At 54.6% G+C, this 83,693-nt stretch carries 77 protein-coding genes and 1 tRNA gene; 41 read left to right on the top strand and 37 right to left on the bottom strand.

Features of this window, described 5'->3' with window-relative positions:
- Window positions 1-375: 375 nt before the first annotated feature.
- The 10 genes from cpaB to WNY38_RS15000 all read left to right on the top strand — a co-directional run bounded on the left by cpaB (window position 376) and on the right by WNY38_RS15000 (window position 10,635).
- Complete coding sequence (gene cpaB, locus WNY38_RS15045) at window positions 376-1,224, top strand: Flp pilus assembly protein CpaB (RefSeq protein ID WP_342858178.1); 849 nt, start codon at window positions 376-378, stop codon at window positions 1,222-1,224.
- Between the two features lie 265 nt (window positions 1,225-1,489).
- Complete coding sequence (locus tag WNY38_RS15040) at window positions 1,490-2,887, top strand: type II and III secretion system protein family protein (protein WP_342858177.1); 1,398 nt, start codon at window positions 1,490-1,492, stop codon at window positions 2,885-2,887.
- Window positions 2,888-2,891: 4 nt separating this feature from the next.
- Entirely contained in the window at window positions 2,892-3,551 is a 660-nt protein-coding gene (locus WNY38_RS15035) for an OmpA family protein (protein ID WP_342858176.1), read from the top strand.
- Between the two features lie 193 nt (window positions 3,552-3,744).
- Entirely contained in the window at window positions 3,745-4,992 is a 1,248-nt protein-coding gene (locus WNY38_RS15030) for an AAA family ATPase (RefSeq protein WP_342858175.1), read from the top strand.
- Between the two features lie 42 nt (window positions 4,993-5,034).
- Complete coding sequence (locus WNY38_RS15025) at window positions 5,035-6,495, top strand: CpaF family protein (RefSeq protein ID WP_342858174.1); 1,461 nt, start codon at window positions 5,035-5,037, stop codon at window positions 6,493-6,495.
- A gap of 15 nt (window positions 6,496-6,510) precedes the next feature.
- Window positions 6,511-7,479: a type II secretion system F family protein gene (locus WNY38_RS15020; RefSeq protein ID WP_342858173.1), complete on the top strand. Its 969-nt coding sequence runs from the start codon at window positions 6,511-6,513 to the stop codon at window positions 7,477-7,479.
- A gap of 18 nt (window positions 7,480-7,497) precedes the next feature.
- A complete protein-coding gene (locus WNY38_RS15015) occupies window positions 7,498-8,481 on the top strand; it encodes a type II secretion system F family protein (RefSeq protein WP_342858172.1) in 984 nt (327 codons plus the stop codon).
- Window positions 8,482-8,553: 72 nt separating this feature from the next.
- Window positions 8,554-9,156, top strand: a complete 603-nt coding sequence (locus WNY38_RS15010) for a tetratricopeptide repeat protein (RefSeq protein WP_342858171.1) — start codon at window positions 8,554-8,556, stop codon at window positions 9,154-9,156.
- A gap of 127 nt (window positions 9,157-9,283) precedes the next feature.
- Window positions 9,284-10,141, top strand: coding sequence for a hypothetical protein (locus tag WNY38_RS15005; protein WP_342858170.1), 858 nt, complete (start codon window positions 9,284-9,286; stop codon window positions 10,139-10,141).
- On the top strand, window positions 10,141-10,635 hold the full coding sequence (locus WNY38_RS15000) for a prepilin peptidase (protein WP_342858169.1): 495 nt from the start codon (window positions 10,141-10,143) through the stop codon (window positions 10,633-10,635). Before WNY38_RS15005 ends, WNY38_RS15000 begins: the two co-directional genes overlap by 1 nt.
- A 105-nt stretch (window positions 10,636-10,740) precedes the next feature.
- On the opposite strand, the gene WNY38_RS14995 is transcribed toward WNY38_RS15000, so the two are convergent.
- Window positions 10,741-12,375: a hypothetical protein gene (locus WNY38_RS14995; protein ID WP_342858168.1), complete on the bottom strand. Its 1,635-nt coding sequence runs from the start codon at window positions 12,373-12,375 to the stop codon at window positions 10,741-10,743.
- Window positions 12,376-12,540: 165 nt separating this feature from the next.
- Here WNY38_RS14995 and WNY38_RS14990 point away from each other — a divergent pair, with 165 nt between their 5' ends.
- The 4 genes from WNY38_RS14990 (at window position 12,541) to WNY38_RS14975 (ending at window position 17,080) form a co-directional block, all read left to right on the top strand.
- Window positions 12,541-13,854, top strand: coding sequence for an ATPase (locus WNY38_RS14990; RefSeq protein ID WP_342858167.1), 1,314 nt, complete (start codon window positions 12,541-12,543; stop codon window positions 13,852-13,854).
- A gap of 171 nt (window positions 13,855-14,025) precedes the next feature.
- A complete protein-coding gene (locus WNY38_RS14985) occupies window positions 14,026-14,691 on the top strand; it encodes a TrkA family potassium uptake protein (protein WP_342858166.1) in 666 nt (221 codons plus the stop codon).
- Window positions 14,692-14,714: 23 nt separating this feature from the next.
- Window positions 14,715-16,037, top strand: a complete 1,323-nt coding sequence (locus tag WNY38_RS14980) for a potassium transporter TrkG (RefSeq protein WP_342858165.1) — start codon at window positions 14,715-14,717, stop codon at window positions 16,035-16,037.
- Window positions 16,038-16,276: 239 nt separating this feature from the next.
- A complete protein-coding gene (locus WNY38_RS14975; protein WP_342858164.1) occupies window positions 16,277-17,080 on the top strand; it encodes an NAD(P)-dependent oxidoreductase in 804 nt (267 codons plus the stop codon).
- Window positions 17,081-17,212: 132 nt separating this feature from the next.
- On the opposite strand, the gene folD is transcribed toward WNY38_RS14975, so the two are convergent.
- The 18 genes from folD to WNY38_RS14885 all read right to left on the bottom strand — a co-directional run bounded on the left by folD (window position 17,213) and on the right by WNY38_RS14885 (window position 32,713).
- On the bottom strand, window positions 17,213-18,115 hold the full coding sequence (gene folD / locus WNY38_RS14970; RefSeq protein ID WP_342858163.1) for a bifunctional methylenetetrahydrofolate dehydrogenase/methenyltetrahydrofolate cyclohydrolase FolD: 903 nt from the start codon (window positions 18,113-18,115) through the stop codon (window positions 17,213-17,215).
- The gene (locus WNY38_RS14965; protein WP_342858162.1) at window positions 18,112-18,423 is read right to left on the bottom strand and encodes a chorismate mutase; all 312 of its coding nucleotides are present in this window, start codon (window positions 18,421-18,423) and stop codon (window positions 18,112-18,114) included. The genes folD and WNY38_RS14965 overlap by 4 nt, the downstream gene beginning before the upstream one ends.
- Before the next feature lie 218 nt (window positions 18,424-18,641).
- The gene (ftsH, locus tag WNY38_RS14960; protein ID WP_342858161.1) at window positions 18,642-20,591 is read right to left on the bottom strand and encodes an ATP-dependent zinc metalloprotease FtsH; all 1,950 of its coding nucleotides are present in this window, start codon (window positions 20,589-20,591) and stop codon (window positions 18,642-18,644) included.
- A gap of 79 nt (window positions 20,592-20,670) precedes the next feature.
- Window positions 20,671-21,954: a tRNA lysidine(34) synthetase TilS gene (tilS, locus tag WNY38_RS14955; RefSeq protein WP_342858160.1), complete on the bottom strand. Its 1,284-nt coding sequence runs from the start codon at window positions 21,952-21,954 to the stop codon at window positions 20,671-20,673.
- A gap of 74 nt (window positions 21,955-22,028) precedes the next feature.
- Window positions 22,029-22,898, bottom strand: a complete 870-nt coding sequence (ybgF, locus tag WNY38_RS14950; RefSeq protein WP_342858159.1) for a tol-pal system protein YbgF — start codon at window positions 22,896-22,898, stop codon at window positions 22,029-22,031.
- A gap of 40 nt (window positions 22,899-22,938) precedes the next feature.
- Window positions 22,939-23,487 (bottom strand): peptidoglycan-associated lipoprotein Pal, encoded by a 549-nt coding sequence (pal, locus tag WNY38_RS14945; protein WP_342858158.1) that lies wholly within the window; start codon window positions 23,485-23,487, stop codon window positions 22,939-22,941.
- A gap of 85 nt (window positions 23,488-23,572) precedes the next feature.
- Entirely contained in the window at window positions 23,573-24,865 is a 1,293-nt protein-coding gene (gene tolB / locus WNY38_RS14940; protein WP_342858180.1) for a Tol-Pal system beta propeller repeat protein TolB, read from the bottom strand.
- A 56-nt stretch (window positions 24,866-24,921) separates the two neighbouring features.
- Window positions 24,922-26,079: an energy transducer TonB gene (locus WNY38_RS14935; protein ID WP_342858157.1), complete on the bottom strand. Its 1,158-nt coding sequence runs from the start codon at window positions 26,077-26,079 to the stop codon at window positions 24,922-24,924.
- Between the two features lie 11 nt (window positions 26,080-26,090).
- Entirely contained in the window at window positions 26,091-26,576 is a 486-nt protein-coding gene (gene tolR, locus WNY38_RS14930; protein WP_342858156.1) for a protein TolR, read from the bottom strand.
- Between the two features lie 3 nt (window positions 26,577-26,579).
- Window positions 26,580-27,275 (bottom strand): protein TolQ, encoded by a 696-nt coding sequence (tolQ, locus tag WNY38_RS14925; protein ID WP_342858155.1) that lies wholly within the window; start codon window positions 27,273-27,275, stop codon window positions 26,580-26,582.
- 149 nt (window positions 27,276-27,424) lie between these two features.
- On the bottom strand, window positions 27,425-27,814 hold the full coding sequence (gene ybgC, locus WNY38_RS14920; protein WP_342858154.1) for a tol-pal system-associated acyl-CoA thioesterase: 390 nt from the start codon (window positions 27,812-27,814) through the stop codon (window positions 27,425-27,427).
- Between the two features lie 72 nt (window positions 27,815-27,886).
- Window positions 27,887-28,528 carry a hypothetical protein gene (locus tag WNY38_RS14915; protein WP_342858153.1) on the bottom strand — a complete coding sequence of 214 codons (642 nt, stop codon included), beginning with the start codon at window positions 28,526-28,528 and terminating at the stop codon, window positions 27,887-27,889.
- Window positions 28,525-28,839 carry a hypothetical protein gene (locus tag WNY38_RS14910; protein WP_342858152.1) on the bottom strand — a complete coding sequence of 105 codons (315 nt, stop codon included), beginning with the start codon at window positions 28,837-28,839 and terminating at the stop codon, window positions 28,525-28,527. The genes WNY38_RS14915 and WNY38_RS14910 overlap by 4 nt, the downstream gene beginning before the upstream one ends.
- A 12-nt stretch (window positions 28,840-28,851) precedes the next feature.
- Window positions 28,852-29,895 carry a Holliday junction branch migration DNA helicase RuvB gene (gene ruvB / locus WNY38_RS14905; RefSeq protein ID WP_342858151.1) on the bottom strand — a complete coding sequence of 348 codons (1,044 nt, stop codon included), beginning with the start codon at window positions 29,893-29,895 and terminating at the stop codon, window positions 28,852-28,854.
- A gap of 3 nt (window positions 29,896-29,898) precedes the next feature.
- On the bottom strand, window positions 29,899-30,585 hold the full coding sequence (ruvA, locus tag WNY38_RS14900) for a Holliday junction branch migration protein RuvA (protein WP_342858150.1): 687 nt from the start codon (window positions 30,583-30,585) through the stop codon (window positions 29,899-29,901).
- Window positions 30,582-31,151 (bottom strand): crossover junction endodeoxyribonuclease RuvC, encoded by a 570-nt coding sequence (gene ruvC / locus WNY38_RS14895; protein ID WP_342858149.1) that lies wholly within the window; start codon window positions 31,149-31,151, stop codon window positions 30,582-30,584. The genes ruvA and ruvC overlap by 4 nt, the downstream gene beginning before the upstream one ends.
- 239 nt (window positions 31,152-31,390) lie before the next feature.
- A complete protein-coding gene (locus tag WNY38_RS14890; RefSeq protein ID WP_342858148.1) occupies window positions 31,391-31,591 on the bottom strand; it encodes a hypothetical protein in 201 nt (66 codons plus the stop codon).
- 243 nt (window positions 31,592-31,834) lie between these two features.
- Complete coding sequence (locus tag WNY38_RS14885) at window positions 31,835-32,713, bottom strand: 50S ribosomal protein L11 methyltransferase (protein ID WP_342858147.1); 879 nt, start codon at window positions 32,711-32,713, stop codon at window positions 31,835-31,837.
- 368 nt (window positions 32,714-33,081) lie between these two features.
- Here WNY38_RS14885 and WNY38_RS14880 point away from each other — a divergent pair, with 368 nt between their 5' ends.
- Window positions 33,082-33,495 carry a hypothetical protein gene (locus WNY38_RS14880; RefSeq protein ID WP_342858146.1) on the top strand — a complete coding sequence of 138 codons (414 nt, stop codon included), beginning with the start codon at window positions 33,082-33,084 and terminating at the stop codon, window positions 33,493-33,495.
- 27 nt (window positions 33,496-33,522) lie between these two features.
- Here the strand turns inward: WNY38_RS14880 and msrA are convergent, their stop codons facing one another.
- Together msrA and WNY38_RS14870 are read right to left on the bottom strand one after the other, a co-directional pair.
- Entirely contained in the window at window positions 33,523-34,179 is a 657-nt protein-coding gene (msrA, locus tag WNY38_RS14875) for a peptide-methionine (S)-S-oxide reductase MsrA (protein ID WP_342858145.1), read from the bottom strand.
- 116 nt (window positions 34,180-34,295) lie between these two features.
- A complete protein-coding gene (locus WNY38_RS14870) occupies window positions 34,296-35,519 on the bottom strand; it encodes an MFS transporter (protein ID WP_342858144.1) in 1,224 nt (407 codons plus the stop codon).
- Between the two features lie 280 nt (window positions 35,520-35,799).
- On the opposite strand from WNY38_RS14870, the gene WNY38_RS14865 reads away from it, so the two are divergent.
- Entirely contained in the window at window positions 35,800-36,849 is a 1,050-nt protein-coding gene (locus tag WNY38_RS14865) for a YeeE/YedE family protein (protein ID WP_342858143.1), read from the top strand.
- Between the two features lie 60 nt (window positions 36,850-36,909).
- Here the strand turns inward: WNY38_RS14865 and WNY38_RS14860 are convergent, their stop codons facing one another.
- Window positions 36,910-39,105, bottom strand: coding sequence for a primosomal protein N' (locus WNY38_RS14860; protein WP_342858142.1), 2,196 nt, complete (start codon window positions 39,103-39,105; stop codon window positions 36,910-36,912).
- A gap of 125 nt (window positions 39,106-39,230) precedes the next feature.
- On the opposite strand from WNY38_RS14860, the gene fsa reads away from it, so the two are divergent.
- From fsa to WNY38_RS14830, 6 genes are all read left to right on the top strand, one after another.
- On the top strand, window positions 39,231-39,884 hold the full coding sequence (gene fsa / locus WNY38_RS14855; RefSeq protein WP_342858141.1) for a fructose-6-phosphate aldolase: 654 nt from the start codon (window positions 39,231-39,233) through the stop codon (window positions 39,882-39,884).
- A 217-nt stretch (window positions 39,885-40,101) separates the two neighbouring features.
- The gene (locus WNY38_RS14850; protein ID WP_342858140.1) at window positions 40,102-40,839 is read left to right on the top strand and encodes a DUF484 family protein; all 738 of its coding nucleotides are present in this window, start codon (window positions 40,102-40,104) and stop codon (window positions 40,837-40,839) included.
- Window positions 40,836-41,780: a tyrosine recombinase XerC gene (locus WNY38_RS14845; protein ID WP_342858139.1), complete on the top strand. Its 945-nt coding sequence runs from the start codon at window positions 40,836-40,838 to the stop codon at window positions 41,778-41,780. Before WNY38_RS14850 ends, WNY38_RS14845 begins: the two co-directional genes overlap by 4 nt.
- A gap of 144 nt (window positions 41,781-41,924) precedes the next feature.
- Window positions 41,925-42,065 carry a hypothetical protein gene (locus WNY38_RS14840; protein WP_342858138.1) on the top strand — a complete coding sequence of 47 codons (141 nt, stop codon included), beginning with the start codon at window positions 41,925-41,927 and terminating at the stop codon, window positions 42,063-42,065.
- 182 nt (window positions 42,066-42,247) lie between these two features.
- Window positions 42,248-42,592 carry a hypothetical protein gene (locus WNY38_RS14835; RefSeq protein WP_342858137.1) on the top strand — a complete coding sequence of 115 codons (345 nt, stop codon included), beginning with the start codon at window positions 42,248-42,250 and terminating at the stop codon, window positions 42,590-42,592.
- Window positions 42,593-42,801: 209 nt separating this feature from the next.
- On the top strand, window positions 42,802-43,500 hold the full coding sequence (locus WNY38_RS14830; protein ID WP_342858136.1) for a CDP-alcohol phosphatidyltransferase family protein: 699 nt from the start codon (window positions 42,802-42,804) through the stop codon (window positions 43,498-43,500).
- A gap of 100 nt (window positions 43,501-43,600) precedes the next feature.
- Here WNY38_RS14830 and ileS read toward each other — a convergent pair whose 3' ends face one another.
- Entirely contained in the window at window positions 43,601-46,600 is a 3,000-nt protein-coding gene (gene ileS, locus WNY38_RS14825) for an isoleucine--tRNA ligase (RefSeq protein ID WP_342858179.1), read from the bottom strand.
- 274 nt (window positions 46,601-46,874) lie between these two features.
- Here ileS and WNY38_RS14820 point away from each other — a divergent pair, with 274 nt between their 5' ends.
- Complete coding sequence (locus WNY38_RS14820; RefSeq protein ID WP_342858135.1) at window positions 46,875-47,282, top strand: group III truncated hemoglobin; 408 nt, start codon at window positions 46,875-46,877, stop codon at window positions 47,280-47,282.
- Window positions 47,283-47,340: 58 nt separating this feature from the next.
- Complete coding sequence (locus WNY38_RS14815) at window positions 47,341-48,540, top strand: NAD(P)/FAD-dependent oxidoreductase (RefSeq protein ID WP_342858134.1); 1,200 nt, start codon at window positions 47,341-47,343, stop codon at window positions 48,538-48,540.
- Here WNY38_RS14815 and WNY38_RS14810 read toward each other — a convergent pair.
- On the bottom strand, window positions 48,537-49,556 hold the full coding sequence (locus tag WNY38_RS14810; RefSeq protein WP_342858133.1) for a TIGR01620 family protein: 1,020 nt from the start codon (window positions 49,554-49,556) through the stop codon (window positions 48,537-48,539). The genes WNY38_RS14815 and WNY38_RS14810 overlap by 4 nt on opposite strands.
- Complete coding sequence (locus tag WNY38_RS14805; RefSeq protein WP_342858132.1) at window positions 49,553-50,956, bottom strand: YcjX family protein; 1,404 nt, start codon at window positions 50,954-50,956, stop codon at window positions 49,553-49,555. Before WNY38_RS14805 ends, WNY38_RS14810 begins: the two co-directional genes overlap by 4 nt.
- Before the next feature lie 125 nt (window positions 50,957-51,081).
- On the opposite strand from WNY38_RS14805, the gene truA reads away from it, so the two are divergent.
- From truA to WNY38_RS14790, 3 genes are all read left to right on the top strand, one after another.
- Complete coding sequence (gene truA / locus WNY38_RS14800) at window positions 51,082-51,852, top strand: tRNA pseudouridine(38-40) synthase TruA (protein ID WP_342858131.1); 771 nt, start codon at window positions 51,082-51,084, stop codon at window positions 51,850-51,852.
- 122 nt (window positions 51,853-51,974) lie between these two features.
- On the top strand, window positions 51,975-52,124 hold the full coding sequence (locus tag WNY38_RS14795; RefSeq protein WP_342858130.1) for a hypothetical protein: 150 nt from the start codon (window positions 51,975-51,977) through the stop codon (window positions 52,122-52,124).
- A 156-nt stretch (window positions 52,125-52,280) separates the two neighbouring features.
- On the top strand, window positions 52,281-54,029 hold the full coding sequence (locus WNY38_RS14790; protein WP_342858129.1) for a sugar phosphorylase: 1,749 nt from the start codon (window positions 52,281-52,283) through the stop codon (window positions 54,027-54,029).
- Window positions 54,030-54,114: 85 nt separating this feature from the next.
- Here WNY38_RS14790 and WNY38_RS14785 read toward each other — a convergent pair whose 3' ends face one another.
- The 3 genes from WNY38_RS14785 to glpD form a co-directional block, all read right to left on the bottom strand.
- Window positions 54,115-54,777 carry a CatB-related O-acetyltransferase gene (locus WNY38_RS14785; protein ID WP_342858128.1) on the bottom strand — a complete coding sequence of 221 codons (663 nt, stop codon included), beginning with the start codon at window positions 54,775-54,777 and terminating at the stop codon, window positions 54,115-54,117.
- Between the two features lie 85 nt (window positions 54,778-54,862).
- Window positions 54,863-56,350 carry a glycerol kinase GlpK gene (glpK, locus tag WNY38_RS14780; protein ID WP_342858127.1) on the bottom strand — a complete coding sequence of 496 codons (1,488 nt, stop codon included), beginning with the start codon at window positions 56,348-56,350 and terminating at the stop codon, window positions 54,863-54,865.
- A 66-nt stretch (window positions 56,351-56,416) separates the two neighbouring features.
- Window positions 56,417-58,000, bottom strand: coding sequence for a glycerol-3-phosphate dehydrogenase (glpD, locus tag WNY38_RS14775; RefSeq protein WP_342858126.1), 1,584 nt, complete (start codon window positions 57,998-58,000; stop codon window positions 56,417-56,419).
- Window positions 58,001-58,249: 249 nt separating this feature from the next.
- Between glpD and WNY38_RS14770 the strand changes: the two genes are divergently transcribed.
- The 6 genes from WNY38_RS14770 (at window position 58,250) to WNY38_RS14745 (ending at window position 65,597) form a co-directional block, all read left to right on the top strand.
- Window positions 58,250-59,014 carry a DeoR/GlpR family DNA-binding transcription regulator gene (locus WNY38_RS14770; protein WP_342858125.1) on the top strand — a complete coding sequence of 255 codons (765 nt, stop codon included), beginning with the start codon at window positions 58,250-58,252 and terminating at the stop codon, window positions 59,012-59,014.
- A gap of 841 nt (window positions 59,015-59,855) precedes the next feature.
- Window positions 59,856-61,106, top strand: a complete 1,251-nt coding sequence (locus WNY38_RS14765; RefSeq protein WP_342858124.1) for a sarcosine oxidase subunit beta family protein — start codon at window positions 59,856-59,858, stop codon at window positions 61,104-61,106.
- Window positions 61,106-61,393, top strand: a complete 288-nt coding sequence (locus tag WNY38_RS14760) for a sarcosine oxidase subunit delta (RefSeq protein WP_342858123.1) — start codon at window positions 61,106-61,108, stop codon at window positions 61,391-61,393. The genes WNY38_RS14765 and WNY38_RS14760 overlap by 1 nt, the downstream gene beginning before the upstream one ends.
- Window positions 61,390-64,323, top strand: coding sequence for a sarcosine oxidase subunit alpha family protein (locus tag WNY38_RS14755; RefSeq protein ID WP_342858122.1), 2,934 nt, complete (start codon window positions 61,390-61,392; stop codon window positions 64,321-64,323). The genes WNY38_RS14760 and WNY38_RS14755 overlap by 4 nt, the downstream gene beginning before the upstream one ends.
- Complete coding sequence (locus tag WNY38_RS14750) at window positions 64,316-64,870, top strand: sarcosine oxidase subunit gamma (protein WP_342858121.1); 555 nt, start codon at window positions 64,316-64,318, stop codon at window positions 64,868-64,870. The genes WNY38_RS14755 and WNY38_RS14750 overlap by 8 nt, the downstream gene beginning before the upstream one ends.
- Window positions 64,871-64,967: 97 nt before the next feature.
- On the top strand, window positions 64,968-65,597 hold the full coding sequence (locus WNY38_RS14745; protein WP_342858120.1) for an XRE family transcriptional regulator: 630 nt from the start codon (window positions 64,968-64,970) through the stop codon (window positions 65,595-65,597).
- Window positions 65,598-65,601: 4 nt separating this feature from the next.
- On the opposite strand, the gene WNY38_RS14740 is transcribed toward WNY38_RS14745, so the two are convergent.
- The 6 genes from WNY38_RS14740 to WNY38_RS14715 all read right to left on the bottom strand — a co-directional run bounded on the left by WNY38_RS14740 (window position 65,602) and on the right by WNY38_RS14715 (window position 71,132).
- Window positions 65,602-66,669 carry a DUF3445 domain-containing protein gene (locus WNY38_RS14740; RefSeq protein WP_342858119.1) on the bottom strand — a complete coding sequence of 356 codons (1,068 nt, stop codon included), beginning with the start codon at window positions 66,667-66,669 and terminating at the stop codon, window positions 65,602-65,604.
- Window positions 66,666-67,649, bottom strand: coding sequence for a PDR/VanB family oxidoreductase (locus tag WNY38_RS14735; protein WP_342858118.1), 984 nt, complete (start codon window positions 67,647-67,649; stop codon window positions 66,666-66,668). Before WNY38_RS14735 ends, WNY38_RS14740 begins: the two co-directional genes overlap by 4 nt.
- Window positions 67,646-68,242 carry a dimethylamine monooxygenase subunit DmmA family protein gene (locus tag WNY38_RS14730; protein ID WP_342858117.1) on the bottom strand — a complete coding sequence of 199 codons (597 nt, stop codon included), beginning with the start codon at window positions 68,240-68,242 and terminating at the stop codon, window positions 67,646-67,648. Before WNY38_RS14730 ends, WNY38_RS14735 begins: the two co-directional genes overlap by 4 nt.
- Before the next feature lie 13 nt (window positions 68,243-68,255).
- Entirely contained in the window at window positions 68,256-69,404 is a 1,149-nt protein-coding gene (locus WNY38_RS14725) for an aminomethyltransferase family protein (protein WP_342858116.1), read from the bottom strand.
- A gap of 147 nt (window positions 69,405-69,551) precedes the next feature.
- Entirely contained in the window at window positions 69,552-69,722 is a 171-nt protein-coding gene (locus tag WNY38_RS14720) for a hypothetical protein (protein WP_342858115.1), read from the bottom strand.
- A gap of 24 nt (window positions 69,723-69,746) precedes the next feature.
- Window positions 69,747-71,132: an ammonium transporter gene (locus WNY38_RS14715; RefSeq protein ID WP_342858114.1), complete on the bottom strand. Its 1,386-nt coding sequence runs from the start codon at window positions 71,130-71,132 to the stop codon at window positions 69,747-69,749.
- A gap of 209 nt (window positions 71,133-71,341) precedes the next feature.
- Between WNY38_RS14715 and WNY38_RS14710 the strand changes: the two genes are divergently transcribed.
- The 4 genes from WNY38_RS14710 (at window position 71,342) to glnT (ending at window position 75,688) form a co-directional block, all read left to right on the top strand.
- Window positions 71,342-72,268, top strand: coding sequence for a glutamine amidotransferase family protein (locus WNY38_RS14710; RefSeq protein WP_342858113.1), 927 nt, complete (start codon window positions 71,342-71,344; stop codon window positions 72,266-72,268).
- Window positions 72,269-72,946: a GXGXG domain-containing protein gene (locus tag WNY38_RS14705; protein ID WP_342858112.1), complete on the top strand. Its 678-nt coding sequence runs from the start codon at window positions 72,269-72,271 to the stop codon at window positions 72,944-72,946.
- A 9-nt stretch (window positions 72,947-72,955) separates the two neighbouring features.
- Window positions 72,956-74,299 (top strand): FMN-binding glutamate synthase family protein, encoded by a 1,344-nt coding sequence (locus WNY38_RS14700; protein ID WP_342858111.1) that lies wholly within the window; start codon window positions 72,956-72,958, stop codon window positions 74,297-74,299.
- A gap of 63 nt (window positions 74,300-74,362) precedes the next feature.
- Window positions 74,363-75,688 carry a type III glutamate--ammonia ligase gene (gene glnT / locus WNY38_RS14695; protein ID WP_342858110.1) on the top strand — a complete coding sequence of 442 codons (1,326 nt, stop codon included), beginning with the start codon at window positions 74,363-74,365 and terminating at the stop codon, window positions 75,686-75,688.
- Window positions 75,689-75,806: 118 nt separating this feature from the next.
- On the opposite strand, the gene WNY38_RS14690 is transcribed toward glnT, so the two are convergent.
- On the bottom strand, window positions 75,807-76,211 hold the full coding sequence (locus WNY38_RS14690; protein WP_342858109.1) for a hypothetical protein: 405 nt from the start codon (window positions 76,209-76,211) through the stop codon (window positions 75,807-75,809).
- A gap of 162 nt (window positions 76,212-76,373) precedes the next feature.
- Between WNY38_RS14690 and WNY38_RS14685 the strand changes: the two genes are divergently transcribed.
- Window positions 76,374-77,708: an NAD(P)/FAD-dependent oxidoreductase gene (locus WNY38_RS14685; protein ID WP_342858108.1), complete on the top strand. Its 1,335-nt coding sequence runs from the start codon at window positions 76,374-76,376 to the stop codon at window positions 77,706-77,708.
- Between the two features lie 115 nt (window positions 77,709-77,823).
- Window positions 77,824-78,708: a formyltetrahydrofolate deformylase gene (gene purU / locus WNY38_RS14680; RefSeq protein WP_342858107.1), complete on the top strand. Its 885-nt coding sequence runs from the start codon at window positions 77,824-77,826 to the stop codon at window positions 78,706-78,708.
- 18 nt (window positions 78,709-78,726) lie between these two features.
- Here the strand turns inward: purU and WNY38_RS14675 are convergent, their stop codons facing one another.
- On the bottom strand, window positions 78,727-81,096 hold the full coding sequence (locus WNY38_RS14675; protein ID WP_342858106.1) for a DUF1989 domain-containing protein: 2,370 nt from the start codon (window positions 81,094-81,096) through the stop codon (window positions 78,727-78,729).
- Window positions 81,097-81,253: 157 nt separating this feature from the next.
- Between WNY38_RS14675 and WNY38_RS14670 the strand changes: the two genes are divergently transcribed.
- Window positions 81,254-82,099, top strand: coding sequence for an EamA family transporter (locus WNY38_RS14670; protein WP_342858105.1), 846 nt, complete (start codon window positions 81,254-81,256; stop codon window positions 82,097-82,099).
- A 221-nt stretch (window positions 82,100-82,320) separates the two neighbouring features.
- On the top strand, window positions 82,321-83,628 hold the full coding sequence (locus tag WNY38_RS14665) for a recombinase family protein (protein ID WP_342858104.1): 1,308 nt from the start codon (window positions 82,321-82,323) through the stop codon (window positions 83,626-83,628).
- Here the strand turns inward: WNY38_RS14665 and WNY38_RS14660 are convergent.
- Window positions 83,607-83,683: transfer RNA gene (locus WNY38_RS14660), tRNA-Met, on the bottom strand. The two genes, WNY38_RS14665 and WNY38_RS14660, sit on opposite strands and share 22 nt — an antisense overlap.
- Between the last annotated feature and the right edge of the window lie 10 nt (window positions 83,684-83,693).

The raw sequence follows: 83,693 nt of genomic DNA, 5'->3' as shown, positions 1-83,693 counted from the left end.
TTGCAACTGGTACGAAATCAATCGGCTCCACTATCTCTTCCGATCTCGCAGCCCGCACTGTCGTAACTTACTAAGTCGTCTGGATCGACGCTTAGGGCATCGATCTGACACGCAAGATCTTAGAACCGCGCCCTTTCGGCGCGGTTTTTATACATTTAGGCCCCCCACCTGTTGCCCCTCATCTGGCGACAGTGAGATGTCAAACGATTGGCCCAGAGATGGCAACAAAGATGCCCTATTGGGATTTTGTTATACAAAAACAGTGGAATCCCAGCTGTTGACGTGCGAAAACCACGAATTCGCCACATTCAACAGTCATTTTCGAACGAAGAGCAGAAGGCCTAGATAAAAGGTCAGAGGCAAGAGGATGTGAATATGCGTATTATCTTTGGATTTGTTTTGGTGGTTGGGATGGCTCTCGCGGGCTTTGCCGTTCACATGACGAAAGGCTACCTTTCAACCTATCAAGCGGATTTGGATCGCGAAAAAGCATTGCGCCAAAATATCGTGAAAACGGAAGAAATTTACATCGTGACTGCGAAAGTTGCTTACGGTGATCCCATTTTAGCCGAAGCGGTCACGCTGGCGAAATGGCCGGTGGAATTCATGCCCGAAGGCGTGTTTCGCACCGAAGAAGAATTGTTCCCGCAAGGGGCTGATGTCCCTCGGATTGCGTTACGCGCGATTGAACCGATGGAACCGCTTTTGGGCATCAAAGTGACAGAGCCCGGCGCCGATGCCGGTGTGGCCTCGCGTCTGAGCAAAGGCATGCGCGCCTTCGCCATCCGTGTGGACGTGTCCACGGGTGTGTCCGGGTTCTTGCGTCCAGGTGATAAAGTTGACGTCTATTGGACAGGTAGCTTACCGGGACAGCAAGAAGGTGAAGTCACCAAATTAATCGAATCCTCTGTGCCGCTTGTGGCGATTGACCAAATGGCCGATGGCGAGCGGTCTTCGCCCACCATCGCGCGCACTGTGACCGTCGAAATCACGCCGCAACAGGTTGCCGCTTTGGCGCAAGCTCAGTCTTCCGGTCGATTGTCCTTGTCCCTTGTTGGACGCGGTGACGAAACCGTTATCGGTGGTGTTGAGATCGATCAGCAGACACTTTTGGGCATAGAAGCCGCGGCGCAAATTGCCGCCGCCCCCGAGGTACGCATTTGCACAGTGCGCACCCGTAAAGGGGCCGAACTCATCGAAATGCCGATCCCTTGTAGCAAATAAAACACGGAAGAACGCGGCATTCGCCCCGTTCCAACGGCATATCGAAACGTTTTGAACAGGCGGCATCCAATGAAAGGTGTCGCCTTTTTCAATGACTTGCCTGATATGCAGAGCATTTGACGCACAGCGGCCTGTGACTTGTCCACATCACCAAAACCAGCCAAGCGATTGATTCTTGCAAATAAACTGGTTTTGAGCCATGGTAAACGCAATCGGGTCGTTAGAACCCAAATCTAGAGGCGTGATCATTTCAGAGGCAGGTCACATGAAAATGATGAATATACTTAAGGCAGCCCTATTGGGGTGCGCCGCAGCAACCATGGTGCCACAGGCGGCATTTGCAGATAAACTTCGGGTTATGACCGGTTCGCCTTCTGGGGCGCTAAACGTTCCGATGAACCGCGCGGTGGTCGTCGAAAGTGACGAACCCTTTGCGGAAATTTCGGTGGCCAACGCCGAGATTGCGGATATTTCGACACTGTCTGACAGATCAATCTATGTGCTTGGGCGCACGCCTGGCGTGACGACGATGACCCTTTTGGCCCCTGATGGATCTTTGATCACCAACGTTCAAATTCAGGTCACACCCGACATTTCAGAATTCAAAGAACGTCTGCGCCAGATCATGCCGGACGAGGCCATCGAAGTGCGCACTGCCAACGATGGTATCGTTTTGTCGGGGGTAGTGAAATCTGTCACCTCGATGGAACGCGCGGTTGAGCTGGCCAATCGCTACGCCCCAGATCGTGTGTCCAACCTGCTGAACATCGGCGGCACGCAACAGGTGATGTTGAAAGTGCGCTTTGCTGAAATGTCGCGCTCTGTTTCGAAAAACTTCTCTGGCTCTTTGGCGCTCAGCAGTGGCAGCCTGAGCGGCGAAACGGGAACCTTTCTACAGGGTGACAACTCTCTCAGCAGTGACACACTGGAGGTCGATGACGACTCTGTTGGCGCTTTGCTGCTCGGCGCATCTGTTGGCGGCATGGAAATCGGTATTTTGCTCGAAGCGATGGAAAGCAAAGGCATGGTGCGCACCCTGTCTGAACCAAACCTCACCGCCCTGTCCGGTCAACAAGCCAATTTTTTGGCTGGCGGCGAATACCCTATCCCTGTATCGACTGACGATGGCGTCACCATTGAATACAAACCCTTCGGCGTTGAACTTGAATTCATTCCGCGCGTCGTAAATGGCGATCAAATCAACCTTGAAATGAAAGCCGCTGTTTCAAGCGTGGATACCTCAGTGGATTATTCCATCGACGGCTTTTCGTTGAACGCCTTTAAACGCCGCGAAACATCAACAACTGTTGAAATGCGTGATGGGGAAAGTTTTGCCATTGCAGGACTTTTGGAAGATGACTTCGAAGATATTGCTGGCCAAGTGCCGTTTCTTGGCGACTTGCCGGTTCTGGGCGCGCTGTTTCGCTCATCAGATTATTCGCGTGACCAAACTGAACTCGTGATCATCGTGACACCGCATTTGGTGACCCCAACCAGCGGCATGGCTTTGGCATTGCCAACAGATCGCGTCAAAATCCCAACAGAATCAGAACTCTTTCTCTTCGGCAAAACCTTTAGTGACCCAGATCGTCCTACATCTGGTGCCGCCTCTGAAGTGGCCAAGCAAGACTTTTCCGGTTCTTACGGTTACGTGATGGAGTAAGATGATGAGCACAACATTAAAGCTAACATTGGCTGCAACCAGTTTTATCGCACTCACAGCCTGTTCCGACGCGCCTGTTTTTTCTTCATGGACCCAAGAAATGGGTGGTTTTGTGGATGATGGCACCTTTGGCAATGCGACCATGAACAACACTTTGGTTCAAACGGGCCAATTGAATTACGCGATTAATCTAAACGAACGCTTTGCTGCCGAAGTCGAAACCACCGTGAATTTTGAATTTAATTCTGCAATCTTGGATGGCCCCGCCCGCGCGATCATCCAAAAGCAAGCACGCTACATCGCTCAATTCCCCGAAGTGCGTTACCGCGTCTTTGGCCATACAGATTTGGTCGGCTCTGACGCCTACAACAAATCCCTTGGCATGCGCCGTGCACGGGCTGTTGTGGCTGAACTGGTGCGCAATGGGATTGATCGTTCTCGTCTTGAAGCGGTTATTTCCGAAGGCGAAACACGTCCTTTGGTGGCCACGACCACACCTGAGCGCCGCAATCGCCGCACTGTGACCGAAGTTTCTGGCTTTGTGCAAAACAATCCGATGGTTATTAACAGCAGTTACGCCGAAATCGTTCAACGCGAATACATCGAAAGTGCAGCAGCCGCCTCTGATTTGATTGAGTTTGGCGCGTCTGAGCTCGAAGAATAGCATTAGGTCAAAATAGCGGATTATTATGCTATTTTGGCCCTATTGTTGCCCACATTGCCCGTCACCTTAGACCCAATAGGAGCAGTTCGTCCGACACTGAGTCGGGTGACATGCGCTAGGGACCAAGGGGCGGGCTTTGTTATGAAAGCGATCCCCTTTGGCTTTGGCGCTCCAAGGTGAAAAGGACGCGGCAATGACGAGTGAAACTGCATTGCATACTGAACAAGACCAATTGGTAGCGTGTACAATCTCACGCGATGTTCAGAATTTCGATCTGTTGATCGAAGACATGGAGAACGAACTGGGAGAATCCTGGGGCGATCTTAGCTTTGAGGATGCGCGCCAGTTTTTCAGGCAGCCTGAATCTGGCGCTCTAAAGTTTGTGGCAGTGGCCATTGATCAACAAGATGAAAGCATGCTTGCGGTCATTGCGGATCTGATCAAGTCGGCCAAGGTGCAGAATGTTAAGGTCATTTTGATTGCAGACGAGGTCAGCCCCATGGCGCTGCACCAATTGCTGCAACTTGGGGCCGAAGACTTTATCCCCTACCCTTTGCCTGAGAACGCATTGGCCGAGGCCATCGCACGCCTTGACGCGCCCAAAAAGGCTCTCGCTACAGACTTTTTTGATATCAGTGCAAATAAAACACGCGCTGCCAATGGAGTTGTCTTGCCCGTGCAAGCCGTGTCAGGGGGCGCAGGCGCGACAACTTTGGCGGTGAACTTGGCGTGGGAACTTGCTCATGTTGAGAAAACCGAGCCACAACCGCGCGTGTTGTTGATGGATTTGAACCTGCAATTCGGGTCAGTTTCGACCTATCTTGATTTGCCGCGCCGTGAGGCTGTCTATGAGCTATTGTCATCGACAGAGCATATGGATGACGAAGCGTTTAAATCAGCCCTGACCAACTTTAACGATCGAATTTCGGTGCTCACTGCACCAGCTGATTTGCTGCCGCTCGACTTCATTGAAACCGAGGACCTAGAGCGCATCATGGAAATGGCGCGTCACCATTTTGATTACGTGGTTCTCGATATGCCTTCGACGTTTGTGACTTGGTCCGAAGTGATTTTGAATCAAGCCGACATCATCTTTGCGCCCTTCGAGCTGGATATGCGGTCTGCCCAGAATATTTTGCGTCTCAGATCAGCATTGCGGGCGGAAGATTTGCCGTTTGAAAAGTACCGATTTTTGCTGAACCGCGCTCCCAAGGGCATGGATTTGTCAGCCAAATCAAGAATTAAGCGCATGTCCGAGAGTTTGGAAATCGCGATCGAGGTGCAACTGCCAGATGGTGGCAAGGCCGTACTGCAATCGAATGACCAGGGGCTTCCCTTGGGGATTGACGCAAGTAAAAATCCGTTGCGCAAAGAAATTCAAAAACTCGCCGCATCCATACATGCACGCCAAAGCGAAGAGATGAACGCAGCAGCACAATAAGACCTCGTAAGGGGCTTCAGGTTCAGGTTTAGGGGAAAACAGATGTTTTCGAGATACAAAAAAACAGACACAAAACAAGCGCGCGCCGTCACAGGTGCGCCGGTGAAAGATACACCTGCCCCCCAATCCTCTCAAGCTGCGGACTCGGCACCCAAGCCGAAAGCGACCGTGCACCGCCGTGACATCAAGCGCACCGAAATGATCGTGCTTGAAGAGAAAGATCGCAAACGCAAGGAACGCATTTCCGACATCAAAGTATCGATGCACCAACGCCTGCTTGAAGACTTGAACTTGGCCGCCTTAGAAAGCGCCCCAGAAAAAGAACTTAAGCAAGAGATTGCTGCCATCACCACAGAATTCCTGAATGAAGAAGGCATGGTTCTGAACCGCGATGAGCGGATGATTTTGAACCAAGATTTGTACGATGAAGTCAAAGGCTTGGGCCCGCTAGAAACCCTGCTCAAAGACGACACCGTGAACGATATTTTGGTGAACGGTCCGAACCAGATTTTCGTGGAACGCGATGGTAAACTGATGCTGTCGGATGTGACGTTTAAGAACGAAAAGCATCTGTTGCGCATCATCGATAAAATCGTGTCTGCCGTTGGGCGTCGTGTCGATGAATCCAACCCTTACGTCGATGCGCGTCTCGCAGACGGGTCACGTTTCAACGCCATGGTGCCACCTGTCGCGGTGGACGGATCCTTGGTGTCTATTCGTAAGTTTAAAAAAGAAAAACTGGCGATTGACGATCTGGTTAAATTTGGCGCCTTCACCGAAGAAATGGCCGCCTATTTGCAAGCCGCTGTGTCTACACGTCTCAACGTGATTGTGTCGGGCGGTACGGGCTCTGGCAAAACGACCACGCTCAATGCGCTGTCTTCTTTCATTGCCGATGACGAACGTATTTTGACCATCGAGGACACGGCCGAGCTTCAACTGCAACAAACCCACGTGGGTCGGATGGAAAGTCGTCCAGCCAACGTCGAGGGCAAAGGTGCTGTGACCCAGCGCGATTGTTTGAAAAACGCACTGCGGATGCGCCCTGACCGCATCATTGTTGGGGAAACCCGCGGCGAAGAGGTGATCGACATGCTACAAGCCATGAACACCGGTCACGATGGGTCGATGACCACAATTCACGCCAACTCGGCGCGCGATGGTGTGTCTCGTCTGGAAAACATGGTCGCCATGGCCGGGATCGAGATGCCCCTCAAAGCTGTGCGCAGTCAGATTTCAAGCGCGGTGAACCTGATCGTGCAGGCCTCGCGGTTGCAAGACGGGTCGCGTCGCATGGTCTCGATCACTGAGATCACCGGTATGGAAGGCGACGTCATTTCGATGCAAGAAGTCTTCCGTTACCAACGCACGGGGCTAACGCCTGACAATAAAATCATCGGTCACTTCACAGCGACCGGCGTGCGCAGCCATTTTTCCGAGCGGTTCAAAATGTGGGGCTATGATTTGCCAGCTTCACTGTTCGAACCTACGAAACCGCATTAAGGACACGGACCCGTCATGACCATTTCAGCTGATCTCATCATCTACGTCATCGTCTTTATTGCCGTGCTTTTGCTGGTCGAAGGCATTTATCTTACGGTGTTCGGTAAATCCATCTCGCTCAACAGCAAGGTAAACCGTCGCTTTGAAATGTTGGAAAAGGGGGGCAACCGCGAAGAGGTGCTCAACCAGCTGCGCAAAGAAATGGGTCAGCACCTTAAATCACGTCAAGTGCCGCTGTATTCCATTCTCGCCGAAAAAGCGCAAAAAGCGAATATCGCCTTTTCTCCGGTACAACTTATTGGAATCATGGGGCTTTTGGCGATGATTGCCTTTATCGGCCTGACCGTTGGCACAGGGACATCCGCGCCACTGCGTGCTGGCATCTCTTTCGCTATCGGCATCGCAGCTGTCTTTGTTTGGATCAGCAACAAAGCCAAAAAGCGGATGTCGATGATCGAAGAACAACTGCCAGAGGCCGTCGAATTGATGGTGCGTTCTTTGCGGGTGGGTCACCCGTTTTCCAGCGCTTTGACCATTGTGTCCAAAGAGGTGCCTGACCCGCTTGGCACTGAGATGGGCGTTATCGCCGATGAATCCGCTTATGGGCGAGACGTGGGTGAAGCGTTGAAAGACATGGCCGAACGCTTAGACATGCAAGACATGCGGTTTTTGGCCGTGGCCGTGGCGATCCAACAGCAATCTGGTGGTAACTTGGCCGAAGTTTTGGATGGTTTGTCCAAGGTTATTCGCTCGCGGTTCAAACTGTTTCGCCGCGTGAAAGCAATCACGGCTGAGGCAAAATGGTCTGGCATGTTTTTGTCGTTGTTCCCTCTTGGGTGTTTGTTGCTCATCACCGTGACCAAACCAAACTACTACGACACCGTGAAAGATACCTCTGCGTTTATTCCGGCTTGTCTTGTGGTCGCTGGCTTTCTGGTCGCCAATATTTTCATCATGCGCTCCCTCGTCGATATCAAAGTCTAGGCGAGAAAAGGACACATCATGTTAGAATTTTTCACAGCTATTTTTGGCGAACAACTTGGCCCTTTTGGACCAGTGATCATCATAGGCGTGCTGGGCACCGTTTTGGTGTTGTTTGCTGCCCCCGCCCTGTTGAAAAAACGCAACGACCCGTTGGATCGGTTGCGAGCGCAAGTGCGCGGTGACGCGAAAGCCACCCAAACCAAAAATGGCAAATCAGCTAAGCTGCGTCAGGCCCAAAAGAAAGACAAGCTTGAGAAATACGCAGATTTCCTAGAGCCACAGGACGAAGAAGAATATTCTGCCGTTCAATTGAAACTGATCCAAGCGGGGTATCGCGGCAAAAACGCGGTGCGTATGTACAACTTTACGCAATTTGTGTTGGGTCTTGGGCTTTTGGCCGTCGGCGTGATGTTGGCCTTGGTCAAAAGCGGCAACGCCGAAGTGACAACACAGTCCATGATCTTGACCGTTTTGGTACCCGCAGGCATCGGCTATATGGCCCCAAAATACTGGGTCACGCGCCGCGTGGCAGCCCGCAAAGAAGAGATCACCAACGGCTTTCCTGACGCGCTCGATTTGATGCTGGTCTGTGTGGAAGCGGGACAATCGCTTGACCAATCCATCATCCGTGTGGCGCGCGAAATACGCGCAGGCTTTCCCGCATTGGCCGATGAATTTGAAATCGTCAGCTACGAGATCAAAGCCGGTAAGGACAAGATCAGCGTCTTGCGCGATATGTCAGAGCGTGCGGGCGTGGCCGATGTGGCGTCTTTCGTGACCGTGCTTATTCAATCGCAGTCTTTTGGTACCTCTATCGCCGACGCGTTGCGGATTTATGCCTCTGAGATGCGCGACAAACGTGTGATGCGTGCCGAAGAAAAGGCCAACACTTTGCCCACAAAAATGACCTTGGCGACCATGATGTTGACCGTTCCACCGCTTTTGATCATTTTGATCGGTCCATCTGTTTATGACATCGTTACCTTGCTGAAGAATTTCTAAGCCTCTACATAACGTATAGGGTAGACCCAAGCCACAGCCCCTATACGCCCTATATGTAAAGGCCCCAAAGACATGTATCTACGCCAAGACACCTCTTCCCCAAAGTTGGTACTGCGCAGGGTCATGTTGGCAAGTTTGGCCCTAGCCGTTTTGACGGCCTGCAATGATCCCAACACACTGTCCCCGCTCAAAGAGGGCGGCATATACGCACCGACAGGTGTCAAGGCGAATGCCCCGTCCGAAGACGGGCTGATCGTCGGTCACAGATTGATGGCCTCTGGCGAATACGAGCTGGCCTTGCGCGCTTACTTGCGCGCAGCTGGTGATCGTGGGCTTGATGTCGATGTCATGTCGGCTATTGGGTCTGCCAACCTCAAACTGGGACGTTTGGGCCAAGCCGAAAAAATCCTGCGACGCGCCGTGAAAGCAGACGAAACCTTTGTGCCCGCTTGGAACAATTTGGGCGTTGTTTTGATGGAGCAACGCAATTTCGGCGAAGCAGAGCGCGTCTTCCACACAGCCTTTGCCCTTGATAGTGGCCAATCTGCCGAGATTCGTGACAATTTGCGCTTGGCGCTCGCCAAATTGAAAAATCCTGATACAATTCTGGAGAATGAGAATGATTTTACCTTGGTGCGTCGAGGAACAGGGGACTACCTGATCTTGGCACGCTAATCGGACCTCGGGAATAACCCGGCGGCGGTGGTTTCAAGTTATACGATTTGCGTATGATTTTGAAAAAACCGGATGCAAAAAGGCCGATATCGGGTGAAAAGAGCAGTCAAAAGAGGTGGCAGGCACCATGCGCAAAGTGATTTTAACTTCGCTGACCCTTTCGGGCGCGATGATTTTGACCGGTTGTGGTCAATCCGATTTCGGTGACGTAGAGCGGGCGAGTACGTCAGTGAACGTGATCGACGAAAACAACCTCAACGATGTGATGTTAACGGCCACAGACCCCACCGAGTCCGTGTCTTACTTTACCCGCGCCGTGGCTGGCGCCCCGGGCCGTATCGATCTGATGCGCGGACTGGCCAAATCTTTGGTGCGTGCGCGCAACATCACTGCGGGCGTTCAAGCCTGGAGGAACGTTGCCAAACACGCAGACGCCACCAGCAGCGATCGTGTGGATTACGCGGATGCGCTGATCCGTGCTGGCGACTGGAAAGAGGCCCAAGCCCAACTGAACCTCGTCCCGCCGACCCATGAGACGTATAAACGCTACCGTTTGGAAGCGATGGTCGCCGACAGCAATCAAGACTGGAAGAAAGCCGACAGTTTTTACGAGACGGCCGTTGGCCTGACCACAAAACCGTCATCTGTGCTCAACAATTGGGGCTATTCCAAATTGACCCGCGGCGAATTTAGCTCGGCTGAACGGTTGTTCGCAGAAGCCATCACCTATGACTCTGGCTTGTTCACCGCGAAAAACAACCTTGTGTTGTCGCGCGGTGCCCAAGGCAAATACGAATTGCCCGTGGTCAGCATGACCCAAATCGAACGCGCTCACCTTCTTTACACGATGGGACTGTCTGCTGTGAAATCAGGCGATATCACCATCGGCAAAGGGTTGATCAAAGAAGCCATCGACACCCATCCACAGCATTTTGAAATAGCCGTGCGGTCCCTGCGCGCGCTAGAATCCAACGTCACAAACTGATGCTGAGCCTTGATGCTACGGCGGCCTTGTGGATTTTAATTTTCACGACGCCGTTGTCTTTTCTGGCCGCGTTCAATGACTTGGCTCGGATGAAATTGCCCAATGCCATCGTGATGGCATTGGCTGCTGTCTATATCGTCCTTGGACCGTTTTTGTTCGACTGGCCAACCTATTTTTGGGGCTTTGCCCATGGGGTCGTGATGTATTTTGTGGGCATGTTCGCCTATGCCTTTCTGGGTGTGGGCGGGGGCGATGGCAAATATGCGGCCGCCGTAGCGATGTTTATTCCCACCAATGATGCGCGGTTTGTCGTGCCATTGTTTTGCGCCTATTTGATCGGGGCTTTTGTCACTCATCGCCTGTTTCGCGCTGTGCCTGCCGTGCGCAGATCGACGCAAACTTGGGTCTCATGGGGGCATAAAAAGTTTCCCGTCGGGCTGGCGCTGGCGGGCACCTTTACCACCTATTTCGGACTCGCAGCTTTCGGCCCATAAAGCGCGCTACGCCGTATTAAACACTCAAAACGCCGCGCTCATTGCGCGGCGTTTTTGTTTGAGCATCCAAGCGAAAGGGCACCAAGGTGCCCACCTTTGTCAGACCTATTTTTCAGCCTTTTTAATCGGATAGACCCACATCACCTCATCGCGGATCGGTCTGCTCAGCACCAAACCAGCGTTTTCAAGAGCTGCAAGCGCTGTTTGTTGTGACCTCACATCGATGGGGCACAGTGGGATTACGATGGCATCCGCATTCTCAATCCCTGGCGTGCCAGAATAGTACCACGGCGCCCCCCCTTTGAGCGGCGCAAACCCGCCTTCGATTGAAATGATCGTCGCCACATCCGTGATAAAGAACTGCGATTGCGGAGCAAAATTGAACGGCGCATCCTGCAAGCGATCTGCCATATAGCGGTGCAAAACGGCATCGCCGGACTGCACCTGGCAGCGTGGCAATTCTTCGCCCAAGAACATCACAGGGGCATCCATTGGCGCGCCATAAGACGACAAATCCGGCACCCGCAACACCATCGGCGTCGTCTCGTTCACCTTGGTCACGCGGTCCGCATAGACCCATACATCATGGGCTTTTGGCGGCGTTTTCAACTGCACTTGATAGTCGTCCTCAACCTCACTGAAGTGACGCATCGGACTGGTGATCATATTTTGAAACGATGGTGCGATCAAAGCAAAGCTGACCAGAGCCAAAGCGGCGCAGGCATTGCGGGCATCGGCGTTAAAAATAACGCGCGTGCTTCGCAAAGGGCGATGGGCCAGCAAAAAGACACACAAGAACAGCAACCACTTAGGATCATTGCCAAAGTTTTGATAGGTCACATAGATGAACCCAGGCGCCAGCAACAAAAGCACCAGTCCTGCCCGCCCTTGACGCCCTTGGCGCAACACGATGATGCTTAAGACCAGAACAAGCGTCCCGATCAAAAATCGTGGACCGTTGAGCACTTCGACAAAATCAGCGCCCGGAGCGGCACGGGTGGGCGATTGCGCCACAGACAACAGGTCGTTGATATAGGCGAAGTAGAAATCCACACCAAATCCTACGGCGACCAGCAACGCCACGACACCGCCAGACAGCAGCCCGAACACCAAGGACAGCCATGCGCCACGTAAGGCCAATGCGGCAACAATCGGCACCAAAAAGGCGATGAAGTAGGTGGGCTTCAACAACGCAAGAGCCGCCAACAGAACGCCAATAATCAGCCCATCCAGACGGGGACGTAATGTTCCTTCATGTGCAGGGATCGTCGCTAAAAAGATCGCAACGAACGACATCGCCCACGCCCAGCGGTTGTAATACATTGACGCAGACGTCGAGGCCACATCTTCTCCGTGCACCAGTGACAAAACGATGGTCATCACAATTAAACCAAAGGCCCAAGCGCCAAACCCCGACAGGCGTGACACGGCAACGCGGGTCACCATGGGCGCCAAAAGCACCGCAATCAATATCTGCGCCGCGACAAAGCTTTGCCCGAACCCAAGCCCAAATATGCTGAATAAGGTGATGGGGTAGAACGCGACAATCCCCAGAGGGGTCGATATGTCTTTGTGCAGCACATAACCTGCGTCGATGCGCAGCAAAATATCTAACAAATGGGCGACATCGCCTTCATAGCGATCCACGAACAGCCCCCCTTTGGCCAAGGCAACGCCCCCCAAAAGACCGATAATCCCTATCAAAAAAAGCGCATAGCGCATGCCGGAAATTTTGCTCATCACTGCCTCTTGTCACTTTTTTCAAAGATTAGGCTCAATCGCGACGGTTTGCAAAGAATTGCGCTGTAAATTCTTGGCGTGAGGCGTCAGGCTGGCTACACTGTGCCAAAGACGTGTGTCCTGCGAGCATTCGCCGAAATAGCGCACCGGAAGAGGACGAGACAGATGAATATGGACGTAACCCCCAACGTGGTCGCACCGCCCCTGCCCCGCACTGTTGCCGACACGGGTCTGGGCGTCGTGATGATGCGCGATATCCTGTTGAAAACGATGTTTCGCACCAACCAAGAACAGGTATCGAACCTGTCTAGAACCCTCTGTTTGCCCGTGAATGTCACCCAAGAATTGGTCGATATGGTCCGCGAGCAAGGCTTGGTCGAAGCGACAGGCACTTTGGCGGCAGGTCAAGGCTCTGAAATGGGGTTCCGCCTGTCGGATACGGGCAAAGCGCGCGCGCTCGATGCTTTGTCGCAATCTGAATACTATGGCCCGATGCCGATCCCGCTGGATATTTATGCCGAACAGGTGAAACGCCAATCGGTGCGCAATATGCGCATCACGCGTCAGGCCTTGATCGATTCCATGGGCCATTTGATTTTGCCGTCAGATTTGCTGGACCAGCTCGGCCCTGCTGTGGGCGCAGGGCGTTCTATCTTGATGTACGGACCGCCCGGCAATGGTAAATCGTCGATCTCGAACGGCATTCGTGATGCCTTGGGCGATCTGATTTATGTGCCCCGCGCCATCGATTATCATGGTCAGGTGATCACAGTCTACGACCCGATCATCCACACAATCCGCGAAGAAACCGAAGACAATGCGTCGCAATTGCGCCGCTCTGCCAATCGTTTTGATCGTCGCTATGTGCGCATTCAACGCCCCACTGTGGTCACCGGTGGTGAGTTGACGCTCGACATGCTGGATCTGGTCTACAACCCCACCGCGCGCACCTATCAAGCGCCGCTTCAGTTGAAATCCAATGGCGGGATTTTCATCGTCGATGACCTTGGTCGCCAAGAAGAGCCACCGCAAAAGCTGATCAACAGGTGGATTGTTCCGCTTGAGGAAAACAAAGACATTTTGGCGCTGCAATCGGGTGAGAAATTCGAAGTGCCTTTTGACACTTTGGTGATTTTCTCGACCAACTTTCACCCCAATGAGATCTTCGATAAAGCGGCTTTGCGGCGGATTTTCTACAAGATCAAAATCGATGGTCCTGATCAACAAGGGTTCTTGAAAATCTTCGCGATGATGGCGCGCAAGAAAAAGATGCCGTTGGACGAGGCGTCCTTGGTTTATCTGCTGAAAGTAAAATATCCAACGATTGGCAGCGTGTACGCCAACTACCAGCCGATATTCTTGATCGATCAAATGATCGCCATCTGTGAATTCGAAGGCGCACCATATCACATGACGCCTGACCTGATTGATCGCGCTTGGGCCAATATGTTCGTGGCTGAAAGCACGTTTGATCACTAGGGAGCAATTAGAAACGCTTGTCCTATCGTTAAACGAAGGGTGATCTCGGACCAAAAGACCCAAACGGCACAGACTTCGCTTGTGCAGCTGTCAGCTTTGAACCCGTGTTGACAATTTGCTGCGTTGCGACGATTTAGGCTTAATTGTTATGCAAGATCGTGAGTTGAAGACATGAAAACCTCTGCCAACCGTACTTTTGGTGTTTTAGGGCTGGGAAATTTTGGCAGTACCGTCGCAAAAGAATTGCAACGGTTTGGCAATCACGTCATTGGTGCCGATATATCCGAAGCAAGTGTTATGAGCCTTGCCGACACGCTCTCACAAGCCATGATCGTTGATGCGCGCGATGATGCTGCTTTACGAGAAGCGGGCTTCGGTGATTGTGATGTGGCCGTCGTTGCTATCGGCGATGATCTGGAAGCCAGCATTCTTGCGACGATCAACCTTAAACTTGTCGGAGTTCCGGTTGTATGGGCCAAAGCGACGAGCAAGACGCACCACCGCATTCTAAATAAACTCGGTGTAGACAGGGTCATTCATCCAGAAGTGGAAGTCGGCCAACATATTGCACAGGTTTTGCACAACCCTCTGGTGCGTGACTATGTCAGTTTGGGTAATGGCTATCACGTTGTGAATTTCCGCATCCCTGAGAGCCTTGAAGGAAAAAGTCTGCAAGATCTGCCGCATGGCGAGAAGTTCAATTTGCGTTGCATCGGGGTCATGCGCGGAACTGAATTCGTCGGGCAAGACGCGACAGGGTGTCAATTGGCACGCGATGACCTGCTGCTGCTGCTCGGCCAACGCAAAGACCTGCGCAACTTTGCTGCCAGCCTTTAGCCATGGTATTCCGGCCTTTAGAAATGGTGAGACGGTTCACCACCGTTCGCATGCCGCCGCCAGCGGTGCTCGTCATTTTTTACGTCGCATTTATTATTTTGGGTGCGATCCTGCTGTGGCTGCCAATCTCGCATTATGGTGACATCGGACTGGGCGAAGCGCTGTTTACATCAACCTCTGCTGTGACCGTGACAGGCCTTGTGCTTGCCGATACGGGAGCCGCCTTCACAGGCTTCGGGCAGGCTGTCATCGCCGCGTTGATCCAATTGGGCGGGTTGGGCTTGATGACGTTTGCTGTGCTACTGCTTGGGGCGCTTGGCATTCCGGTGGGCATGCCGCAACGGTTGATCCTGCGCGAAGACCTGAACCAGACATCGCTGTCGAATCTCACCTATCTTGCGCGCATCATTTTTATGATTGCCCTTGTTTGTGAAGCGAGCGGTGCCGCGTTGCTGGCCTTTGTCTTTGTTCCGGAATTCGGCTGGGGAGGCATATGGCAGGCGATTTTCCATTCGATTTCGGCCTTCAACAACGCGGGCTTTGCGCTTCACCCTGACAGTCTCTCGCACTGGGTGGGCAACCCGATGGTCAACATCGTGATACCGGCTCTTTTCATTCTGGGAGGGCTCGGGTTCATTGTCATGGGGGACATCTATCAGAAACGCCAGTGGCGCAAACTCACACTGCATTCCAAACTGATGCTGCTCGGGACCGCTGTTCTAATCGTATGGGGCAGCGTCATGTTCGGCCTTCTCGAATGGACAAACCCCGACACCTTGGGCCAGTTGAGCACCGGTGACAAACTATGGGCAAGCTGGTTTCAAGGCGTCACGCCGCGCACAGCGGGGTTCAATACGATCAACACCGGCGGAATGCATGACAGCGCGACGATGCTGACGATGACGCTTATGCTGGTTGGAGGCGGCAGCACATCGACCGCGGGAGGAATCAAAGTGACGACCCTTTGTGTTTTGTTGCTTGCGACGGCAGCGTTTTTTAGACGCCAAACGACTTTGCACGCATTCGGCCGTTCTTTGGGGGTCAATGAGGTCATGAAGGTCTTGGCGCTCACAACCAGTTCCATGCTTTTGGTCCTGACGGGCATTTTTGTGGCCTCGATCAATCACGACGGCAAGTTCGTTGATCTTGCGTTTGAAGTCACATCAGCATTCGGGACAGTGGGCCTGTCGCGTGGCACGACTGGAGAGCTTGATGGTATCGGCAGGGCCATCATCATGGCGATGATGTTCATCGGTCGGGTTGGCCCTCTAACTATAGGATTTTTCCTCGCCTCCCGCAGTGTGCCAAGGGTAAAATACCCTGCAGGGCAAGTATATCTTGGATAGCCACAATGCTATATTAGACGAACGCCAGCTTAGCTGAATAGATCAACAGATCGAAGGACAGCTTTGTCTACAAAAGCGGCCATACCCTTGAAACGTGTTTCGTCTGTGCATGTCGGTTCGATTTTTGCCTATTGCAATTGAGATCACGAAGATCTGCTTTGCGCCCTAAAACACGGCAAAAGTTTTGTCTTTCCAACAGTCTTATCTAACGTCATCCTGCCCTTTAGGGAGGACTTCACATGACTAAAATAGGATTGGCCGGCGTGGGCCGTATGGGCAGTGGGATGCTGACCAATATGCGCAAAGGCGGGATTGACGCAGAGGGCTTTGACATTCGTCCCGCCAGCGATTTTGGCAATCTGCCGGTGAGCAATAATGCGGATGCTTTTGCGCAAGGCCTGACAACGCTGATCACCGTCGTGCGCGACACCGCGCAAACCGACGAGGTGCTGTTTGGCCCCCAAGGGTTCGTGCTGCGTGCCACTGAACTGGACACGATCATAGTCTCGTCAACCTTGTCGCCAAAGTATGTCCGCGCCTTGCGAGACCGCGTTCCTGAGCATATCAATCTGATCGACGCGCCGATGTCTGGCGCGCAAGTGGGCGCGATTGAGGGCACGCTGGCCTTTATGGTTGGTGGCAAAGACGCGCCTGTCGCGGCGGCTTGGCCCTTGTTTGAGGCCATGGGCAGCAATATCCACCGCATGGGCGGCTTTGGTGATGGCATTCAAACCAAAGTGTTGAACAATCTGCTATGTGCCTCGCACACCATCATGACGCGGTTGATTTTGGATTGGGCCAGTGATGCCGATTTGGATCACGACAAGCTTTTGGCGCTGGTGGACAAGGCAACGGGGCAAAACTGGTTCGCCTCGCGGTTCGAGCAAATCGAATTTGCCCGCCAAGGGTTCGAGCCAAGTAACACCATCGCGATTTTGGAAAAAGACGTGGCAGCCGCTTTGGACGCAGCCCCTGAGGGTGCGGACACCGCCCTGCCCGAGTTGTTGAAACAGATGTTACACGATCTGGACCCGATGGATTAACGCGCGCCGAACCCGCCGTCACGACGCGCCTTAACTGCAGTCTGCAGTACAGTCAAAAAGCCCGCGCGAGGATCCTCAGCGCGGGCTTTTCGATGCGTTTGCGACAGGTTTAGGCTGCTTTAAGCTGCTGCTTTAAGCTGTCAGACCCTCTGGTTCGGCCAGACCGTTGGCGCGGCAGCAAGCCGTGACAGTATTGGCCAGCAAGCAAGCGATGGTCATCGGGCCAACGCCACCTGGCACAGGCGTGATGGCGCCCGCAACCTCAGATGCAGAGGCGTAATCGACATCGCCCACAAGACGGGTTTTGCCCTCACCACGCTCAGGCGCATCAATGCGATTGATGCCCACGTCAATCACCACGGCACCCGGTTTGATCCAGTCGCCTTTGACCATTTCCGCACGACCCACGGCGGCCACAACGATGTCAGCGCCGCGCACGACCTCTTCGATATTCTTGGTGCGTGAATGGGCGATGGTGACGGTGGCGCTGTCGCGCAGCAACAATTGCGCCACTGGCTTGCCAACCAAATTGGACCGCCCAATGACGACAGCGTTTTTGCCAGACAAAGACCCAAGCTGATCACGCAAAAGCATCAAGCAGCCCAGCGGCGTGCAGCTGACCATGGCGCGTTGACCACTGGCCAAAAGGCCTGCGTTCAAAACATGCAAGCCGTCGACGTCTTTGGCGGGATCAATGCGGGCCACGATATCGCGCTCTGACAAATGGTCTGGCACGGGGAACTGGCACAGAATGCCGTGCACCGCAGGATCGGCGTTCAGCTGATCGATCAGCGCGTAAAGATCGGCCTCGGAGGTGTCTGCTGGCAGTTTGTGCTCGTAAGAATTCATGCCGACTTCAACAGTCGATTTATTCTTGTTGCGCACGTAGACTTCGGAGGCAGGATCAGCGCCCACCAAAATAACAGCCAAACCCGGCGTGATACCCTGTTCTTCTTTCAAGCGCGCCACATGGGCCGCGATGGTTTCGCGCATTGAAGCGGCAAAGGCTTTTCCGTCAATTCGGGTGGCTGTCATGCTGTGTCTCCTTTGGACATGGCCTGCTCTTCGCGAGCGATCATGTTATCAATCATCAGACGCCACATGTCTGCGGCGGTTTGCGCATCAAACCCTTCGCGTATCGCAAGCGCACGCACGTTGTCCACCACCTCGTTGACGCGGTCTTCAATGCGCGCAGGCAGACCCACGGCAGGTTTGATTTCGGCAGCGCGATCGATGTGACTTTGGCGGATCGACAACAGGCGGATCAGTTCAAGATCAAGGTGATCAATCTGGGCGCGCAGGTCGGCCATCGTGTCGATGTCTTTTGGATGTCTAAGCGTCATATCAGGTCCTCTTATCCGCGCTTTAGCATGTGGCGCGCGTTGAGGAAAGAGGCCGCAAAGCCGCGGTTAAGATAGCGTTCTCTCAACAGGCTGTGCGATTTTGCGTTTTTGCAATTATCGGTCTGCGCGATTTGGGGCCTGCATGACTTCGCTGTGCGCGACGCACAAAAAAAACCGCGCCCTAAGGCACGGTTTTCTAGATCATATGTCAAAGCAGATTACTCTGGTTTGTCCGTATCAGAGGCACCCGCGTCAGAACCATCCGTATCCGGCGTGTCTGATTTCGGCGCATCCAATTTACGTTTGCGCGTTTTTGGCACCGCCATCAAAGACGGTTTGTCTTTGTCGACGTCATCGTCTGCGTTCTCATCTACGTGGGGTGATTCACCTTTCATCACGCGTTTGAGTTCTGCACCTGTGAGTGTCTCATATTCCAGCAACCCTTGGGCCAGACGTTCAAATTCCTCGTTGTTTTCCTTGAGGATTTTGTAAGCCCATTCATAACCAGCTTGGATGAAGTCTTTGACTTCTTGCTCGACCATTTCTTTGGTCGCAGCCGACATAGAGAACCCACCAGCGCCGCCGCTGTAGCCTTCATGCGCTTCCGAATAGTCGATATTGCCGACCTTGTCGGACATGCCCCAACGCAGGATCATCGCCCGCGCCAAACCTGACGCTTGTTGGATATCACCCGCAGGACCGTTGGACACTTGTTCCGCGCCGTATTTGATAATCTCAGCCGCTTTGCCCGCCATGGTCATCGCCAAGCGCTGGTGGCACTCGTCTTTGAACATGTTCAAGCGGTCCATTTCAGGCAGGCTCATCACCATACCCAAGGCAGAGCCGCGTGGAATAATAGTCGCTTTGTAAACTGGATCACATTTCGGCAAGGTGATGCCAACAATGGCGTGGCCCGCTTCGTGATATGCTGTCATTTCTTTTTGCTCAGGCGTCATCACCATGGAGCGACGTTCAGCACCCATCATGACTTTGTCTTTGGCAGATTCGAAATCGACCATGGTCACAACATTGCGTCCGATACGGGCAGCCATCAAAGCCGCCTCGTTCACAAGGTTGGCCAGATCCGCACCCGAAAAGCCCGGTGTGCCGCGCGCGATGATGCGCAGATCAACTGCAGGTCCAAGCGGGATTTTACGCGCATGCACGCCCAAAATTTTCTCGCGGCCTTTGATGTCTGGGTTTGGCACAGTGACCTGACGGTCAAAACGACCGGGGCGCAGCAAAGCCGGATCAAGTACATCACGACGGTTGGTCGCGGCGACGATGATCACGCCTTCATTGGCTTCAAAACCATCCATTTCAACCAGCAATTGGTTGAGCGTTTGTTCGCGCTCGTCATTACCGCCACCGTGGCCCGCACCACGGGCACGGCCCACCGCGTCGATTTCATCGATAAAGACGATACACGGCGCGTTTTTCTTAGCTTGCTCAAACATGTCACGCACACGAGAGGCACCAACGCCGACGAACATTTCAACGAAATCAGAACCGGAAATGGTGAAGAACGGGACACCAGCTTCGCCCGCAATCGCGCGCGCCAGCAAGGTTTTACCCGTGCCAGGAGGGCCGACAAGCAAAGCGCCTTTTGGAATTTTGCCGCCAAGACGCGAATACTTTTGTGGGTTGCGCAGGAATTCTACGATTTCTTCAAGTTCTTCTTTGGCCTCGTCGATGCCCGCGACGTCGTCAAAGGTCACGCGTCCGGCTTTTTCGGTCAGCAGCTTGGCTTTGGATTTGCCAAAGCCCATCGCACCGCCTTTGCCGCCGCCTTGCATGCGGTTCATAAAGAAGATCCAGACCCCGATGATCAAGACGAAGGGCAAAAAGGTAATCAACAAAGATGTCAAACCGCTTTGCTTTTGCGCCTTGCCTTGGACGTTCACGCCCTTGTCGACCAAGGTGCGCGCCAAATCTGCGTCACCTGGGTTGATCGCGTAGCGTTCGGAGCCATCCGACAGCGTGTAGCTGACTTTCTCGCCATTGATATAGGCCGAGGTGACAGCGCCAGAATCCACGCTGGTCATAAATTCGGAATAATTAGATTCGTTCGTCGCCATAGATGTTTGATTGCCACCGATGACGTTGAACAACGCCACCACCAACATCAAAAGCACCAACCAAAAGGCGAGATTTCGTGCATTACCCAAGACAGGTCTCCTCGAAAATTCAGACTCAGCGCGACGGCACTGAGCGGTTCCCCTTAAAATAGGGATCAATGGGGTAAGTTCAATGCGATAAAAGCGATGTGAACACGTGACCGCGTGGATGGATCAATTTTGCATGGATAGATTGCGGGACAAGCCCCGCAGGATGGCTTGGCTTAGCCAAGGGTGCACAGATCAAGTCATCGCCCGAAAACACCGCAGGCGTGGACTTTAAGCTCTCTCTGGGCAATCCGCCATCTGTGCGCGCGCCCAGTTTTTGTAGTCCATCATCGCCCAAAGCCCGCACGATCAAGCCATCCGTTTTGTCGCAGGTTATCTGCCAGCGACTGTCCCAAGTGCCGTTTGGAACGCTGACTTTGTCTTGAACAGCCGAAAATTCACGACACAAGCGCAGTGTTTGCGCGTTCCCGATCAAGCGCACCCCATGCAGAGTCGCGTGTTGACCGCGCAGCATCGCGGACATGAATTCTTGCAATTTCAATCCGCGCGGGCCGTAATCACTTGAAGACATCCACTTGAGCGCATGGGACACAAGGCGGCGATTGATCTCAGGTGAAGCGTCAGAAAAACGTTTGCGATCAAAGATCAGATCGCCATTATCCTCAGTCATGCAGTCAATCGCGTGATCATGGGTGGTGACATCTAGCACAGAGCGCACTTGCGACAGATGATCCATCACCCGCCCCACAACATGGGCGTCGATGCCCAAATCTGTAAGGGCAGCCATGGCTTTGCGCGCCTTCACGCGGTCAAAGGCTTCGTCATCATTGCTGGGATCATCAACCCACGGTTGGCGCAGATCGCGCAGATATTGACGCAGCTCGAACCGTTCTTGCATCAACAAAGGCCGCACCCATGTGATGTCGTCCGACTGCCGGCGTCGTTGCATCCCCGTGAGACCGTCAATTCCAGAGGCGCGCGCCAGACGCATGAAAAAGGTCTCGGCCTGATCATCGGCGGTGTGCCCCAGTGCGATGGTGTCGATGTTGTTGTCTTTGGCCCAATCGGCCATCAAGCCATAGCGCGCACGACGGGCGGCATCTTGCAGATTGCCTGCACCACTCCAGCCCGTCCAATTCAACGTGGTATGTTTGATTTTAAGGCTCTCGCAGGTCTCGGCCACAAATTCAGCCTCGCGGGCGGCATCGGCGCGCAAGCCATGATTGACCGTGACCGCAGACAGGCGCACCCGTTGGTCTTTGCCCCAATCGGCCATCAAGCGCAGCAAGGCCATGGAATCCCCACCGCCAGACACAGCAATACCAACATGACTGGGCTTCTCGAAGGTGAAAGCGGAGGCGAAAAAATGTTTTAGCATCGCGCTATGAGTGTCGGTTTGGGCCATAAAAACGCTATGCAATCACATCAATCAAGGGACCAAGCGGCGCACCGCATGATCGGAAAATTTGGTTTTGAGCGCTACTGACACCCAAGTGTTTGACGCATACTTTGCGCCTCATTTGCCTCGGATGATCCCGGGAAGCGACTGCCAACTTCTGCCAACATCACACAACCTTTGTCCACATGGCCCAAAGCCGCCATCGAGCCGCCAAGGCGCAACAAAGCGGCAGGGGCGCGAACGCCCTCGGGCGAGATGTTGAAACTGTCCAGATACGCCCGCGCCGCCTCTGTGGTTTGCCCCAATTTGCTTAAAGCTTCGCCGCGCATGAAATGGGCTTCGCTGGTCAAAAATCCGCCGGTGTAATTTTGTGCGAAGGTGCCAAAGGCTGATGCGGCGACATCATAAGAGCCCGCCTCATAGGCGGCTTGTGCTGCGTCAAAATCGGCTTGCTCGGCTTCGGCCAATTGACCACCGCCGCCGTCCATCGGTGCCTCAGTCCCCGGCCCCACCGCAACAAAGTCGCTGGCCCCACTTGAAGGTTCGGCCCCGCCAAGCGGTTCCAAAACCGGTAGGTTGGCGATATCACAACCCGTTTCCATATCGCAGACGCGGAAATTCAGATCATCAAGTTGACGCGTACCATCGGCAACAATACGGTCGATACGAAACTCAAGCTGTTCCATTTTAGCGGTCAGTCTCGTCAGACTGCTTTCCATCAAATCCACGCGTTCAAGCGTCGATGCCCCACCAAAGGCGGTGTTCGGCGCGCCTGTGGTGGACAGTTCGCGTTTGAGTTTGAGCAGCTCCACGGACAAAACAGCGGCCTCTTGACGGATATCCGCCAAGGTCTGCGCATCTTGTGCGGCGGCACCCTGCACGCCCGTGCCAAAGCCCAGACCTACACTTAGGCCAAACATAACCACAGTCGTCATCAAAATGCGTTTCATACTGCCACCTTTGCCCAGTTTCTTGCGCCCAGATCGGGCCTTAGCTTACGCCAGCGCCCGCCGCCAAAACAGTCACAGCGCGACGGTTTTGTGCATAGCAGCTTTCGTTGGAACACACTTCGATTGGACGCTCTTTGCCGTAAGTGATCGGTTTGAGACGCGCTGGGTTCACCCCTTGGGAAATCAAGAAATCTTGCACTGCGGCGGCACGACGACTGCCAAGCGCCAAGTTGTAATCGCGTGTACCCTGCTCGTCCGCGTGACCTTCAATGATCGCGGTGTATTCTGGATTGGCCAGCAACCACTGTGCTTGCTGCGCCAATTGACCGCGCGCGCTGTCTGTCAATGTGGACTGATCCACAAGGAACAACACACGGTCGCCAATGGTTTGGTTGAAATACGCGGTCGAGGTCGGATCATTGATAGACCCCGCGATGATGCCGCCATTCGCGCCCGCGGCGCCCGTACCTGCGCCACCCGCACCAAAGCGATCAGGGTTGGTACAAGCAGTCAGCGCCAGTGCGGACATCAAAACAAAAGCTGCCACGCGGGGGCTTTTGTGCAATTTTTGGGAAAGAATCTGTGTCATTTGTTCATCCTTTGCGGAATTTATCTCTGCTCATTTTCGGCAAGTATAGCACCCTGCAAACCCTTTGGGGAGTGGGGTCTGTTCACTATTTCAACAGTGGCGACCATGCAGGGTCAGAGGCGCCAGAATTGGTCGGCACGCGACGCAAATTGCGACCAGAAATGTCCACGGAATACAACGCAGATTCCCCTGTGGCCCCTTGCGTTTCACGGGTGAACATAATCACGCGTCCATTGGGCGACCAAGATGGCCCCTCGTCCAAGAATGACGCGGTCAACAAGCGCTCCTCGGACCCATCCGTGCGCATCACCCCGATATGAAACCGCCCGTTGGCTTGCTTGGTAAAGGCGATCAAGTCTCCGCGCGGCGACCACACAGGCGTGCCGTAGCGCCCTTGGCCAAAGGAAATGCGTTTCGCATCGCCGCCCGCCGCATCCATGATGTAAATCTGCTGCGTGCCAGAGCGGTCACTTTCAAAGACGATCTTTGATCCATCTGGCGAAAACGACGGTGCGGTTTCAATCGCAGGCGTATTGGTCAAGCGCGCCACCTGCCCTGACGCGATGTCCATGCGGTACAGATCAGTGTTGGCCCCAGTGGATACAGAATAGACAACAGAGCGACCGTCAGGGGAAAAACGCGGCGCGAACGACATGCTTTCTGTGGGCACAGGCAATTGCCGACGGGTCACGGTGCCCACGTCCAGCATCATGATCTGCGGAAAACCACTTTCATAAGATGTGTACAAAACGCGGTCGCCTGTGGGCGAAAAGCGCGGCGCCAAAACGATGGCCGAAGCATCCGTGAGATATTGCACATTCGCGCCATCATAATCCATCACCGCCAAGCGTTTTTCGCGAGCTTGCTTTGATCCGGCCTCGGACACGAACACCACGCGGCTGTCGAAATACGCGCCCTCGCCCGTGATCCGGCTGTAGACCACGTCGGCCACTTTATGCGCGATGCGACGCCAGCTGTTGGTAGATCCCCCCAACTGCAAGCCAGAGCCAAGTTGCCCATCGTTGAACACATCAAATACGCGGAACTTCACCGACAGATTGCCGCCCGCATCCACGGATACCGCACCTGTGACCAGCCCTTGTACGTTGATCGCTTTCCAATCGGCGTATTGCACGGGACTCTCGAATGAGGTCACTTTGGAAATATAAGCACTGTCAGGCACTTCGCGGAACAGGCCTGTCCCCACAAGGTCAGCGGCGATAACGTCAGATATTTGCTTTGCAAATTCAGCCGCTTGCGCCGTTTCCGCGATAAAGTCAGGCACAGCCACAGGCAAAGGTTCGATCACACCTTGGGTGATTTCTATCTTGAGCGGGCCTTGGTCTTGGGCGGTCAGTGGTGCTGCAAACCCAAACATATAGGCTGCAGTCAGGGTCGTCGCAGCCAAGCAACGGACATAAGCTGAAAGATGGATCATTTGAACCTCATTTGTTCAGGGTCGAAGCTAAGTTCGATCTCGCGCCACTCGTCGAATTTTTCGACGGGAAGCTGGAAGCCACGCTTACCGCAGATGATAATCGCGCGGCGCGCGGTTTGAAAGGCTTGCTCGGCAGAGGCATTTGAGCCTCCAGACGATCCAAGCAGTTTGATAGACCCCACGATGGGCGTGCCATTTTGGTTCATCGACACACCAACAGTCACTTTCGTGCGCTGTGCTTCGGTCGACATAGAACCGGTATTCCAACATTGTTGAACGGCCACACGCAGCGCGTCTTTTTCGCCCGCGCTCATCGGCGGACCGGTGGGACGACGAGGGGCTGCGGGTGTTTGGGATGTGGATTCTGCGACCAAAGCCGATGCCGCATCTGCGGCGGCATCACTGTTGGTTTGTGTGGCTTGGGCATTGGCCTGCGCAGTCGCTTGCGCTGCAGCCTCGGCCTTTTTCAAAGCAGCCTGCGCCAAAACCGCTTGAGGGCGCGCTTTAGGTCGTGGCGATGCGGTTAGGCCTGACGGCTTTTCCGCCTCGGTCACAATTTCTGTCACCGCTTCTTGCGGGGCAGCGGCGGGTTGATCGGGCACAGGCTCTGCTGCGGCTGTTGCATCGGGTGACACTTCGGGAATGACTTGATCGGCAATATCAGGTGTGCGTTCAGGATTGACCACAGCCTCAGGTGCTATGCGCGGCACAGGGCGCGGCGTCGGGCGTTGATCTGGAATATCAGGCAAACCAGCACCGGTGTCCTCAACCGAAATCTCTGGCTCAACAACTGGGCTTGGCGGCGTTGGATCGACCGCGGCAGGCGGCGCGATCGGTTCCACTGGCGCAGGCGCGGGTTCGGATAGGGTCGGCTGCGTTGGCGCAACAGGTTCCGAGGTGTCTGGCGGGGCTTGCTCTGGATTTAACAAAGCAGCGGTGTCCACTGCGGGCGCTGTGATTTCGGGGGCCTCAACGGGCACTTCGGGGGCGGTCTCAACACGGCTTAGGGCTGCGAAATCGGATTCAGAGATCAAAGATACTTCTTGCGTTTGCACAGGTTCACTGTCGTTCGGATTGAGAAAAAATCCCCCCAACAAGACATAGGCAATGAACCCAAAATGAGCCCCTGCAGAAATATATTGACCGGTGTTCACGCAGCAGACCCTCAGTTGCCCGTGCTGGCAGATGTGCCATCAAGACGTGGCCCACCCTGTTCGGTCACAAGGCCGATGTTGCGAAACCCGCCCGCATTGAGCGCGCCCATGACTTGGACAACTTTCTCATAAGGAATAGACCCGTCGGCGCGCAAAAACACTTTGTCATCGCTGCGTTCAGCGGCAATGGCTTGCAACTTGGTGACCAACTCGTCTTGGTTTTCCTCGTTGTTCATCAACAAGACACGACCATCAGCTGTCAGCGTGATCGACAGTGGGTCTTCGGAGTCTTGCGGCAAGGCTGTGGCGGCGGTTTCTGGCAACTCGACAGGCACGCCCACGGTCATCATAGGAGCTGCGACCATAAAGATGATCAAAAGCACCAACATGACATCCACGAAAGGCGTGACGTTGATTTCGCTCATCGCTGCAGGTTGCCCGCGACGACGACGGCTGCGACCGCCGCCACTTTTACGTTTGACTACACCAGCGCCCATGGCTCAAGCGTCCAATTCGCGTGACAGAATGGTCGAGAACTCGTCCGCAAACGCTTCAAAGCCGCCCAAAATTTTGTCACTGTCTGCCGACAATTTGTTGTAGAAAATAACCGCAGGAATCGCCGCCAATAGGCCCAAGGCCGTGGCCAAGAGCGCTTCGGCAATACCAGGCGCCACAACCGCCAGATTGGTCGATTGCGCCAAAGCGATGTCTTCAAAGGCAGTTTTGATGCCCCAAACAGTGCCGAACAACCCGATGAAAGGGCCCGTTGAGCCAACGGTGGCCAACACGGACAATTGGCTGTTCATTCTTTCCGCTTCTTTAGAAATCGCCACATCCATCGAGCGATCAATCCGCGAGGCAGCGCCTGCGATCAAACCACCATCTGCGCGGTGCGACCGACGCCATTCGGTCATGCCCGAGACAAACACCCGTTCGGGCGCATTGGCCGGCGCGCCTGCGATTTTATCGAACAACTCATCAAGTGGTTCGCCGGACCAAAAGGCTTGGTCAAACACTGCAGCCGAAGACCGCGCCTTGCGGTAAAAGATGTGCTTTTGAATAATGATAGACCACGACCAAAAGGACGCGCCGATCAGCATCAACATCACGAGTTTAACGGTAAATGTCGCTTTCATAAACAGCGCCAACAAAGAGAAATCGATCTCCTGCGCCATCGCGAGGGTAGTTTGTTCCATGACCTGCTCTTTTCGCCTGTGCCGCTGTTTGCGCGGCTTGTTGTTAACTCATGATTTACCCTATGAGCAGGGCTCTCGCCAACACTTACATGTGTGATCTGCGTGATATACGGGGAAAAACGGTCAAAACCATGCAGGTTTCGGCCAGTTTAGTGTAAATTTCGGCGAATGTTTGCCGGCAGGCGTGTTGGCTGGCCTGTTTCATTCAAAGCAACCAGCGTGACTTGCGACACAAACAGGATCGCATCGGCGCGTTTGACGGTTTGATTGAGCACGATCCGCACGCCAGTGATGGCCTCGACCTCGGTCTCGACGATCAAATCTTCGTCGAATTTCGCGGGAATAAGGTAATCTGCCTCGACACGGCGCACAGCAAAAACGATGCCGTCATCGGCTTTCAGCGCAACTTGATCGACGCCCGCCTCACGCACCCATTCGGTGCGCGCGCGCTCGATGAATTTGAAATAGTTGGCATAGTAAACAATGCCCGCAAGATCGGTGTCTTCATAATAGACATGCACGGGAAATTTATGGATCACGTCGAGTCCCTCAAGCCGTTTTCATCAGGCTAAGCTTTGCATGTGACATGTGCAAGACGGGCATGTTTCGCCTTATTCCGCAATCAAACGCGCATAAAGTCGCAAGGCATGCGACGCATCACGCGCGGCACTTGGCAGGATCGGATCATAAGAGGCGCGCAACACATTGGCAACATCGGGTCGAATGACAGTGCCCGCTTCAGTCAAAGCCAGCGGGCTGTCTTGGGTGAAGACTGTGTCGGACCACAACAGCAGCGCTTGTGTGGCTTGGGACAATGCGATCACATCGGCTGGCACCTCGTCCATCGCCCCGCCCATGCGCACAAAAGTGAAACAGGCTTTGATCGCGCCAAAATCATCGAACCGAAAAGCGCGATATTGATGCGCATTGCGATCAATCAACATCTGCACGCGCATCTCAAGATCAGGGATCATCTCGCCCATATTAGGCACATCCAAGAGCTCTTTCCAATCCGAGAAAAAGAACATCATCAGGTTCGAGCCAAGCTCGGCGTCAGTCTCAGCGATCTGTGCGCCCGCGATGGCCACTGCCGCCTCAATGCTGCCTTTGATCACTGACAATGAATCGTCGGCCACGCCAAACACAACAGGCGCGATCGGCCGACCCCAACGGGCAAACACATAGTCACCACTGGCGCGGGTGAAATAGGCTTCGACCTGTTCTGGTGTAAACTCTGTGGCGGCATCGGTCATAATTTGGGCTCCAAATATTTGCCCCACTTCTTGTCAAAAGCGGCGGGTAAGTCCACCCCTTCAGCCTCTGCCAGCACCAATAAAAATCCCAAGACATCGGCCATCTCGTCCTCGAAATTGGCCCGCAGGCTCTCGCGGTCCGCATCAGCCCCACGCGCGCGGCCGTGCAGTTTCAAATAGGCCGCCGTGACCTCGCCCACTTCTTCAACCAATTTGCCAATCAAAAACAACCCATCGCGCTCAAGATTGAACCGATCGACATAGATATCATTGACGGTTTTGGCACGTTTTTGCAGCTCTGACAGATCCATAAGATGTCTCGTTTATTTGCCAAACATATGGGTTTGTTCCGGCTTTTGCGGCGGCTGCATCCCAAGGTGATGCCATGATTTTTGCGTCAACATCCGGCCGCGCGGGGTGCGTTGAATCAGACCTTGTTGCAGCAAATAGGGCTCGATCACGTCTTCAATCGCGTCGCGACTTTCCGACAACGCGGCAGCCAAGGTTTCCACTCCAACGGGTCCGCCTTGGTAATTTTCAGCGATCAGCAGCAAATAGCGTCTGTCCGCGCCATCAAGGCCCAGATGATCCACGCCCAAACGCGTCAACGCATTGTCGGCAATGGCGTGAGTGATATGCCCGTCGCCTTCAACCACAGCGAAATCCAACACGCGGCGCAACAGGCGGCCCGCGATGCGCGGCGTGCCACGCGCGCGTTTGGCGATCTCATGCGCGCCAGCGTCGTCAGCAGGCACCCCAAGCATGCGCGCACCACGGGTGACGATCTCGTGCAGCTCATCAGTCGTATAGAATTGCAGCCGCGTGGGAATGCCAAAACGATCACGAAGCGGCGTGCTGAGCAGACCCATCCGCGTTGTGGCGCCGACCAGCGTAAAGGGCTGCAATTCAATACGTACAGTGCGCGCCGCAGGCCCCTCGCCGATCACCAGATCGAGCTCAAAGTCCTCCATCGCGGGGTATAGAATTTCCTCAACAACGGGATTCATGCGGTGGATTTCGTCGATGAACAGCACATCACGCGCTTCCAAATTCGTCAAGATCGCCGCCAAATCACCCGCGCGGGCCAAAACCGGCCCAGAGGTCATTTTGAAGTTCACGCCCAATTCGCGCGCCATGATCTGCGCCAATGTGGTTTTGCCAAGCCCCGGAGGGCCGTAAAACAGCACGTGATCCATGGTTTCTTCGCGTTTGCGTGCGGATTCGATGAAAATGCGTAAATTAGCCCGCGCTTCCTGCTGGCCGATAAATTCGTCCAAGGTTTGCGGGCGCAAAGCGCGGTCCGCGTCTTGCGGCTGACGCTCAGGGCGCAGGGTCTCGTCTGGCTCAATAGGGTCAAAGGCGTCCATCTATCAATCCTTCGGCGCAAGCAGTTTGAGGGCCGCACGAATAAGCGTCGATGTCGTGGCCTCCGGCGTGTCCACAGCGGCTTGCGCCACAGCGCTGGCGGCATCAGAAGGACTGTAGCCGAGATTTTGAAGCGCGGACAGGGCTTCAGCTTCGGCGGCGACATTGGATTTCGCCACAGGCATTTTGACTGCTGTTTTGCGCGCGGGCTGTGGCTGGGAGGCCTCGATCACGTCTGCCGCATCAGAGGCATCCAGCGTTTCGGGCAAAGCGCCGCCCATGGCCATGACTTTGGGCGCTTTGTCTTTCAGCTCCATAATCACGCGCTGCGCCGTTTTAGGGCCGACACCGGGGGCAGCTTTGATCGCGTTCCAATCGCCCAGCGCGATGGCGCGACCCGTGGCCTCGGGGCCCAAAGTGCCCAAAATCGCCATGGCGGCTTTCGCGCCTATGCCTTGCACGGAGACCAGCAAACGATACCATTCTTTTTCGAACAAAGAGGTGAAACCAAACAGCTGCATAATGTCTTCGCGCACAAGCATATCGGTGTAAAGCGCCACAGGTTCGCCCATGCGCGGCATGGACATGCGGGTGCGCTCGGATACGAAAACGATATAGCCGACGCCGCGTACATCAATCATCGCGTGATCTGTGCCGATGTAATCGACGATGCCTGTGAGTTTGCCAATCATGCGCTTGCTTTCTTGATGGTGGATGGTCTGTAGCTGGGTGCTTTCACTGCGGGACGCTTGGCCGCCGCTTTTTGGATCGCATCGTGAAGGCGCGCGCCAGATTGCGCGTGATGCGAATGACAAATTGCGATGGCCAGCGCGTCAACCGCATCAGCCCCCGCCAATTTTGCCCCCGGCAATTGCAGCTTGATCATGTGCTCGACCTGTTGCTTGGCGGCGTGGCCGACACCAACGACAGCTTTTTTCACCGCATTGGGGGCATACTCGCCAATCGGCAGACCAAATTGCGCCGGCACCAACAGCGCAACGGCGCGGGCTTGGCCCAGTTTCAATGTAGCGACAGCGTCTTTGTTGACGAAAGTCTGCTCAACGGCGGCGCAATCTGGTTGATGCGTGTGGACCACATCTGCCAGCTGGTCAAACAGCGACAACAGCCGGATCGCCAGATCATCGCTGGCCAATGAATGACACACACCGTTTGCCACGTGCGTGATGCGCGAGCCTGCGACGTCGATGACGCCCCAGCCCATATTGCGCAGTCCTGGGTCGATCCCGAGTACTCGCATGTTCACCCCTGCTCTTGTTGCCTGCATTCTTATGCTTTTGTTTACGACTAGCACGAAACAAGAACATTGCAAACACCAATGGGTAAACCCAGCCTTTGACGCTTTCGTTTAACGTGATTGGTGATGGTGTAAACTGAACGAAGAAAAACCCGCGCCGGAGGGACGCGGGTTTTTTCGTGGAAAGGGTCAAGAACGGCTGTGGGGAAACTCGCCAGAACGTGCCCAAAGGAAATCGTAAATTAGGACAGAAACAGTTTGACTTGCGTTGCCATCCACATTGTGGCGGGATCCGCAGCCATCACCCAAGCACCAGCGCGCTCGAGGACTGTGCCTTCATTCAATAAATCGATGCGATCAGCATAGGTTGCTGCACCAAGAGCCGCCAGAACACCAACTTTGAACATTATCAGAGCTGCAATCGCGAAAAATAAACCCCGCATTGGGAAACGAAGGCCTGTGCGACGAGGACGTGAAATAATCAGCCCATCTTGGTTAACCGAATAGACTGCACCCTTGGCGATCGAACGGCGCTTTACCTCGATCCGAGTCAGTCTTTTTTCTAATTGCTGTGAACCCTCATAGGCCATTGCAACACCCTCATACCGGCCCCCACCGACAATGTCTTTATTGCGGCCAAATGTGGCAAGAATGGGGCAAAAAAGGCGAAAATTAGAAATTTGAGGTCAGTTTGAAGCACTTTTTGTCAAAGTTAAGGTGGACCAGTCAACAATCTGCTCATGATGGATAAGATTGAACCCGTTTCGTGTATAAACCTCAATAACATCAGCGGCTTGCGGATTGAGAATCCCTGACAGAATCACAGCGCCACCCTCTTTGGTATGAGCTGCGACGTCTGGTGCCAGCGCCACAAGCGGGCCTTTGAGGATGTTCGCGAAGACCAAATCAAACGGTGCTTTGGCGGCAAGCTGTTCATGGTTAAAGCCAGCGGCCTCAAGACAGATCACTTGATCGCCCAGATCATTGGCAACGACATTGCTTTGCGCCACAGCCACGGCCACTTCATCGATGTCAGACGCATAGGCCGGCGTGTCGTTCACCTTAGCAGCCGCCATCGCCAAAACGGCAGTCCCGCAACCGATGTCAGCCACATTGAGATAAGTGCCGCCTTGGGTGAGCAATCGATCAAAAGCGCGCAAGCACCCCAATGTTGTGCCGTGGTGCCCCGTGCCAAAGGCCATCGCCGCCTCAATCAAAAGACCGATTTTATCATCTGGCAATTTGTCCGCATCATGCGAGCCATAAACAAAGAAGCGTCCCGCCTCGACCGGCGCCAAATCGCGACGCACTTTGGCGACCCAATCGGTGTCAGGCAATTCAGAGATGACGAAATCCTTGGCGTCATTTGACGCCGCGATCAGCGCAAGTCTGACGACATCGGGCGCTTCAGTAAAGTATGCTCCCACTTCCCATAAGCCAGAACCGTCTTCGGTTTCGAACACGCCGACGCCAATGGGCTCAGGGATCAACGTCTCAAGGACTTCTGAAATCGCCTCGGCAGACAGGCGTCCGTTTGTTTTGGTAAAGGCTGTGAATGTGGGCATGGCGGCTCTCCTTTTGGAATTATCACCGCTTAAACAGTTTTGGTGCGGTTTGGTCTATGGCTTTTCTAATGCCATGTCGCAGCAGCCAAAAATTCTTTTACCAAACCTGAGCAGTGGACTGGCCGGTGGGCACCCTGCACGATGGCATGAACAGTTTATGTGAGCGGATTTATTTTACGCTTTTATTTTGAGCAATGAAGACAAATTTGCTAAATCACAATCCACATTGTGATGATTTTGTAAATCAAAGATCAAAACTCGATTTCCCGCTTGCCAATACCCATATTAAGTACCAGATAATAATATGTTAAGCGTTTTCTTTTGTTTGAATATTGTTTTTTTAACGAATTTAAAGTAGGCATAACCTCATGTATTACGACACTGCTACACGTTCGCGACAATATTTTTCAGCGTTGAATGTGGTATTTCCGTTCGGTATCGGTTTTTATCTGTGGCAAGTCATTTTGGAACAAGGATTATACCTTGTAGAAATGAATTCCGCTCAAAGCGACTCGTTCGGCCTTGATGTACTTGCGAAAGCGCTTATCTGGGGCAGCCCGCTATATGCTTTTTTTGTCTGCGCGGCTTTTATGGGTGCCGCTTGGTCCGCAGCAAAGGCTTTGAACTTCAGCCTTGGGCGACGCGTGCAGAACCTTAAACTCGGTGTGACCATGTTCATAGCGGGTCTTTTGCTGTCGTTTTTGGGCATTTTGGCAAATGTATCGGACAAGCCACCTTTTGACATTGTTTACCATCCCATCCTTGAAGCCATAAACAGATAGACAGTGCGCAAGACTGTCAAATCCGGCTCAATCTGACATCGTTCCCAAACCAATCGGACAGCTCACCCCAGTCCCGCCAATACCGCAGTATCCTTCAGGGTTCTTGGCCAGATATTGCTGGTGATAGTCCTCAGCATAATAAAACGTGGGTGCTGCCAAAATCTCAGTGGTGATCGCGCCATGCCCCGTTTTGATCAACGCGGGTGCGTAAGCCGCCTGACTGTCTTGGGCGGCTGTCATCTGCGCGTCGTTGGTGATGTAAATGCCGGAACGATACTGCGTGCCGCGATCATTGCCTTGGCGCATGCCTTGGGTCGGATCATGGCCTTCCCAAAAGGTTTTCAACAAGGCCTCAAAGCTCAGACGCGCAGGATCGAACACAACCCGCACCACTTCGTTGTGGCCGGTTTGACCAGAGCACACTTCTTTATAGGTCGGGTTTGGCGTGATCCCTGCGGCATAACCAACGGCTGTGTTCACCACGCCATCAAGTGACCAAAAAATCCGCTCGACGCCCCAAAAGCAACCCATGCCAAACAGGACAACTTGGTGGCCATCGGCGACGTCAGCTTTCAAAGGCGTACCGAAAACGAAATGGTCCTGCGCTGTTGCAATGGATGTGTCGCGTCCGGGCAAGGCTGTGTCAGGGGTCGCGGGCGTAGATTTGGAAAAGAGCGAAAACATATGCCGGTCCTTGTTTGATGTCACACACATATAGGGCGCGCGCCGCCAAGCACCAAGAGTTGCCACTAAGGTTCACGCAGTTGTGCGTCAAAGTAAACCTCCGCGCCCTCTCACGTCTACGCCTTAAAACGCCCCGTCAGCAAAGTCTCGTTCCCTTTGGATGGATGGCGCGGGATCAATAGACCCAATCCAAAAGACACCCCAGCCATACAAGCGGCAAAAATGAACACGCCTGACGGCGAGACGATCCACAAATATCCCAAAGACGCTGGCAAAAATACTGCCGCGATGTGGTTGATGGTAAAGGCCACGGCAGCCGTTGGCGCGATGTCTTGCGGGTCTGCGATTTTTTGGAAATAGGTTTTCAAAGCAAAGGCCAAGCCAAACAACATGTGGTCGACCACATATAATACAGAGGCGACCACAACACCCCAACCCAGCCAGTACAACCCGCCGTAGGCCAAAAACACCAAGATCAATCCGGCGTATTCCAGCAGCAAGACAAAGCGTTCTCCCCGCGCCCCCACAAGACGGCCCATCAAAGGGGCCAGCACCATGTTGATCACGAAATTGATCATGAACAGTGATGTCACTTTGTGCACATCAAAGCCAAATTTTTCGACCATCATGAAGGCGGCGAAGACCACAAAAATCTGCCTGCGTGCGCCCGCCATGAACTTCAAAGCGTAATACAACCAGTAGCGGCGGCGCAGCACAAATGTCTTCAATTGTGGTGTAGGCGATTCAAATTGCGGGAAAGCCACCAAGGCATAGATCGCAATAAGTGCGGTAATTCCGCCACCGACCATATAGACCAAAGCATATGACAAATCGAAGGCTTTCCACGTCAAAACCAAAACGCCATAGGCCAGAAGTGACGCCGCAGACCCAGTGGCCATCAGCCAGCCGATCACTTGTGGGGCGCGCTCTTTATCGATCCATTGCAGCTGCAAAGATTGATTAACGGTTTCATAATAGTGAAAGCCGATGGACGAAAGCATGGTCAACGTCAAGATGCCGCCAAAAGACGGGAAATAGGCCGTCAACGCCGTCGCAATCCCTAACATAAGCAGGGCGACTAGCCCCAATACCTGCTCACGAATGAGCATCAGCAGCGCGATAACGCCAACGGCCAAAAAGCCAGGGATTTCGCGAATGGTGTGCAGCCAGCCGATTTCAACACCCGTAAAATCCGCCACTTCGATCACGAAATTATTTAGCAAAGCACTCCATGTGTTGAAGGCAATCGGCATCGCGAAAGCCATCAAAAACAGTAAAAAAATTGGGCGACGCCAAAACGGAAAACGCTCGGCTTGGGATGTGGATATGACTTTTCTCATGCCAGTCGTTTAGGCCTTAAAGAGTGAACTGAAAAGATAAATTTCTTAACATTCGCCTCACAAGACGCCCGCTCTCATTGAGTTTAGCTTTTACGTGTTTCAAACCCTCGGTTTGAAATTGAATTCGAATATGCTTTTTCCTGTCGGCGATGACTTTATCGGCGGCTCTGGTGCGAATTGGGCAATCACATTCTGACATCTGAATTTAATGTGATCCAGATCAATGCGCGCAATCCCCCAAGCCGTCACGGTGGTCAAAACCCGTTTCAAGGACAGGGCTATGGACACACTCACCCTCGTAGAAAGCATCGGAGACGCGCCCACAGCCACGTTGTTCGGCCTGATCACCGGCGTCATCTTTGGCGTCTCGGCACAGCGATCACGCTTTTGCCTGCGCGCCGCCACTGTCGAATTTGCCCGCGGTCTAATGGGTCCCCGTGTGGCCGTCTGGTTGCTGACCTTTTCTACAGCCCTTGTCTGGGTCCAAGGGGCCGAAATGCTTGGGTTGTTTCGCGGATCAGACGCGCGGATCATGGCCGTGACAGGATCATGGTCGGGGGCCGTGATCGGCGGGCTGATGTTCGGCGCCGGCATGGTCTTGGCGCGCGGCTGTTCGGGGCGATTGCTGGTTTTGGCGTCCACGGGCAACCTACGTTGCGTCGTGTCAGGCCTGATTTTCGCGGTCACAGCGCAGATGAGCCTACACGGGATGCTCGCCCCTTACCGTGACACATTGGCGATGCTTTGGATCACACCGAATGGAGAAAACGTCAACCTGTTGAACGCTTTACATCTGCCGCAACACTCAGGCATGGCGCTTGGTTTGGTCACAGCCGGTTTGGCGCTGTACTTGGCAAAACGTCACCAGATCGGGCCGAAAACGTGGATCTTTGCCTCAGGTGTGGGCTTTTCCGTGGCGGTCGGCTGGATGCTCACATGGTCGCTGGCGCAAGTCGCCTTTGACCCCGTGCCCATCACCTCAGCCACGTTTTCTGGACCCTCTGCCAATACATTGATGTTCTTTTTAGACCGCAACGCAGTGTTAGAATTTGATATAGGGCTGGTTCCAGGCGTGGTGCTTGGGGCGTTTTTAGCATCCTTGACCGCAGGAGAATTTCGCTGGCAAGCCTTTGATAGCGTGCCCGTGATGCGCAGCGCGATGATCGGAGCTGTGTTGATGGGATTTGGTGCGATGCTGGCAGGGGGCTGTGCAATTGGCGCGGGCGTCACCGGCGGATCAGTCTTTGCCGCCACCGCTTGGCTGGCGCTTTTGTGCATGTGGATCGGCGCGATTGTGACCACGCATCTGTTCAAAATCAGACTTGGCTAAATCAGGCTTGGCTAATTTAGACGGGGCCAATTTAGACTGGGCTAGAGTGACCAGCTCAACTTACCAAAAGCTCTGCGGATCAATATCGATCTGAAGCTTGACGTTTTTGGGCAATCGCACCCCAGCGGCCCAACGGCTGAGCGCCCCTTGCAATGGTGCAGTCTTCTCAGCTTTCACCAGCAACCGCACGCGATGTTTGCCGCGCACGCGGGCAATGGGCGCGGGCGCGGGCCCAAACACCATCGCGCCAACTTTTTGCAAAGGCGCAATATTGCGCGCCATATCACTGGCTGCGCGAGAGACATCGCCCAAATCAGGCCCAGACAGAATGATCCCCGCCATGCGCCCGTAAGGCGGCACGCCAGCCATTTTGCGCTCTGCGGCTTCTGCCTTCCAAAAGCCTTCCTCATCGCCCGCCAAAATCGCGCGGATCACGGGGTGTTCGGGTTGGTATGTCTGCATCAAAGCCGTGCCACGTTTCTCGGCCCGCCCTGCCCGTCCGGCAACTTGGCGCATCAACTGGAATGTCCGTTCTGCGGCGCGCAGGTCAGACCCTTGCAGGCCCAAATCCGCATCGATAACGCCCACCAAAGTGAGGTTGGGAAAGTTATGGCCTTTGGCGACCAGCTGCGTGCCGATAATGATATCTGTGTCGCCATTTGCAATCAGTTTGATTTGTTCTTTGAGGGCCCGCGCAGAGCCGAACAGGTCAGAGGACAAAACAGCCACTTTCGCATCGGGGAATTTTTCGACGACTTCCTCAGCCAAGCGTTCCACCCCAGGGCCAACAGGAGCCAAACGCCCTTCGACTTTGCACGACGGGCACACGGTTGGCATCTCTTTCGTCTCACCACATTGGTGGCACATCAGGCGTTTCAAAAACCGATGTTCGACCATGCGCGCATCGCAATGGTCGCAAGCAATCTGATGCCCGCAGGCCCGACAAATGGTGACAGGGGCATAGCCACGACGGTTGATGAACAGCAAAGACTGCTCGCCTTTCTCCACACGTTTGTTGACCTCGGATACAAGTTGATCTGAAATGAACCGCGTGGCCGCAAGCGTCTCCACCCGCATATCCAGCGCGCGCATCTCGGGCATCACGGCGGGGCCAAAGCGGCTTTCCAGATCAAGTCGTTTGTATTTGCCAGCTTCTACGTTGGCCCAAGTCTCAAGGCTGGGCGTGGCAGAGGCCAAAACGACCGTAGCAGAACACAACGACGCGCGCAGCACCGACATGTCGCGGGCATTGTACAACACGCCCTCTTCTTGTTTGTAGGATGTGTCGTGTTCTTCATCCACAACAATAAGCCCCAGATTTTGATAGGGCAAAAACAGTGCAGAGCGCGCGCCAATTACCATCTGCGCGCCACCAGAACCGACCATTTTCCACACGCGGCGGCGTTCGGTCATGGTCACGCCAGAATGCCATTCGGCAGGTTTTGATCCAAAGCGCTCTTCGACGCGATCCAAAAATTCAGACGTCAAAGCGATCTCAGGCAACAGCACCAAAGCTTGGCGTCCTTTGGCCAAACATTCCGCCACGGCTTCCAAATAGACTTCGGTTTTGCCCGATCCGGTGACGCCTTTGAGCAAGGTTGTGGAATAACGCTCCGAGGCCACGGCACTGCGCAAAGCGGCTGAGGCTGCGGCCTGATCCTCGCTCAAAGTCTTGCCGCTGGCGTGGGGATCAAGGCGGGGGAATTCCAAATCGCGAGGGCTGTCTTGCTCCAAAACAGCACCCGAAGGCACCATGCCTTTGATCACAGCCGTGCCCACGCCCACATGTTCGGCTAGCTCTTTCAATGTGAACGACAGGTTTGGTGTTTCCTTCAAGGTCGCGATCACCCGCCTGCGCGCGTCTGTCTCGCGCGGCATCTCACCCGTACCAAGCCGGTACACTTTGCGCATCGACGGCGGATCAACCAAGCCCGGCACGCGGGTGGCAAGCCGCAACATCGCGGGCATCGGCGTCAAAGTATACGCCCCGACGCGGGTCAAAAACGTCATCATGTCGGTGCTCATCGGGGCCACATCCAAGATGTTCGAAATGGCACGCGCTTTGCTTAAATCAAAACCGCCGCGCCCGGTGCCCCAAACGCAGCCTAAAACCTTGCGCGGCCCAAGCGGCACCTGCACAAAATCGCCCAAATAGCAGCCGCCTTCGGGGGATTTATAGTCCAGCGGGCGGTCCAGCGGCTCGGTTGTAAGCACCGCGACCAGCGCACCTTGGGGGAAAAAATTGGTCTGCGTCATGGTCTTATTTCATACGGGGTTTGCCAGCCCCACGCCAGTGCCGCTTTTGCAGATAAGACCCTTTCTCACGGGCCTCGTTTGCGTTATTAAGACGCGAAAACTTTAGGTGTACAGAGGACTCCGCTATGAAATTTTTCGTTGATACAGCAGATGTAGATGCAATCCGTGAGATGATGGACCTTGGCTTTTGCGATGGCGTGACCACAAACCCGTCTTTGATCGCAAAATCTGGCCGTGACATTTTGGAAGTCACCAAAGAAATTTGTGACATGGTTGATGGTCCAGTGTCTGCCGAAGTTGTGGCGCTTGATTCCGCCACTATGATCGAAGAAGGCCGCAAATTGGCCAAGATCGCTGACAACGTTGTGATCAAATTGCCTTTGACACTCGATGGCCTGAAAGCCTGTAAAGTGCTGTCATCCGAAGGTCACAAAATCAACGTGACTTTGTGTTTCTCTGCAAACCAAGCGCTTTTGGCCGCGAAATCTGGCGCAACATACATCTCGCCTTTCATCGGTCGTTTGGATGACATCAACATCGAAGGTCTCGACCTGATTGAAGACATCCGCACCATCTACGACAACTACGGCTATGAGACTGAAATCTTGGCTGCATCCATTCGCACCGTAAACCACATTTCTGATTGTGCAAAAATCGGCGCAGACGTGATCACAGCCCCACCCGCCGTGATCAAAGCCATGGCGAACCACGTGTTGACCGACAAAGGCTTGGACGGCTTCGTCAAAGACATCAAAGCTGCTGGCATCAAAATTCTTTAATCAAACGCCCCCTCGACAGGGCTTAGAATTGATTTAACGCCTCGCAACCTAGCGGTTGCGGGGTATTTTTAATTTTAGGGGATGTAGCTTTGCGGACTCAAATCGCGACAGATGCCCCCAACACAGGTGGCATTTTCCTTGCGTAAAAAGCCCCAAACCGTCACATTACACGGCAAGAGACCGGAAAAATCCGGCTTATGTTTGAGGCAAAATAATTATGAGCACCCAAGTTCCCACGGCCCCCCATTCCAAAACGATGGCACCAATGGCCGAAGAGTTGCGCGAGAAAATCATTTCTGAACCAGATATGATTTTGGACGATCTCGATGTCATGCGCGCGCTGATCGCCGCCAACGAAAAAGGCAGCGGCAGTAATATCGTCGATTTACGCGGTATCGCCATGGACCGTCTTGAGGATCGTTTGGATCGTTTAGAAGACACTCATCGCGGCGTCATCGCCGCCGCTTATGAAAATCTGGCCGGCACCAACCAAATTCACCGCGCTATTCTGCGCATGATGGACCCGCTGGATTTTGAAACCTTCTTGCGCGATTTGGGAGGTGAAGTGGCTGACATCTTGCGCGTCGATGTGATCAAGCTTTTGCTGGAAACCAAGGTCGAAGACGAAGATCCGGTGGTGCGCAAATTGGGCGATGTTTTGGTCACGGCTGAGCCAGGCTTCATCGATACCTATCTGACACTGGGCCGTAACATCCCTGCACGCGATGTCACATTGCGCCAAGTCGCCCCTGACACAGACGTTATATATGGCGACGAAACGGGGTTCATTCACTCTGAGGCCTGTTTGAAACTTGATTTCGGTTCGGGCCGCCTGCCCGGCCTGTTGATCTTGGGCGCAGAAGACCCGCATATGTTCAAACCGACCCAAGCCACTGATCTTTTGTCCTTCTTCGCTGGCGTGTTCGAGAGAACCATGCGTCGCTGGTTGGCATGACCACGGCTGCCACAGGCGGGCTGACAGACGGCCTGCGTATGGCTGTTTTTGAGTGGCTTGACCTGCAACGCGCTTTAAAAAACGTGTCAGAGCACACCATCACCGCCTATCGCAGCGATGTCACCGGATGGCTGGCGTTCTTAATGAACCATCACGGCACGGGCTTTGGCACAGGCAAAATCGCCGACCTCACCATTTCCGATATGCGCTCTTGGATGGCGTTTGAGCGTGGACGCGGCGTGGGCGCGCGGTCCTTGGCGCGGTCTTTATCTGCGGTGAAAACATTTACCCGCTGGATTGCAGAACGTGACGGGTTTGATGCCTCTGGCGTTCTATCTGCGCGCTCACCTAAGTTTGGCAAAAAGCTGCCTCGCCCGCTTACCGCGGATGCGGCCCAAGACATGATTTCTACCGTTGAGCTGCAATCAACCGAGCCGTGGATCAACACCCGCGATGCAGCCGTTTTGACATTACTCTATGGCTGCGGATTGCGGATTTCGGAAGCGCTGTCGTTGACTGGCAAAGACGTGCCACTCAGCGACACCATCCGCATCGTCGGCAAAGGTAACAAAGAACGGCTGGTGCCTGTTTTGCCTGTCGCGCGCCGTGCTGTGGCTGATTATGTGCGCGATTGCCCCTTTGATTTGGATGATGACACGGCCTTGTTTCGTGGCAAACGCGGCGGGGCTTTAAACCCGCGTTTGATTTCCAAAGTCACAGAAAAGGCGCGGATGCAGCTTGGTCTACCGTCAACCGTGACGCCCCACGCGATGCGACATTCCTTTGCCACCCACTTGCTCAATGCCGGTGGCGATTTGCGTGCGATCCAAGAACTGTTGGGACACGCATCACTGGCCACAACCCAAGCCTACACGGCCGTAGATACAGCCCGCCTTTTGGAAGTCTACGATGCTGCACATCCACGTGCAAAAACCGTATAAACCTCACCTCAACTGCACCATTTGTTCACGCTTTTATCCGGCACCGTAAGTCAAACGCGACGGAGGCTCTATAACCGATGAATCACGATCCCAATAAATTCAAATCACGACGCAGCTGGAATAGGTCCAGACCGCGCCCCTGACATGCAACTTACCCGCATCCGACAAGACGATTTTCTGGCACAATTGGCCCAAGCGCTTGCCGCCTACGGCATCGATGAGGACGACCTGTTACGTGACGAAGATTGTCAAAGGGTGGCCGAAAATCTGCGTCAAACGGGCTAGGATCATCTGCTGTTCGGAGCATGTTTGCCACCAGCGCTAAAGTCATTAAAATTGAAATTATTCAACCGATGGTCGTTAAAGTTTTAATTTAAACATCAAAGAGATATTAAATCAATTTGTTCACCTTGGCAGACATGCGCAGCCGCACCCCGCGCCCGCGCGTCTGATCAAAGGATCATATAATGACAATGTCCATCACCTCTGCTTCGATGGGGATGATGACCAGCCTTCAAAGCCAGTCATCAACATCAGCGCAAGCAACCGAAACCGAACGAAGCCAAACCTCTGGCCCGCCTGCCGGTGGCCCACCGCCTAGCGGAACAGAGGGCGCTGGCGGCCCACCACCTCCAAACGGTCCGCCACCTGGCGGCAACAAAGAGACTTCAGATGCCGATTTGGCCTCTTTATTTGACAGCTTGGTTTCTGAGGAAACCGACGAAGACAGCGAAGATGAAACGCTGACAGGGTCCTCCGAATCTTCGGCTGAGGCAGGATACTCAGCGGCCCTAAGTCTACTATCCGCCTAACATCGATATCTCAACTCGAACCATTTGATGTTTAAGAACATTGCTGATCCCGTGCCAAACCACGGGATCCACTCAAAGTGCATCTTAGATACACGAATCGATCAGCAGATTACGTCAAGTGCGTCATCCACACACTCTTCCTTCTGATCCAATCGTCGCCGCGCATAACATCCACTTGCAACGCAGTGCCGCGACAGGCATCAAAGCGTATGCATGCACGTCAGATCCTCGCCAATTCAATCCACGTCCTCACCGCTCTGGGGGCTTCTTTGGCCTTACTGGCTTTATTTAGCGCCGCTCAAGGTGAGTGGAACCATATGTTTCTTTGGCTACTTGCTGCTCTTGTCGTTGATGGGATTGATGGCCCTCTGGCGCGTAAAGTAGATACAAAAACACACGCCCCGCGCATTGATGGGACCTTGCTTGATCTGGTGGTCGACTTTCTTACCTATGTGTTCGTACCTGTCTTTGCTATTGTGCAGTCGGGCATGATTTCTGGCTGGGCAGGCTGGCTCTGCGCACTCACGGTGGCCACTGTCTCTGCGCTCTATTTTGCAGACACCCGCATGAAAACCGAAGATGCCAGTTTCGAAGGGTTTCCAAGCTGTTGGAACATGGTGGCGTTGGTATTTTTTGCTCTGGATCCCCCGGTTTGGATCATGATCACTGTGATGCTGGTGCTCACACCGGCAATGTTTTTACCGATCCGCTTTGTACATCCAACACGTACAGTTCGATGGCGTGTCGCAACCCTGCCGGCGGCAATCGCATGGATTACTGTAGCTGTCCTGTTGCTTATTGCCCCGTCTGCCAAATGGATGGAAGCAGGCCTGATTGCGACCAGCCTATATTTGCTAAGTGCAGGCGCCGCACAACAACTCATTCCACCGTTTCGTAAGGAACAATAATGACAACGAAAGCCATACCCCACTGGGTTGAAAGCACCGTCTAAAATTCAAAAAGCCCCATCGAAACAGACGGGGCTTTTTATTGTACAATAATGATTCTTTAGCTCAAAGCGACATCACACCGACCACAAACACCAGGATGACCGTGCGCTCCGACGTCTGGCAGGATTTTCCAGCAGCGCTGGCATTTCTCGCCTGTCGCTTTTTCGAACACGACACCAACACCCGCCACATCCGTCAAACGGAAAGCTTCATCGGGTGACGGATCGGTGGTGATTGAAATCCCCGACGTGATGCACAAATCGTGGAAAGACACCGTTTTCAGCGCCGCAACGATGCTGGCGTCCTCGATATGAACCACAGGTGCCGCTTCAAGGGACGCGCCGATGACTTTTTCCGTGCGTTGGATTTCCAAAGCCGCAGTCACGACACGGCGCACTTGGCGAATGCCTGCCCATTTCGCGGCCAAAGCCTCATCTTTCCATTCACTTGGCGTCTCAACAAAGTCCTCAAGGTGGATCGAGCTGGCCTCCCCCGGGAAGCGCTCAAGCCAAACCTCTTCCATCGTGAACACCAAGATCGGCGCCAGCCATTTGGTGATGCGGTGGTACAAGATGTCCAAAACAGTGCGCGCTGCACGGCGATTCAACGTATCGCCGTCACAGTACAAAGCGTCTTTGCGGATATCAAAGTAGAAGGCCGACAAATCGACAGTGGCAAATGTGAACACAGCCTGCCACACGCCTGAGAAATCAAAGCTGCGATAGCCTTTTTGTACGGCTTCATCGACTTCTGCCAAACGGTGCAGAACCCAACGCTCAAGCTCTGGCATATCAGCAGGTTCCACGCGGTCTGCGTCAGAGAAATCAGCCAATGAGCCCAGCATATAACGCATGGTGTTGCGCAAACGGCGGTAGCTGTCCGCCGTGCCTTTCAGGATCTCAGGCCCGATACGTTGGTCATTGGTATAGTCAGCTTGCGCCACCCAAAGACGCAAGATATCCGCGCCGTATTGTTTGATGATGGTTTCAGGCACGATGGTATTGCCGATGGACTTGGACATTTTCATGCCCTTTTGATCCAGCGTAAACCCATGTGTTACAACGTTTTTATAGGGTGCGCGGCCTTTGGTGGCAGAAGCCTGCAAAAGCGATGAGTGGAACCAACCACGGTGTTGATCGGTGCCTTCCATATAAACGTCAGCGATGCCATCTTCGGTGCCGTCTTCACGGTCGCGCAAAACGAACGCGTGCGTACAACCAGAATCGAACCACACATCAAGCACGTCAAACACTTGGTCATAGTCATCAGAGTTGGCGATGCCGTCCAAGATGCGCTCTTTGAACCCATCCGTGTACCAGACATCCGCCCCGTGCTCTTCGAACTCGGCCTTGATGCGCGCGTTTAAATCAGCGTTGCGCAGCAAGAAATCAGGGTCCGTTGGCAGCAGGCCTTTTTTGGTGAAACACGACAAAGGCACACCCCAAGCACGTTGACGCGAGAGCACCCAATCGGGACGGCTTTCGATCATGGAATACAGGCGATTGCGGCCTGTTTGCGGTGTCCATGTGACCAATTCATCGATGGAGCGCAGCGCGCGTTCGCGGATGCTATCGCCATACTGGCCCATGCCGTCATCAAGTTTTTTGTCGACAGAGGCAAACCACTGCGGCGTGTTGCGGAACACAATCGGCGCTTTGGAGCGCCAAGAATGTGGATAGCTGTGCTTGACTTGGCCACGCGCGATGATGCCGCCAGTTTCCACCAGTTTGGCGATCACGGTGGTGTTGGCTTTGCCCTCTTTGCCTTTACGATCAAAGACTTGCAGACCCGCAAAAACTGGCACATGCGGTAAGAATTCAGATTCTTCGCCAACGTTGTGCGTCATGCGGTTCATCCAGTTGCGCGCGACGAAGCATTCATAGTCGTCCGCACCGTGGCTTGGCGATGTGTGCACAAAACCTGTACCGGCATCAGCGGTGACGTGATCGCCATCAATCATCGGCACGTCGTAGTCCCAGAAACCGACGTCGTCGGATGCATCGGCATCCGCCATGTAAGGATTGAGCTCTTCGAAAGTGGCTCTGTCAATTTTCGAACCTTCAAGACCAGCAAAGGGATGCGCAAGCGTCAATGCGCCAAGTTCTTCAGAGGTCACATCACGCACACGCTCAAAAGCGGTGGCGCGGGATTTGGTCAGACATTCCGCGGCCAAAGCATCAGCAAAGACGTACAAATCGCCCGGCGCAGTCCAGCTTTCCTCTTCGGTCACAGTCACTTTAAAGAGGCCGTAGTTGATTTTCGGATTATAGGCGACCGCTCTATTCGATGGGATCGTCCAAGGAGTCGTGGTCCAGATCACGACACGGGCATCGGCCAAGTCGTTATCAGACCCAGATGTCACAGAAAACGGCACCCAGATCGTGTGCGATTTGTGATCGTGGTATTCGATCTCGGCCTCAGCCAAGGCCGTTTTCTCAACAGGCGACCACATCACAGGCTTCGAGCCTTGGTACAAAGTACCGTTCATCAAGAACTTCATGAACTCATCGGCGATCACAGCCTCGGCATGAAAATTCATCGTCAAATAGGGGTCATCCCAATTGCCGTTGATGCCGATACGTTTGAATTCTTCGCGCTGAATGCCGACCCAGTTTTCCGCAAACTTACGGCATTCTTGGCGGAAATCCACCACAGGCACGTCGTCTTTATCTTTGCCTTTGGCGCGGTACTGTTCTTCGATCTTCCATTCAATCGGCAGACCGTGACAATCCCAACCGGGCACATAACGCGCGTCATGACCCATCATCTGATGCGAGCGCACGATGATGTCTTTGATGGTTTTGTTCAGCGCATGGCCGATGTGCAGATGCCCGTTCGCATAGGGAGGGCCATCATGCAGCACGAAAGGCGTGCGATCATCAGCTTTGCCCTTGGCGCGCAATTGGTCATAGACGCCGATTTGCGCCCAGCGGTCCAACCAACCGGGTTCGCGTTTGGGCAGGCCCGCGCGCATCGGAAAGTCGGTTTTTGGCAAGTTCAAAGTTGCTTTGTAGTCGGTCGCCTCGTTCGAGGCAGTATCGGGCGTATCAGCGCACATCGCGTCAAATCCTGTCAGATAAGTCTGGGAATGGGTTGGGGCGGCGCGGTGGTCCATACGCCTTGTCCCGGCGGCTCAAGTTCAGAGCGCCGGGCTGGTAATTCGAATAATAATCGCGACCAAAAGATATCTCATGGGCCGCTTATACGTCTGTCAGCGCGCGGGGTAAAGGCGCTATGATGCAGGTGTTTTGACAGGTGTTGTCCTGCGGCGCAGCGCCTCATGCCACGGGGCTAAAAACAGGCATAGGGTACAGGCAATCAAAGGATACGCCATGACGCCTCTGCCGCCGAAGTTCCCGATCACGCCAGACCAGATCGATCAAGTCGTGACGCGGTTCTATGCCCGCGTGCGCAGTCATCCTGATCTTGGACCTGTGTTTGCCAATCATGTGAATGACTGGCGCCCGCATGAGGCCAAAATCGCCAGCTTTTGGCGTAACGCCATCGGGTTGGATCGCAGTTTTGACGGCAACCCACAGCAAGCGCATATGGCGGCGCATGACATTAAGGGCGAACATTTCGCGCTTTGGCTGGCACTATTTGATGACACGCTCTGTGACACAGTTGCGCCCGAGACCGCCGCTGCGTGGTCTGCACTGGCCCACCGTATTGGACGCGCGTTAAAAATGGGTATCGATCAGCGCGATGCCCCCAAAGGGGCCGCCCCTAAACTCTTTTAAACACTCGATATTGCTGCTAGATCAGCGCAACCAGCCCCAAACAGATCGAGGCACGACCATGGCGCATCCGCCCCTTAACATCGGCATCGCAGGTGCAGGCATTGGCGGATTGACGGTGGCGTCATTGCTGGCTGATCAAGGTCACAGAGTGACAGTTTTCGATCAATTTGAGACGCCGCAATCCGTTGGCTCGGGCTTGGTCATTCAACCTGTCGGACGTCGTGTGTTGGATGTTGTGGGCGCAGGGGGGGCTGCGCGCGCTTACGGCCACAACATCAAACGCATGCTGGGGTATGAAACTGCGCGGGGCAGCCGCGTCTTGGATGTGTCTTATGGCACAAGCTACGGCCTAGCCATTCACCGCGCGGCCTTGTTTGACAGCCTGCTCAATGCGGCTCAAACCCGTGACATCACCTTGCAGCAAAGTCGTCACGTGACAGGGCGCACAGATCAACACCTCGAATTCGAGGACGGCACACGTGCAGGGCCCTTTGATTTGATCATCGACGCCAGCGGTGCGCGATCTATTTTGAGCCCTCTGAAACCCCGCGCGCTTCCCTTTGGCGCGATTTGGACCTCGATCGATTGGCCCGACACGGATGTGCCTTTGGGCGAATTATCGCAACGCTACACCCGCGCCAATCGCATGATAGGCGTGATGCCGATGGGGACTATGCCGGGTGAGAGCAAACAAAAAGCCGCACTTTTTTGGTCCTTGCCGCAAGATAGCTATGACGATTGGCGGCTGCGCGGTTTGGATCACTGGAAACAAGAGGCCCAAACGCTTTGGCCTGCGCTTGAGCCGTTCTTGGAGCAAATCGTCTCTGCCGATCAAATGACCATGGCGCGCTACACGCACGGTAAGTTGCGCCGCCCGTTTGGCGATGGCATTGCCTATATTGGCGATGCCGCCCACCGCGCCTCGCCGCAATTGGGACAAGGGGCCAATATGGCACTTTTGGATGCTTGGGCCTTGAGCGAGGCGCTAAAATATTTCCCTGTCAAGAAAGCCCTGCCCGCCTATGCACGCGCAAGACGCGGGCATGTCACAGCTTACCAATGGATGTCTGCTGCTTTTACGCCATTCTATCAATCGAGCAGCAAAATCCTGCCCGTGCTCCGTGATCGCGTGATGTGCCCACTGTCAATGCTGCCGCCCACCAAGCAGATTTTGACCGCTATGGTCAAAGGCACCATGTTGCCGCCTTTGGGGTATCTCACGCCGATGAATCATCCCAAAAATCGCGACGACATTTAGCCGCCAGCCGACCCAAACAACCCCGTCAAAGCGCGTTTCACTGTGCCTGTGACGGATGGTTTTTTGGCAGCGATAAAGGGCAAAGGACGACAGACTTCGATCGCGGCCACGCCGACGCGGGCGGTCAAAGCGCCGTTGACCACGCCTTCGCCAAAACGGCGCGACACTTTGGCCAAAACGCCACCACCAGCAAGAGAGCCGATCAAATCATCGCCCACGGCCACAGCGCCCGTCGCGACCAGATGGGTCAAAACAGATCGCGTCACCCGCCACGACCCAAGTGTGCCAGAGCGACCGCCATAAATTTCAGCGATACGCCGGATCATCCGCAGATTAGCCGTTAGCGCTGTAAAAACATCTGCCAAGGCAATGGGCACAAGGGCTGTGACAGTCGCGACTTGGCGTGCGGCGGCTTCAACCTCGCGGCGCGCTGCGGCATCAAGAGGGATCAGGAATTCCGTTTCCGCCAGTCGCAAAAGCCCGTCCGCATCAAAGACCTCGGCTTTGCGCTCATTGAAACGGTCATTGCCCCAAGACACATCCTTGCGCGCTTTATATACCGATTGCAGCCTGTCCGTGACCAAACGCGCGGCTTTTAAATCTTGGGTTGCGGCTGCATCAACAGCGGCTTTATGCAATGTATCAATGCGTTTTAATCGCGCGAAAGCGGCCAGTTCTTTCAGCGCTATGGCCATCAACACAGCAATGAATGTGCCGGTAAGCGCGAGCGCGCCATAGCCCAAAATCGGGTTGCGCGCGATGAGTCCCGCGACGAAATCATAGCTGGCCAGCGTGACGACAAATGCAAACAACGTGCCCAAAAGGCGCCAAAACCAACGCGCCAAAATCGATGGCTTTCTTGCGGCGAACACGGCAGCACGTTCCATCGCGGACGGCGCACGCAGGGGCAGCAAATCTGGCACAGGGTCCGCGGTGGACGGGGTCACATCTGAGGCCCCGTCAAATTCGATCAGCACAGGGCCACGTTTGAGTTTAGGTTTTGGTAAATCGCTCATAGCTTATCCCCGATCAAAAACTCTGCCGCGCGATCCAGCCGGATATGGGGCGGGCCTTCACCGGGCTTTAGCGTCAACCGTGCCGGTTCAAACCGCATGATTTCATAATCGCCATCCAGCCATTTTTCAGCCCCTTTACGTGCGGGCGCCAAAATGTGAGACGGATCTTCGGGCAGCTCACCAGGATAAAAAGCCGCTTGTTTTCCGTCACTTGTGCGGCCACGAACGCAGTCAAGCATTTCGCCGTTGTGATCAATCGTCTCCTCGACCGTGGCACGCAAGGCGGCAATCGACATAGCAGATGTGCCAGCGCCTGCGAAATTGGCACGGTCGCGGGCATCGCGCACAAGCGCTTCCATGATAGCGGTCAAACGTGGGTGTTGGCTGTGATGAATGTGATCGGCTTTCGAGGCGGCAAACAGCACACGATCCACGCGGCGTTGCCCCAACAGTGCCAGCAAACGCCCCACCCGACCGGGGCGAAAGGCGCTGAGAATGTCCGCTAAAGTGCGGCGCAAATCTTCAACGGCTTTGGGCCCTGCATGGATCGCGCCCAGCGCGTCGACCAACACCACTTGGCGGTCAATTTTGGCAAAGTGATCGCGGAAAAACGGCTTAACGACTTCGCGTTTATAGGCCTCATAGCGCCGTTCAAATTCGCGCGCCAACGTTCCGCGTTTGGCCTCACTGGGAGGCAGGGGAGCGAACGTCAAGACAGGCGAGCCTTCCAATTCACCAGGCAACAAGAACCGCCCCGGTGAGCAATCCGAATAGCCAGCCTCGCGCGCAGCTTTGAGATAGGTCGTAAAGCTTTGCGCCAGTACCTTGGCCTGTTGTTCGTCGTGCTTTGCATCGACGTCGGTGGACCCTAATCTGGCCAGAAACTCCGCGCTTTGACCGCGCGATTTGGCGGCAACAATCGCACTTTCGGACCACTCGGCATAGGATTTTTCCATCAGACCGAGGTCCAAAAGCCATTCTCCCGGATAATCCATGATATCCAAATGTATCGTGCGCAGGCCAGAGAGCATTCCCAAAATCCCCGTGGGCTGTACCTTAAACGACAGGCGCAATTCCGACACGGCGCGGGTGCTGTCCGGCCAATGGGGCACGGAGGCAGTAAGCGCTGCCAAATGGGTCTCGAAATCAAACCGCGGCACGGTGTCATCGGGTTGTGGCTGCAAATAGGCGGCGGTGATGGCCGAGGATGCGCCAAGCTGCGGCATGCGTCCACGATCCAACAGATTGGCCACAAGCGAGGTGATGAATACCGTCTTACCAGCCCGCGACAATCCTGTGATTCCCACGCGGATCACCGGTTCAAACAAGGCCTCATTCACGCCCTCTTGTACCGTCTCGACGCCCCGCACGATGCGGTCGGCGATGTTACCAATGATCAAACCCCTGCCCCTTCACAGTTTTTCTATCTTTAACATAGGCAGACCCATCACTTTTTGAAAGGTGTGTCACCTCATCTAGCCCCGAAAGACTAGACGCGCGCAACAACGCACGGTACATGGCGGTCATGCCCAGATTTGCCCTTCTTATAGAATACAACGGCGCGCCGTTTTCAGGCTGGCAGCGCCAGAAGGTTCAGCCTTCTGTCCAGCAAGCCATTGAAACCGCCCTGCGCAAAGTTGACCCCGATTGCCCCACGATTGGTGCGGCGGGGCGTACTGACGCTGGCGTGCATGCCAAGGGCCAAGTGGCCCATTGTGATTTAGTGCGCGATTGGGATCCGTTTCGGTTGATGGAGGCAGTGAATTTTCACCTCAAGCCTTTGCCTGTAGCGATTCTGAATGCGGTGCGGGTTGATGATGAGTGGCACGCGCGCTATTCGGCCAAAGAGCGGCGCTATACGTTTCGGTTGATTGCGCGGCGCGCACCGGTTGTGCATGGCGCAGGTTTGGTGTGGCAAGTGCGCGGTCCGCTGGATGCTGGGTTGATGCAAGAGGCCGCAAATCGCTTGTTGGGCACTCATGATTTCACAACGTTTCGGTCCACCAGCTGTCAAGCCAATAGCCCAATCAAAACTATGGATGAAATCACTGTCGAAGAGCATGACTATCCTTATGGCAAGGAATATCAGTTTCACTTACGCGCGCGGTCGTTTTTGCACAATCAAGTGCGCTCGATCGTCGGCTCGTTGGAACGCGTCGGGGCCAAATATTGGACGCCTGATGACATGACAAAAGTGCTTGAGGCGCGTGATCGCACCGCCTGCGGACCTGTCAGCCCTCCTGATGGGTTGTACATGACGGGTGTAGGATATGAGACTAAGCCGTTTGGATTTTAACGCAATTTGATCGAATTCCTTCTGCCTTTTGGATCACGCCCAAAGAGCGCCTGATCCTTGCCCTTTTCTGGCCTCATTAAGGTCCGAAAATGCCTCAACACGGGGCTTAAAACGAGGCGACCATGGGTTTTTCAATTTTCACATTCGATCAGATCGCGATGTCTGTCATGACCGTCATCGCCATCCGTGAAGCGATGATCGTTTTGCTGCCTGATCATATCGCAGGTCCGCAAGGATGGTTCATAGACACCTCTGCTGGGGATCGCACCTAGTACACAAGTCGTCAAAGTCTAATTTTTAATCACACATATTCGTATACACAGAATTAGACATGCAAAACGCAACTGCCAGTCGCTTGGAGTGCGCAACTCATTGCCGATACTGCGACAATTTGCTCTACATGACAAAAGATTAATGAAAGCGAGCCAATGGCAAAAGCATCCTCAAAACTGCGCGACACTTTAGCAACGCTGCTGACTCAGATTTACCCCGATCGCGACCCTGCACCTTTGGCAAAAGAAGTGATTAGCGCCTTTTGGCCCGAAGGCACGAAAGCCCGCAGTCGAGGGCGCGCCTTGGGCAACACGCTGTGGAGCGAGGCCGACACATTGGTCATCACCTACGGCAACACATTCATAGACGGCCAACACAAACCTTTGGATTTACTGCGCGATTTTTTGGATCGTTATGTCAAAGGCGTGATTTCTGGTGTGCATATTTTGCCGTTTTTCCCCTTCACCTCGGACGACGGGTTTTCGGTTACAGATTACCGCGCTGTGAACAGCCAGCTGGGCGATTGGCCTGATATTGAGCGCATCGCGGCGGATTTCAGGTTGATGTCGGATTTGGTGCTCAACCATGTGTCGAGCAACTCAAACTGGTTCTCTGACTATCTGCAAGGCCGCGAGCCCTATGATAAATTCTTCAAAGAGGCCCTGCCCAGCGACGATCTAAGCGAAGTCGTGCGCCCCCGAATTTCGCCCTTGTTGCGCGAGGTCGAAACGGCCTCTGGCCCCAAACATGTGTGGTGTACCTTCAGTCACGATCAGATCGATCTCGACTTTGAAAACCCCGAAGTTTTGCTTGAATTTTTACGCGTGACGCGCATTCACATCGATCACGGTATTCGGATCGTGCGCTTGGATGCTGTAGCGTTTTTGTGGAAAGAAATCGGCACCAATTGCATTCACTTGCCCCAAACCCATGCCATCGTGCGGTTGATGCGGGTTTTGTGTGATTACGCCGAAGAACCTGTCGTGTTGCTGACTGAGACCAATGTGCCCAACGCGGAAAACCTCAGCTATTTTGGCAACCGCAATGAAGCGCATATGATCTATAACTTCTCGCTGCCGCCATTGTTGCTGCATGCCCTGCTCAGCGGAACAAGCGTGCATTTGAACCAATGGTTGATGCGGATGCCCCCGGCGCAATTGGGCTGCGCCTACCTGAATTTCGCCGCCTCTCATGACGGAATTGGCGTGCGCGGTGCCGAAGGGTTGCTGTCCGGCGAAGAGCTGGGCAGTGTCATCAATACTGTGCGCGACTTTGGCGGCAAGGTGTCGATGCGCGCCCTGCCCGATGGATCAGAAAAACCATACGAGTTGAACATCACCTTCTTTGACGCGCTCAAAGGCACGATTGACGGCGGCGAAGACGCGCATCAAATCGCGCGGTTCTTGTGTTCACAAACCATCGTGATGGCGCTTGAGGGCGTGCCCGCGTTCTATGTGCATTCCTTGATTGCCACCCCGAACGATACCGAGGCGGTCGACAAAAGCGGCATGAACCGCGCGATAAATCGCCATCGTTGGGATTATGCAGATCTGCGCCAACAGCTGGACGATCCAGAAACGGTGCACGCGCAGGTTTTGGACGCGTTGAAAAACCGTATTTCGATACGCACGGCACAAAAGGCATTCCACCCAAATGCCACGCAGTTTACCATGCAATTGGGCGAAAAAATCTTTGGTATTTGGCGTCAATCGTTGAACCGCGACCAATCTATTTTCGCACTGCACAATGTCTCTGATGAATTGCAGGTACTGCCAACTTTGTCGATCAACTTGATTGATGGCGAAGATTGGTATGACCTTTTGACAGGCAAAAAGCTTGACCTTTCAGACGGGGTTTTGACCTTTCAACCCTATCAATGTCGCTGGGTGTCCAACGTTAAATAGGGCGAACACTGCATCTGGGATGGGCACCCCATCATGCAAACGATAGGCCGGCAAAAGCTTTGCCGGCCAAAAGACTCTTGCAACCCTAGGGCACCTCAGAAAGCGCACCAACATCGCCAGATATGATTAAATCAATGTGTGCCGCGATTTTATTGGCGTCCCAATCCCACCATGCAATCTCAAGCAATTGCGCGACAGTGCCCGCGTCAAATCGCATGCGTACAACGACTGCCGGATTGCCCGCGACAATCGCGTAATCAGGAATTTTGCCCCGCACGACCGCTTTCGCACCCACGATAACACCGCAGCCAAGCTCAGCCCCCGGCAACAACGTGGCCCCACGTCCAATCCAACAGTCATGACCGATGATAGTGTCAAATCCACGGGGCAGCTCACCGCGATATCCAGCGATTTTGGTCTGATCAAACACAGAAAACGGATAGGTCGAAATACCCGACATCGCGTGATTGGCAGAGGCTGTGATGAACTCAACCCCTTGAGCGATTTGGCAAAACTTGCCGATGACAAGACGTTCAGGCGCGCCCGCAAACAAGTAAGGCGCCAAGGTGCTTGCATAGTCATCAAGCAGACGTTGGTCGTTGTAATAGCTCCAATCCCCGACATCGATGTTCGGGTGATCAATCACCTGCGATAGAAACACCGTCGCCGGATCATGTGCGCCGTTTGGAAACACCAATGGATTGCGCAAGCGTGGGTCCGGCATCTTTTTAACTTGGCTGTCCGTCATGTGAATATCCCGTCCCTTAAATACGGGCAGAACTTATCAGACCAATAATACGATGCAACTGATGACGCTTTTACGCCGCGCCGCCTTAGAAACTCAGCGTCGCCTCGACCGCGCGTTTCCACGCTGCGTATTTGTCTTGTCTTTGCGCCTCGTCCATGTGCGGCTCAAACTTAGTGTCGCAAGCCCAAAGTGCTGCAAATGTGGCTTGGTCAGGGTAGACGCCAACATGCATCCCTGCGAGCCATGCCACACCAACAGCCGTGGTTTCATGCACTTTCGGGCGATCCACGGGCGCGCCGATAATATCGGACAAAAACTGCATCGTCCAATCGCTGGCCGTCATCCCACCATCAACCCGTAAAGTGGGCGCAACACCCGTAGCTTGCCAATCGGCGGACATGGCGTCTAACAAATCGCGTGTCTGATAGCCCACGCTTTCAAGCGCTGCTTTCGCCATCTCAGCAGGTCCTGTACCGCGCGTCAGACCAAAGGCAGCACCCCGACAGTCTGCGTTCCAATAGGGCGCACCAAGGCCAACAAAAGCTGGCACAAGGACTACGTTCTGGTGCGGATCGGCCTGCTTGGCCAGCTCTTGTGTTTCAGCCGCGTTGTCAATGATCTGCAACCCGTCACGCAGCCATTGCACCACAGCGCCTGCGATAAAAATAGAGCCCTCAAGCGCATAGGTCGGCTTGCCATTCAATTGATACGCAATGGTCGTCAGTAAACGATTTTTTGAGGTCACAGGCACATCGCCCGTGTTCAGCAGTGCGAAGCACCCCGTTCCATAAGTAGATTTCATCATGCCCGGCTCGAAACAAGCCTGCCCCAAAGTGGCCGCTTGCTGGTCGCCAGCCACGCCACAAATCGGGATCGATGCGCCAAACAAATCAGGCGTTGTGTGACCAAAATCTGCGGCGCAATCTTGGACTTCGGGAAGCATCTGCATCGGAATATCCAACAGATCGCAGATGGTTTTGCTCCACCGACCTTTGCGAATATCATATAGCATCGTGCGCGCTGCATTTGTCGCGTCGGTGACATGCGCCGCACCGCCGGTCATCTTCCAAATCAAAAAACTATCGACAGTGCCAAACAACAAATCGCCTTTTGCTGCACGGTCCCGCGCACCGTCTACGTGGTCCAAAACCCATTTCAGTTTGGTGCTGGAAAAATACGGATCGATCAACAGCCCCGTGCGCTCGACAATCATCGCCTCATGGCCGGCGTCGCGCAGGACGCGGCATAGATCAGCGGTGCGACGGTCCTGCCAAACTACGGCGTTATAAATAGGCACACCTGTATGTTTGTCCCAGACCAATACCGTTTCGCGTTGGTTGGTAATACCGATGGCGGCGATTTGCGAGGCCTGTACATCAGCCTTGTCCATCGCGCCGCGGCAGGTGGCCAGCGTGCTGTCCCACAGATCGTTCGGATCGTGTTCGACCCAGCCCGATTTCGGAAAATGTTGAATGAATTCTTGCTGCTCGGACGCCACAACAGACATGTCGCCATCAAACACCATGGAGCGGGTCGAAGTCGTCCCTTGGTCGATTGCAAGAATGTAAGTCATGTTGTTCACCCTGTTCTAAATATCGAAAGTTGGCGCTAAACGGCTATGCTCAACGCCAAGGCCGGATCACCGCGCAGTAGACGCAGCAGCCATCCATGCGTCAAGCACCTCGATCTCTTGTTTTGTCATGCGCAGACCCAATTTCGAGCGCCGCCAAACGATATCTTCGGCTGTGCGCGCAAACTCTTTGTCGATCAACCAGAGCACTTCGCGTTCGGTCAGATTGGACCCAAAATTCTGCCCCAGATCACTTGCGGCCTTGGCATCGCCAAGCACCTCAAAGGCATCGCGCCCGTAAGCCTTGACCAATCGGGTTGCCCAACGTGCATCTAAAAACGGATAGGACTGCGCCAAACGCTGTGTCAACGCTGCCACGCCATCAACCGGAAAATCACCCCCAGGCAAGGCCACGCCAGCAGTCCACGGCTGTCCGAGTGTGGGGAAAAACGGCGCGATTTTTTCTAACGCGTTTTCCGCCAACCGGCGGTAGGTGGTGATCTTGCCACCAAAGACGTTCAAAATCGGCGCACCTGCTGAGGTATCGACCCTCAAGACATATTCACGCGTCGCAGCCGTGGCAGAACTTGCCCCGTCATCGTATAAAGGCCGCACGCCAGAATAACTCCAAACCACATCGGCATCTGTGACAGGTGTTTTCAAATAGTTCGATGCGAACTCCAACAGATAAGCCTGTTCTTCGGGAGTACACACCGGCTGATTATCCGCGTCTGAATGTTCCGCATCTGTGGTGCCGATCAGCGTGAAATCGGTCTCATAGGGGATCGTGAAAATGATCCGCCCGTCTTCGCCTTGAAAGAAATAACATTTGTCGTGGTCGTAAAGCTTACGGGTGACAATGTGACTGCCGCGCACCAAACGCACCCCCTCGCTGGAATTGATGCGCACGGTGTTTTGGATCACATCTTTGACCCAAGGCCCGCCTGCATTGACCAGCATCCGCGCCACGACAACCCGCGACGCACCGCCGTCTTTGGCCTCAAGCGTGATGTGCCATTGCCCGTCAACTTGTTTGGCTGACACAACCTTGGTGCGAACATTGATTTTCGCGCCGCGGATTTGCGCATCGCGCGCGTTTAAGACCACGAGGCGGCTGTCTTCGATCCAGCAATCTGAATACTCATAGGCCTTTTTGAAACGGTCTTTCAAAGGCGCGCCTTCAGGGGCCGTCGCCAAATTCACCGATGTTGTCGATTTGAGAATTTTGCGCCCGCCAAGAGTGTCATACAGGAACAGCCCAAGCCGAATAAGCCAAGCAGGGCGACGCCCTTTCATCCACGGCATAATGGTGTTGAGCAGCTTTGAGGTCGGCGTGCTGTTTTCGAACCGCATGTCTTTGTGATAGGGCAAAACAAAGCGCATCGGCCAAGAAATATGCGGCATGGCGCGCAGCAATGTCTCACGTTCGATCAAAGCCTCGCGGACCAAACGCACTTCCCAGTACTCGAGATAGCGCAAGCCACCATGAAATAGCTTGGTCGAGGCTGAAGAGGTCGCAGAGGCCAAATCGTTCATCTCAGCCAACTCGACACTGAGGCCACGCCCCACCGCATCACGAGCAATGCCGCACCCATTGATGCCCCCGCCGATGACGAAAAGATCTATGATATCCTGCGGTTCACTTTGGCCCACGAAAAGCCTCCTCGTTCTCAATTTGCGCCGCAAGCAATCTACTTTCAGCAAAATTCAATCAACACTGCTTTAATATTATAATCAATATCGAAAGTTCGTTTACTTTCGATATGATGAAATTTTTTGAATTGCACACGTAAAATTCAAAAATATGATACATCCGAACACAAACGATAAAGCGGCACTCTTGACGAAACCGTTTAGACTGCCGATTGTTTTGACGGGCATAAACGCGCCAAAGGAAAAAAGATGGCCTCGACCTTCAGGCAAAAAGAGATACTCGAACTGGCGCGCATCGACGGCAAGGTCACTGTCGATGGCTTGGCGCAGAAATACGATGTCTCGGTCCAAACAATCCGCCGTGACCTGTCGGATTTGGCCGACAGCGGGCGATTAGAGCGCGTCCACGGAGGTGCTGTGATCGCATCCGGTGTCACCAACATCCGATACGGCGAACGTCGCCGTCTTAATCAGGACGGCAAAAAAGCTATCGCGAAGATCTGCGCCGAGCAGATCCCCGACGGCGCTTCCGTGTTCATGAACATCGGCACCACCACCGAAGCCGTGGCCCATGAATTGCTTGATCATGAGAACCTGCTTGTGGTCACCAACAACCTAAATATCGCCAATATTCTTTCCGCCAATCAAAGCTGTGAAATCATTTTGGCCGGTGGTGTGCTGCGCCGCACAGACGGTGGCATTGTTGGCGGCTTGACCGTGGAAATGGTCAAACAGTTCAAATTCGATTATTCTGTTCTAGGCTGCTCTGCCATCGATGCGGATGGCGATTTGCTGGATTTTGACGGGCAAGAGGTCATGGTGAGCAACACGGCGATCAAACGGTCACGCAAAGTTATGGTGGTTGCGGATCGTTTCAAATTTGACCGTAAGGCGCCGTTGACCATCTGCTCACTGGCAGATGTTGCTATGCTAGTTACCGACAAACACTTACCCCTTGAGCTAGAGCAGAATTGCATCGCTTGGGGAACGAACGTGGTTAGAGCTGAACAATAACACGAAGTAAAATGTTTCAGAAGAATTTGCACCAAACCCAAATTGTTAAATGTACAAAACAATTTGGGTTTGGTGGCGCAGACGAAGGAATTTCCAAATCGCTCCTGCGATATGAGTGATACCAGTAAGTTGTCTTAAACTCTGCGTTTGGCGTTCCGTTTTCTCGAACGGTCCCAAATAAGCGCAGAATTCATACAAATAGTTATCAGTCCTGCACGTGCCCTTGTTGCAGCTGTTCAGACTATACGGCTGACAGCTTTTCTTGAGTATTAAAAGGCCGTAGCTCTATGCCCCGCGTGTAATTTACATAGTGAGCCAACGCTTCGCTGACCGAGATGCACGAACACGTGATTGATGAGAATGCTGCGCTTACCGCTCGTCCATCAACAACATGCCTGATTTCAGCCTGCCCCAGACGGCAGACCCTCTGTCCGGATGATGGATGAGGCCACAAAAGTGGACAGTTTTCGCGAAGAGATCCGCAACGTCTTGGTAAGATAGGGAAGGGAGCGCAAAGGCATCCGCGCCGCACAAAGGATGATTGCAGCGACGATCCAACTCATCTGACCGACTGGCGTGATTTTGATCGGGCTTTGCCCGTGACGATCATTCCTGCCGTAAAAAATTAGTGTCGTGATCCACGCCTTAATATTAAACCAACATTCAAGAGATTGTTGCGTTCGTCACACACACCCAATCATTGGGTGTATTTTTCCTAAAATTAAACAATTATTCTTATTGGTGTTATTGCTATCCTGCCGAAAACCCGTTCAAGTAATTCCTAAGGCGTGAGATTCGTGCAATGCACGGTGCTTTCGCAAAGAGCTCGGATGAGGTTCAAATGCGATATTCTGGTTTTCGTGTGATTAAGGAAGCCCTTACAGGGCACAAAGGGTGGACGCCTGCGTGGCGCGACCCTGAGCCTGCATCCCAGTATGACATCGTGATCGTCGGCGGCGGAGGCCATGGGTTGGCCACTGCACATTACCTTGCCAAGGAATTTGGGCAGGCGCGTGTTGCAGTGATCGAGAAGGGCTGGATCGGTGGCGGCAACGTGGGGCGCAACACGACGATCATCCGGTCCAATTACTTGCTGGACGCAAACGAGCCATTCTATGAATTTTCTCTCAAATTATGGGAAGGTCTGGAACAGGACATCAATTATAACGCCATGGTCAGTCAACGTGGCATCCTGAACCTGATCCATTCGGACGGCCAACGCGATGCGTTCACGCGGCGTGGCAATGCGATGATCTTGAACGGGGCAGACGCCGATATGCTCAGCACCGCTGACATCAAGAAACGCTACCCCTTCTTGAACACTGATGACGCGCGGTTCCCCATCAAAGGCGGCTTGGCCCAGCATCGCGGCGGCACAGTGCGCCATGACGCAGTTGCTTGGGGCTATGCGCGCAGTGCCGACAGTCGCGGCGTCGATATTATCCAGAACTGCGAAGTCACAGGGTTCCGCATCGAAAGCGGCGTGTGCAAAGGCGTCGAAACCACGCGCGGGTTTATTGGCGCGGGCAAGGTCGGCTGCGCAGTTGCGGGCAATTCCTCCCGCCTGATGAGCCTTGCCAACATGCGCCTGCCCATTGAAAGCCACGTGTTGCAGGCCTTCGTGTCTGAGGGCCTGAAACCCGTCCTGCCCGGTGTGATCACCTTTGGCGCGGGGCACTTCTATTGCAGCCAATCAGACAAGGGCGGGCTGGTGTTTGGCGGCGATATCGATGGGTACAATTCCTACGCCCAGCGCGGCAACCTGCCCGCTGTCGAAGACGTTTGTGAAGGCGCGATGGCGATTTTTCCCATGCTTGGGCGCGCGCGGCTTTTGCGGATGTGGGGCGGGATCATGGACATGTCGATGGACGGCTCGCCCATTATCGACAAGACCCATATCGACGGACTCTATTTCAATGGCGGCTGGTGTTACGGCGGCTTCAAGGCGACACCTGCCAGCGGCTTTGCCTTTGCGCATTTACTGGCCAAGGACGCACCGCATCCCACGGCAACGGCCTACCGGTTTGACCGCTTTGAAAAGGGCCTGATGATTGATGAAAAAGGGATGGGCAATCAGCCCAATTTGCACTGATGATTATTGATCACCCCCTGCTTGGCCCGCGTGACAGTTCCGAATTTACCTACATGGGCGACGCCAGATTGCTCGAGCGCCCTGACCCCGAAGGTGCGGATGCAGCGGCGGCGTTTTATGAGTACGCCTACCTGCGCGACAATCCGGCGGGTTGGCACCGCGAGTTGTGGTTTCACGAGGCGGGGGATCGGTCGTGGCTGGTGGTGACGCGCAACACGATGACGCACGAAATCTCCTGTGTTGAACTGGCCCGCGATGTGGCCCGCGCACAAAGGCAATCCAAATGATACAGAAAAACCGGATCGAAGGCGGACAGATCGACCGCAGTGCGACATTCAAATTTACGTTTGATGGGAAACGGTATGAGGGGCATGCGGGCGACACACTTGCCTCGGCCCTTCTTGCCAACGGGGTGCGCTTGATGGGGCGCAGCTTTAAATATCACCGCCCGCGCGGACCGCTGACAGCGGGGTCAGAAGAACCTAACGCGTTGGTGCATTTGCGTGTTGGTGCGCGGCAGGAACCGAACACACGCGCGACCACAGCTGAACTCTTCCACGGCTTGGTGGCCACAAGCCAGAACCGCGTTGGATCGCTGTCGTTTGATCTGTTAGCGGTGAATGACCGTCTGTCGAATTTCCTGACGGCGGGCTTTTATTACAAGACCTTCATGTGGCCCAAGGCGTTTTGGGAAAGGGTGTACGAGCCGATTATTCGCCGTGCGGCGGGCCTCGGGGCGCTTTCGCTTGAGGATGATCCGGATGTTTACGACAAGGGGTATCTGCATTGTGATCTGTTGGTCATTGGCGCGGGTCCTGCGGGCCTAATGGCCGCACTGACGGCTGCGCGCAACGGCGCGGATGTGATCCTCGCGGATGAAGATTTCCGCATGGGTGGGCGATTGAACGCGGAAACCTTTGCGATCGATGACGCCTCTGGTGCGGATTGGGCGACGGCGACGGTCGCGGAGTTGGCCACCCTGCCCAACGTGCGCCTGATGCCGCGCACCACGGTGATCGGCGCGTTTGATCACGGGACTTACGGTGCTGTCGAACGGGTCAGCGACCACATCGCCACGCCGCTTGAGGGCAAGCCGCGCCAAATTCTCTGGCGGATTTACACGCAAAAAACCGTACTCGCGGCTGGCGCGATTGAACGCCCTATTGCATTTAACAACAACGACCGCCCCGGTATCATGACGGCAAGCGCACTGCGCACCTACGCCAACCGGTTCGGCGTCGCTGTTGGCCATCGCACGGCGATTTTCACCAACAATGACGACGGCCACCGCACCGCTGCCGACCTGCACGCCAAGGGCATCAAGGTCATCGTCATTGACCCGCGCCCAGAGGCGCCCCGCGCGATGGACTACGAAGTTCTAGCTGGCGCGCAAGTGACTGACACTATGGGAAGGCTGGGCCTGACTTTCGCGCAGGTTCGCCTCGCTGACGGCACCGAACGCACCATCGAGTGCGGCGCTTTGGGCGTATCGGGTGGCTGGAACCCCAATGTGCATATGACCTGCCATCAACGGGGGCGCCCTGTTTGGAACGGCGAGCTTGCCGCCTTTGTGCCTGCAATCCTGCCGGCTGGAATGACCGTCGCGGGTGCGGCCATGGGCGATTTGTCTACGGCGGGCGCATTGACGGGCGGCGCACGGGCGGCACGCGCTGCGTTAGGCCTGAAAGGCCGCGAGGCCAAAATGCCGATAGCAGAAGACGCCCCCGTCAACATCACCCCATTCTGGTACGTAGAAGGTGCAAGCCGCGCTTGGCTTGACCAGCAAAACGACGTCACCGTGAAAGACGTGAAGCTGAGCCATCAAGAGGGGTTCAGGTCCGTCGAGCACCTGAAACGTTACACGACCCTTGGCATGGCCACCGACCAAGGCAAAACGTCTAACATGGGCGGGCTTGCAATTATGGCCGAGCTTGCGGGCAAAACCATCCCCGAGGTCGGCACAACCATGTTCCGCCCGCCCTATACGCCTGTTGCGATCGGGGCCTTGGCAGGACGTCATCGCGGGCAAGACTTCCACCCCAAACGGCTGACGCCGTCGCACGCATGGGCGCAAGAACAGGGCGCGGTTTTTGTAGAAGTCGGAAACTGGATGCGCGCCCAATGGTTCCCTCGCGCGGGCGAAACCACATGGCGCGAAAGTGTTGACCGAGAGGTCTTGGCCACGCGCGGATCGGTCGGCGTGTGCGATGTGACGACGCTTGGCAAAATCGACGTGCAGGGTGCCGACGCGGCGGATTTTCTAAACAAAATCTATTGCAATGGTTTTGCTAAACTGAACGTGGGCAAGGTGCGTTACGGGCTGATGCTGCGCGAAGACGGGATTGCCATGGATGATGGCACCGCTGCACGATTGGCCGAAGACCACTTCGTCGTCACCACGACAACCGCCAACGCCCTGCCCGTTTACCGCCATATGGAGTTCGTACGCCAGTGCCTTGTGCCGGATATGGACGTGCAGCTGATTTCTACCACCGAAGCCTGGGCGCAATACGCAGTCGCCGGACCAAACGCGCGCCGTGTGCTGGAACAGATCGTCGATCAAGACATCGGCAACGACACGTTCCCGTTCATGGCCTGCGCCGAGATCACGGTCTGTGGTGGCTTGCGCGCGCGGCTGTTCAGGATTTCGTTTAGCGGTGAACTTGCCTATGAAATCGCGGTGCCTACGGCCTATGGCGATGCGCTGATACGGCGGATCATGGAAGCTGGGGCCGAGTTTGACATCACCCCCTACGGCACCGAAGCCCTTGGCGTGATGCGCATGGAAAAGGGCCACGCGGCGGGCAATGAATTGAACGGCACCACCACTGCGGCGAACCTTGGTATGGGGCGGATGGTCAGCACCACGAAAGACAGTATCGGCGCGGTTTTGTCCCGCCGTGAGGGACTTAACAAGCCCGATGACCTGCGCGCGGTCGGGTTGAAACCCGTCAATCCCGCCGATAAAACCCCTGCGGGCGCGCATCTGATGGCGGCGACTGGCCCCGTGGATGCCGCGCATGATCAGGGCTACGTCACATCTGCCTGTTATTCGCCGTCGCTTGGGCACCACATCGCGCTGGCCTTTCTAAAGGACGGCGACAATCGGATGGGTGAAACAATGCGCCTTGTCAGTCCTTTGATGGGTGTGGACGTTGCCGTCGAGATTTGCAGCCCACATTTTGTTGACCCAGAAGGGGAGCGCCTTCGTGCATGATCTCACACCAACACCCGCGCTTGGCGCCGCATCGCAAACCATTGGTACGGTGACGATTGCGGAAAATACGGGGGTCGCTCTGGCGTCCGTTACGGCGCGAAATGGTCAGGCAGACACCTGCGCCAAGATCCTGAAAAAGATCCTTGGGGCCGTGCCAAATGTGGGAAAATCCGTGTTGAACACACCCGAAGAGGGGTTCTGGATAGGACCGGATCAATGGATGATCGGCGCACCAATGCAGACCCACGAAGACATTGACGATCAGTTGAAAGCGGCGCTTTCGGATGCGGCCTCGATCACGGAACAATCAGGCGCTTGGGCCGTGTTTGATGTCATCGGCGCACAGATGCCGGACATGTGCGAATTGCTGTGTAATGTCCCGATCCGCAAAATGGCGGCAGGCGACGTGCAGCGCACGCTGATCCACCAGTTGGGCTGTTTCGTGATCCGCCGCACAGCAGATGATCATATCCGCATTTTTGGCCCGCGCGCCTCGGCGCAGACCTTGCTCCACGCCCTGATCACCGCTGCAACATCAGTGGTGTAACCGCTGCAAGCGGCGCAGAAGACTTGACCCCCCATTCGAAATCTTTAGAATTGTAGGCTGTTTTATCAGGATATTTTATAAAGTGAAAACCAGTTCCATGGCCACACCCCCTTTGACCCAAGACCCGCATCGCCTCCGCGAAGGGCGCGAAAAAGTTCTAGAGGTTGCGATCGGCCGCGAAGTGCGAGCCTATCGGCGCAAACAAAACATCACTGTGGCTGACTTGTCAGAGACCACGGGCCTGTCGATTGGCATGCTGTCCAAGATCGAAAACGGCAACACATCACCGTCTTTGACCACACTCCAATCCTTGGCCAATGCCCTGTCCATGCCGATCACGTCGTTCTTTCGCGGGTTTGAAGAAGGGCGTTCAGCCGTTCATACCAAAGCCGGTGAAGGCGTCGAGCTTGAGCGTGCAGGCACCCGTGCAAATCATCAATACAACCTTCTCGGCCATATCGGATCAAATGCCAGCGGCGTGATTGTTGAACCTTATATGATCTCGCTGAATGAAGAGTCGGATATCTTTCCGACGTTCCAGCATGGCGGCATTGAAACGATCTACATGCTGGAAGGCGAGGTCGACTATCGCCATGGCGATAAAGTGTATTCCCTTAAACCGGGCGATACGTTGTTTTTTGATGCCGACGCGCCACACGGGCCGGAAGGACTTGTTGCCCTGCCGGCCCGCTATCTTTCGATCATCAGCTACCCGCAAAAGGCCTGATTTCTCAGGTCTCAAGCGGTGGTTCGGTTTCTGGTTCGGGGAAAATACCCGCACTGGTGGGCAAGCCGTCGTCAAACTGCGACAGATAATCCAACATCATCGGGCGGCTGTCGATGAAACCCTTATAGGTGGCCAATTCAACGGGGAGATCGCGGACAACGCGGTGCAGCCTGCGGCCCCATTTGGGCATCGTCATCAGGTCTTGAAAACTGCACAGATAGCACCGGATCGGGAAGACCAGCGCGTTTGAACGCGGGAGGCGGTAAAACGTCTGCAGCTCGACCCGGAGGTGCTGTTTTGCACCGATGTTGTCGGGCGTTAGCGTGGTTTTCTGGATGCCCCATTTGTGGTAGTTTTCCGGCGAGGTGTCGAGCAACGGGTTCACTGTCATCGTCCAGTTCAACCGCCGTGCGGGTGCGCCTTGGGGGATGTTGAGCAGAAATTTAAGCGCCCGTTTGAAAATCCCCATTTCGTGGGCCTTGGGCACGGGGGCGTGCCATTCGAAAAAGTTCATCCCGATGTCGAAATCCAGCGACCAATCGGCCTGCGTCGTGATCATGCCCGCGTCCATCCACAAGTTATTTTCGCGTTGATCGAGCACTGCGAAATCGCCCTGTGTCTGACGGGTGATATATTCCATTGGACCGTAAGGCAGTGTGGCCACATCCAAGAACGTGAACGTGTCGTCAATGCCAAGCGGCTTGTTGACCCAGCGCCACGTGTTACCGTCTCGGTGCAATTCAAACAGGTCAGGGTAGTCTTCGGATTTACTGACCATAATCAACTCTAACAAATCCCAGCCCGCCAGCGTCATATGCGGCAAGGATTGGCAGCGCAGCGGATCATCGGCCAATACCTTGGCGCGATCCTTCATCTCAGAGACGTAGTGTTCATCCACATCAAAACGTTTTTCGTAAACCGATCCTTCGGGCCCGCCGCGATGCTGTTCCATGTTGACCGAATACATGTAGCTGTCTTCGTGAAACGGAAACGGGAACCGCTTAATCGCCCAGTCAGAGTTGTGAAACGAATAATCGTCGCGAAAGGTTTCGTCATTGAACTGGATGGTCATCGGTCAATCTCCAACATTTTGCCCGCAAAGCGGCTGACGCAGGGCATGATTTTTTTGCCGCTGGCGTGGTCTTCGCCATCGAGCCAGTGATCGCGGTGAATGAAGTCACCTGTGGCATTGACTACATCTGTTTCGCATTGCCCGCACGATCCACCACGGCAGAGGAACGGCGCATCCACTCCCTCGCGTTCCAAGGCTTCCAATAGGCTTTCGTGTTCGCCGACGGTGATCGTTTTGTCAGATTTACACAGTTTGACGTCAAACGGGGCACCCGGTGCTGGGGCGAGAAATGCTTCGGAATGGATGTTGGTGTCCGGCCAGCCTAGGGTCGCCGCCGTGTCCTGCACACCGTCGATCAACCGTGCAGGACCACAGACATAGGCATGCGTTCCCAGGGCTTGCCCATCGAGCAGATCGATCAGCGGAATGCGCTGCTCATCGCTGCTGTAGTAGACATGCACTTTGGTAGGGAACTTCGCCAACAACATGTCGGCATAGGCGGCATTTTCCGGTGTGCGAGCGGCGTAGTGCAGCTCCCAATTCCCGTTGGCCTGCTCCAACTGACCGATCATCGCCAGAAAGGGGGTGATGCCGATACCGCCTGCAAAGAAAATATGTTTGCGCGCCCGCAGATCAAGGCTGAACAGATTCACAGGGTAGGTGATCGTCATCCCGTCGCCCTGCCCGACGTGGGTGTGCATAAACACCGACCCGCCGCGACCATCGTCTTCGCGGCGCACAGAAATAGCATAGCTCGATAGGTCGGACGGATCTGACATCAACGAATAGGGGTTCAAGCGGGTGCGGTCCCCGTCTTGCATCGAGACGACCGTATGCGCCCCACCTGAGAAAGGCGGAAAATCCGTTCCGTCCGTTCGGGTGAATTCAAACCGTGTCACGAGATCGTTGACGGGGATAACCGCGCTGACGGTCACGTCGATCTGTGCGGGGCCAGCTTTGGCTTTTTGCGGCGCACTCATTCGTAGATCCCTTTTGGGGTGGGCACATTTCCGGGGTCTTCGGCATCCACGCAGACACCTTGGTAGGCTGCCAACCGGCGTGAGTAATGATCGCGCACAAACAGGTTTAACCCGCAATGGCTGCATTGAAACGGATCGGTTTTGACGTTTTCGGTAAAGCCTTTGCAATGCACACATTGCATCCGACGGGCAGTGGATCCACGGTGTTCGGTCTGAATTGCGGCCGGGGGAACGCCCGCGGATGTGGCCTCATTCATGGCTTGGCCCATCAAGCTTTCGGTGCCTGACAGATAAACCTGAAGCCCCATTTTTGCATCAATGAGCACCCGTTTGATCCGAAACAGCGCAGCATCATAACTCGGACCTTCGTAAAACTGCGCTGGCTCCAGCGCGCGCAGTTTGTCGGCGTAACCCGTGCCATGCGTGATGAAAATGATATGCGCCGCCGCCATCAAATCCGGTGTAGCCACATCAATGATCGCTTCGGCCCCTTGTGCATCGGCAATGAACAGATGAGCGGGGCCTGTACGGGGGTCTAACGTGCCCCAGATCGGGCGACTTCCGATACTTGGTGGAAATTCGAATTTCGACATAGCGCCCCCCAGTTTAGCCTTTGGCCATACGAATGGATTTGTCTTGATCGTAAAACGGCATCTCTTCGGCGGTCGCGGTCAACTCGGTTCCGTCCGGTTGCTTCACGATCAGCTTGGTGCCTGGTACAGCAGCATCTGGTGCGATACGCGCAATGGCAACACTGTAACCGTTCAACTCTGACGACAACCCATAGGTGATGACGCCGATATCGACCCCGTCGCGCAGAACCCGCGCGTTCATTTCCATCTGTTCCATGCTGCCGGCCAGTTTCACGCCGTAAATCTTGAAGCGCTCTTTGCCCTCCATGGCGTAATGGTTTTCCGCTCCAATAAAGCCCGTTTTTCCGGGTGAGACAGTGAAATCAAGGCCCAATTCCCACAGGGTGTCACCGCAAGGCTCATCCGCAAACGGGAATGTTTCAGAGTTGTCACCGGGGTAGAACAACAGGTAACTTTCGATGCGCAACATATCGAGCGTGCTGAACTGCACAGCGCGCACGCCCATATCTTTGCCCGCGTCCAATATGCTGTCCCAAAGGTGGGTGGCATCTTTACCACGGCAGAAAATCTCATACCCGCGCTCGCCGGTGTAGCCCGTGCGGCTGATCATCACATCGCGGCCATAAAGGCGCGTTTGCATCAAGCCGAAATAAGCCAGATCCCGGATGGCCGGGATTTCTTGTGCCAACAGATCAACCGACACAGGCCCTTGCAGGGACATATCGTGCAGATCATCATCGAACAGGATTTCGCAGTTTTTACCCGCTGCAACAGAGGCCAGCTGTTCCATACCCGTGCCAGTACCATGAACCACCAGCCATGAATTCACCGCAATGTGGTAGATGATACAATCATCGATAAATTTGCCATCCGCATTCAGGATCGACGCATAGGTTGACCGGCCTGGTGCAATTTTTTCGACGTTGCGTGTGGTTACGCGGTCAATAACATAGGCCGCGTCTGCCCCCACAACATGCACTTTCTTGAGGCCGGACACATCCATCAGACCCGCTTTGGTGCGGATCGCCTCATAGTCGGCCTTGGCGCGTTCGGGCGTGTCATCATAGAACCACGCGGTGCCCATGCCATTCCAGTCTTCCAGTGCGCCGCCAATTTCTGCGTGCCTATGTGCCAGCGCGGATGCTCTCCAAAGAATCGCCATTTGTTTTTCCTGTCGGTGTTTGGGGGGTGGTTTTGTTGCTTGAGTGAGGCTCAGATTGCGATCACGCAACAAGGTTGTAAGTCAATAAAGTTTCTACGGCGCAAAAGAGAAGCCCAACGCATCGGGCTTCTCTATTTGTCTTCACCCTTACATGTAGGACTTGTAGCTTTTGGCTTCCGCCATTTGCCCTTTGATCAAGATGGCAAAGCATAGTCCGATGCCGATCACTGAAAACAATCCGGGCAATGCACTGCCGTATCCCATAAAGATCGGGCCGGATACGCCTTCCCATGCGGCTGGTTCAAATGGAAATCCCATCGTATTTCTCCTTCTGTTTCTCTATTATTCTGCAGGTGGTGCCGAGACTGGAATGCCTTCGGGATAGGCTTGGGCTGGCACCTTGACGGTGTCCAATCCCGCAAGTTCGGCAGCTTCAGGGACGCGCAGCATGCCCAACATTTTCAGCGCCAGTGAGGCGACATAGCCGTTGCTCAGGCCAAGGGCGACGCAGACAAGCCCCCCCACAAGCTGTCCAATAAAGCTCACCGTTGGCGCGCCTTCGCCCAGAAGTGCGGGGTATCCGGTTGCTGTGATCCCGAAGACCACAACGCCCAAGAACCCGATGGTGCCATGCACCGTCACTGCGCCAACAGCATCATCGATGCCTGCTTTTTCGACAATCGCGGCAGCAGGTTTGATCAAAGCACCTGCCCCTATTGCGATAATGAACACCAGAGATGGCCAATAAACATCCAGGCCGGAAGCGACCGAAATGATGCCAGCAAGCGCGCCGGACATCATCCAGAACGGATCCTTCGTAACAACCCATGCGCCGATAATCCCGCCACCGACAGCCATCAGAACGTTGAACGACAGCGCGCCGAGATTGGATGGTGTGCCGTAGATCGTGGCGTAGTTACCACCCCAAGACCAAGCTTCGCCGCCGACAACCATGCAGGCCATTAAGAACCCAAAAAAACCTACGATGATCAACATGAGACCTGTCACCGTGAACGGCATGTTATGGCCCGGAATGTCATTCGCCGTCCCGTCCGCATTGAACTTACCGATCCGCGGGCCAAGGTTGATCAAAACGCCAAGCGCAAAGAACGCTGCAACGACATGCACAACACCGGCCGCGCCGAAATCATGGAAGCCCAACGACTGAACCATCCAGCCGTCCGAATGCCAGCCCCATGCTGCCGCGAGCGTCCATGTGAAACCACCAAGAATAATCGCCAAGATCACAAAGCCGACCGTCTGAATACGCTCGATCAGAGCACCCGACATAATCGACGCAGTCGTCGCACCAAACAGAGCAAACGCCCCCCAAAATACACCGTCGATTTGGTCTTCGATGTTCGGCCCCATATAAGAGGCACTTTCGCCCCAAGGCCAAGCAATTGCATTTGCATAGACCGCGCCGGAAATGCCATTCGGACCCGCCGACAACGATAAACCGGTCGGAAAGCCCCAATAGACCCACCAGCCGAAGAAATAGAACGCTGGGATCACAAAGGCGAAAGCGAGGATGTTTTTCACACCCGACGTCAGCGCGTTCTTGGCGCGAGATGCGCCCATTTCGTAGGCCAGAAAGCCCGCGTGAATGATGATCATCAACGGAATGGATAGGTAATAGTAAAACTCTGCGAACATGGTGTTCGTCAGATTGCCTTTCGTTTCTATGGCAGCGAGCTGCGCTAATAAGTCGGCGAATTGTTCTTCCACGATATCGTTCCCTTGTCGTTTGCTATGTACGTCGTAGGCCTCTTGTACGGTGGGCCATTTCAAAAAATGAACCACGAGGAAACTTATTTGACTAGTAATTTTTGCCCTTAGTGAAAAAAAGTTTCCTACAGTTGATCATATCAAACCCCAGTGCTAGCTTCCGATTCGACCAACCTGCGATGTGCAGGACAATAAATGAGGGTAGCGAAATGTGTGGGATTGTCGGGTTATTTCTAAAGGACAAAACGCTTGAGCCGCAATTGGGTGCGATGCTCACGAAGATGCTTGTGACGATGACAGATCGTGGGCCTGACAGCGCAGGAATTGCAATTTATTCAAATAATTCAATAGATAAGTCTAAGGTTGTCGTACAATCGGACACGCCAGAAACGGATTTTGACGGTTTGGACGACGCCTTGAGCAAGGTCATCGGCGCGCCTGTGACGATGAAAATTGTCGACACGCATGCGGTTCTTAGCGTACCGCAGTGTGCGATTGAAAGCGCTCGCGCGGCGATTATTTCGGTCAATCCGGAGCTGCGGATCATGAGCCGCGGCGATACATTGGAAATTTATAAAGAAGTTGGCCTGCCCAAAGAAGTGGCGGATCGCTTTGAGATTGAGCAGATGTCGGGCAGCCATGGCATCGGTCATACGCGTATGGCGACAGAATCAGCCGTCACCACAATGGGCGCGCACCCTTTTAACACGGGCAACGATCAGTGCCTTGTACACAACGGCTCTCTGTCCAACCACGCCAGCTTGCGCCGCAAGCTGCGCCGCGAGGGGATTCACATCGAGACCGAAAACGATACCGAAGTCGGCGCAGCTTATCTGACGTGGCAAATGCAAAAGGGCGCGACATTAGGCGAAGCGCTTGAAAGCAGCCTTGATGATCTTGACGGCTTCTTCACCTTTGTCGTCGGCACCAAAGACGGTTTTGGCGTTGTGCGCGATCCGATCGCGTGCAAGCCCGCCGTCATGGCCGAAACCGATCAATACGTTGCATTCGGGTCTGAATATCGTGCCTTGGTTGACCTTCCGGGAATCGAAAACGCCCGTGTCTGGGAGCCAGAGCCCGCGACGGTCTATTTCTGGAGCCATTCTGACCAACCCACCAAAGAGAAAGCCGCTTAAATGCAAACATTAGACATGGCGGACATCGAGCTGCGCGAGATGAACGCGACCCTGCATGCGCAGGCCGAAAACACCAACCAAACCGCATGGGAAATCGTAAATCCGAAAGGCGCGCATGCGATTGCCTGCGGTCTGGACGCCCCGATTGAGGTCACTGTCAAAGGATCGACGGGCTATTACTGCGGTGGCATGAACCAACAGGCAACCATCAATATCAAGGGCTCTGCCGGACCGGGCGTCGCCGAAAACATGATGAGCGGCGCAATCATCATCGATGGCGATGCAAGTCAATATGCAGGTGCCACAGGGCACGGCGGGTTGCTTGTGATCAAGGGCAATGCATCGTCACGCTGCGGGATTTCCATGAAGGGCATCGACATCGTGGTGCATGGCAACATCGGGCACATGTCGGCATTTATGGCGCAATCGGGCAATCTGGTTGTTTGCGGTGATGCCGGGGATGCCTTAGGCGACAGCCTTTATGAGGCGCGCTTGTTCGTGCGCGGGACCGTCAAGTCCCTAGGGGCCGATTGCATAGAAAAAGAAATGCGTCCCGAACATCTGGCGATCCTTTGCGACCTGCTAGAACGTGCAGGCGCGGACGCCAAACCAGAAGAGTTCAAACGCTACGGATCGGCGCGTGAGCTTTATACCTTCAAAATCGACAACGCGTACTGAGGATCAGACATGACAGACACAAGCAACACCGCGCCTCTGACGCCGCCGATCCAATCCGCGACGTTTTCCAATCCCGTCAACGCAGAAATCCGCCGCGCAGCCGCGACAGGTATCTATGACATTCGCGGTGGCGGCGCAAAACGCAAACTGCCCCATTTTGATGACCTACTGTTTTTGGGGGCATCTATGTCGCGCTATCCACTCGAAGGGTACCGCGAGAAATGCGAAACCTCGGTGACCCTTGGAACACGTTATGCCAAGAACCCGATCAAGCTGGACATCCCCGTGACCATCGCAGGGATGTCGTTTGGCGCGCTGTCTGGCCCCGCCAAAGAGGCGTTGGGCCGTGGTGCGAGCCTTGCGGGCACGTCGACCACAACGGGCGACGGCGGCATGACCAACGAAGAACGCGGCCACTCCGAAAAACTGGTCTATCAATACCTGCCATCCCGTTACGGTATGAACCCTGTCGATCTGCGCCGCGCCGATGCGATTGAAATTGTCGTTGGACAGGGTGCGAAACCCGGCGGGGGCGGCATGCTGCTGGGTCAAAAGATCAGCGACCGGATCGCCGACATGCGCAACCTGCCCAAAGGGATCGATCAGCGATCCGCCTGCCGTCACCCCGACTGGACGGGGCCGGATGATCTTGAAATCAAGATCCTCGAGCTGCGGGAAATCACAGCATGGAAGGTTCCTATCTACATCAAGATCGGTGGCGCCCGCCCCTACTTTGACACAACGCTGGCTGTGAAGGCCGGCGCGGATGTTGTGGTGTTAGACGGAATGCAGGGCGGCACGGCGGCCACGCAGGATGTATTCATCGAAAACGTGGGCCAACCCATTCTTGCCTGTATCCGAGAGGCTGTTCGGGCGCTGGAAGACCTCGGGATGCACCGCGAGGTTCAGCTGGTCGTGTCTGGCGGTATTCGCAACGGTGCGGATGTGGCCAAAGCCATGGCCATGGGCGCAGATGCAGTGGCCATCGGCACCGCTGCGTTGATCGCGCTCGGCGACAATGACCCAAAATGGGAGGCTGAGTACAATGCCCTCGGCACCACGGCTGGCGCCTATGATGACTGGCACGAAGGCCGCGACCCTGCAGGCATCACCACGCAAGATCCTGAGCTGATGAAACGATTTGACCCCATTGAAGGCGGTCGACGGCTAAACAATTACCTTAAGGTAATGACGCTTGAGGCGCAGACCATCGCGCGGGCCTGCGGCAAAAACCACCTGCACAACCTCGAACCCGAAGACCTGTGCGCGCTGACAATGGAAGCCGCCGCCATGGCCAAAATCCCCCTTGCTGGCACCGATTGGTATCCCGGCAAGCCCGGCACATCCTACTGACCTAAAACGAGGGCGCGGCCACGTGGCACGCGCCCCTTTCTTTGCACAACAGGGAACATCGATATGACCACAGATCTGGCCAAATTCGCAGCCGACAACGGCGTTAAATATTTTATGATCAGCTTTACCGACCTGTTCGGTGGGCAGCGGGCCAAACTTGTCCCTGCGCGCGCCATTGCGGGCATGCAAGAAGACGGGGCCGGTTTCGCGGGCTTCGCCACATGGCTTGATCTGACCCCTGCCCACCCTGATATGCTGGCCGTGCCAGATCCTGAGGCTGTGATCATCCTGCCCTGGAATCGCGACATCGCATGGGTGCCAGCCGATTGCGTCATGGAAGGCGAACCCGTTGCCCAAGCTCCACGAAACGTGCTGCGCCGCCTGATCGCAGAAGCCGCAGACGAAGGCATGCGCGTCAAGACGGGCATTGAGGCGGAATTCTTTTTGCTGACGCCAGACGGCGAACAGATCAGTGACGCCTACGACTCTGCCGCAAAACCATGCTATGATCAGCAGGCTTTCATGCGCCGCCTCGATGTGATCCGCGAGATCAGCGATTACATGCTGGAACTGGGCTGGAACCCCTACCAAAACGACCATGAGGACGCGAACGGCCAGTGGGAAATGAACTGGGATTACGACGACGCCTTGGCGACGGCGGACAAGCACAGTTTCTTTAAATTTATGGTCAAGACTGTCGCTGAAAAGCACGGATACCGCGCGACATTTATGCCAAAGCCTGTTGAGGGTTTGACGGGCAATGGCTGCCATGCGCATATCTCCGTCTGGGATCTGGACGGCACAACTAACGTTTTCGCGATGGAGCCGAACAACAGCAGCCAGACGGCGGAATTGGGTCTGTCTGAACAAGGCCGCAATTTCCTTGGCGGGATCATGGACCACGCAAGTGCCCTACCCGCCATCACCAACCCGACCGTAAACAGCTACAAACGCATCAACGCCCCGCGCACCAACTCCGGCGCGACATGGGCCCCCAATACGGTCACATGGACAGGCAACAACCGTACGCACATGGTCCGCGTTCCAGGGCCAGGCCGATTCGAATTGCGCCTGCCCGACGGCGCGGTGAACCCTTATCTGTTGCAGGCGGTTATCATCGCGGCGGGCCTTTCGGGCGTGCGCAGCAAGGCTGATCCGGGCAAACGCTATGACATCGATATGTACGCCGAAGGCCACACTGTAAAAGACGCGCCCCTGTTACCATTAAATATGCTCGACGGATTGCGGGCCTTTGATGCTGATGCAGACTTGAAGGCCGCCATGGGGGAAGACTTCTCAGCCTCCTACATCAAAATGAAAATGCAAGAATGGGACAGCTTCGTTGGCTATTTCAGCCAATGGGAAAAAGACAACACCTTAGACATTTAATGTATTTACATCGTGATAACCTTAGGGCCGCGTCCCTCTTCGCGGCCCTTTTTTGTTGATGTCTTGCAGGGAGAAGGCCGTGACGGCACCGCCTTCTCCCTGCGCCAACTAAAAAATCTTAACGCAACCAGCCCTGCGCCCGCGCGGCCATTGCGATCGCCAGCAGAATACAGGCCATCAGAATTGAAATCCCGGTGCTGAGCAGAGCATTCACTGACAGGCCAAGCGTCATGATCATATAGGCCAACGCGAACAGCGAGCCGACGAGGGACAGCCCCAAAAGCTGCACAGCCACCCTGCGACGCAAGATCAACAAGATACAGCCAACTGCGCCGGCAAACACAGCCACTGCAAACGCGGCGGTTGCCCAAACGGGCCGCTGAGTGAATATGGCAAGGTATTGTTCAGGCAGATCGGCCCGTGACATCGACGCGGTTTGCATGATGTAATTCAGGCAGCCCATAAGATTCCAAAGCAGCCCCAACCCGGCAATCGCCCAATAACTCAAACTTGGCTTTTCCATCGTTTATCCTTTGTTTTGCAGCAGGCTATCCATACTCTGTGGCAGGCTCAAGCCACAGATGAGTGACAAAGGTGCTTAAGTTTTGTTCACCTGCAAGAATAATTGTTGACTTAAGGTGATCTTCGCGGTGCAATCCCGCAACCGCTTATAAAGGAGTCACCAATGACCAAACGCATAGCCATCCTCGGCGCCGGTCCGTCCGGCCTTGCCCAGCTTCGGGCCTTTCAATCGGCCCAAGCACAGGGCGACGACATCCCCGAGATCGTATGTTTTGAAAAGCAATCTGATTGGGGCGGACTTTGGAACTACACATGGCGCACTGGGCTGGATCAATATGGAGAGCCGGTGCACGGATCGATGTATCGCTATCTTTGGTCCAATGGTCCGAAAGAGGGTTTGGAATTTGCAGACTATTCATTCGAAGAACATTTCGGCAAACAAATCGCATCCTATCCCCCCCGCGCCGTTCTGTTTGACTACATCCAAGGCCGCGTTCAAAAGGCCGGCGTGCGCGACTGGATCCGTTTTGAAACAGCTGTGCGTTGGGTCAAAAAGGACGGTGATAAATTTCAGGTCACAGCCTGCCACCTGCAAGAAGACCGCACCTATACCGAAGAATTCGATCATGTGATTGTTTGCACGGGCCACTTCAGCACGCCCAATGTGCCGCAATTTGACGGCTTTGACTCCTTCAAGGGCCGCGTGTTGCACGCCCATGATTTCCGCGATGCGATGGAATTCAAAGACAAGGACATCCTGATCGTCGGCACGTCTTATTCCGCTGAAGACATCGGATCACAGTGCTGGAAATACGGCGCGAAATCTATAACCGTCAGCCACCGCACCGCCGCCATGGGTTATGACTGGCCCGATAACTGGGCCGAGGTGCCGCTGCTGACCCATGTAGATGGCAACACCGCCCATTTCAAAGATGGTACGACCAAAGACGTTGATGCGGTGATCCTGTGCACGGGCTACAAACATCACTTCCCGTTCCTGCCCGACGATCTGCGCTTGAAAACGGCCAACCGTTTGGCCGCTGCGGACCTGTATAAAGGGGTCGCCTATCTGGACGAACCCGCGCTGTTTTATATCGGGATGCAGGACCAGTGGTTCACTTTCAACATGTTTGACGCCCAAGCGTGGTATGTGCGCGACGTGATCATGGATCGCATTGCCCTGCCTGATGCGGCTGCCATGAAGGCCGACGTTATAGACCGTATCGCCCGCGAGGATGCAGGCGAGGATGACTATGACGCGATCTGGTATCAGGGCGATTACATCAAAGAGCTGATTGAAGAGACAGACTATCCGACCTTCGATGTAGAAGGCGCATGTAAGGCGTTTAAGGAATGGAAAGGCCATAAGAAGAAAGGCATCATGACCTTCCGCGACAACGGCTACAAATCTGTCATTACGGGCACCATGGCTCCGAAACATCACACCCCGTGGAAAGACGCGCTGGATGACAGCCTCGAGGTCTATTTGCAGAACTAGGCCGCTGAAATCTCCATCTATGTGTCACCCAGACCGCCCCGTTTTGTGGGCGGTTTGCGGTGTGACCAAGCGGCGGCCGGCCCGCTTCCTTACTCTTTTTTAACAGGACCCCCTCATGAGAAAATATGCCCTCACCGTGACATGCCAATCCCAACGTGGCATCGTGGCGGCCATCGCCAATTACCTCGCTGATCATGGCTGCAACATCACCGACTCTGCGCAGTTTGACGACAAGGAAACCGGCAGTTTCTTTATGCGCATCAGCTTTGAAACAGACACAGACGTTGATCTGGATACGCTGTCAAAAGACTTCGCCAAGCCGACTGCCCCGTTTGATATGGCCTATGAATTTCACGATGAGGCCGCGAAAATGAAGGTCGTGATCATGGTCTCACGCTTCGGTCACTGTCTGAACGATCTCCTGTATCGCTGGTCCATTGGTGCGCTGCCGATTGATATTGTTGCGGTTGTGTCAAACCATATGGATTACCAAAAGGTTGTCGTGAACCACGACATCCCCTTCCACTGCATCAAGGTCACCAAAGAGAACAAACCAGAAGCCGAAGCAAAGATTATGGCCGTGGTTGAAGACTCCGGCGCAGAGCTCATTGTTCTGGCGCGCTACATGCAGATCTTGTCCGATCAGATGTGTCAGAAAATGTCGGGTAAAATCATCAATATCCACCACTCGTTCTTGCCGAGCTTCAAAGGGGCCAACCCGTACAAGCAGGCGTTCCAACGTGGCGTGAAACTGATCGGTGCGACATCGCATTATGTGACGGCCGATCTGGACGAAGGACCGATTATCGAACAAGACATCGTGCGCGTCACCCATGCGCAATCGCCAGAAGACTACGTGTCCCTCGGGCGTGATGTGGAAAGTCAGGTCCTGTCCCGTGCGATCCACGCACACATCCACCGCCGCGTGTTCTTGAACGGCAACAAAACTGTCGTGTTCCCCGCCTCACCAGGGTCCTTCGCCTCCGAGCGGATGGGATAACCCGCCCAACGCCCGCGATTAGCTTCGCGGGCGTTCTTTTTTGGGATCAAAGGCTGCCAAATCGGGGCGAATCACAGCGGGCAGGCGTTTTTGATGTCCATCAAGCTTGCCGATCTCAACCTCAGTGCCTGCATCTGCATGGGCCACATCAATCCGCGCCATCGCTATGTTTTTCCCCAACAAAGGTGATCGGGTCGCCGAGGTCACTTCGCCAATCTGCGCACGACCAATGTGGATACAATCGCCGTGACCCACTTCGACTTCACTTCCGATATCAAGACCGACAAGTTTGCGCATTGGGTGATCCTTGCGCCGGATCAGGGCATCGCGGCCGATAAAATCATCAGGTTTGGATTTCAACGGCACAGTGAACCCAATGCCAGCCTCGAACGGATCGGTTTGATCCGAGAAATCGTAACCCGCAAAGATCAGGCCCGCCTCGGTCCGCACCATGTCTAATGCCTCAAGACCCATTGGGCGCAAACCGTAGTCTTGCCCTGTCTCCCAGATGGCATCAAAAACTTCGGCGCAGTGCTTGGGGTGACACATGACTTCATACCCCAACTCGCCCGTATACCCAGTGCGTGAAATGACAAACGGCGTGCCCGCCTCATTGCGAAGGCGTGCGGGCGTAAACCGGAACCACGCAAGCTGGTCGAACTCGGGGTTGTGCGGCGCGGTCCAGACCAGTTCGCGCAAAAGATCACGCGATTTAGGTCCTTGCACGGCGACATTGTGGAGCTGATCCGTAGAGGAGCGCACAAGCACCTTCAGCCCAAGTTTCTCTGCCTGTTCGCGGATCCATTCACCGCCATAGTCACTGCCACCGATCCAGCGGAAGTTATCGCGCCCAAGGCGGAATACAGTGCCATCGTCAATCATGCCGCCGTGTTCATAACACATTGCCGTATAGACAACCCCACCCACAGGCAGGGTTTTCATGTTGCGGGTGAACACGTACTGGCACAGTGCCTCAGCGTCGGGACCATTGATTTCAAACTTGCGCAAGGGCGACAAGTCCATGATCACGGCGTCTTGACGGCAGGCGTGGTATTCAGCAATCGGCCCTGCGGCAGCAAAGCAATTGGGCAACCAATAGCCGTTGTATTCCACAAAATTACGGGTGTGTTTGGCAAAACTGTCGTGAAATCCGGTTTGCTTGGTCATCTTTGGCTCCGAATTTGGCGTTGCGCGCACGGCGATGGCGCGTTGGAATGTCTCTTTGCCGGAATAGGTCCGCACGTGAATGTCCGTGGGGTTCCAGCCATTTGCAGCAGAGGTGTCATCGGGACAGGCGCTGGACACGCAAACGATATCCGTCAGCGCGCGCAATAAGACGTAATCACCGGGGCGCGACCACGGCTCGTCAGCATACATGACCCCGTGATCATCAATCCCCGTGTTAAAAAAGAAATTGATTGCCATCCAACCTGGCCGCCCGCCAACGCCGAAGTCGGCGAGCGCGCTGTTGAAATTGTCCGAGCAATTCACATGCCCCGGATAGCCAATATCGTCGTAATATTTGGCCGAGCACGCCAAAGCAAAAGCATCATGGCGCCCGCATGTATCTTGCACCACTTCAACCAGTGGCACCATTTCTTGATCGTAGTATTTTGCGTGTAAGCCTGGCATCGGATAGGCGTGGCCCATCAAGGTGCGAGTCGTCGTGACATCCAGCGCGTGCTCGATCCCCTTGTCTAGTTTGCGGGCGCTGAAACATTCAAAGTCAGTGCATTGCCGCCCGTCCACATCCAAAATCTGGATGTAATCGCCCGCCTTCACAAAATAGGCTTCGGCGGTTTGTGTATGCACACGGATATCCTGCAGAGGATCGGCAAGGGGCGTGGGCAGTTCGAACCGGACGTTGGACTTTATCACGGCGCGTTTTATCATCACTGTCAGCGGGGTAGCGGTGTCTTGTGTCTCAAGATCCATAATGCCACCGGGGGCGGCGATGATGATACAGCCGTCACGCTGGGCGATGAAAGTCTGTTCGGTTTTGGCGGGAGTCGTGGCTTCAAACAGGGTGACAGCTCCTGCCGCCGCGACGTCGATTTTACGCGCGTCCAAGCCCATGCGCAAACCGCGCAGAGATTTGTCAGAACTGTTCAACAGGGCCTGCAACCCTGTGGCGGGCCCTTGCCCCTGCGCCCCGATCAGGCCCGCATCAATCCGGCCATGAGAGTTGCAGGCGAGGATCTCGCAGCGCTGGCCGCCTTCATCGTTGATAACTGTGATGTGATCTCCCACGGACACAGGCAGCAACACCGCGCCGCCCCCTTCAACGCCATAACGTTCCGTCCCCTCTGGCAGGGAAAAAATACGCGGTTCATAGATGGCGCTTGGCTTTGGCGGGCCGGAGCGTACATTTAGAAAATCATCCTTCACCGGCGCCTCACTTGTTGCATCATCGGAAAATTTATTTAATATGAAGAATATATATGAATGCAATGCCACGCAAACGAAATTGGCACGTCGGCAAAGGAAAATCACATCACACCGTTGAAACATCTTCCCACTCCTCTGGCTCTAAACACGTGACCCTTTGATTTCTCTTGCTTTTGGCCTTGTCGCGGCGGCCTGTTGGGGTCTTCATGATTTTTGCATCCGCTTTATCAGTCGAAGCGCCCCTGTCAGCGCTTGCCTCTTTGCCGTGATGATATTTGGCCTGCTGTTTCAAACGGGCCTGCTCGTGGTGACGGGCAACTATGACAGCATCCCCAAGGTCAGCATCCTGCCCTTGCTTTACGCAGGCGTTTCATTTGCGATTGCGAATGCCGGGCTTTACGTCGCGTTTCAACGCGGTCCGGTTTGGCTGGCTGCGCCTTTGGTGGCGTGTTTTTCCATCTTCGCGGTCGCAATTGCCGTGATCGGCGGCGCCGCCGTTTCCTTTGGGCAATTGGGCGCGATTTTGATGATCCTTACAGGTATCACGATGATCGCTGTACTTGCCGATAAAGACAGCACGCAAGAGACTGGTAAATTCTGGACGGTGGTCAGCGCCTTGATCGCGGCGGCGGCATTTGCCAGCACTTTCGCCTTTGGGCAAATTGCTGCAGAGATGACGAATGGGCTGATCTCTGCAATTCTAACGCGGATCGTCGCAATCGGGGTAATTTTCAGCGGCATTCTCGCTCTGCGCCTTCCCCTTTGGCCCAAGTCCGGCGCTTTGGGCATCCTCGCGATCATGGGGCTGCTCGATGGCATTGCGATTTTGTCGATTATGACGGCGGGCAACTATCCGCACCCAGAATACGCCGCAGTCACAACCGCCATCTACGGATTACCAACCATCTGGCTGGCTTCGCTTGTTTTGAAAGAACGGATTACCCTCAAGCAATGGGGTGGTTGCCTTATTGTGTTCATCGGCGTCGGCTATTTGGCGCTGTGATTCATAGCGGCTGATTCTGTCGCACTTATCTCTGTGGGCTGTTCGCCAGTCATCGTTAGATGAAATTATACTGCGAGCGCCACAAACGGCTTGAATGGGGTAGGCGATTGCGCAAAATCCTCTCTGCAGAGCGGCGAATTCACACTTTCCGCCCGTTCTCCCCCAACCAAATTTTGACGAGAGGGCCGCCCTCTCGCCGCTCTCCCGGTTTTCGCCTCCGGGTGAACCAGACGCCCTCGTGCCACGCCGCAGGTCTTGATCGCCCGTCGCGCTTTGTCTGCGCGCGACGTGTCATCGTCAGCGTGAACCACCCCGGCTTTGATGGCGGTGATAATCGCGGCACACTCAAGGGCCAGCGCGTGATCAACGCAACGGAGGCCGCCGTCGTGCGGCGTATATTCAGCGACTACCTCGTTGGGGTCTCACCGAAGAAGATCGCCTTTGCGCTCAATAACGAAGGTATTGCGGCCCCAACCGCGCGCCATTGGGGTCCAAGCACCATTTACGGTAACCGCGAACGGGGCACAGGCATCCTCAACAATGAACTCTACAATGGCCGCTTGGTGTGGAACCGTCTGCGCTATGCCAAGGACCCTGAGACCGGCAAGCGCGTCTCACGGCTCAATCCCGAGGCGGAATGGATCACAAAAGACCTGCCCGATTTGCGGATTATCGATCAAGCGACTTGGGATGCGGTCAAACACAAACAAGGCGCAATCAACACCAAGGCCAAGTCAGGCTTTTGGAAAGCACGCCGACCCAAAAACCTGTTCTCATACCTGATCAAATGCGGTGAGTGCGGTGGGGGTTGCTCGTCGGTGAATGCCACGCAGATCGGCTGCTCCAGCGCCCGCAACAAAGGCACCTGCAGCAATAGGCTGACGATCAGTCGTAATTATCTCGAAGAAGACATCCTTGGCGCATTGCAAGGCCAGTTGATGGATCCAGAACTCTGCGCTCTGTTTTGCAAAGAGTACACAGAGCATCTGAACCGATTGCGCCGGACACAAAGAAGCGCCGCCGAAGATCATCGCCTTGAGCTCTCAAAACTAGAACGTGAGCGCATGCGTATTGTCGATGCGATCAAAGACGGTCTGCCTGCTGAGATGGTACGCGATGAAGCGCAGCGCATTTCTGCACGCATCGCGTTCTTGACGGATGCCCTTGCACAAGATGGCGCAGCCGCGCCGATCCTGCACCCTGCGATGGCCGACATGTATGCGCGTGAAGTACAAAAACTGATCACGACCTTGAATGAACCAGACCACCGCGAGGAAGCAGCGGGACTAATCCGTGGCTTGATTGATAGGATTGTTCTGACGCCAGATGCGAGCAAGACACGGCTTATTGTGGATCTTGAGGGAGACTTGGCTGGTATTCTGGCAATGTCTGCGGATCAGGCGTCGCTTAAGAGGCCGAATTTGCTAGGTATTGATACGTTTGGGGCGTTTTCGTCCCTGTCCTACCGCCTTGGCGAGAGTGTTTCTCATTATGACGTAGGAATAAATGGTTGCGGGAGTAGGATTTGAACCTACGACCTTCAGGTTATGAGCCTGACGAGCTACCGGGCTGCTCCATCCCGCGACACTGTGCT

The sequence above is a fragment of the Pacificibacter sp. AS14 genome, from assembly GCF_038899935.1.
Classification (GTDB): Bacteria; Pseudomonadota; Alphaproteobacteria; order Rhodobacterales; family Rhodobacteraceae; genus Celeribacter.
Note: the sequence above shows the minus strand (reverse complement) of the source record. Positions and strands in the feature narration are given on the sequence as shown.

What these genes read in the sequence shown, in the direction of transcription:
- WNY38_RS14965 (WP_342858162.1), bottom strand. Translation starts at nt 18,423, where the DNA reads ATGACGCTTAGACATCCAAAAGACATCGACACGATGGCCGACCTGCGC.
- tolQ (WP_342858155.1), bottom strand. Translation starts at nt 27,275, where the DNA reads ATGGAACAAACTACCCTCGCGATGGCGCAGGAGATCGATTTCTCTTTG.
- WNY38_RS14700 (WP_342858111.1), top strand. Translation starts at nt 72,956, where the DNA reads ATGACAGACACAAGCAACACCGCGCCTCTGACGCCGCCGATCCAATCC.
- folD (WP_342858163.1), bottom strand. Translation starts at nt 18,115, where the DNA reads ATGACAGCCACCCGAATTGACGGAAAAGCCTTTGCCGCTTCAATGCGC.
- WNY38_RS14730 (WP_342858117.1), bottom strand. Translation starts at nt 68,242, where the DNA reads ATGTCGAAATTCGAATTTCCACCAAGTATCGGAAGTCGCCCGATCTGG.
- WNY38_RS15015 (WP_342858172.1), top strand. Translation starts at nt 7,498, where the DNA reads ATGTTAGAATTTTTCACAGCTATTTTTGGCGAACAACTTGGCCCTTTT.
- WNY38_RS14745 (WP_342858120.1), top strand. Translation starts at nt 64,968, where the DNA reads ATGGCCACACCCCCTTTGACCCAAGACCCGCATCGCCTCCGCGAAGGG.
- WNY38_RS14765 (WP_342858124.1), top strand. Translation starts at nt 59,856, where the DNA reads ATGCGATATTCTGGTTTTCGTGTGATTAAGGAAGCCCTTACAGGGCAC.
- WNY38_RS14885 (WP_342858147.1), bottom strand. Translation starts at nt 32,713, where the DNA reads ATGCCCACATTCACAGCCTTTACCAAAACAAACGGACGCCTGTCTGCC.
- WNY38_RS14985 (WP_342858166.1), top strand. Translation starts at nt 14,026, where the DNA reads ATGAAAACCTCTGCCAACCGTACTTTTGGTGTTTTAGGGCTGGGAAAT.
- WNY38_RS15010 (WP_342858171.1), top strand. Translation starts at nt 8,554, where the DNA reads ATGTATCTACGCCAAGACACCTCTTCCCCAAAGTTGGTACTGCGCAGG.
- WNY38_RS14995 (WP_342858168.1), bottom strand. Translation starts at nt 12,375, where the DNA reads ATGAGCAAAATTTCCGGCATGCGCTATGCGCTTTTTTTGATAGGGATT.
- WNY38_RS15005 (WP_342858170.1), top strand. Translation starts at nt 9,284, where the DNA reads ATGCGCAAAGTGATTTTAACTTCGCTGACCCTTTCGGGCGCGATGATT.
- WNY38_RS14830 (WP_342858136.1), top strand. Translation starts at nt 42,802, where the DNA reads ATGCATGCACGTCAGATCCTCGCCAATTCAATCCACGTCCTCACCGCT.
- pal (WP_342858158.1), bottom strand. Translation starts at nt 23,487, where the DNA reads ATGACACAGATTCTTTCCCAAAAATTGCACAAAAGCCCCCGCGTGGCA.
- WNY38_RS14720 (WP_342858115.1), bottom strand. Translation starts at nt 69,722, where the DNA reads ATGGGATTTCCATTTGAACCAGCCGCATGGGAAGGCGTATCCGGCCCG.
- WNY38_RS14820 (WP_342858135.1), top strand. Translation starts at nt 46,875, where the DNA reads ATGACGCCTCTGCCGCCGAAGTTCCCGATCACGCCAGACCAGATCGAT.
- WNY38_RS14990 (WP_342858167.1), top strand. Translation starts at nt 12,541, where the DNA reads ATGAATATGGACGTAACCCCCAACGTGGTCGCACCGCCCCTGCCCCGC.
- WNY38_RS14770 (WP_342858125.1), top strand. Translation starts at nt 58,250, where the DNA reads ATGGCCTCGACCTTCAGGCAAAAAGAGATACTCGAACTGGCGCGCATC.
- WNY38_RS14865 (WP_342858143.1), top strand. Translation starts at nt 35,800, where the DNA reads ATGGACACACTCACCCTCGTAGAAAGCATCGGAGACGCGCCCACAGCC.
- WNY38_RS14810 (WP_342858133.1), bottom strand. Translation starts at nt 49,556, where the DNA reads ATGAGCGATTTACCAAAACCTAAACTCAAACGTGGCCCTGTGCTGATC.
- WNY38_RS14735 (WP_342858118.1), bottom strand. Translation starts at nt 67,649, where the DNA reads ATGAGTGCGCCGCAAAAAGCCAAAGCTGGCCCCGCACAGATCGACGTG.
- WNY38_RS14760 (WP_342858123.1), top strand. Translation starts at nt 61,106, where the DNA reads ATGATTATTGATCACCCCCTGCTTGGCCCGCGTGACAGTTCCGAATTT.
- truA (WP_342858131.1), top strand. Translation starts at nt 51,082, where the DNA reads ATGCCCAGATTTGCCCTTCTTATAGAATACAACGGCGCGCCGTTTTCA.
- ruvC (WP_342858149.1), bottom strand. Translation starts at nt 31,151, where the DNA reads ATGCGAGTACTCGGGATCGACCCAGGACTGCGCAATATGGGCTGGGGC.
- glnT (WP_342858110.1), top strand. Translation starts at nt 74,363, where the DNA reads ATGACCACAGATCTGGCCAAATTCGCAGCCGACAACGGCGTTAAATAT.
- fsa (WP_342858141.1), top strand. Translation starts at nt 39,231, where the DNA reads ATGAAATTTTTCGTTGATACAGCAGATGTAGATGCAATCCGTGAGATG.
- WNY38_RS14975 (WP_342858164.1), top strand. Translation starts at nt 16,277, where the DNA reads ATGACTAAAATAGGATTGGCCGGCGTGGGCCGTATGGGCAGTGGGATG.
- WNY38_RS15025 (WP_342858174.1), top strand. Translation starts at nt 5,035, where the DNA reads ATGTTTTCGAGATACAAAAAAACAGACACAAAACAAGCGCGCGCCGTC.
- ileS (WP_342858179.1), bottom strand. Translation starts at nt 46,600, where the DNA reads ATGTGCGCTGATACGCCCGATACTGCCTCGAACGAGGCGACCGACTAC.
- WNY38_RS15020 (WP_342858173.1), top strand. Translation starts at nt 6,511, where the DNA reads ATGACCATTTCAGCTGATCTCATCATCTACGTCATCGTCTTTATTGCC.
- WNY38_RS15035 (WP_342858176.1), top strand. Translation starts at nt 2,892, where the DNA reads ATGAGCACAACATTAAAGCTAACATTGGCTGCAACCAGTTTTATCGCA.
- WNY38_RS14845 (WP_342858139.1), top strand. Translation starts at nt 40,836, where the DNA reads ATGACCACGGCTGCCACAGGCGGGCTGACAGACGGCCTGCGTATGGCT.
- WNY38_RS14755 (WP_342858122.1), top strand. Translation starts at nt 61,390, where the DNA reads ATGATACAGAAAAACCGGATCGAAGGCGGACAGATCGACCGCAGTGCG.
- WNY38_RS14870 (WP_342858144.1), bottom strand. Translation starts at nt 35,519, where the DNA reads ATGAGAAAAGTCATATCCACATCCCAAGCCGAGCGTTTTCCGTTTTGG.
- WNY38_RS14725 (WP_342858116.1), bottom strand. Translation starts at nt 69,404, where the DNA reads ATGGCGATTCTTTGGAGAGCATCCGCGCTGGCACATAGGCACGCAGAA.
- WNY38_RS14910 (WP_342858152.1), bottom strand. Translation starts at nt 28,839, where the DNA reads ATGGATCTGTCAGAGCTGCAAAAACGTGCCAAAACCGTCAATGATATC.
- ruvB (WP_342858151.1), bottom strand. Translation starts at nt 29,895, where the DNA reads ATGGACGCCTTTGACCCTATTGAGCCAGACGAGACCCTGCGCCCTGAG.
- WNY38_RS14980 (WP_342858165.1), top strand. Translation starts at nt 14,715, where the DNA reads ATGGTGAGACGGTTCACCACCGTTCGCATGCCGCCGCCAGCGGTGCTC.
- WNY38_RS14685 (WP_342858108.1), top strand. Translation starts at nt 76,374, where the DNA reads ATGACCAAACGCATAGCCATCCTCGGCGCCGGTCCGTCCGGCCTTGCC.
- WNY38_RS15030 (WP_342858175.1), top strand. Translation starts at nt 3,745, where the DNA reads ATGACGAGTGAAACTGCATTGCATACTGAACAAGACCAATTGGTAGCG.
- WNY38_RS14790 (WP_342858129.1), top strand. Translation starts at nt 52,281, where the DNA reads ATGGCAAAAGCATCCTCAAAACTGCGCGACACTTTAGCAACGCTGCTG.
- purU (WP_342858107.1), top strand. Translation starts at nt 77,824, where the DNA reads ATGAGAAAATATGCCCTCACCGTGACATGCCAATCCCAACGTGGCATC.
- ruvA (WP_342858150.1), bottom strand. Translation starts at nt 30,585, where the DNA reads ATGATTGGCAAACTCACAGGCATCGTCGATTACATCGGCACAGATCAC.
- WNY38_RS14835 (WP_342858137.1), top strand. Translation starts at nt 42,248, where the DNA reads ATGACAATGTCCATCACCTCTGCTTCGATGGGGATGATGACCAGCCTT.
- WNY38_RS14890 (WP_342858148.1), bottom strand. Translation starts at nt 31,591, where the DNA reads ATGCGGGGTTTATTTTTCGCGATTGCAGCTCTGATAATGTTCAAAGTT.
- WNY38_RS14710 (WP_342858113.1), top strand. Translation starts at nt 71,342, where the DNA reads ATGTGTGGGATTGTCGGGTTATTTCTAAAGGACAAAACGCTTGAGCCG.
- WNY38_RS14850 (WP_342858140.1), top strand. Translation starts at nt 40,102, where the DNA reads ATGAGCACCCAAGTTCCCACGGCCCCCCATTCCAAAACGATGGCACCA.
- WNY38_RS14860 (WP_342858142.1), bottom strand. Translation starts at nt 39,105, where the DNA reads ATGACGCAGACCAATTTTTTCCCCCAAGGTGCGCTGGTCGCGGTGCTT.
- WNY38_RS14690 (WP_342858109.1), bottom strand. Translation starts at nt 76,211, where the DNA reads ATGGAAAAGCCAAGTTTGAGTTATTGGGCGATTGCCGGGTTGGGGCTG.
- WNY38_RS15040 (WP_342858177.1), top strand. Translation starts at nt 1,490, where the DNA reads ATGAAAATGATGAATATACTTAAGGCAGCCCTATTGGGGTGCGCCGCA.
- cpaB (WP_342858178.1), top strand. Translation starts at nt 376, where the DNA reads ATGCGTATTATCTTTGGATTTGTTTTGGTGGTTGGGATGGCTCTCGCG.
- WNY38_RS14815 (WP_342858134.1), top strand. Translation starts at nt 47,341, where the DNA reads ATGGCGCATCCGCCCCTTAACATCGGCATCGCAGGTGCAGGCATTGGC.
- WNY38_RS14915 (WP_342858153.1), bottom strand. Translation starts at nt 28,528, where the DNA reads ATGACCGATGCCGCCACAGAGTTTACACCAGAACAGGTCGAAGCCTAT.
- tilS (WP_342858160.1), bottom strand. Translation starts at nt 21,954, where the DNA reads ATGGCCCAAACCGACACTCATAGCGCGATGCTAAAACATTTTTTCGCC.
- WNY38_RS14705 (WP_342858112.1), top strand. Translation starts at nt 72,269, where the DNA reads ATGCAAACATTAGACATGGCGGACATCGAGCTGCGCGAGATGAACGCG.
- msrA (WP_342858145.1), bottom strand. Translation starts at nt 34,179, where the DNA reads ATGTTTTCGCTCTTTTCCAAATCTACGCCCGCGACCCCTGACACAGCC.
- WNY38_RS14785 (WP_342858128.1), bottom strand. Translation starts at nt 54,777, where the DNA reads ATGACGGACAGCCAAGTTAAAAAGATGCCGGACCCACGCTTGCGCAAT.
- tolB (WP_342858180.1), bottom strand. Translation starts at nt 24,865, where the DNA reads ATGTTTGGGTTTGCAGCACCACTGACCGCCCAAGACCAAGGCCCGCTC.
- tolR (WP_342858156.1), bottom strand. Translation starts at nt 26,576, where the DNA reads ATGGGCGCTGGTGTAGTCAAACGTAAAAGTGGCGGCGGTCGCAGCCGT.
- WNY38_RS14840 (WP_342858138.1), top strand. Translation starts at nt 41,925, where the DNA reads ATGCAACTTACCCGCATCCGACAAGACGATTTTCTGGCACAATTGGCC.
- ybgF (WP_342858159.1), bottom strand. Translation starts at nt 22,898, where the DNA reads ATGAAACGCATTTTGATGACGACTGTGGTTATGTTTGGCCTAAGTGTA.
- WNY38_RS14795 (WP_342858130.1), top strand. Translation starts at nt 51,975, where the DNA reads ATGGGTTTTTCAATTTTCACATTCGATCAGATCGCGATGTCTGTCATG.
- WNY38_RS14740 (WP_342858119.1), bottom strand. Translation starts at nt 66,669, where the DNA reads ATGACCATCCAGTTCAATGACGAAACCTTTCGCGACGATTATTCGTTT.
- glpK (WP_342858127.1), bottom strand. Translation starts at nt 56,350, where the DNA reads ATGACTTACATTCTTGCAATCGACCAAGGGACGACTTCGACCCGCTCC.
- WNY38_RS15000 (WP_342858169.1), top strand. Translation starts at nt 10,141, where the DNA reads ATGCTGAGCCTTGATGCTACGGCGGCCTTGTGGATTTTAATTTTCACG.
- WNY38_RS14880 (WP_342858146.1), top strand. Translation starts at nt 33,082, where the DNA reads ATGTATTACGACACTGCTACACGTTCGCGACAATATTTTTCAGCGTTG.